Annotated in this window: 117 protein-coding genes and 2 pseudogenes (2 of these 119 only partly in view); 56 read left to right on the top strand and 63 right to left on the bottom strand. The window is 60.9% G+C overall.

The genetic code is table 11. The features are described 5' to 3' along the window. The 3 genes from HJB89_RS08265 to HJB89_RS08255 form a co-directional block, all read left to right on the top strand. On the top strand, window positions 1–1,344 hold the 3' portion of the coding sequence (locus tag HJB89_RS08265) for a helicase HerA-like C-terminal domain-containing protein (RefSeq protein ID WP_221149541.1). It extends 222 nt beyond the left edge of the window; the window shows 1,344 of its 1,566 coding nt (coding positions 223–1,566); its start codon lies off the left edge, out of view; it ends in the stop codon at window positions 1,342–1,344. Window positions 1,345–1,584: 240 nt separating this feature from the next. Beyond that, a complete protein-coding gene (locus tag HJB89_RS08260) occupies window positions 1,585–3,180 on the top strand; it encodes an ABC-F family ATP-binding cassette domain-containing protein (protein ID WP_221149539.1) in 1,596 nt (531 codons plus the stop codon). A gap of 561 nt (window positions 3,181–3,741) precedes the next feature. Beyond that, entirely contained in the window at window positions 3,742–5,268 is a 1,527-nt protein-coding gene (locus HJB89_RS08255) for an ABC-F family ATP-binding cassette domain-containing protein (RefSeq protein ID WP_221149537.1), read from the top strand. An 80-nt stretch (window positions 5,269–5,348) separates the two neighbouring features. Here HJB89_RS08255 and HJB89_RS08250 read toward each other — a convergent pair whose 3' ends face one another. The 3 genes from HJB89_RS08250 to HJB89_RS08240 are packed head-to-tail and all read right to left on the bottom strand — an operon-like array spanning window position 5,349 to window position 7,391. Beyond that, window positions 5,349–6,128 carry a VOC family protein gene (locus tag HJB89_RS08250; protein ID WP_221149534.1) on the bottom strand — a complete coding sequence of 260 codons (780 nt, stop codon included), beginning with the start codon at window positions 6,126–6,128 and terminating at the stop codon, window positions 5,349–5,351. Window positions 6,129–6,162: 34 nt separating this feature from the next. Further along, window positions 6,163–6,630 carry a DUF1579 domain-containing protein gene (locus tag HJB89_RS08245; protein ID WP_221149532.1) on the bottom strand — a complete coding sequence of 156 codons (468 nt, stop codon included), beginning with the start codon at window positions 6,628–6,630 and terminating at the stop codon, window positions 6,163–6,165. 32 nt (window positions 6,631–6,662) lie between these two features. Beyond that, window positions 6,663–7,391: a thioredoxin family protein gene (locus HJB89_RS08240; protein WP_207583447.1), complete on the bottom strand. Its 729-nt coding sequence runs from the start codon at window positions 7,389–7,391 to the stop codon at window positions 6,663–6,665. A gap of 88 nt (window positions 7,392–7,479) precedes the next feature. Between HJB89_RS08240 and HJB89_RS08235 the strand changes: the two genes are divergently transcribed. Continuing rightward, window positions 7,480–8,001, top strand: coding sequence for a MarR family winged helix-turn-helix transcriptional regulator (locus HJB89_RS08235; protein WP_207583446.1), 522 nt, complete (start codon window positions 7,480–7,482; stop codon window positions 7,999–8,001). Window positions 8,002–8,064: 63 nt separating this feature from the next. Here the strand turns inward: HJB89_RS08235 and HJB89_RS08230 are convergent, their stop codons facing one another. Continuing rightward, window positions 8,065–8,487 (bottom strand): organic hydroperoxide resistance protein, encoded by a 423-nt coding sequence (locus HJB89_RS08230; RefSeq protein ID WP_003580247.1) that lies wholly within the window; start codon window positions 8,485–8,487, stop codon window positions 8,065–8,067. Between the two features lie 125 nt (window positions 8,488–8,612). Here HJB89_RS08230 and HJB89_RS08225 point away from each other — a divergent pair, with 125 nt between their 5' ends. Continuing rightward, the gene (locus HJB89_RS08225; protein WP_207583445.1) at window positions 8,613–9,101 is read left to right on the top strand and encodes a MarR family winged helix-turn-helix transcriptional regulator; all 489 of its coding nucleotides are present in this window, start codon (window positions 8,613–8,615) and stop codon (window positions 9,099–9,101) included. Between the two features lie 55 nt (window positions 9,102–9,156). Here HJB89_RS08225 and HJB89_RS08220 read toward each other — a convergent pair whose 3' ends face one another. The 13 genes from HJB89_RS08220 to HJB89_RS08160 form a co-directional block, all read right to left on the bottom strand. Then, window positions 9,157–9,390, bottom strand: coding sequence for a hypothetical protein (locus HJB89_RS08220; RefSeq protein ID WP_164010655.1), 234 nt, complete (start codon window positions 9,388–9,390; stop codon window positions 9,157–9,159). 239 nt (window positions 9,391–9,629) lie between these two features. After that, entirely contained in the window at window positions 9,630–9,866 is a 237-nt protein-coding gene (rpsU, locus tag HJB89_RS08215) for a 30S ribosomal protein S21 (RefSeq protein WP_003569533.1), read from the bottom strand. A gap of 58 nt (window positions 9,867–9,924) precedes the next feature. Then, the gene (locus HJB89_RS08210) at window positions 9,925–10,209 is read right to left on the bottom strand and encodes a cold-shock protein (RefSeq protein WP_164010656.1); all 285 of its coding nucleotides are present in this window, start codon (window positions 10,207–10,209) and stop codon (window positions 9,925–9,927) included. A gap of 159 nt (window positions 10,210–10,368) precedes the next feature. Next, entirely contained in the window at window positions 10,369–10,578 is a 210-nt protein-coding gene (locus HJB89_RS08205) for a cold-shock protein (protein ID WP_003546468.1), read from the bottom strand. A gap of 257 nt (window positions 10,579–10,835) precedes the next feature. Continuing rightward, a complete protein-coding gene (locus HJB89_RS08200) occupies window positions 10,836–11,570 on the bottom strand; it encodes a L,D-transpeptidase (protein ID WP_207583442.1) in 735 nt (244 codons plus the stop codon). 139 nt (window positions 11,571–11,709) lie between these two features. Further along, window positions 11,710–12,516 (bottom strand): L,D-transpeptidase, encoded by an 807-nt coding sequence (locus tag HJB89_RS08195; RefSeq protein WP_221116999.1) that lies wholly within the window; start codon window positions 12,514–12,516, stop codon window positions 11,710–11,712. A gap of 106 nt (window positions 12,517–12,622) precedes the next feature. Beyond that, window positions 12,623–13,321 (bottom strand): nucleotidyl transferase AbiEii/AbiGii toxin family protein, encoded by a 699-nt coding sequence (locus tag HJB89_RS08190; protein WP_207583440.1) that lies wholly within the window; start codon window positions 13,319–13,321, stop codon window positions 12,623–12,625. Between the two features lie 55 nt (window positions 13,322–13,376). After that, window positions 13,377–13,601, bottom strand: a complete 225-nt coding sequence (locus HJB89_RS08185; RefSeq protein ID WP_207583439.1) for a hypothetical protein — start codon at window positions 13,599–13,601, stop codon at window positions 13,377–13,379. Window positions 13,602–13,650: 49 nt separating this feature from the next. Continuing rightward, window positions 13,651–14,571 carry a S9 family peptidase gene (locus HJB89_RS08180; RefSeq protein ID WP_221149531.1) on the bottom strand — a complete coding sequence of 307 codons (921 nt, stop codon included), beginning with the start codon at window positions 14,569–14,571 and terminating at the stop codon, window positions 13,651–13,653. 118 nt (window positions 14,572–14,689) lie between these two features. Beyond that, entirely contained in the window at window positions 14,690–16,315 is a 1,626-nt protein-coding gene (locus tag HJB89_RS08175; protein ID WP_207583437.1) for a cisplatin damage response ATP-dependent DNA ligase, read from the bottom strand. Window positions 16,316–16,522: 207 nt separating this feature from the next. Then, on the bottom strand, window positions 16,523–17,533 hold the full coding sequence (locus HJB89_RS08170; RefSeq protein ID WP_221139838.1) for a ligase-associated DNA damage response exonuclease: 1,011 nt from the start codon (window positions 17,531–17,533) through the stop codon (window positions 16,523–16,525). Window positions 17,534–17,727: 194 nt separating this feature from the next. Further along, entirely contained in the window at window positions 17,728–19,086 is a 1,359-nt protein-coding gene (locus HJB89_RS08165) for a tetratricopeptide repeat protein (protein WP_221149528.1), read from the bottom strand. A 214-nt stretch (window positions 19,087–19,300) separates the two neighbouring features. Beyond that, window positions 19,301–20,131 (bottom strand): alpha/beta fold hydrolase, encoded by an 831-nt coding sequence (locus HJB89_RS08160; RefSeq protein ID WP_207583434.1) that lies wholly within the window; start codon window positions 20,129–20,131, stop codon window positions 19,301–19,303. A 121-nt stretch (window positions 20,132–20,252) separates the two neighbouring features. Here HJB89_RS08160 and HJB89_RS08155 point away from each other — a divergent pair. Further along, window positions 20,253–21,223: pseudogene (locus HJB89_RS08155) on the top strand (glycerophosphodiester phosphodiesterase family protein). Window positions 21,224–21,242: 19 nt separating this feature from the next. Here HJB89_RS08155 and HJB89_RS08150 read toward each other — a convergent pair. Beyond that, window positions 21,243–23,033 carry a PAS domain-containing methyl-accepting chemotaxis protein gene (locus HJB89_RS08150; RefSeq protein WP_221117002.1) on the bottom strand — a complete coding sequence of 597 codons (1,791 nt, stop codon included), beginning with the start codon at window positions 23,031–23,033 and terminating at the stop codon, window positions 21,243–21,245. 485 nt (window positions 23,034–23,518) lie between these two features. On the opposite strand from HJB89_RS08150, the gene HJB89_RS08145 reads away from it, so the two are divergent. Further along, window positions 23,519–24,241, top strand: a complete 723-nt coding sequence (locus tag HJB89_RS08145) for a LuxR family transcriptional regulator (RefSeq protein WP_221149696.1) — start codon at window positions 23,519–23,521, stop codon at window positions 24,239–24,241. Between the two features lie 36 nt (window positions 24,242–24,277). On the opposite strand, the gene HJB89_RS08140 is transcribed toward HJB89_RS08145, so the two are convergent. Then, the gene (locus HJB89_RS08140; protein WP_221117004.1) at window positions 24,278–26,575 is read right to left on the bottom strand and encodes an EAL domain-containing protein; all 2,298 of its coding nucleotides are present in this window, start codon (window positions 26,573–26,575) and stop codon (window positions 24,278–24,280) included. A 260-nt stretch (window positions 26,576–26,835) separates the two neighbouring features. Between HJB89_RS08140 and HJB89_RS08135 the strand changes: the two genes are divergently transcribed. After that, window positions 26,836–28,203, top strand: a complete 1,368-nt coding sequence (locus HJB89_RS08135) for a TIGR03808 family TAT-translocated repetitive protein (RefSeq protein ID WP_221149526.1) — start codon at window positions 26,836–26,838, stop codon at window positions 28,201–28,203. Window positions 28,204–28,327: 124 nt separating this feature from the next. Next, on the top strand, window positions 28,328–28,993 hold the full coding sequence (locus tag HJB89_RS08130; protein WP_221132156.1) for a glutathione S-transferase family protein: 666 nt from the start codon (window positions 28,328–28,330) through the stop codon (window positions 28,991–28,993). Between the two features lies 1 nt (window position 28,994). Here the strand turns inward: HJB89_RS08130 and HJB89_RS08125 are convergent, their stop codons facing one another. After that, window positions 28,995–29,891 carry a LysR substrate-binding domain-containing protein gene (locus tag HJB89_RS08125; protein ID WP_221132157.1) on the bottom strand — a complete coding sequence of 299 codons (897 nt, stop codon included), beginning with the start codon at window positions 29,889–29,891 and terminating at the stop codon, window positions 28,995–28,997. Between the two features lie 111 nt (window positions 29,892–30,002). Between HJB89_RS08125 and HJB89_RS08120 the strand changes: the two genes are divergently transcribed. Next, a complete protein-coding gene (locus HJB89_RS08120) occupies window positions 30,003–30,197 on the top strand; it encodes a hypothetical protein (RefSeq protein WP_207583427.1) in 195 nt (64 codons plus the stop codon). Between the two features lie 13 nt (window positions 30,198–30,210). Here the strand turns inward: HJB89_RS08120 and HJB89_RS08115 are convergent, their stop codons facing one another. Continuing rightward, the gene (locus tag HJB89_RS08115) at window positions 30,211–30,702 is read right to left on the bottom strand and encodes a GNAT family N-acetyltransferase (RefSeq protein WP_221117008.1); all 492 of its coding nucleotides are present in this window, start codon (window positions 30,700–30,702) and stop codon (window positions 30,211–30,213) included. 259 nt (window positions 30,703–30,961) lie between these two features. On the opposite strand from HJB89_RS08115, the pseudogene HJB89_RS33155 reads away from it, so the two are divergent. The 4 genes and pseudogenes from HJB89_RS33155 to HJB89_RS08100 all read left to right on the top strand — a co-directional run. Beyond that, window positions 30,962–31,116: pseudogene (locus HJB89_RS33155) on the top strand (LysR family transcriptional regulator); the annotation flags it as partial. A 127-nt stretch (window positions 31,117–31,243) separates the two neighbouring features. Next, complete coding sequence (locus HJB89_RS08110) at window positions 31,244–32,221, top strand: phosphodiester glycosidase family protein (RefSeq protein WP_207583425.1); 978 nt, start codon at window positions 31,244–31,246, stop codon at window positions 32,219–32,221. Between the two features lie 346 nt (window positions 32,222–32,567). Continuing rightward, window positions 32,568–33,218 carry a glutathione S-transferase family protein gene (locus HJB89_RS08105; protein ID WP_207583424.1) on the top strand — a complete coding sequence of 217 codons (651 nt, stop codon included), beginning with the start codon at window positions 32,568–32,570 and terminating at the stop codon, window positions 33,216–33,218. 70 nt (window positions 33,219–33,288) lie between these two features. Further along, entirely contained in the window at window positions 33,289–33,654 is a 366-nt protein-coding gene (locus tag HJB89_RS08100) for an MmcQ/YjbR family DNA-binding protein (RefSeq protein WP_207583423.1), read from the top strand. On the opposite strand, the gene HJB89_RS08095 is transcribed toward HJB89_RS08100, so the two are convergent. Together HJB89_RS08095 and HJB89_RS08090 are read right to left on the bottom strand one after the other, a co-directional pair. After that, window positions 33,639–34,259 (bottom strand): glutathione S-transferase family protein, encoded by a 621-nt coding sequence (locus tag HJB89_RS08095; RefSeq protein WP_207583422.1) that lies wholly within the window; start codon window positions 34,257–34,259, stop codon window positions 33,639–33,641. The genes HJB89_RS08100 and HJB89_RS08095 overlap by 16 nt on opposite strands. 219 nt (window positions 34,260–34,478) lie before the next feature. Beyond that, on the bottom strand, window positions 34,479–34,835 hold the full coding sequence (locus tag HJB89_RS08090; RefSeq protein ID WP_221117013.1) for a DUF4406 domain-containing protein: 357 nt from the start codon (window positions 34,833–34,835) through the stop codon (window positions 34,479–34,481). 140 nt (window positions 34,836–34,975) lie between these two features. Between HJB89_RS08090 and HJB89_RS08085 the strand changes: the two genes are divergently transcribed. Continuing rightward, window positions 34,976–35,731, top strand: a complete 756-nt coding sequence (locus tag HJB89_RS08085; protein WP_221149524.1) for a DeoR/GlpR family DNA-binding transcription regulator — start codon at window positions 34,976–34,978, stop codon at window positions 35,729–35,731. Here HJB89_RS08085 and HJB89_RS08080 read toward each other — a convergent pair. Both HJB89_RS08080 and HJB89_RS08075 read right to left on the bottom strand, forming a co-directional pair. Next, window positions 35,706–36,440, bottom strand: coding sequence for a hypothetical protein (locus HJB89_RS08080; RefSeq protein ID WP_207583419.1), 735 nt, complete (start codon window positions 36,438–36,440; stop codon window positions 35,706–35,708). The genes HJB89_RS08085 and HJB89_RS08080 overlap by 26 nt on opposite strands. 126 nt (window positions 36,441–36,566) lie before the next feature. Further along, window positions 36,567–37,574, bottom strand: a complete 1,008-nt coding sequence (locus tag HJB89_RS08075; RefSeq protein WP_221149522.1) for an asparaginase — start codon at window positions 37,572–37,574, stop codon at window positions 36,567–36,569. 335 nt (window positions 37,575–37,909) lie between these two features. Here HJB89_RS08075 and HJB89_RS08070 point away from each other — a divergent pair, with 335 nt between their 5' ends. Continuing rightward, window positions 37,910–39,121, top strand: a complete 1,212-nt coding sequence (locus tag HJB89_RS08070; RefSeq protein WP_221149521.1) for an MFS transporter — start codon at window positions 37,910–37,912, stop codon at window positions 39,119–39,121. A gap of 28 nt (window positions 39,122–39,149) precedes the next feature. Here the strand turns inward: HJB89_RS08070 and HJB89_RS08065 are convergent, their stop codons facing one another. Further along, on the bottom strand, window positions 39,150–39,773 hold the full coding sequence (locus HJB89_RS08065) for a metalloregulator ArsR/SmtB family transcription factor (protein ID WP_221149520.1): 624 nt from the start codon (window positions 39,771–39,773) through the stop codon (window positions 39,150–39,152). A 101-nt stretch (window positions 39,774–39,874) separates the two neighbouring features. Between HJB89_RS08065 and HJB89_RS08060 the strand changes: the two genes are divergently transcribed. Further along, window positions 39,875–41,335 carry an MFS transporter gene (locus tag HJB89_RS08060; protein ID WP_221149519.1) on the top strand — a complete coding sequence of 487 codons (1,461 nt, stop codon included), beginning with the start codon at window positions 39,875–39,877 and terminating at the stop codon, window positions 41,333–41,335. On the opposite strand, the gene HJB89_RS08055 is transcribed toward HJB89_RS08060, so the two are convergent. The 4 genes from HJB89_RS08055 to HJB89_RS08040 form a co-directional block, all read right to left on the bottom strand. Beyond that, window positions 41,316–42,314, bottom strand: a complete 999-nt coding sequence (locus HJB89_RS08055) for an NAD(P)H-quinone oxidoreductase (RefSeq protein WP_221149518.1) — start codon at window positions 42,312–42,314, stop codon at window positions 41,316–41,318. The genes HJB89_RS08060 and HJB89_RS08055 overlap by 20 nt on opposite strands. A 178-nt stretch (window positions 42,315–42,492) precedes the next feature. Beyond that, window positions 42,493–44,316, bottom strand: coding sequence for a GGDEF domain-containing protein (locus HJB89_RS08050; protein WP_221149517.1), 1,824 nt, complete (start codon window positions 44,314–44,316; stop codon window positions 42,493–42,495). Window positions 44,317–44,474: 158 nt separating this feature from the next. Continuing rightward, on the bottom strand, window positions 44,475–44,717 hold the full coding sequence (locus HJB89_RS08045) for a type II toxin-antitoxin system ParD family antitoxin (protein ID WP_221139848.1): 243 nt from the start codon (window positions 44,715–44,717) through the stop codon (window positions 44,475–44,477). Between the two features lie 162 nt (window positions 44,718–44,879). Beyond that, entirely contained in the window at window positions 44,880–45,428 is a 549-nt protein-coding gene (locus tag HJB89_RS08040) for an HdeD family acid-resistance protein (protein ID WP_221149516.1), read from the bottom strand. Between the two features lie 138 nt (window positions 45,429–45,566). Between HJB89_RS08040 and betI the strand changes: the two genes are divergently transcribed. From betI to HJB89_RS08020, 4 genes are all read left to right on the top strand, one after another. Next, a complete protein-coding gene (gene betI / locus HJB89_RS08035; RefSeq protein ID WP_221149514.1) occupies window positions 45,567–46,316 on the top strand; it encodes a transcriptional regulator BetI in 750 nt (249 codons plus the stop codon). Between the two features lies 1 nt (window position 46,317). Next, window positions 46,318–47,781: a betaine-aldehyde dehydrogenase gene (gene betB, locus HJB89_RS08030; protein WP_207583408.1), complete on the top strand. Its 1,464-nt coding sequence runs from the start codon at window positions 46,318–46,320 to the stop codon at window positions 47,779–47,781. 173 nt (window positions 47,782–47,954) lie between these two features. Further along, window positions 47,955–49,604, top strand: a complete 1,650-nt coding sequence (betA, locus tag HJB89_RS08025; protein ID WP_221149512.1) for a choline dehydrogenase — start codon at window positions 47,955–47,957, stop codon at window positions 49,602–49,604. A 122-nt stretch (window positions 49,605–49,726) separates the two neighbouring features. Further along, complete coding sequence (locus HJB89_RS08020; protein ID WP_207583406.1) at window positions 49,727–51,070, top strand: chloride channel protein; 1,344 nt, start codon at window positions 49,727–49,729, stop codon at window positions 51,068–51,070. 109 nt (window positions 51,071–51,179) lie between these two features. Here the strand turns inward: HJB89_RS08020 and HJB89_RS08015 are convergent, their stop codons facing one another. Further along, entirely contained in the window at window positions 51,180–51,626 is a 447-nt protein-coding gene (locus HJB89_RS08015; RefSeq protein ID WP_007626992.1) for an Rrf2 family transcriptional regulator, read from the bottom strand. A 419-nt stretch (window positions 51,627–52,045) separates the two neighbouring features. Here HJB89_RS08015 and HJB89_RS08010 point away from each other — a divergent pair, with 419 nt between their 5' ends. The 5 genes from HJB89_RS08010 (at window position 52,046) to HJB89_RS07990 (ending at window position 59,303) form a co-directional block, all read left to right on the top strand. Then, a complete protein-coding gene (locus HJB89_RS08010) occupies window positions 52,046–52,804 on the top strand; it encodes a phosphoadenylyl-sulfate reductase (protein ID WP_221149511.1) in 759 nt (252 codons plus the stop codon). A gap of 113 nt (window positions 52,805–52,917) precedes the next feature. After that, the gene (cysD, locus tag HJB89_RS08005) at window positions 52,918–53,871 is read left to right on the top strand and encodes a sulfate adenylyltransferase subunit CysD (protein ID WP_207583404.1); all 954 of its coding nucleotides are present in this window, start codon (window positions 52,918–52,920) and stop codon (window positions 53,869–53,871) included. Window position 53,872: 1 nt separating this feature from the next. Beyond that, a complete protein-coding gene (cysN, locus tag HJB89_RS08000; RefSeq protein ID WP_207583403.1) occupies window positions 53,873–55,369 on the top strand; it encodes a sulfate adenylyltransferase subunit CysN in 1,497 nt (498 codons plus the stop codon). A gap of 416 nt (window positions 55,370–55,785) precedes the next feature. After that, a complete protein-coding gene (locus tag HJB89_RS07995; RefSeq protein ID WP_221149510.1) occupies window positions 55,786–58,080 on the top strand; it encodes a PBP1A family penicillin-binding protein in 2,295 nt (764 codons plus the stop codon). 269 nt (window positions 58,081–58,349) lie between these two features. Then, entirely contained in the window at window positions 58,350–59,303 is a 954-nt protein-coding gene (locus HJB89_RS07990) for an NmrA/HSCARG family protein (RefSeq protein WP_221132165.1), read from the top strand. 60 nt (window positions 59,304–59,363) lie between these two features. On the opposite strand, the gene HJB89_RS07985 is transcribed toward HJB89_RS07990, so the two are convergent. Both HJB89_RS07985 and HJB89_RS07980 read right to left on the bottom strand, forming a co-directional pair. Further along, the gene (locus tag HJB89_RS07985) at window positions 59,364–60,284 is read right to left on the bottom strand and encodes a LysR family transcriptional regulator (protein ID WP_221117029.1); all 921 of its coding nucleotides are present in this window, start codon (window positions 60,282–60,284) and stop codon (window positions 59,364–59,366) included. A gap of 112 nt (window positions 60,285–60,396) precedes the next feature. Beyond that, window positions 60,397–61,434, bottom strand: a complete 1,038-nt coding sequence (locus HJB89_RS07980) for a LacI family DNA-binding transcriptional regulator (RefSeq protein WP_221132166.1) — start codon at window positions 61,432–61,434, stop codon at window positions 60,397–60,399. A 540-nt stretch (window positions 61,435–61,974) separates the two neighbouring features. Between HJB89_RS07980 and HJB89_RS07975 the strand changes: the two genes are divergently transcribed. Further along, on the top strand, window positions 61,975–63,480 hold the full coding sequence (locus HJB89_RS07975; protein WP_207583398.1) for a DegQ family serine endoprotease: 1,506 nt from the start codon (window positions 61,975–61,977) through the stop codon (window positions 63,478–63,480). 199 nt (window positions 63,481–63,679) lie between these two features. Here the strand turns inward: HJB89_RS07975 and HJB89_RS07970 are convergent, their stop codons facing one another. Together HJB89_RS07970 and HJB89_RS07965 are read right to left on the bottom strand one after the other, a co-directional pair. Beyond that, window positions 63,680–64,054, bottom strand: coding sequence for a hypothetical protein (locus HJB89_RS07970; RefSeq protein WP_207583397.1), 375 nt, complete (start codon window positions 64,052–64,054; stop codon window positions 63,680–63,682). A gap of 166 nt (window positions 64,055–64,220) precedes the next feature. Then, window positions 64,221–64,610 (bottom strand): hypothetical protein, encoded by a 390-nt coding sequence (locus HJB89_RS07965; RefSeq protein WP_207583396.1) that lies wholly within the window; start codon window positions 64,608–64,610, stop codon window positions 64,221–64,223. Between the two features lie 174 nt (window positions 64,611–64,784). On the opposite strand from HJB89_RS07965, the gene HJB89_RS07960 reads away from it, so the two are divergent. The 8 genes from HJB89_RS07960 (at window position 64,785) to HJB89_RS07925 (ending at window position 67,885) form a co-directional block, all read left to right on the top strand. Further along, the gene (locus tag HJB89_RS07960; RefSeq protein WP_207583395.1) at window positions 64,785–65,087 is read left to right on the top strand and encodes a hypothetical protein; all 303 of its coding nucleotides are present in this window, start codon (window positions 64,785–64,787) and stop codon (window positions 65,085–65,087) included. A gap of 172 nt (window positions 65,088–65,259) precedes the next feature. Further along, window positions 65,260–65,523 (top strand): DUF1488 domain-containing protein, encoded by a 264-nt coding sequence (locus tag HJB89_RS07955; protein WP_164010733.1) that lies wholly within the window; start codon window positions 65,260–65,262, stop codon window positions 65,521–65,523. Between the two features lie 50 nt (window positions 65,524–65,573). Next, complete coding sequence (locus tag HJB89_RS07950; RefSeq protein WP_207583394.1) at window positions 65,574–65,936, top strand: hypothetical protein; 363 nt, start codon at window positions 65,574–65,576, stop codon at window positions 65,934–65,936. 66 nt (window positions 65,937–66,002) lie between these two features. Further along, window positions 66,003–66,149 carry a hypothetical protein gene (locus HJB89_RS07945; RefSeq protein WP_207583393.1) on the top strand — a complete coding sequence of 49 codons (147 nt, stop codon included), beginning with the start codon at window positions 66,003–66,005 and terminating at the stop codon, window positions 66,147–66,149. 93 nt (window positions 66,150–66,242) lie between these two features. Continuing rightward, window positions 66,243–66,686 carry a pyridoxamine 5'-phosphate oxidase family protein gene (locus tag HJB89_RS07940; RefSeq protein WP_207583392.1) on the top strand — a complete coding sequence of 148 codons (444 nt, stop codon included), beginning with the start codon at window positions 66,243–66,245 and terminating at the stop codon, window positions 66,684–66,686. Window positions 66,687–66,888: 202 nt separating this feature from the next. Continuing rightward, complete coding sequence (locus HJB89_RS07935; protein ID WP_207583391.1) at window positions 66,889–67,125, top strand: hypothetical protein; 237 nt, start codon at window positions 66,889–66,891, stop codon at window positions 67,123–67,125. A gap of 127 nt (window positions 67,126–67,252) precedes the next feature. Further along, window positions 67,253–67,420, top strand: a complete 168-nt coding sequence (locus HJB89_RS07930) for a hypothetical protein (protein WP_003587904.1) — start codon at window positions 67,253–67,255, stop codon at window positions 67,418–67,420. A gap of 264 nt (window positions 67,421–67,684) precedes the next feature. Then, the gene (locus HJB89_RS07925) at window positions 67,685–67,885 is read left to right on the top strand and encodes a hypothetical protein (RefSeq protein ID WP_207583390.1); all 201 of its coding nucleotides are present in this window, start codon (window positions 67,685–67,687) and stop codon (window positions 67,883–67,885) included. A 527-nt stretch (window positions 67,886–68,412) separates the two neighbouring features. On the opposite strand, the gene HJB89_RS07920 is transcribed toward HJB89_RS07925, so the two are convergent. The 9 genes from HJB89_RS07920 to HJB89_RS07880 form a co-directional block, all read right to left on the bottom strand. Beyond that, the gene (locus HJB89_RS07920) at window positions 68,413–68,598 is read right to left on the bottom strand and encodes a hypothetical protein (RefSeq protein WP_207583389.1); all 186 of its coding nucleotides are present in this window, start codon (window positions 68,596–68,598) and stop codon (window positions 68,413–68,415) included. A 127-nt stretch (window positions 68,599–68,725) separates the two neighbouring features. After that, window positions 68,726–69,154 (bottom strand): DUF1515 domain-containing protein, encoded by a 429-nt coding sequence (locus tag HJB89_RS07915; RefSeq protein ID WP_221117032.1) that lies wholly within the window; start codon window positions 69,152–69,154, stop codon window positions 68,726–68,728. A gap of 22 nt (window positions 69,155–69,176) precedes the next feature. Beyond that, window positions 69,177–71,018 carry a hypothetical protein gene (locus HJB89_RS07910; protein ID WP_221149509.1) on the bottom strand — a complete coding sequence of 614 codons (1,842 nt, stop codon included), beginning with the start codon at window positions 71,016–71,018 and terminating at the stop codon, window positions 69,177–69,179. Next, on the bottom strand, window positions 71,015–71,227 hold the full coding sequence (locus tag HJB89_RS07905; RefSeq protein ID WP_221117065.1) for a hypothetical protein: 213 nt from the start codon (window positions 71,225–71,227) through the stop codon (window positions 71,015–71,017). The genes HJB89_RS07910 and HJB89_RS07905 overlap by 4 nt, the downstream gene beginning before the upstream one ends. A 19-nt stretch (window positions 71,228–71,246) precedes the next feature. Beyond that, window positions 71,247–71,609: a hypothetical protein gene (locus tag HJB89_RS07900; protein ID WP_221149507.1), complete on the bottom strand. Its 363-nt coding sequence runs from the start codon at window positions 71,607–71,609 to the stop codon at window positions 71,247–71,249. After that, window positions 71,609–72,073: a lysozyme gene (locus HJB89_RS07895; RefSeq protein ID WP_221149505.1), complete on the bottom strand. Its 465-nt coding sequence runs from the start codon at window positions 72,071–72,073 to the stop codon at window positions 71,609–71,611. The genes HJB89_RS07900 and HJB89_RS07895 overlap by 1 nt, the downstream gene beginning before the upstream one ends. After that, window positions 72,048–72,302, bottom strand: a complete 255-nt coding sequence (locus HJB89_RS07890; protein ID WP_221149503.1) for a hypothetical protein — start codon at window positions 72,300–72,302, stop codon at window positions 72,048–72,050. Before HJB89_RS07890 ends, HJB89_RS07895 begins: the two co-directional genes overlap by 26 nt. Before the next feature lie 281 nt (window positions 72,303–72,583). Then, entirely contained in the window at window positions 72,584–73,117 is a 534-nt protein-coding gene (locus HJB89_RS07885; RefSeq protein WP_221149695.1) for an acyltransferase, read from the bottom strand. 421 nt (window positions 73,118–73,538) lie between these two features. Continuing rightward, window positions 73,539–75,224, bottom strand: a complete 1,686-nt coding sequence (locus HJB89_RS07880; protein ID WP_221149501.1) for a hypothetical protein — start codon at window positions 75,222–75,224, stop codon at window positions 73,539–73,541. A 257-nt stretch (window positions 75,225–75,481) separates the two neighbouring features. Between HJB89_RS07880 and HJB89_RS07875 the strand changes: the two genes are divergently transcribed. Genes HJB89_RS07875 through HJB89_RS07845 form a run of 7 tightly spaced genes read left to right on the top strand, consistent with a single transcriptional unit; the run spans window position 75,482 to window position 82,358 of the window. Then, the gene (locus HJB89_RS07875; RefSeq protein WP_246762732.1) at window positions 75,482–76,567 is read left to right on the top strand and encodes a lysylphosphatidylglycerol synthase transmembrane domain-containing protein; all 1,086 of its coding nucleotides are present in this window, start codon (window positions 75,482–75,484) and stop codon (window positions 76,565–76,567) included. Between the two features lie 3 nt (window positions 76,568–76,570). Further along, a complete protein-coding gene (locus tag HJB89_RS07870) occupies window positions 76,571–77,902 on the top strand; it encodes a glycosyltransferase family 2 protein (RefSeq protein WP_207583385.1) in 1,332 nt (443 codons plus the stop codon). A gap of 2 nt (window positions 77,903–77,904) precedes the next feature. Continuing rightward, on the top strand, window positions 77,905–78,687 hold the full coding sequence (locus HJB89_RS07865; protein WP_221132174.1) for a bifunctional 2-polyprenyl-6-hydroxyphenol methylase/3-demethylubiquinol 3-O-methyltransferase UbiG: 783 nt from the start codon (window positions 77,905–77,907) through the stop codon (window positions 78,685–78,687). Between the two features lie 2 nt (window positions 78,688–78,689). Continuing rightward, complete coding sequence (locus HJB89_RS07860) at window positions 78,690–79,439, top strand: FkbM family methyltransferase (protein WP_221149500.1); 750 nt, start codon at window positions 78,690–78,692, stop codon at window positions 79,437–79,439. A gap of 16 nt (window positions 79,440–79,455) precedes the next feature. Further along, on the top strand, window positions 79,456–80,319 hold the full coding sequence (locus tag HJB89_RS07855; protein WP_207583382.1) for an FkbM family methyltransferase: 864 nt from the start codon (window positions 79,456–79,458) through the stop codon (window positions 80,317–80,319). A gap of 41 nt (window positions 80,320–80,360) precedes the next feature. Beyond that, entirely contained in the window at window positions 80,361–81,368 is a 1,008-nt protein-coding gene (locus HJB89_RS07850) for a fatty acid desaturase family protein (RefSeq protein ID WP_207583381.1), read from the top strand. Window positions 81,369–81,395: 27 nt separating this feature from the next. Continuing rightward, window positions 81,396–82,358 carry a bifunctional 2-polyprenyl-6-hydroxyphenol methylase/3-demethylubiquinol 3-O-methyltransferase UbiG gene (locus HJB89_RS07845; RefSeq protein WP_207583380.1) on the top strand — a complete coding sequence of 321 codons (963 nt, stop codon included), beginning with the start codon at window positions 81,396–81,398 and terminating at the stop codon, window positions 82,356–82,358. 68 nt (window positions 82,359–82,426) lie between these two features. Here the strand turns inward: HJB89_RS07845 and HJB89_RS33150 are convergent, their stop codons facing one another. The 15 genes from HJB89_RS33150 to HJB89_RS07765 all read right to left on the bottom strand — a co-directional run bounded on the left by HJB89_RS33150 (window position 82,427) and on the right by HJB89_RS07765 (window position 97,298). Beyond that, window positions 82,427–84,499: a hypothetical protein gene (locus HJB89_RS33150; protein WP_259671993.1), complete on the bottom strand. Its 2,073-nt coding sequence runs from the start codon at window positions 84,497–84,499 to the stop codon at window positions 82,427–82,429. Between the two features lie 154 nt (window positions 84,500–84,653). Then, entirely contained in the window at window positions 84,654–84,971 is a 318-nt protein-coding gene (locus tag HJB89_RS07830; protein WP_405049111.1) for a hypothetical protein, read from the bottom strand. Then, window positions 84,968–85,972 (bottom strand): tail fiber domain-containing protein, encoded by a 1,005-nt coding sequence (locus HJB89_RS07825; RefSeq protein WP_221149499.1) that lies wholly within the window; start codon window positions 85,970–85,972, stop codon window positions 84,968–84,970. Before HJB89_RS07825 ends, HJB89_RS07830 begins: the two co-directional genes overlap by 4 nt. Continuing rightward, entirely contained in the window at window positions 85,938–86,354 is a 417-nt protein-coding gene (locus HJB89_RS07820; RefSeq protein WP_221149498.1) for a GNAT family N-acetyltransferase, read from the bottom strand. The genes HJB89_RS07825 and HJB89_RS07820 overlap by 35 nt, the downstream gene beginning before the upstream one ends. Then, entirely contained in the window at window positions 86,351–88,174 is a 1,824-nt protein-coding gene (locus HJB89_RS07815) for a hypothetical protein (protein ID WP_221117043.1), read from the bottom strand. Before HJB89_RS07815 ends, HJB89_RS07820 begins: the two co-directional genes overlap by 4 nt. Next, the gene (locus tag HJB89_RS07810) at window positions 88,171–88,878 is read right to left on the bottom strand and encodes a hypothetical protein (RefSeq protein ID WP_221117044.1); all 708 of its coding nucleotides are present in this window, start codon (window positions 88,876–88,878) and stop codon (window positions 88,171–88,173) included. The genes HJB89_RS07815 and HJB89_RS07810 overlap by 4 nt, the downstream gene beginning before the upstream one ends. A gap of 34 nt (window positions 88,879–88,912) precedes the next feature. Then, window positions 88,913–89,479, bottom strand: a complete 567-nt coding sequence (locus HJB89_RS07805; protein WP_221132181.1) for a hypothetical protein — start codon at window positions 89,477–89,479, stop codon at window positions 88,913–88,915. Window positions 89,480–89,685: 206 nt separating this feature from the next. Then, window positions 89,686–90,471, bottom strand: a complete 786-nt coding sequence (locus HJB89_RS07800; protein ID WP_221149497.1) for a hypothetical protein — start codon at window positions 90,469–90,471, stop codon at window positions 89,686–89,688. 23 nt (window positions 90,472–90,494) lie between these two features. Next, window positions 90,495–91,469: a phage major capsid protein gene (locus tag HJB89_RS07795; protein WP_003587937.1), complete on the bottom strand. Its 975-nt coding sequence runs from the start codon at window positions 91,467–91,469 to the stop codon at window positions 90,495–90,497. A 15-nt stretch (window positions 91,470–91,484) separates the two neighbouring features. Then, window positions 91,485–92,576 (bottom strand): hypothetical protein, encoded by a 1,092-nt coding sequence (locus HJB89_RS07790; protein WP_221149496.1) that lies wholly within the window; start codon window positions 92,574–92,576, stop codon window positions 91,485–91,487. A gap of 35 nt (window positions 92,577–92,611) precedes the next feature. Continuing rightward, window positions 92,612–92,923, bottom strand: coding sequence for a hypothetical protein (locus HJB89_RS07785; RefSeq protein ID WP_221149495.1), 312 nt, complete (start codon window positions 92,921–92,923; stop codon window positions 92,612–92,614). Between the two features lie 19 nt (window positions 92,924–92,942). Continuing rightward, a complete protein-coding gene (locus HJB89_RS07780; protein ID WP_221149493.1) occupies window positions 92,943–95,036 on the bottom strand; it encodes a hypothetical protein in 2,094 nt (697 codons plus the stop codon). Next, a complete protein-coding gene (locus HJB89_RS07775; RefSeq protein ID WP_221149491.1) occupies window positions 95,036–96,607 on the bottom strand; it encodes a terminase in 1,572 nt (523 codons plus the stop codon). Before HJB89_RS07775 ends, HJB89_RS07780 begins: the two co-directional genes overlap by 1 nt. After that, window positions 96,573–97,043 carry a terminase small subunit protein gene (locus HJB89_RS07770; RefSeq protein WP_221149489.1) on the bottom strand — a complete coding sequence of 157 codons (471 nt, stop codon included), beginning with the start codon at window positions 97,041–97,043 and terminating at the stop codon, window positions 96,573–96,575. Before HJB89_RS07770 ends, HJB89_RS07775 begins: the two co-directional genes overlap by 35 nt. A gap of 18 nt (window positions 97,044–97,061) precedes the next feature. Next, a complete protein-coding gene (locus tag HJB89_RS07765; protein ID WP_207583368.1) occupies window positions 97,062–97,298 on the bottom strand; it encodes a hypothetical protein in 237 nt (78 codons plus the stop codon). A gap of 759 nt (window positions 97,299–98,057) precedes the next feature. Here HJB89_RS07765 and HJB89_RS07760 point away from each other — a divergent pair. After that, a complete protein-coding gene (locus HJB89_RS07760) occupies window positions 98,058–98,903 on the top strand; it encodes a dienelactone hydrolase family protein (RefSeq protein WP_221149694.1) in 846 nt (281 codons plus the stop codon). Window positions 98,904–99,129: 226 nt separating this feature from the next. Here HJB89_RS07760 and HJB89_RS07755 read toward each other — a convergent pair whose 3' ends face one another. Further along, entirely contained in the window at window positions 99,130–99,663 is a 534-nt protein-coding gene (locus HJB89_RS07755) for a YidB family protein (protein WP_221149487.1), read from the bottom strand. Window positions 99,664–99,957: 294 nt separating this feature from the next. On the opposite strand from HJB89_RS07755, the gene HJB89_RS07750 reads away from it, so the two are divergent. From HJB89_RS07750 to HJB89_RS07720, 7 genes are all read left to right on the top strand, one after another. After that, on the top strand, window positions 99,958–100,287 hold the full coding sequence (locus HJB89_RS07750) for a helix-turn-helix transcriptional regulator (protein WP_207583366.1): 330 nt from the start codon (window positions 99,958–99,960) through the stop codon (window positions 100,285–100,287). Next, window positions 100,284–100,748: an SRPBCC domain-containing protein gene (locus tag HJB89_RS07745; RefSeq protein ID WP_221149485.1), complete on the top strand. Its 465-nt coding sequence runs from the start codon at window positions 100,284–100,286 to the stop codon at window positions 100,746–100,748. The genes HJB89_RS07750 and HJB89_RS07745 overlap by 4 nt, the downstream gene beginning before the upstream one ends. Window positions 100,749–100,791: 43 nt before the next feature. Continuing rightward, complete coding sequence (locus HJB89_RS07740; RefSeq protein ID WP_207583364.1) at window positions 100,792–101,208, top strand: GFA family protein; 417 nt, start codon at window positions 100,792–100,794, stop codon at window positions 101,206–101,208. 247 nt (window positions 101,209–101,455) lie between these two features. Then, the gene (locus tag HJB89_RS07735; RefSeq protein WP_207583363.1) at window positions 101,456–101,806 is read left to right on the top strand and encodes a helix-turn-helix transcriptional regulator; all 351 of its coding nucleotides are present in this window, start codon (window positions 101,456–101,458) and stop codon (window positions 101,804–101,806) included. Then, window positions 101,781–102,260, top strand: a complete 480-nt coding sequence (locus HJB89_RS07730) for an SRPBCC domain-containing protein (protein WP_221149483.1) — start codon at window positions 101,781–101,783, stop codon at window positions 102,258–102,260. Before HJB89_RS07735 ends, HJB89_RS07730 begins: the two co-directional genes overlap by 26 nt. After that, window positions 102,253–102,873: a glutathione S-transferase family protein gene (locus tag HJB89_RS07725; RefSeq protein WP_221149481.1), complete on the top strand. Its 621-nt coding sequence runs from the start codon at window positions 102,253–102,255 to the stop codon at window positions 102,871–102,873. Before HJB89_RS07730 ends, HJB89_RS07725 begins: the two co-directional genes overlap by 8 nt. Window positions 102,874–102,902: 29 nt before the next feature. After that, complete coding sequence (locus HJB89_RS07720) at window positions 102,903–103,148, top strand: isocitrate lyase/phosphoenolpyruvate mutase family protein (protein WP_405048993.1); 246 nt, start codon at window positions 102,903–102,905, stop codon at window positions 103,146–103,148. Between the two features lie 67 nt (window positions 103,149–103,215). On the opposite strand, the gene HJB89_RS07715 is transcribed toward HJB89_RS07720, so the two are convergent. Together HJB89_RS07715 and HJB89_RS07710 are read right to left on the bottom strand one after the other, a co-directional pair. Beyond that, on the bottom strand, window positions 103,216–103,752 hold the full coding sequence (locus HJB89_RS07715) for a hypothetical protein (protein WP_207583360.1): 537 nt from the start codon (window positions 103,750–103,752) through the stop codon (window positions 103,216–103,218). 412 nt (window positions 103,753–104,164) lie between these two features. Beyond that, window positions 104,165–104,911 (bottom strand): glucose 1-dehydrogenase, encoded by a 747-nt coding sequence (locus HJB89_RS07710; RefSeq protein WP_207583359.1) that lies wholly within the window; start codon window positions 104,909–104,911, stop codon window positions 104,165–104,167. A 107-nt stretch (window positions 104,912–105,018) separates the two neighbouring features. On the opposite strand from HJB89_RS07710, the gene HJB89_RS07705 reads away from it, so the two are divergent. Then, window positions 105,019–105,363 carry a helix-turn-helix transcriptional regulator gene (locus tag HJB89_RS07705; protein WP_207583358.1) on the top strand — a complete coding sequence of 115 codons (345 nt, stop codon included), beginning with the start codon at window positions 105,019–105,021 and terminating at the stop codon, window positions 105,361–105,363. A 45-nt stretch (window positions 105,364–105,408) separates the two neighbouring features. Here HJB89_RS07705 and HJB89_RS07700 read toward each other — a convergent pair whose 3' ends face one another. Then, window positions 105,409–105,897: a RidA family protein gene (locus HJB89_RS07700; RefSeq protein WP_207583357.1), complete on the bottom strand. Its 489-nt coding sequence runs from the start codon at window positions 105,895–105,897 to the stop codon at window positions 105,409–105,411. A gap of 196 nt (window positions 105,898–106,093) precedes the next feature. On the opposite strand from HJB89_RS07700, the gene HJB89_RS07695 reads away from it, so the two are divergent. From HJB89_RS07695 to HJB89_RS07675, 5 genes are all read left to right on the top strand, one after another. Continuing rightward, the gene (locus HJB89_RS07695; protein WP_207583356.1) at window positions 106,094–106,828 is read left to right on the top strand and encodes a TetR/AcrR family transcriptional regulator; all 735 of its coding nucleotides are present in this window, start codon (window positions 106,094–106,096) and stop codon (window positions 106,826–106,828) included. A 1-nt stretch (window position 106,829) separates the two neighbouring features. After that, entirely contained in the window at window positions 106,830–107,264 is a 435-nt protein-coding gene (locus tag HJB89_RS07690; protein WP_221149480.1) for a hypothetical protein, read from the top strand. 390 nt (window positions 107,265–107,654) lie between these two features. Then, window positions 107,655–108,305 carry a pyridoxamine 5'-phosphate oxidase family protein gene (locus HJB89_RS07685; RefSeq protein WP_207583355.1) on the top strand — a complete coding sequence of 217 codons (651 nt, stop codon included), beginning with the start codon at window positions 107,655–107,657 and terminating at the stop codon, window positions 108,303–108,305. A 100-nt stretch (window positions 108,306–108,405) separates the two neighbouring features. After that, window positions 108,406–109,197: an aldolase gene (locus tag HJB89_RS07680; RefSeq protein WP_221141204.1), complete on the top strand. Its 792-nt coding sequence runs from the start codon at window positions 108,406–108,408 to the stop codon at window positions 109,195–109,197. Window positions 109,198–109,394: 197 nt separating this feature from the next. After that, on the top strand, window positions 109,395–110,078 hold the start of the coding sequence (locus HJB89_RS07675; protein ID WP_221149478.1) for an adenylate/guanylate cyclase domain-containing protein. Its footprint extends 1,230 nt past the window's final position; 684 of the gene's 1,914 nt are visible here — the first part of the coding sequence; the start codon lies at window positions 109,395–109,397; its stop codon lies off the right edge, out of view.

Genomic DNA, 110,078 nt, shown 5'->3' with positions numbered 1-110,078 from the left:
GCCGCCAAGGGCGAGCCCAAGGATTTCCTCACCAAGCGGGCCGAGCAGATCGGCTTCACCGACTATGAATTCGATCAGTTTCCGGTGATTTTCTGGGATCTGTTCGGTGAGAAGGGCCACCGGGTGCGCACCACGATCGCCGAGATGGGGCCACTGCTGCTCGCCCGGCTGATGGATGCTTCCGAACCGCAGGAAGGCGTCATCAACATCGCCTTCAAGATCGCCGACCAGGGCGGGTTGCCGCTGCTCGACCTCAAGGATTTCACCTCGCTGCTGAATTATATGGGCGAGAATGCCACCGAGCTTTCCAATCAGTACGGGCTGATCTCCAAGGCCTCGGTCGGCTCGATCCAGCGGGCGCTGCTCGTTCTCGAACAGCAGGGCGCCGAGCATTTTTTCGGCGAACCGGCGCTGAAGATCTCCGACATCATGCGCACCAGCAATAACGGCTACGGCCAGATCTCCGTGCTGGCCGCCGACAAGCTGATGATGAACCCGCGACTCTACGCCACCTTCCTGCTCTGGCTGCTATCGGAATTGTTCGAGGAACTGCCCGAAGTCGGCGACCCGGACAAGCCGAAGCTGGTCTTCTTTTTCGACGAGGCGCATCTGCTCTTCAACGACGCGCCGAAGGTGCTGACCGAACGGGTCGAGCAGGTGGTGCGGCTGATCCGCTCCAAGGGCGTCGGCGTTTATTTCGTGACGCAGAACCCGCTCGACGTGCCGGAAACGGTGCTCGCCCAGCTCGGCAACCGCGCCCAGCATGCGTTGCGCGCCTATTCGCCGCGCGAGCAGAAGGCGGTGAGAACGGCGGCCGATACCTTCCGCCCCAACCCGGCCTTCGATTGCGCCACCGTCATCACCAATCTCGGCACCGGCGAGGCGCTGGTCTCGACGCTGGAGGCCAAGGGCGCCCCCTCGATCGTCGAGCGCACGCTGATCCGCCCGCCATCCGGCCGCGTCGGGCCGGTAACGGATGCCGAGCGCCAGCAGATCATGGACCGGAGCCCGGTCCTTGGCGTCTATGACGAGGACATCGATCGCGAATCCGCCTTCGAGCTACTGGCCGCGCGCGCCAGGAAAGCGGCCGATGCCGATGCCGCCAAGCGGGCGCAAGACGACGCCGCCCATGAGCAGCCGGGCACCACCACCTCCGGCTGGACCTTGCCGGGCTTCGGCGGCAGCAATGACGACGACAAGGACCGCGGCCAATCGCGCGGCCGAGCCCCCGGTTACCAACGCGAAACGGTGGTGGAAGCGGCAATGAAGAGCGTGGCCCGCACGGTGGCGACGCAAGTCGGCCGGGCGCTGGTGCGCGGGATATTGGGGAGCCTGAAGCGGTAGGGTTTTCACGGGCGACATGGCCCTCATCCACCTGCCGGCACCGACCGGGGTCGAGCCACGGGTCTCGACCCGTCCTTCGGACGCCCGCCAGCAGGGAGGCAAGATCGTTCCCCGCCTTGATTCGGAAGCGTTTATTCCCTAGATTACCTGCCATCGACCATTTCAACAGGATGTGTGCCGCAATGGATTTCAACCCGATCGCAACGCCAGTTCGCCTTGCCAACGGAGAAATCCATATCCATGCCTGCATCAATCACCCTCTCCCAAGTCTCATGGTCCGCGCCTGACGGGCGGCCGCTTTTTTCCGATCTCGATCTAAGTTTCGGGGCGGAGCGCATCGGTCTCGTCGGGCGCAACGGCGTCGGCAAGACGACGCTGCTAAAGCTCGTCTCCGGTGAGATCAAGCCGCATTCGGGAACCGTATCGGTCGGCGGCAGCCTCGGCATCCTGCGCCAAAGCGTGCAGGTGGCGGCCGATGAATCCATAGCCGATCTCTTCGGCGTGACGGATGCGCTTGGCGTTCTCCAGCGCGCCGAAGCCGGTGAGGCAACGGCCGACGAGCTTGTATCGGCGGACTGGATGCTCCCAGCGCGCATTGCCGCAGCACTCAATCGCACCGGGCTCGACGCGCCACCGCAGACGTTGCTTGCCGCGCTTTCCGGCGGGCAGCGCACGCGGGCCGGGCTTGCCGCGCTTGTTTTCACCGAACCGGATTTTCTGCTGCTCGACGAGCCGACAAACAATCTCGATCGCGATGGCCGCGAGGCGGTGATCGCGCTGATTTCGAGCTTGCGGGCCGGCGCGATCATCGTCAGCCATGACCGGGAACTGCTTGAAAGCGTCGATGCGATCGTCGAACTGACATCGCTTAGTGCCACGCGCTACGGCGGCAATTGGAGCCATTATCGCCAGCGCAAAGCGCTGGAGCTTGCGGCGGCGGAGCACGATCTCGCCGATGCCGAGAAACGCATGGCCGAGGTCGCGAGGAAGGCGCAGGCGACGGTGGAACGTCAGGCGCATCGGGACAGCACGGGGCGGAAAATGGCCGCCAAGGGCGGCATCCCGCGCATTATGCTCGGCGGCATGAAGGAGCGCAGCGAAACGACGGGTGGCGACAATGTCCGCCTTGCCGAGCGCCGGCGCGCCCAAGCGCTGGACGAGGGAAAGGCTGCGCGCGAGAAAATCGAGATCCTGCAGCCCCTGTCGGTGACCCTGCCGCCGACCGGACTGGCGGCCGGCAAGATGGTGCTGAGGGTGGATCGTGTGAGATCCGGCTATCGGCCGGGCGACCCCGTCATCTGCGATCTCTCCTTCGATGTGACGGGGCCTGAACGGATCGCCGTCACCGGCCGCAACGGCTCGGGCAAGACGACGCTGCTTTCGCTTATCACCGGCGAACTCAAGCCCTGGGCCGGCACGGTCACCGTGCTGACCGACTTTGCGATGCTCGATCAGAAGGTCAGCCTTCTCGATCCCTCAGCCTCGATCCGCGATAATTTCCGCCGGATCAATCCGCATTCCGATGAAAACACCTGCCGGGCCGCCCTTGCCCGCTTCATGTTCCGGGCCGATGCGGCGCTGCAGGCCGTTTCGACGCTCAGCGGGGGGCAATTGCTGCGCGCCGGCCTTGCCTGCGTTCTCGGTTCAGCACCGCCGCCGCTGCTGATCCTCGACGAGCCGACCAACCATCTCGACACCGACTCGATATCAGCGGTCGAAGCCGGACTGCGCGCCTATGACGGCGCCCTGCTGGTCGTCAGCCATGACGAAACGTTTCTCGAGAGCATCGGGATAGAACGGCGGCTGGAGCTGGCGGGCGGTGATCTGGTGGGGTAGTCGCAGAGAGACAGCCACTTGCGCCCACCTAACAGAGGCGCGGCACCCTCCAACCTCCCTCATCCTGAGGCGCGCAGGCCGAAGGCCGAAGCCTCGAAGGACGCGCTCGCCGCTGCTCCTTGTGTCCACAACCGCCAGTGCACCCGCCTCGTCCTTCGAGGCCCCTGCGGGGCACCTCAGGATGAGGCTCGCGTTGGCGTCGATCACCGACGCCGCCAGCGCCACCGGAAATCCCGGCTGCTGCGGTTCTCTTGCCTCTTTCTGCGGGCGATGTTATTTCAATCCTGCAACCGTTCGAGAAAGGAGGATCACGTAATGCAATATTATTTTCGGTTTAATCGCCAGCGTGGTCCCGTCAACGCCCTGCAAATGCGTTTGCAGGGCTGACCAGAGACCGTTTCTCGACATCTCCTCGTGGTCTGCCCTTCGTGGCCAATGCGGCGCCGTATCCTAAGGTTCGAGCGCGCATTCCTGTAATTTCCCGGGCCAATTTCCCGCAATCCCGTGATGGTTGAACGCCCCGGGTCGCGCGCGATACCCGATCAGGACCAGAGAACGATCATGACACTCATCGCTATCCGCAATCTCGGCGTGACGCTGGGCAATTCGTTGTTTTCCAAACTCAATCTCGTCGTCAATTCCGGCGACCGCATCGGCCTTGTCGCCGCCAATGGGCGGGGAAAATCGACGCTGCTTGCCTGTATCACCGGCGCGCTCGAACCAAGCGAGGGCGAGATCACCAAAGCGCGAGGGCTGACTATCGGCCATGTCGCGCAGAATGTGCCGCCCGCAATGTTCGATACGCCGTTTTACGATGCGGTGCTGCAGGCGCTGCCTGCCGATCAGGCCGAAAGCGAAAGCTGGCGCGTCGACGTGGTGCTGGAATCGCTCGAGGTGCCGGAGGTCATGCGCCGGCGGCCGCTGAAGCAGTTGAGCGGCGGCTGGCAGCGGCTTGCCATGCTTGCCCACAGCTGGGTCAGCGAACCCGACGTGCTGCTGCTCGACGAGCCGACCAACCATCTCGACCTCGAAAAGATCGCGCAGCTGGAGGGCTGGCTGAATGCGCTCCCCCGCGACGTGCCGGTTATCCTCTCCAGCCACGATCGCGCCTTCCTCGATGCGACGACCAACCGGACGCTATTCCTGCGGCCGGAGCAATCGCCGGTCTTCGCCCTGCCCTATACCCGGGCCCGCGCCGCCCTCGACGAGGCCGACGCATCCGAAGCCCGGCGTTATGAGCGTGACATCAAGGTGGCGGAGCAATTGCGCAGGCAGGCGGCCAAGCTCAACAATATCGGCATCAACTCCGGCAGCGACCTGCTCGTCGTCAAGACCAAGCAGTTGAAACAGCGGGCGGAGAAGCTGGAGGATGCAGCAAAACCGGCGCATCTCGAGCGCTCGGCCGGCGCCATCCGGCTTACCAACCGCGGCACGCATGCCAAGGTGCTGGTGACGCTGGAGGATGCGGCGGTGACGACGCCGGATGGAACGCTGCTGTTCAAGACCGGCCGGCAATTCATCTGCCAGGGCGACCGGATCGTGCTGCTCGGCCTGAACGGCGCCGGCAAGTCGCGGCTGGTCTTGATGCTGAAGCAGGCGATCGAAAGACCGGAGACCGCGCGCGATAGCATCAAGGCGACGCCGTCGCTGGTTCTCGGCTATGGCGACCAGGCGCTTGCCGATCTTGCCGACACCGACACGCCGATCGGCACGGTTATCCGCCGCTTCGATGTCGGCGATCAGCGGGCACGCGCGCTGCTTGCCGGTGCCGGCATGACGATCGACATGCAGGCAAAACCGATCGGCCAGCTTTCCGGCGGCCAGAAGGCGCGGCTCGGCATGCTGGTGCTGAGGCTGACCGAACCGAACTTCACCCTGCTCGACGAGCCGACCAACCACCTCGACATCGAGGGACAGGAAGCACTGGAGAGCGAGCTGATGGCGCACGAAGCCAGCTGCCTGCTGGTATCGCACGACCGCAGTTTCGTGCGGGCGGTAGGCAACCGGTTCTGGCTGATCGAGAGGAAGCGGCTGGTGGAGGTGGGGAGCCCGGAAGGTTTTTTTGCATCGGTGGCGAGTGGGGTTTGAGGGTGTGCCGTGCAGCCCCCTCAGCCGCCCGTGAGGGCGGATGAGGGGGCCGGCGGCACGACGCCAAAAGCAGCCCAAAACTACCGCTTCGCTGCGACCAGGCAGAAGAAGGCGCCTTGTGGGTCCATGGCCTGGATGATCCAGCTGCCGCCGGGGACTTCCATCGGGCCGTGGACGACCTTGCCGCCGCCTGAGGTGACGCGTTCAATCGCGGCATCGAGGGTCGGCACGATGAAATAATAGCTCCAGAACGGCATCGGGATGTTTTCCGGCTTGGTCATCATGCCGCCGATCTGCTTGCCGTTGTGGGCGAAGAGGTAGTAGACGCCCATTGGACCCATGTCCATTTCGCTGTCCTTCGTCCAGCCGAACAGCTTGGAATAGAAGGAGACAGCGTCTTTGCCGTTGCCGGCATAGAGTTCATGCCAGCCGATATTGCCGGGCGCATCGGGGGCTAGTTCCGGCCAGGTTTTGTCCATCGGCGCCGGCGTCATGATGCAGAGCACTGCCCCATGCGGATCGGCGACGACGGCGAAACGGCCGACACTCGGGATATCGTCCGGCGGACGGCGGACCGAACCGCCATTGGCGGCGAAATCCTTGGCCGACTGGTCAACGTCGTCGACATCGACATAACCCGTCCAGTTCGGCGGGATGCCCTTGCCCTCGAGTTCGGCCGGAAATTCCATCAGGCCGGCGACGCCGATGCCATTCGCCTCGAAGATCGTATAGGGCGGCATGCCCTCCACTTGCATTTCGGAAGTGCTCCAGCCGACGACCGAACTGTAGAATTTCGCGGCAGCCGATGTGTCGGGGGTCATCAACTCGCACCAGATGAACTTTCCATGCGTCTCAGACATCATACTCTCCCTTTAGGCTTGAGCGCCGTGATTGTCAGGTCTTGCGGGTGTAATGCGCTTCCATGAACTGTTTCCAGGCACCATCCGGCTGCCTGACGCTGGAGATGAAGGTGCGGTGATCGGCGTCGACGAAGGCAATCTGCTCGCGGTAATCGGCAAGCCCTTCGCTGTTGAAGTCGGGCCCTGTGGTATAGAGATCCAGCACGTTGCCCGAGGCGTCGAGTTCACCCTCGTAGACCCACATATAGTCCATCATGCTGCCGATCCAGCTGCCGACATATTTGCCTTTGGCGGCGTTATAGCCGAGCGTCAGGATGCTGGTGCCTTGCTTGCCATCCGGCATGCGGCCGGTGCCTTCGGCAACCCACCAGATGCCACGCAGCGAGCGGACGGCTTCAGTCCAGGGCTCGTCGCCGGACATTTCCGGTGCGGTGACGGTCCATTCGCCGATCAGCCTTTCCAGGAAGGAATGTTCCTTCAGCACTTCAGCGGTCTTCAACATCCTTCTCTCCCTTGCATGATGTTGGCCTTATTTCAGTGACAGCAGGATGGCGTCTTGGCAGCCTCGTCGTATTCGTCGTGGCGGCGCACGAAATTCATCGTGCTGTCCTCGTTGCGGCCCTTCGGCGCCCGGTCGAGGATCATCAGGGTGCCGATCAATTCCTCCGGGCCGCGGGCATAACTCGAATAGGTATGGAAGACTTCGCCCTTGTCATTGCGGTAGAAGGCGCTGAGACCCGGCAGTTCGTCATTGGCATCAGCCGGCAGCATGGGAGTGAAATTGTAAAAGACATTGTCTTTGGCAAGATCCTCTGGGCTGAAAGAGACGTGATAATCGAAATTGAAATCGCTGCCGAAGGACGAGACCCAGGGGAATTTCCAGCCCATGCGGCTTTTGTAGGCGGCGATCTTGTCGAGCGGCGCGCGTGAGGCGGCGACCCAGGTGACGTCGTGATGGTTCAGATGCGGCAAGGCGCCGTCGACATGATCCGACAGGAAGGAGCAGCCGGGGCAGCCGGCATCCCAATCCGGGCCGAGCATGAAATGGTAGATCAGCAACTGGCTGCGGCCGTCGAAGAGATCGGCTAGCGACCTCCTGCCTTCAGGCGTTTCGAAGACATAATCCTTGTCGACCTTCACCCAGGGCAGCGCCAGGCGCGCGACGTTGACGCTATCGCGCAGCCTCGTCGCCTCTTTTTCTTTTGCCAGAAGTGCACGGCGGGCTTCGAGCCATTCCTCGCGGGAAACAACTTCATTCTGCATGAAATGCGCCCTCCTCCGGCGCCTGCCGGTGAAGCCGGCTCATCTCCTTCTCCTTGACTAATTACATTGATATCAATAGAAATGAAGCATGTCAAATTCGATCGAGATTCCCTTTTCCACGACGCTGCTGGTGCGCGACACCTGCCTCTGCCTGCATGTGCAGCGCGCGGCGCGGGCGCTTGCCCGGCTGTTCGACGATGCACTGAGGCCGGCCGGGCTGACTAACGGGCAGTTTTCATTGCTGATGTCGCTGAACCGGCCGGAGCCGCCGCCGATGGGACCGGTCGCTGCCTTGCTGGCCATGGACCAGACGACGCTGACGGCGGCGCTGAAGCCGCTACAGCGCAAGGGCTGGGTGACAGTGGTGGAGAATCCGAGGGACAGACGTGGCCGGCTGCTTGTCCTCACCGGCGAAGGCAAGGCGGCACTGGCAAGGGCACTGCCAATCTGGGAGAGCACGCATGCGGGGATTGATGGCACGCTGCCGGATGGCAACTGCACGCGGCTGCGCGGCGATCTGCAGGCGCTGTCATCGATGACGGCAGAGATCCCGAAATCGGCACCCTCGCCCCGCCGCTCCCGTCATGGCGAAGAGGCAGCGGCTGAATAGGATACGCCTCCTGTCCCGCGAGGTCGCGGCAGCCGATAGGGCTGCCGCTCCCTTTGGAATCGATCAGGCAACTGTGACCGGAACTTCGGTGGACGTGCGCATGGCGTGGCTGTAGGGGCAGACGATGTGGGCGGCGGCGGCGAGCTTTTCGGCGGTTTCGCGGTCGAGACCGGGGATGTTTACCGTGAGCGCCACTTCGATGCCGAAGCCGGTGCCATCTTCACGCGGGCCGATGCCGACCTTGGCGGAGACCGTCGTGTCCTCCGGAATCTTGACCTTCTGCTGGCCCGCGACAAATTTCAAAGCACCGAGGAAGCAGGCGGAGTAGCCGGCGGCGAAGAGCTGCTCGGGATTGGTGCCGGTCGCGCCATCGCCGCCGAGTTCCTTCGGAACGGTCAGCGTCACGTCCAGAACGCCGTTTTCGGAAACGGCGCGGCCAGCGCGGCCGCCGGTGGCAGAGGCTTTGGTCGTATAGAGAATAGGCATGACGATCTCCTTTGATTGGCCCGTCGTTTGGGGCTGGACTTTTAATATTGCACAATTAAATTGTACGCAAGTGAATTTTGCAAATTGCATTTCGAATTCGAAAAGAGGACAATCGGACCTCAGGGATGATGGATATGAAAGCGCACACGATAAAGACGATGGAGATACCGCAGGAGGAAAAGCGGCTGGAAAAGCAGTTGTGCTTTGCGGTCTACGCGACGGCGCATGCTTTCACCCGCGCCTACAAGCCGATTCTCGACAGGGTCGGCCTGACCTATCCGCAGTATCTTGTGATGCTGGTGCTGTGGGAACGCGGCGAGCTGCCGGTGAAGACGATCGGCGAGCAGCTGGATCTCGATTCCGGCACGCTGTCGCCACTGCTGAAGCGGCTGGAACAGAACGGACTGATCAAGCGCATCCGCGACCTGCGCGACGAGCGGCAGGTGATCGTGTCGCTAACCCCGGAAGGTCAGTCAATGAAAGGGGAGATCGATACGATCATGACGGCGATCGGGCAAGCCGCCGGCTGCACGCTCGAGGAAATGGCCGCGATGCGCGACATGCTGCATCGGCTGCGAGGCAATCTCGGCCGAGCCGGCACGGGCGGCGGCTGACCGCATCCGCCCGGTTAGTCTAAGAGGGATAGCCTAACGGTTCTGCGGCCGAGGATCACGGCCGCTTCACAGCCGCCTTGGCCGGCGACCGGCGCTTCTTTGCGGGCGCTGCTTCAGGTCCGGCCTCAGCCTCCTGCTGCAGACGCAGGGCCTTCAACTTTTCCGTCTTCTTGTCACGGGCCGAGGCCTCGGCCGCGATAATGGCGCGCGCCGTGTGATCGGTCGCTTCCGCCTTGTCGCGAGACGAAAGCTTGGCGGGATTGAAGAATTCTCCCTTGGTGGCGGTCATGTGCCCCTTTCTCAGGTGATGACGGCTGATTTAGGCGCGATTCACGGCTGAACCATGGTTTCATGGTCGAAAGCCGCGATTGTGCGGCTAGGCCATGATCCCACAGCTGGCCGCAATTCCGCGGCCAAGCCGTGATTCGCCAGTCAGCCGTGATTCCGCGTTAGCACGCGATTCCACGGACGGACCGTGCTTCCACGTTGGCCGCGATGCAGCGGCCGGGCCGTGATTCCACGGCCGGGTTAGCGGGCGCGGAGAACCTTCTTCGGTGCCGGCAGCAGGCCTTCGCGCTGCAGCTTCTTGCGGGCAAGCTTGCGCTGGCGGCGAATGGCCTCGGCCTTTTCGCGGGCGCGCTTCTCGGACGGCTTTTCAAAAGCGCTGCGCGCCTTCATTTCTCGGAAAAGGCCTTCCCGCTGCATCTTCTTCTTGAGCACGCGGAGCGCCTGATCGACGTTGTTATCCCTGACGAGTACCTGCAAAGTGATATCCTTCCTGTCACGGCGGCGAGGCCGCACTGTCAATAATGAAACGGCGAAACTACTTGCCCGTTCTGATGCTCGAAAACTTCAGCCAGGGCTCTGCGCCGTCGGACTTGGCCGCTATCTCCAGGGGAGCTCTGGATGGCGATTCCCCGGTATCGATATCGGCCTCAGTAATGCGGCGTTCGAAATTTTCCGCGTCGAAGCGGACGCGATATTGCACATGCCCGTGATCGTTGGGCAGAATGCTGGCGATCCGGCAGCGCTTGTCGGCCTTCGCCGTGCGGGTAAGACCGGATTTCAGCACGATCATATCGCCGATCTTATAGTTTGGTCTGCCCATTTCAGCGTCCCTTCGACTTTCGGCTGCTCACTGGTCAATCAGAACGAGGTCATTCGGAAAAGCCCAGCGGTCAAAGCAAAAAGGCCGGGTTGGCACCCGACCTCTTCCAGTCACTCAGCCATTTCGCTGCCATTATGGTCAGCACAGGCGAATGACAAATCATGCGGCCTGAAGGTTATCGGCCGAATTCTTGCCGGACTTCTTGTCGCGGACGAGATCGTAGCGGATCTTCTGACCTTCAACGAGTTCGCGCATACCGGCGCGTTCGACCGCTGAAATATGGACAAAAACGTCCGTAGAACCATCATCGGGCTGAATAAAGCCAAAACCCTTGGTGCCATTGAACCACTTGACGACGCCTGAATTCATAACGATCTCCTTTTCAACCGTTTGTGTTTCGCCTGCGGAATGTCCGACAAGCCGTATCGATGTTGAGAGGATATCTGACGGAGCGCTTCAGCGCGTGGACAAAGGTCGCAAGCAATTCGATACGCACCATGTAGGATATTTAGCGAATTAAGCAATGGTTTTTTGAAAAATAAATCTCTCGCGGGCGCAAAACGGGCCGTTTCACCGGGGAAAACGGAGCAATCCGAGGCGGCTGGTTGACGGCCGCCTCGGTGACATTACTGCAAGACGACGATCGGCGCTTTCGTCGGAGCGCGATCGTAGAGATCGATGATATCCTGGTTCAGCAGCCGCACGCAGCCCGAAGAGACTGCCTTGCCGATCGAGCGCCAGTCGGGATTGCCGTGCAGGCGGTAGAGCGTGTCTTCCCCGTTCGAGAAGATGTAGAGCGCGCGGGCGCCGAGCGGGTTCTTCAGGCCCGGCTCCATGCCGCCGTTCTCGATCGAATATTTGACGAGTTCCGGCTGGCGGGCGACCATCTCGTTCGGCGGCTTCCAGCGCGGCCATCTCTGACGCCACTGGATGACGCCTGAGCCCTGCCAGGCGAAACCCTCGCGACCGATGCCGACGCCATAACGCATCGCCATGCCGTCACCCTGGACGAGATAGAGGAAGCGCGACGGCGTATCGACGACGATGGTGCCGGGGGGCTGGCCGGTGGGATCGAGGACGCGCTGGCGATAATAGCGCGGGTCGATCTGCTCGTAGGGAACGGCAGGGATGAGAAAGCCGCCGTCCTCGACGGGGCCATACATGACGGCAAGCTCGGCCCCGCTCGGCGTGCTCGACGCTTCCGGGGACTGGAACAGGCGCATGGGCGAACGGTAGGTGATCGTCGTATCGCCCGATGTTACCGTATTGGCCGAAGAGGCGCAGCCGGTGAGCGCGGATACTGCTGTCAATGCCGAAAAGGAAAGAAAGCTGCGGCGGGAAAGATGTCTATCGAAGCTCATGACGCGGGACTGATTTCCTCTGATGCGGGAATCCGAGATAACAACATCAGAAGATCTATCGGCTTGCGCCAAATAAACCATAGCTTCACGCAGACGTGTCCGGCCTTGGGCGGACGATATCGGCGGCGCTGTTGCAGCGCTACATCACAACGATCTCCGCCTTGGCAGGAAGGCGGTCATAGAGATCGACGACGTCCTGGTTCAGCATGCGCACGCAGCCCGACGAGGTGGCCTTGCCGATCGACTGCCAGTCGGGCGTGCCGTGGATACGATAGAGCGTATCCTGCCCCTCCTTGAAGATATACATGGCGCGGGCGCCGAGCGGGTTCTGGAGACCCGGGTTCATGCCACCGTTTTCCGCAGCAAAGGGGCGAACCTCGGGCTGGCGTGAGACCATTTCCACCGGCGGTGTCCAGCGCGGCCATTTCTGTTTCCACTGGATGACGCCGCGGCCGGACCAGGCGTAACCATCGCGGCCGAGGCCGACGCCATAACGCATCGCCTTGCCGTTCGCTTCGACGAAATAGAGGTAATGCGCCTTTGTATCGACGACCACGGTGCCGGGACGCTCGGTGGTCTGGTAGTCGACCTCCTGGCGCAGGAACTGCGGCTGCACACGGCTGACGGGGATGGCCGGCAGGGTGAAATCCTCATCGCGAAGCGCACCATACATCGCCATGTGCACCGGATTGGTGACCGGCAGGCCGTAAGTCTGATGGAACTGGGTCTTGTAGAGCTCGCGCGTCTGCGGCACCGGCTGATCGGGGATCGGCCGCACCCGGCGCGGATCGACGCCGGGCGGCTGATAGAAGACCGGCGAAGTTTCCTGGACGAAACGGGCGGGCGAATCGGCGGCGACATCGGGAATGAGGATGTTGCAGGCGCTCAGCGACGCAACGACCACCACCAGCCCGGCAATCGGGAAGACCCGGCGCAGAAAATTCATGGAACCACCCTTATCAACGGTCGGCAAGACAGCGACATCTGCCGGGACGATGGCATTCGCGGCTGGCGCGAGGCTGGTGTTGATGGCGGGCGGGAAAGCCGGGAGATTAAAACAACCAGAGCCGCTGCGCCTCGCCACGAAGGGCGGCGATTGCCCGCACGGCAAGATCGCCGTCCATCTGTAGAACGCTTGCGGCATGTCTCAATTCGGTCTCGTCCTCAAGTCTGGTGATGACCCAACCGATCTTGCGTTCAATGTCTTGCCCATAAGCTTGCGTCGCCTTCAAAACGGCGGCAGCGGGAATCTCCGTGTAGCGGGTGAGAAGCATGCCGAGGTCGATAGCATCACGGTAGGCGACAGCCCTGTCCTGGCAGCGGTCAGCGTTGGCGAGCAGTTTTTCGGTAAACAAATCAGGCAGCGACAGAATTGAAACATTCAGCCGCGAATCGAAAGCGCCTTCAAGAGCGATCCGCGCCTCGCGCACGATTTCGAAGCGAATAGGCTGGTCGTCGAGGGCAAGGACCGTCCGCACGCCGTACTGGTCCGTCCTGAAGTCCCTGAGCGTCGTGACCGGCTCCCCAAAAAACGCTCCCACGCCGCTTTCGACCGCCGCCGTGCGCAAGACGCGATATCCTTCGCTATCCGCACAGAGAAAATCGACGTCGAGCGACAGCCGGTATTCGTCGAGAAGCATGACAATGGCTGTTCCGCCGGCAAACCAACACTTGTTGGCCAGAAAAAAATCCGCCTTCATCAGCCGAAGGGCCGCAGCGATGGTGCGATGTTCGGAACGTCTGAATTCCATGATGGCCACCTGGTTTCTGCCCAAGCTTAAAGGCGAAGGATAAAGAAACGGAAAATCAGGAGACGAGCAGAACACCGTTGCCGTAGGCGGCAGCCAGTTCGCGGATCAGCCGCATCTCCCGCTCAGTCAGCCGGCCGGTATCGACGAAACGCCAGTTGCGTTCATACAGCGCGAAAGCCTCGCAGGCAGGTATCGCGCGCGCGGGATCGCGATTCCAGACGAGCGATTTCAGCTCGGGGAAGTCGTTCGGCACAACCATGCTCTCTGCGTCCGTCTTCATGCCGGGAATATAGGCCTAACGGGCCTGTATTTGAAGCGGCGGCAAAAAATCAGGCCGCAACTCCATGGAAGAAGCGGATGCTCTGTTCGATCTCGGCCGGCAGCGCCGAGGTGTGATTGCCGGCGACGGTTTCGGTCTCGATATGCACGCCGTTGGCGCGGGCGCGGCGGGCCAGCAGATCGGCGCGGTCGTTGAAATGCGGCTCCTCCGTGCCATGGACGACACGGACCGGACATTTGAAGCTGTGGGCGTAACACAGTGCTGAACGCACCTCGAATTCATGCGTATTGCTGTCGTCGAAGCGGATATCCTGGGGATAGCGGTTGAAGAAGCGGAATGCGTCGGGGTTGCCCGATATCGGCGCGGCGGCGCGGAATTTCTGGGTGCTCATCGCCGTCAGCATGGTCAGCGTGCCGCCGATGCTGTGGCCGGCGATGAACAGGCGCCCCGAATCGACACCCGGCAGATGCGCCAGGCGCTCGGTGGCGGCGAGAACGTCGTCGACCTCGTCGTAGAAGCCGGAGAAATTGCCCATCTGGCCGTTTTCGCCGCGCAGCGACGGCATCATCACGATATAACCGGCATCCATATAGGGTTTCATCAGCTGCCAGTGGCCGGCGCCCATGGCGTTGCCGCCGTGCAGGAAGAGCACAGCCGGCTTGCCGACGCGCTCACGCTTGTACTTCGAGACCCAAGCGGCCAGTTCCAGCTCGCCGTATCCCGAGCGATAGAAGATCTTGTCGGCGTCGGCAGGTGCGCTCAGCAGTTCGTATTTGTCGGGCGCCGGGCCCTTCTGCAAAAGCTTGGTGCGGAAATGGTGGCGGACCTTGGCATAATCGCGCTTGGCAAGCCGCGGTTCATCCGGAACGTCGAACGCCGCTGCCATTTGCGGCAGGACGAGTGCGCCGGCAAGACCGGCCAGCACGGCACGGCGTTGGAGGAAAAAGGAATTCCGTTCATTCGAGCTCATAACGCAGCACCCAAATCATTTCCCCGGCACGCGAGATTTGCACCGGAAGATCGTTGCCGCCAATACACATCGTGTTGAAAATATCGTCCTGCGGCATTGTTGCACAGGAAATTGACCCTCACCCCGGCTTGGCGTCGATCATGGCGATCAGCGTGCGCAGCCGGTCGGCCTCGTAGCTGGGTTTGTCGGGGCGAAGGCGGGCGATGCGGGGGAAGCGCATGGCGACACCCGATTTATGCCGGGTCGAGCGGTTGATGCCTTCGAAGGCCACTTCGACGACGAAGCCGAAATCCTTGTCGGCGCGCACCGCCCGCACCGGGCCGAAACGTTCGGTGGTATTGTTGCGCACGAACTTGTCGAGCACTTCGAGTTCGGCATCGGTGAAACCGAAATAGGCTTTGCCGACCGGCACCAGCTGTTCACCGTCCTCGTCATCGGCCCAGACGCCGAAGGTGAAATCGGAATAGTAGCTGGAGCGCTTGCCGTGGCCGCGCTGGGCATACATCAGCACCGCATCGACATTATAGGGATTGCGCTTCCACTTGAACCAGGGCCCCTTCATGCGGCCGGCCTGGTAGACGCTGTCGCGGCGCTTGATCATCACGCCCTCGATGACCGGATCGGGCGGGGCGGCACGGAGACGGTCAAGCTCGTCCCACGACGAGAACGGCACGAGCGGCGAGAGGTCGAAACGGTCGTGGGGGGCGCGATCGATGATCTCGGCCAGCCGGTCGCGGCGATCGATATAGGGGTGGCCGCGAACATCCTCCTCATCGTCGAAAAGCAGATCATAGGTACGGATGAAGGCCGGGTAGTCGGCAAGCATCTTTGCCGTCACCGTCTTGCGGTTCAGCCGCTGCTGCAGGTCGGAAAAGGTTCGGGTCGGGCTGTTGGAGCGCGCGGTGCCGCCGACCAGCAACTCGCCATCGACGACGCCGGAAAAACTGATTGCCTCGAGAATATCGGGAAAGGCGCCAGATATGTCGTCGCCGGAGCGGGAATAGATCTTGCGCCGATCGCCGGAGCGGGAGAGCTGGACACGGATGCCGTCCCATTTCCATTCGGCGGCATAACTCGCCGGATCGAGACTGGTGAGATCCCCCTCCTCCACCGGATTGGCGAGCATGACCGAATGGAAGATCGCCGGGGTGGCCAGCACCGGCTTTTCGCCGCTAGCCGCCAGCCATGCGAACAGCGTCTCATAGGGCGGCTGCAGGCCGTGCCAGAGGGTTTCGATCTCGGTGACGTCCCTATCGCCGAGGTCGGCCAACGCCTGCTTGGCAAGCCGGGCGGAAACGCCGATGCGCATGGCACCGGTCGCCAGCTTGATGAAGGCGAAGCGGCCGGACGGATCCAGCCGGTCGAGCAGATCGCGGACGAAGCCGCGCACTTCGGTGCGGCCGAGCGCGTTCATTCCGGCGACGACTTCGCCGAGACGCGGCTGCGAAAGGGCCGAGCGGTCGATATCCTGCTCATTATCCCAGACGAGCGAGATGGTTTCGGCGAGATCGCCGACATAGTCATAGGAATAGCGGAACAGCACCTCGTCGATGCGCTCCAGCACCAGTTCGCGCAGCATGGCGGGCTTGACGTTGCGCACCTCCAACGTGCCGGCGATGGCGGCCAGACCGTAGCCGCGGTCCGGGTCCGGCGTGTCGCGGAAATAATCGGTGAGCAGTTTCAGCTTGCCGTTGCGGCTGGGGGTGAGGACGAGGCGGTCGAGGAGGTCGGCGAAGGCTTTCATGTCGGCCTCCTGGTTTGGGAGGAAGACCCCTCCCCAACTCCTCCCCACAGGTGGGAGGGGCTAATGCGCGGCACCGCCTTGCCCCAAAGCAACGTTGCCATATGCTGGGCCGTCCGAGGTGAAATGCGGCGGTTGCGACAGGGTCGCCCCTCCCCCTTGTGGGGAGGGGTTGGGGAGGGGTTTTGATCCAGGGTGCCGCTCATCGCCTCAATCCGCCTCGTCCTCATAACCGACCAGATGCAGCGGTTTGGCCTTGATGCCCTGCAATTGGCACCAGCGCACCAGCGCCTCCTCGCGGCCATGGGTCACCCAGACCTCGGCCGGATGCAGTTCCCGGATGGTTTCCGTCAGTTCCGGCCAGTCGCAATGATCGGAGATGACGAGCGGCAGTTCGACGCCGTGCTGTCTGGCGCGCTGGCGCACCATCATCCAGCCGGAGGCGAAGGCCGGCAGCGGCTCGTTGAAGCGGCGGGCCCAGCGGTCGGCGAAGGCCGATGACGGGCCGATGACGACGGCACCCTTGAAGGCGGATTTGTCACGGCTTTCGACCGTGGCCGGCAGCAGCTCGCCGAGATCGATCCCTTGTTCGACATAATAGTCGCAGAGTTTTTCCATGGCGCCGTGGATATAGATCGGTTCGGCATAACCGGCATCGCGCAGCAACCGGATGACGCGCTGGGCCTTCCCCAGCGCATAGGCGCCGACGAGATGGGTGCGCTCGGGAAATTGCCGCAGCGAGGCCAGCAGTTTGCCGATCTCATCCATCGGATCCGGATGATGAAAGACCGGCAGGCCGAAGGTCGCCTCGGTGATGAAGACATCGCAAGGGACCGGAACGTAGGCGGCGCAGGTCGGGTCGGGGCGGCGCTTATAATCGCCGGAGACGACGATGCGGGTGCCATTCTTCTCGATGGCGATCTGGGCCGAGCCGAGCACATGGCCGGCGGGATGGAAGCTCACCTTGACGCCGTTGACCAGCAGTTCCTCGCCGAAGGCCGCAGCCTGCTCGCTGGCGCAGAAACCCTCGCCGTAACGCAGGCGCATGATGTCGAGCGTCTGGCGGGTGGCAAGTACGTTCACATGGCCCGGCCGGGCATGGTCGGAATGGCCATGGGTGACGAGCGCCTGCTCAACTGGCCGCACCGGGTCGACATAAAAGCCGCCTTCCGGACAATAGAGCCCTTCGGGGGCAGGATAGAGCAGCGCATCAGGTCTCATGAAACGAGAGATAGCGGGAAATGAACGCGAGGCCAGAGGGCGGAAACAGGGATTGTCGAATGCGCCGGAAACGCGCAATGCATAAGCTCGACTCCATCGGACGCTGGTCGAAACAATTCGGACAGTAACGTCAATGGCCGCCTTTCCTCAAGACGGCCATGATGATCTCCTTGGCGGTGACGCAAGCCGGTTGCTCAGACGACCGGCGTCATCAGCAGGCTCGTTCTGTCGTGGCCAACCAGCATGTCCAGTGACGTCCCGGCACGGACGTCTACCGGCTGCGGGAAGGTGTGAAGAACCTGGAGCCAGCCGCCATCATGATAGTCGTCGGGGTGATTGCTAAAAACCACGCCCTCGATCAGATCGACTTTCATCCACTGGACGACCCCGACTGCGGTGCCGTTTGCCTGAACAGGCACCGATATCTTACGCAACGCAGCAATATGTTTGCGAGCGGTGAGATCCACTGTGGCGATCTCGAAATCATCCGAAAGCCTGGTCCACTCGGTCATCGTACCGTGAACCGGCAGACGCAGCGGGGCGAGCGCATTGAACTGCGACATGTCGAAGCCGCAGACCTCGCCGACATGGGCATAGTTCGAGAGCGTTTCGCTGGCAACCAGGCAGCCCATGGCAGCGGCGGCGCGTGGAATGACGATAGCGTCCTCGCGGACCAGTCGGGCGTGGGCGTCCTCGAAGGTTTTCAGCACGTCTTCGGCCAGGAGATCGCTCGAAAGGATCTCGGAAATCAGAATGTCGGCGCGAGCTTTTATCTCCCTGCCGACAGAAAGTTCGGTCGAGGGCTTTTCGAAGATATCGATCTGTTCGCGATAACCATTGGCAGCGATGATCCGCTCCGCGGTCTGCGCGATGACAGCCACACTCTCACAGGTCGCGATATTGGTAGCGCCGGCGCGCGCCGCCATCATCGACAGCAGGCCGCTGCCGGCGCCGATATCGAGGATCTGCGCGTCGGCTCCGCGCAGCTCTATGGCACGGCGGATCGCCGCTTCGAAAGCGTCGTTGCGTCTGGTGTCGTTCATCATGGCGATGTGCCAGAAGGGTACGATCGATGAAGAGATGCGCCTTATCTGATGCCAGGCGTTGATATTGTCCGGCTGCAGCCGCAGAACATGACGAAACTCGGCAAGCGCCTCCGGCTGCCGGCCCGAATCGGCGAGCGCCACGGCGAGGTTGTTGCGCACGACAGGATTTTCCGGTGACAGGCCACGCGCCATCTCATAACAGCCGACCGCTTCCGCCGACCGGCCGAGCCGGCGCAGCAGCGCACCTTTTTCCATGAGGGCGACGAGATGGCCGGGATTGAGGCCGAGCAGTTTATTCCAGTAGTAGAGAGCGGTTTCGTCATCGCCTCTCTTTGCGACGACACCCGCCAGGAGCGGTAGAATATCTATCGTGCGATAGTCCTTGTGCAGGACTCTGACATAGGCTTTCTCGGCGCTTTCGAGATCTCCCGACGCCTGAAAACCCATGGCGTCATTCAGCGATTTGCGCGCGATCGAAGTTCTTTCTTCCATATCGATGCTGATCATTCCGGCTCCCTGGCCTTCTCAATTCAAGCGGGGGAGCCGCGGATCGAGCACCGGCCATCGAACCGCACAATCCGCCCATGCATAGGAAGTCGCATGGGTGGGCGGCGGCCCGAAGGTTTCCGTGAACGAACGACAAACGAATCCTTCCCAGAGGATCCTACGTTTGCCGATACGAAAAAGTTACCAAATTCTTAAGAAATTCCGCTGCCGCGGCTCAACGCCGCAAGTCTTCATTTTTTTGTGTGCCGATGTCGTCAAGGAAGGACAACACCGCGGCGTTGAACTCCGCCGACCGCTGCAGCGGCGCAAAATGGCTGACGCCCGTGAGATAGATCATCTGCGCGTTGGGAATGCCGCGGGCAAGATATTCGGCGTGCTCGGGCTTGATGAATTCGTCGTGCTCGCCGAGGGCGATGGCGACCGATACGTCGACCCTGGCGAGATCGGCAGCCTGATAATTCGGCTCCGTCCGCATCATCAGGCTGACCGCCTCGACGAAGGGCTGAAAATCGTCCGGCGTCGCGGACAATGCGGCATAATCCCTGGCATGCCTGCAGAAACAGCGGTCGATGACCGGGGTCGGGACGAATTCCAGCGTGCCGCTCGGATCCATGTTGCAGGCGAAGAAGAAGACGCCCTCGACACGCGACGGCGCCGTCATGGCGAGGATCAAAGCGATGCAGGCGCCATCGCTCCAGCCAACGAAGGCCGCCCTTTCGAGAGAGAGATCGTCCATGACGGCGAGAACGTCCGCCGCCATCAACTCATAGGTATAGGGGCGGGAATCGCGGGTGCTTCTTCCATGGCCGCGGCTGTCGATCAGCACAACGCGGCGGCCGCTGCTGAGGAGCGCCGGGACCTGGTAGCCCCAGTTGCCGCTATGTCCGAGGCCGCCATGCAGCAGGATGACCGGCGGGCCGTCGCCATAGGTCGCATACCAGATGCGGGCGCCGTCCCGCCCAACATGACCTTCGACGGCGGCCGGCGGCAAGGCGGCCGCGCCATGCGCTTCGAAATGGATGAGCTCGTCGTCCTGTTGTTCCATCGCGATGACAATCCTTTCCGGCATATAAGCCATTGGCATAGAAAAGCCGGAAAAGAGCCCAAGAACAACCAGAATCGCTTTCTAGCTGTTGAATCCACAGATGCAATCAGGAGGAGCGGCATTGGGCAGGAAGCTTTTCTATTGCGCCGGCGCAATCGCACTGGCCGCGGCCGGCATCTACCTCAACAATACCAGCCTTCTGGCGGAGCAGCGTCCGGGAAAGCCTGAACTACTCGCCCATCGCGGCATTGCCCAGCGGTTCGACGAGACCGATCTGAAGAACGATACCTGCACGGCGAGCCGCATGCTGCCGCCGAAACATGATTACCTCGAAAACACCATCCGCTCGATGCAGGCAGGCTTTGCTGCCGGCGCCGATATTGTCGAGATCGACGTGCATCCGACGACGGACGGCGCTTTCGCCGTCTTTCACGACTGGACGCTCGACTGCCGCACCGACGGCCGCGGCGTCACGCGCGAGCATTCGATGGCGGAGATGCGAAAGCTCGACATTGGCTACGGCTATACCGCCGATGGCGGCCAGACGTTTCCGTTTCGCGGCCGCGGCATCGGCATGATGCCGACGCTTGCCGAGGTGCTTTCGACTTTTCCCGATCGGCGCTTCCTCATCAACGTCAAGAGCCGTGATCCATCCGAGGGTGAAAAGCTCGCAGCCGTGCTGAACGGGCTTTCCACTGAGCGACGGGCTCAGATCATCGTTTATGGCGGCGACGAGCCGATCGATGTCCTGCGCCGGCTCGTGCCCGATCTCAAGACCGCCTCGCGCAAGAGCCGGAAGACCTGCCTTACCGGCTACATCGGCTATTGCTGGACCGGCTTGCTGCCGGATGCCTGCAGACACGCATGATGCTGGTGCCGATCAATATTGCGCCATGGCTCTGGGGCTGGCCGGACCGTTTTCTCAACCGGATGCAGGATGCCGGAACTGAGGTCTTCGTGCTCGGCCCCTATCGCGGTAGCGATTTTTCCGCCGGCATCGACGACCCCGCGCTCCTGGCGCGCCTGCCGCAGAATTATGCGGCAGGCATCTGGACGAACGAGATCGAAGCGATCGGCAAGGCTATGAAATGAGGAACCGCCGCGCCCGGTCTCAGAACTCCTGCCAGTCGCCGCCGGCAATTGCCGCATTGCCATGGAAGGCGGCGCTCACCTTCGCAGCCATTGCGCGCGGTGGCGATGCGACGGGCTTGGAAGCTGGAGTTGCCACAACGGGGCGTGGTTGTCGTGAGGCCAGGCCGCCGATGTTGAACTGCCCTAACAGCTGGAAGAGCGCGTCAGCCTCTCTGGCGAGACTATGGGCGGCTGCCGTCGATTCCTCGACCATGGCTGCATTCTGCTGCGTACCCTGGTCCATGGTGTTTACGGCGGTGTTGATTTCCTTCAATCCCGTCGCCTGCTCCTTCGAGCTTTCGACGATCGCGAGAACATTGCCGTTGACCTGCTGAACCTGGGCGACAATTTCCTCCAAGGCCTTGCCGGTTTCGCCAACGAGGGTCACCCCGCTCTTCACATGCTCGTTGGATGCGATGATGAGCTCCTTGATCTCTTTTGCCGCTTTGGCTGATCGCTGAGCAAGCTCGCGAACTTCTTGCGCTACGACCGCAAACCCTTTGCCGGCGTCGCCGGCGCGTGCCGCCTCGACGCCTGCGTTAAGCGCCAATAGATTGGTCTGAAACGCAATCTCGTCGATGACGCCGATGATATTGCCGATTTCCGCGGACGATGTTTCGATCTTCCCCATCGCCTCGACCGCGCTGCGGACCACCGCTCCGGAGCGCTCGGCATTTTCGCGGGTCCTTCGCACCAACTGGCCGGCTTCCTGGGCGCGGCTGCTGGAATCGGAAACCGTTGTGGTGATCTCTTCAAGCGCAGCTGCGGTTTCCTCGACGGAAGCGGCTTGCTGTTCCGTGCGCTTTGACAAATCGTCCGACGCGGAACGAATTTGCTGAGCTCCGGCAGCGATACCCGTTGCATTTTGGGCGACGACCTGCATCGCTTCGCGGAGCTTGGTAGCCGCAGCGTTGAAGTCGGTCCGGAGTTTCTCCAGTGTGGGAATGAACGGTGTTGCGACTTCCTGGGTCAAATCTCCGCCAGACAGGGCCATCAACGATCCTGCCAGCTGATCGACATTGTTCACGCGGGCAGTGACGTCGGTCGCGAACTTGACAACCTTGAATACCCTGCCGTTCATGTCGAAAATCGGATTGTAGGAGGCCTGGATATAGATCCTTTTTCCGCCCTTGCCTATGCGCAGAAACTCATCCGCGACGAACTCCCCACCCGACAGACGCTCCCAGAACCGCCGATATTCGTCACTGTTGACGTAAGCATTTTCGCAAAACATGGAATGGTGGCGACCGGTGATCTCCGCAATCTGATAGCCGAGAGCCGACAAGAAATTCTCGTTCGCCGACAGAATCTCGCCCTTCGGTGTGAACTCGATAACCGCCTGGACGCGCGAAAGTGCGTTCAATTTGCCGGCGTCTTCAGCACTTTGCAGCTTCTGCTTCGTGATGTCGGTCGCGAATTTCACGACCTTGTATGGTTTTTCGCCGCTGAAGACGGGGTTATAGGAAGCCTCAATCCAAATTTCCTTGCCCCCCTTGCCGATGCGCTTGTACTGGCGCTGATCGTACTCGCCTCGGCCGAGCTTCGCCCAGAACTCGCGATAGTCGGCCGACGCGGCGTCCGCCGGCTCGACGAATATCTTGTGGTGTTGGCCGACAATCTCAGACAACTTGTAGCCGAGCGCGGCACAGAAATTAGCATTGGCGGTTAGAATCTTGCCGGTGAGGTCGAACTCGATGATGGCCTGTGACCTGCTCATTGCCGCCAATATTGCCTTGGCATCAGATCCGAAACCAAACGCTATTTTCTTCATGCTGTTCCCCCTACTCAGGTCTGAACGAATGATTGGCGCGACCCATCACGGGCTTGTGCTGGACGAGCAACCTGAAAATAAAATCCGCTAAATTCATTAAGCACCCATTAACCGAACTGCTCGGCAAAACAGCGCTTGGCGCCGGGAGCTTTTTGTTGGAATTAACAAATCCAAATCAATGACTTAAACTTCTCCATTGGAGAGACTCCAGGACGGTAGAATATCCCTCGGCGAGGATCTCGGAGGTCAAGTTGGGGATTTTTCACCTTGGCCTGTCCCCAAAAGCCCGAGGATTGGTTTACTTTTTGTTAAGTATTACCCGCCCCTTTATGCTTGTGTTCCGGTACCTGGCGGCCGTTCGATTCTTCCTCCGCGGCGGCAAAGTTGAATCGGCCTTCGAGCGTATGGAATCGACTTCCGAGACAGGCGCTTCGGCGGGTACACCAGTGGCCATCCCGCATGCGAACGGCGGATCGGAGAAAGACATGAAGCTCGAGGCTGAATTTAATCGAATCGAGGAAGTCGCGGCAGGCTTCAACACGCATTACGAAGTGTTCAAATATATGAAGGGCCTCACTCAGGACCTTGGAATGAATGCTTTCCTGATCATGACGCTACCCACGGTCGACTTCGTCGAAATAGGCGCAACCAAAATCATTACCAACTGGCCGGCGGAAATGGTGGATTATTATGACGCCCATAATCTGATGATCGACAGTCCGGTCATCCGTCGAATGCTGAGATCGACCAGCCCGTTCAATTATGATGTCGAAGCGATCAATACCGATCGTGGCGAGGGCAAGAAGTCCACGGCCATCGAGCTGTTCTACCGGTATGGCATGGGAAAAGGTGCCTATTTTCCTGTTCACGATGCCGCGGGCGGACGCGGCGCCATGTCGATTTCGGGGCTACGGAATTTCGACATGATCGAAATGGCGAAGCTCCTGTTTATCGCCACACTCATTTATGACCGGCTTTCACAACTCACATTGAACGAGAAACACAAGCCCATCGAGTTTACGCGGGGCGAACTGGACTGCCTGACGCTGACCGCCGGCGGCAGGAAGGGCAATGAAATTGCAAAGCTTCTCGATCTCACGGAGAATGCGGTCAACCATAACATCGGCAGCGCCATCAAGAAGCTGGGATGTACGACGAGAACGCAGGCCGTCGTCAGCGCTCTGCGGCTCAATATCATTCGTGTTTAGAAATCGAGGCGATTGGCAGGCTTGTGAGATTAAGTCTCAGAGGTCCCGCGCCCGCAGTAATGCCGGAATCTCTTCCGGCGAAACCGGCTTGGAGAAGCGGTAGCCTTGCGCCTCCTCACAGCGCGCGTGCCGCAGGAACTCCATCTGGGCGTCGGTCTCGACGCCTTCGGCGAGAACCGAAAGCTTCAGCGTCTGCGCCAGCGAAATCACCGCCGAGGCGATGGCGACGGCTGTTTTGTCGCCCGGCAGGGCTTCGACCAGCGAACGGTCCATCTTCAGGCGGTCGAAGGGGAAGGTCTTCAGTGCCGCCAGGCTGGAATAGCCGGAGCCGAAATCGTCGATCGACAGGCGCACGCCAAGCGCCCGCAGCGATTCCATCATGGCGAGCGCGCGGTCGGCATCCTGCATTACCACGCTTTCGGTGACCTCCAGTTCCAGCCAGCGCGATTGCAGGCGGTGGCGCTCCAGCGCCTCGGCGACGTGAGTGGCAAAATCCGGATCGGCGAATTGTTTGGTGGAGACGTTGACGGCGATCGTCAGCGGCGTCAGACCCATATCCTGCCATAGGCGCGCTTGGCGGCAGGCCTCGTTCAGCACCCACAGACCGAGGGGAACGATGAGGCCGGTTTCTTCGGCAAGCGGGATGAAATTGACCGGCGGCACCCTGCCCTTGGCCGGATGGTTCCAGCGCACCAGCGCCTCGATGCCGGTGATGCGGCCGGTGGCGACATCGACCTGCGGCTGGTATTGCAGGAAAAGCTGGTCGCCGGTGATCGCCTGGTGCAATTCCTCCTGCTCGCCGAGCGGCATTCCGACTGGCGTACTGCCGCCATCGTGGTGCTGCAATGTGTTGCGGCCGAGTTCCTTGGCGCGGTACATGGCGCGGTCGGCATTGGCGAGAAGCACTTCCGAGGTTGCGCCATCGAAGGGAAAGGCGGCGACGCCGATGCTCGAAGTGACGGTGATCTCGCCGCCGTCGCTGCGGATCGGCCGGTTGATGGCCTTCTGCAACTCGCGCAGACGGCGGGTGATGCCGGCATCGTGGCTCGACTGATGGACGAGCACCACGAGGAATTCGTCGCCGCCGAGGCGCACCACCATATCGGATGCCCTGACGCTGTTGGCCATGCGGGCGGCGGTTTCCTTCAGCACCTCGTCGCCGGCGGCGTGGCCGCGGCCGTCATTGATATCCTTGAAATTGTCGAGATCGATATAGGCGACGGTGACCTTGCGGTTGTTGCGCCGGGCCTGGTCGAGAATATTCGCCAGCCGTTCCTTCAGGAAGGCGCGGTTCGGCAGGCCGGTGAGATCGTCGTGATGGGCCATGAAGTGGATGCGGTCATCGACACGCTTGCGCTCGATGGCAATGCCGGCAATGTGGGTGGCGAGCGCCACCAGCTTCATCTCGTGCTCTGTGGGACGGCGGACTTGTCTGGAATAGAGCGCGAAAGTGCCGAGCACGTTATTCTGCGCGGTGGCGATCGGCGTCGACCAGCAGGAGCGGAAGCCGAAGGGGGCAATCAAGGCGCGGAAATCCTCCCACAGCGGATCGCTCATCACGTCATCGACGATCACGGCTTGGCCGCGCCAGGCGGCGGTGCCGCAGGAGCCGACCTTAGGACCGATCGTGACACCATCGATGAGCCGGCTGTAGCCGCCGGGCAGGTTGGGCGCCGCGCCGTGGTAAAGCCTGGTGCCCTCGCTGTCGAGCAGCAGCACCGAGCCATCGATATCCGTCAGTTGCTCCTCGATCATCAGGACCAGCGCCTCGAGGATCATCGGCAACGGCTCGTTGCGGGCGATCATTTCGAGCAGTTTCGCCTGGCCGCGATGGAGATCCTCCTGAAGCTTGCGTTCGGTGATATCACGGGAGACGCCGATCAGGCCGACGATCTCGCCGCGGTCGTTGCGCAGCGGTATCTTCGAGGTCAGCCGGCATATCGGCCTTTTGCCGCCGGGCAGGACGTAGCTTTCCTCCATGTCGATAGAGGCTTGTCCCGTCGCCATGATCTGCTGCTCGATATCGAAATGGCGGCGAGCCGTCTCGAAATCGAACAGGTCGAAATCACGCTTGCCGGTGAGCAGATCAGCGCTCTCGAGGCCGAGGCTGCTGGCGGTGACGGCATTGGCGAAGACGAAGCGGCCGTCACGATCCTTGACGTAGAGGAAATCCGGAAGTTCGTGGACGATTGCCTTGAGGCGCAGGTTCTCGATGCCTTCGGAGAGGTGATGGGCAGTCGAGGCCATCATCGCCTCCGTCGCGGCGACGACGCGCCGCGTTTCGGCCGACAGGGCATCGGTCGATTCCCATCGCCTGGCACTCGGTTCGTGCATGCCGCCATTCTCCCCGGTGGGCCGAAGGCCCACACCCCGCATCGTCACCCGAAAAATTCCCTTCAAAGTAGTCCCCATTCCCTTCGGCTTGCTTAAATGAAAGGGTGAACAAGACGACAAAATCCGCGGCGATATCCTGCCGTTGCCGATCGCCATAACCGCAAATCCGGCCGCCTGCCCCAGAAAGAGACAGGCCCCCTGGCATGTTTCCTGCTATGGACATGCCAATGAATGAACACGCCATGATCAGGGAGCCCGGGATGCCTTCACGCCGCGACATGCTGCTCCTTGTCGCCGCCTCGGCGATTGCGGGCGGGGCATCGCGTGCGCTGGCCTCGCCGCGGACGGCGGCCGCCGAGCCCAATTTGCGCGGGACGATCGACGCAGCGGAATATCGCGCCATTCCCGAAAGCGGCGACCGCAAAAACCGCAACCTTGAGCAGATGATCAAACAGGCGGCGCGGGAAAACGTGCCGGTCTTCCTGCCGCCCGGCACCTACCGGATCTCCAATCTGACCCTGCCCGACAATACACGCATATCGGGCGTGCCCGGCGCCTCGCGGATCGTCTACACCGGCGAAGGCCAGCTGTTTTCGGCCGAGAACGTGCGCCGCATCGAGCTTTCCAATCTCGTCATCGACGGCGGCAATCGCTCGCTCGCCGACCACGCCGGCGGTCTGCTGCAATTTACCGGCGTCGACGAACTGCTGATCGACAATTGCGAGATCGGCGGCAGCCGCAAACACGGACTGCAGTTGGAGCGCTGCGGCGGGCGGATCGAGCGCAGCCGTATTTCCGGTGCCGGGCAATCCGGGCTTTATGCGGTCGATTCCGCCAATCTTTCGGTCACCGGCAACACGATCTCCGATTGCGGCAATGGCGGCATCCTGGTGCATCGCTGGAAGAAGGCGGAGGACGGCACAGTCGTTTCCGGCAACCGCATCTCCAACATCCGCGCCAATGACGGCGGCACCGGCGAAAACGGCAACGGCATCAATATCTTCCGTGCCGACGGGGTGATGGTGGTGAACAACCATATCTCCGACTGCGCCTTCACGGCGATCCGCGCAAATTCGGCATCGGACATCCAGATCAGCAGCAACCAGTGCCGGCGATCCGGCGAGACGGCGATCTATGTGGAATTCGCCTTCGAGGGCGCCGTCGTTTCCGCCAACATGATCGACGGAGCAGCGAACGGCATCTCGATCGCCAATTTCGACGAGGGCGGCAGGCTGGCGAGCGTGACCGGCAATGTCGTGCGCAACCTGACGCTGAAAGGGCCCTACCAGCACGAGGTCGGTTTCGGCATCGGCATCGCGGCGGAGGCCGATACGCTGATCTCAGGCAATGTGATCGAAGGCGCGCCGCGCTGGGGAATGCAGATCGGCTGGGGTCCCTATCTGCGCAACGTCGTCGTCAGCGGCAATGTGGTGCGCAAGGCGCCTGTGGGATGCGCCGTCTCGGTCGCCGATGGCGCCGGCGCCGCCGTCATCACCGACAACATCTTCCAGGAAACCACAGAAGGCGCGGTTTTAGGCTTCCAGTGGGAGAAGAAAGTGTCGGCCGAGATGGCCGGCGGCGGCTCGCCTTATGCGCAGCTCACCGTCGAGCGCAACCGCGTTTCGTGACTTCGTTTTCGCGAGTGCCTGGAACTCCGCCATCAAAAGCTTTCATCATCCCATCAGCGGCAGGGACTTTTCCGGGGCCGATCGCGCAACTACGGTCTCTCGGAAACATTGAGGGGATACGGTCATGCTGACAATCTACGGAGTTTATCGATCGCGCGCCTCGCGCGTCTACTGGATGGCGGAGGAGCTTGGGCTGGAGTTCCGGTCGGTGCCGGTGCTGCAAGCCAAGCGGCTCGCAGACCCGCTGGCATCAGAGGCGCCCCTCAACACGCACTCCCCGGATTTTAGTGCGGTCAACCCGATGTCACAGATCCCCAGCATCAGGGATGGCGAGTTCGTCATGCACGAGTCGCTGGCGATCAATCTCTACCTCGCCCGTAAACATGGCGGTCCGCTTTCCGGGAAAACCGTCGAAGAAGACGGTTTGTTGACGATGTGGTCGATCTGGGCCGCCTCGCAGGTCGAGCCGGAGACGGTAAAGATCGTTCTGACCTATGATAACGGCCTGGAAAACAGCGATGAGGGCAAGCAGGTGATCGCCGCCGCCTGCCGCGCGCTGCGCCGGCCGCTTGCGGCTCTCGAAAACCACCTTGCCGGCAGGGAATGGATCGTCGGCGACCGCTTCACTGTTGCCGATCTCAATATCGCCGAGGTGCTGCGCTACGCCCAGAGCGAGGAGGCCGTTTTCAACGCACATCCCAATATCAAGGCGTGGATCGAGCGCTGCCAGTCTCGCCAGGCCTATAAGGCGATGCAGGCGGGCCGCAGCCTGGAGCCGGCCGAGGCCTGAGTTACCGGAACAGCGCCTGCGTGCCGGTCATTTCCTCGCGGATCCAGGCTTTGAAATCCCTGACCTTCTTCGGCTCGCGCGTGCCTTCGGCAGTGACGAAGTAATGGCCGAAGCCGGTTCGGGCGCGAATGCCGAAGGGGGCAGCGAGCCGGCCTTCGGCGAGCGCAAAGGCGGCCAGGGTCTGCCAGGCAAGCATGACGCCCTGCCCGGCGATCGCCGCATCGAGGCAGAGCGAGGCATCGTTGAAGACGTGGCGGGTCGCGGGTGTCGCGCCTGACAGCCCCGCCTCGCGCATCCAGACCTCCCAGGTGAACATGGCGCGGCCGTCGACGACGGCAGGCAGCGCCAGGATATCGGCTGGCTCTTGCAATCTCGCCGCCATCTCAGGCGAACAGACCGGAAAGACCTCCTGCTCCAGCAGCAGTTCGGCCTTCACATCAGGCCAATTGCCGGTGCCGACGCGGATGCCGATATCGACATCGCAAAGCGCCGGGTTGACGAGATTGGTCGTTGCATCCAGCCGCAGCTTGATATCGGGATGACGCTCGGCGAAGCGATCGAGCCTGTAGACGAGCCAGCGGGCGGCGAAAACCGGCGCCACCGAGATGGTCAGGATCGTATCGTCCTTGCGGCTTGCGATCGACACCGCCGCCGAAAGACGGGCAAAACCCTCGTTGAGCGCGAGCAGCACGGGCCGGCCGGCTGCGGTGGCGATCATTCCCCTGGCGGTGCGCTCGAAGATCACCTGACCGAGCTGGGCTTCGGCCTTGATTACTTGCTGGCTGACCGCGCCGACCGAGACGCCGAGCTCGTCGGCGGCCGCCTGCAGCGAGCCCAGACGACCGACGACTTCGAGCGCCCTGAGGCCGTTGATATGGACCGTGTTGAGGTTCTTCATGCAGTTTTTCTATAGCAGCGTCGCATTAATCTCAATTGAAAATCCGCTTAGGAGAGCCGACATTACAGCCTGCGACCATCATCCCGTACCGCCGGAGAAAGCGAGGCATCCATGTCGTTGCTGAAGTTTTTCTTGAAGCCCGCCCTTGCCATGGGCGGTGCAGACACTACGCTAGTCTGGAAGGACGATCCGCTTCGGCATCCCGAGGTCGAGCGCATGTCGATGCGCGAAATTGCCGATCTTCCGCTCGGAGCAGAGACCGGGTTTTCCGCCGAGGCCAAACCGCCGCTGGCGAAATGCGCGTGACGGTGCGCGCCGCTTAGGCGATCGATGCCTGCCAGCAAATCACCTGACCGTCTTCCGGATCGATGCGTTCGCCGGTGCGGATAAATCCGTTGCGTTCAAGGGCACGCTGCGAGGCGATGTTTTCCACGCCCGTATCGGCCGAAACGAGCCTAACGCGCGGGTCTTTCCGCGCCCATTCGAGCAATTCTCCGATAGCGCGCGTGACGTATCCACGCCGCTCGCGACCCGGAACAATCCCATAGCCTATGTGGAGTTCGCCGTTCTCAGGCGCACGGATGATGGAGCACAGTCCGACGATCTCGCCATCCTCGACAATCATCCAGGCGGAGGGGGTAAATTCGGCGCCGATCTCCGCGGCGATCCTCGCCAGCATCTCCAGAACATCCGGAGGGGCGATCGCGCTATCGGGAACCAGGCGCGTATCTGCGGGCGCGGCGCCGTTCAGCAACGCGGCGAAATCATAAGCAGTCAATTCGATGATCATATTCTTCTCGACATTGGACATGCGCCAGCTTTGGCGCGTCAAGGCCGAGCAGCAAGACTAGCCCTCGATTGAATTCGAGCCGCGTCTCGTCCTTCCGCCTCGGCCAGTGCGTTCTGAATATTTTGCGACGGCAAACAAAGGCGTTCTCCTATTGGGGCCTGATACCGGAATGAGCGAATGCGGATTGATACTGAAGCTCGCCGGCCTCTTTGTCCAGGCTTCGCAGGGGACCAATCAATTTCGTGATGTCATCCAGACGTCCTCCATCGTCACCCCATCACTTCCGCCTGAGATGCAGATCATCACCGACAGGCTGCCGTCGCCTCCTATGTCTTCCGTCGTGGGCGCAAGAGGCGAAACCCGGCGCTCGACACTCTGGTCAGACAGATCGAGAGCGAAATCAGCCGTTACGGAGGACTGGCCCTGGCAAGCTGAAGGGGCTATTTCGACAGAGCGGGCAGCCTTTCCACCGTAGAAAAACCTTACTTGGGAGCTGCATTCGGGCGACGCCACGCCAACCCGGCGTCGCGAAGCCCTATCTGTTTCAGCAAAGAGATTTTCAGTGCCAGCAATTCGAAAAATCCTGTTCGGACTCCTAGCAATTTTAACGGTCGTCATTGTCGTCAGCGCCGGCTGGCTCTGGCAGGTCGCGGGTGTTTATGGTTTCAACACCGTCCTGCGGCGCGGTGGAACCTATTGGGTCAAAGTCAAACCTGACGACGAGCGCCTTTCCGCCTCCATGCGGTTGGCGTTGAGCCCGGTAATCCCGGCCGTTTTGCCCGGGCCGCTGGTCTGGCAAGAGCCGGAGACGGGCTTCGAAGTGGCGGAGCTGCCGGTTCTTGCCGATGGCCGCGAGGTCGACCGGATCTTTCTCAGCAGAATTGACCCGGCCCGCTTTCGATTCGTCACCCGTAATGCGGCTGCGGGCGATACCGGCATCGACGAATGGGAAAAGGCTTTGCCCAACGCAGTGCTCATCGTCAACGGCAGCTATTATGACATGCATGGCAGGCCCGACACGCCGTTCATCAGCGAGGGTATTGCGATGGGGCCCCAGCAATATGACGCGAAGGCCGGCGCCTTCATTGCCGGCAAAGACGCTGCCGATATCCGCGATCTGACCCATCAAGATTGGCGGGTCGCCTTTGCCGGCGCGTCGAACGCCATGGTTTCCTATCCGCTCCTGATCGGCGACGACGGGCAGACTCATGTGAATGTGAAAAGCCGCTGGCTCGCCAACCGAACCTTCGTCGCCAGGGACGATTTGGGGCGTATCGTCATCGGCACGACAAAGGACGCGTTCTTTTCCCTCGACCGGCTGGCAGAGTTTCTGAAGACCTCGCCGCTCAATCTCAAGGTGGCCCTCAATCTCGACGGCGGTCCTCTCGCCTGCCGAAGTGTCCGGCTGAATGACTATCGGCAAAAATTCTACGCTAGATGGGAAGCTCAGGTGGACGACGACAGCGTAAACCTGCTCAGCTGGCCGATTTCCGAGGCCAATTGGGCCATGCCGATGGTACTGACGGTCGAGCGGAAGTAGGTCGGCATCTGATCGAGCGCGGCGACAATCCAAGCGACCTGAACGTCTTCTCATCGCCCCGTGGAAACTGGTAAGCCATGATGCGCGGCCTCTTCACCAACAAGACGGTCCGCAATCTCGTTACGGCCGGCATCCAGCCCGGCTCCACGGTCCATGTCCCGTCTGGCGGGGCCTTACGAGGGATCTGGCGATAGTCTCAAGGCTTGCCGCGCTGAATTGATCTGGCCCCGGCGAGGATTATCGCGAGCATCGGTGTCGGAATCGTGTTTCGCCAGCCGTCTTTCAAGCCATTGTAACACGCCTTACATCGGCATCGATCTAAGGATAAAATTATAGGGAGGAAGCGATGACAATTACCATTACCGCCTTTGAACGCTCGCCCGATCGCGGCCGGGGTCTGGCGCGTGACATGCGCGTTCGCTGGGCGCTCGAGGAAGCGGGCGAGCCTTACGAGGTTCGTCTCGTTTCGTTCAAGACGATGAAGGAGCCCGCGCATTTGGCGCTTCATCCTTTCGGGCAGATTCCGACCTATGAAGAAGGCGATCTCACTCTGTTCGAGTCCGGCGCGATCGTGTTCCATATCGCCGAGCGCCATGCGGAACTGCTGCCGGCGGATACGAATGCCCGGGCACGCGCTGTCACGTGGATGTTTGCCGCGCTCAACACAGTAGAGCCACCGATCTTCGAGCGCAGCCTCGCCACAATCCTCGAGCGCGACGAACCCTGGTACGAGCAGCGCCTGCGTGCTCTCGAAGACAGCATCTGCAAACGGCTGGGGAGCCTTTCCGCTCGCCTTGGCGATGCCGACTGGCTCGATGGCGCATTCAGCGCCGGCGACTTGCTGATGGTGACGGTGCTGCTCAGGGCGCAAGCATCGGGTCTATTGGAGGAATATCCAAACCTTGCCGCCTATGTCGCCCGCGGCGAAGCCCGGCCGGCCTATCAGCGTGCTTTCGCGGCCCAGCTGGCGGTGTTCACCGCTGCATCGGCCGGCTGACAAAGGTTCCGCTTTCTGTCCGAAGCGGGCGTGGTTTCAGGTTTCGGATCAATGAGGGGAAGGTGAGACAATGGCCGGCGACGTCGATGCAATATTTGAGCGCCTCAAGCAGCTGGCTGCGGAAGCAGGCTTGCTCGATGTCGAGGAAAGCACCTCCTATGGCAACCCGGCGCTGAAGGTCGCCGGAAGGGGCTTCGTCGCGGTGAAGGACGCCGAGACGATCGTGATCTCGATAGGTCTGGACGACAAGGATCATCTGCTCGAAATGGCGCCCGACATCTATTTCCAGACCGCGCATTATATCGGCTGGCCCCATCTGCCGGTGCGCGCCGCCGTGATCGGCGACGAGGAATTACGGTTGCGGCTCATCGGTGCCTGGCTGTTCCGGGCGCCGAGGAAACTTGCTGCCCGTTCCGGATATCAGCCTCGATCGTAGGCCAGCGCCCGCTGGACGGCCGGGCGCTGCAGCATGCGGGCGTGATGGTCGCTGACCTTTGCGAAGCGGTCGGGGTCGACGCCGTCGGCGGGCAGCCAGCCTGTCATCACGAAGAGATAGGGATCGGCGAGCGAATAGGCCTCGCCCATCGCCCAGGGGCCTTTGAACATCGTCTCTTCGATCAGAGTGAAACAATCCGCCATATTCTCAGGCACTTTCGCCTTCATCGCCTCGATCGCCGCCTGATCGTCGGCCCAGCGAGAGCCGCGCGGGCGATGGGCATGGTTCACATGCACCGTCGAACAGAGATAGCTGCTGAAGGCCTGCAGCCTTGCCAATTCGAAGGCATCGCCGAGCGGCGCCAGTTTGGCGTCCGGCGCGCTTTCAGCGATAAAACTGAGGATTGCCGGGGTTTCCGTGAGCACGCCGCGCTCGGTGACAAGGGCGGGCACACGGCCCTTCGGGTTGATCTGCAGATAGTCCGGCGAGCGCTGCTCGCCATTGGCGAAGCTGAGCTTTCTTGTTTCGAAGGCGAGGCCTGATTCTTCCAGGGCAATAAGGCTTGCGAGCGCGCAGGTTCCTGCCGCGTAGTACAATGTCAGCATGGTGATCCACTCCCTTTCGGCACGTGATATAGCGCAGGGATGGGTGCGCCGGAACTAGGGAAATGGCGTTTTGCCTCTGCGTCGGCGCGGGCGAGGAGCAATGATCGGCATGCCGTGCCGTCTCCCTCAACCGCCCCGAAGGGTCGGTCGAGGGAGTGAGCAAAGCCGCAAATGCGCTGAGCTTAAGCGAAGAGCAACGCTGAGGCGCCGCGCAAGTCTTCAGCCGCAGCCCGGCACGTCTTCCAGCCGATGCCAGACCGGGATGCCGCGCTCCCTGGCGATGCGCACGTCGTTATCCGCCCCCTTGGAATCGCCCGGCAGGCGCAGCACGCCTTCGCAGAGCTGCAGCAGCCGGCCGGCGACTGGGTGGAAAATCTCCTCGTAAAGCGCGTCCCCGACCGACTTACCGCCGGCGGCGTGCCAGATCGGCAGGGCCAACCATTCGCCGATCATCGGCACGTGGCCGGCGACAAACAGTGCGTGCGAGGGTTGCTCCAGCCGCTTCAAGTTGGCGGCCATTTTTTCCGGGTCGTCGCCGGTTCCGGACCGATATGGGCCGGCTATCAATATCAACATCATCCACTCCCTCGCTCCGCTTCTGCGTGAGCACTCCCGGCTTCATGCACGGGATTTCGTGAAAATGCATGATATTTCTTGAATGTCGAGTCTGTTCGTGCAGTATCGGGCTAATATGTTTATTTTCGTGCAGAGAGCCCATGCTGACATCGCAGCGCAAAACCCTCATCCTCGACATGTTGCGCCGTGATGGCCAGGTGATCGCCAAGCGCGTCGCCGAGGATTTTTCCCTTTCGGAAGACACGATCCGCCGCGATCTCCGGGAAATGGCGGCGGAGGGGCTGTTGAAACGGGTGCATGGCGGCGCGATGCCGCTTTCGCCCGACCTGCCGGATTTCACCGCGCGGGCCAGCGTCTCGTCAGAGATCAAGGCACGGCTCGGTGCTGCTGCGGCGGCGATGGTCAGGCCGGGACAGATGATCTTCCTCGACGGCGGCACGACGACGGCTGAGATCGCCCGGCACTTGCCGCGCGACATGCCGCTGACGGTTGCGACCCACAGCCCGACGATCGCCGCCGAACTCGAGCACCACCCGACCGCCGAGGTGATCCTCACCGGCGGCCGGCTCTACAAACATTCGATGGTGGCAACGGGCGCGGCAGCGGCAGCGGCGATCTCGCAGTTGCGCCCCGACCTGTTCTTCCTCGGCGTCACTGCCGCGCATCCGGTGCATGGGCTTTCCACCGGCGATTTCGAGGAGGCGGCAATCAAGCGGCATATCGCCGGCTGCGCGGCCGAAACGCATGTGCTGCTGACGGAGGAGAAATTCGATCTCGTCTCGCCCTGCCCTGTGCTTGGAATTTCCGAGGTGGCGGGATTGATCGTGCCGGCGGAGATGACGGCCGAGCGGCTGAAGCCCTATCGCGACCTCAACGGCGCGATCGCCGCAGCGTGATGGCGCGGCGGGCCGGCGGCGCGGCAGCATGCAGCAAGAGGCTTGCGGCAAGAGCCGCGACGAAGGCCGCCAGCACGGCATAAGCGGGCGCCATGCTGCCGGTTCCAAGAGTGAGCGCTGTCTGCAGATGTGGCTGCACCAGCGCGATGGCGACGGAAAGTGCCGGCATGTCGAGCAGGGTTCCGGCGGCTCGCGACAGTTCCGACATGAAGGCTACCCCAGCAAGCGCGCCGTAGACGGCCGTCAGGCCGAGTGTGAAGCGCAACGGCACCGAGGCTGCGAGCGGCATGTCGCCATCCTCGAGGGTAAGCATGAGATAGGCGACGAAAGCGGCCAGAAACAGGAAGGCGACAGGCAGCGCCGCCACCGTGGCGGGTCGCGTCAGAGCCGTTGCGTCCGCTGCCAGGAAGAGGAGGACCGGCGTGGATGCGACGAACCAGACCGCGACGATCGGCCCCCAGAACCAGATGAGCGAGAGATAGTGAAGCCGGAGCAGCGTCGCCATGAAGAGCACGCCGATCGCGGTCCAGATGCAGGCGGGTTTGAGCACGCTCGATATTGTCAGGATGGCCGGTTCGCAGGCGCCGGCCATATTCCCACAGCCGGACAATTGCATAACGAGCCAGGTGATATAGTCGCGGCTTAGCGCGGTGAACATGAAGATGCCGATACCCATCAGCATCCACCAGAGATAGCGGCCTGCAAACATGCCCTGCCCTCATGGCTTGGACTGTGCTCACGTCGCCCCGAAGGGGTGAATCCGCGATCGTAGCACGCACCCTCTTTATATTAGGTAATTCTTATTTTTCTAATAACTTATACATGCGCCTCGCACTCATCCGGCCAAGGCGGAGGTGACCCTGACATCGCCGACATGAATGCCATTCCAATTGCGCATCGACGTTGCGGCATGGGCCATCAGGGCGGCATGCACCTTCTCTTCGGTCTCGAAGAAGCGGGCGAGTGTCGCCGCCACCATGGCTTCGGCGGCGCGGGTGGCGCCGTCCCCGCATTTCAGCGCGATGGCGATGCCCTTTTCCGGGATGGCGGCGCAGAAAACGCCCTCGGCGCCGGTTTTGACGAAGATGCGACCGGGGGCGATCTGCATCAGCGTGGTGCAGGCGCGGCCGGAGCCCGCGACATAGAAGGGCTCGGCCATGCAGGCCTCGACCAGGCGGCGGGATGCCTTGGCGCGGAGCGGTTCCAGCCCGGTGCCGGTCGCCATTTTGGCAAAACCATGGGCAAGACTCCTGAGTGGCACGGCATAGGTCGGAATCGAGCAGCCGTCGGTGCCGCAGCTCTCGGCGCCGAGCACGGCGCCGGTCAGGCTTTCCATCGCCGCGCGGATCTCGACCTGCAGCGGATGCTGGTAGCCGACATAGCCTCTCGGATCGACGTCCTGGTGGCAGCAGGCGCAGATGAAGCCGGCATGTTTTCCCGAGCAATTGTTGTGCAGCGCGGTCGGCGCATCGAGCGTGCGGGCCTGATGGATGAGGGTTTTCTGGTGGAACGACCAATGGGCGCCGCATTCCAGCACGTCGCCATTTCGGCCGGCGCGCGACAGCATCGACGCGGCAAGCGCTACATGCTCGTCCTCGCCATTGTGCGAAGCGCAGGCCAGCGCCAATTCCTTGTCACCGAAACCGTAAGCATCGGCTGCTCCGCTTTCGACCAGCGGCAGCGCCTGCATCGCCTTGCAGGCCGAACGCGGGAAGACGGCGGCGTCGATATCGCCCAGCGAGAAGACAAGCTTGCCGTCGCCATCGACGACAGCCACCGCGCCGCGATGGCGACTTTCGACAAGCAGGCCGCGGGTAACTTCGACGGTGACGGGATTGGACATGGGCTCTCATCCGGGTTCTGACGGGTTGCGGCAGGCATAACGCGTCAGGGGGCGAAAGCCAACGGTGTTGACGTTTTGTCCCGGTGTAGCGACGGCCACTTAGCGGCTACCGCTCCGCGCGTGGCGAGTTTGGCGGAAACGCGCAGCCAATCTCCGTCATCCCAAGCCCTGAGCCTGGGATCCAGGCCTCGCTCAATCCGGCAAGTACCGATGTTCCGTCGCACAGCCATCACAGCGTCCAAACGATCATCACAAGAATTGACCGAAGTGATCGAAAACTATCATTTCTCTGATGTAGCCGATGCGGCTAAAGGTGGTGCATCAGGAACCGCCCCATGCCATCCACTTTTTCCTTGATCCTGCGCGATAACCGGATCCGCATTCCGGCCGTGACGCTCGTCGCGCTGGCCTTCACCTATGCCTCGACCGCGCCCTATCAGTCGATCATCGGGATCAACGAACTGGGCCTGAGCAACGGCGTCTATTCGGCGCTGATCTTCTTCTCGGCGATCGTCAACGTTACCACAAGCCTGACGCTCGGCATCTGGTCGGACAGGCTGAAAGAGCGGCGGCCGCTGGTGCTGGGACTTACCGTCGCCGGCATGCTCGGCTTCGGATCGATCGCGATCTTTCACAGCCCCGCGGTCTTCATCGTCTCGACGCTGTTGCTGGTGCCGATGAGCAACTCCACCTATTCGCTGCTGTTTGCCAGCCTGCGCGCCAGGACCAACCAGATGGATCGCGGCCAGGCGGCGGGGATCACCGCAACGGTGCGGGCGCTGTTTTCCGGCTCATGGGCGCTGGCGCCGGGGATGATCGGCCTCTATCTGGTCAATTCGCCGTCGATGACGCCGGCCTATGGGATCGCGGCCTTCGCAAGCTTCACCTGTTTCTGCCTGTATTTCTTCTTCGCGCCCGGAAACGGCACGGCCGGTCCGTCCCCCGATCAGCCCGGGTTCCTTGCTTCGCTGAAGCGTATCTTCATGCCCTATGTGCTTTCGCGCGTCATCGTCATGGCGCTGCTCTTCGGGCTGCAGCGGTTGAACAGTATGCTTCTGCCGCTGATCATCACCCATGCGGCTGATGGAAGCGTGGTCGATGTCGGCTTCATCGCCGGGCTGACGGCCTTTCTCGAAATGCCGTTCATGATGATGTGGGGCATGGCGCAACGGCGCTTCCGCACCGTGCATGTGCTCGCCTTCGGCGCGCTGATCTATTGCTGCTATCTGCTGCTGCTCGGATTTGCCTCGGCGCCCTGGCACATCTATGCGCTGCTCCTCCTCAACGCCTGCGGGGCGGCGGCGATCCTCAGCGTGCCGATCACCTATCTGCAGGACCTGATCGCAGACCGACCGGGTCTCGGAACCTCGCTGATCTCGCTCAACACCTTCATCGGCACCGGCATCGTCGCCGGGCTCTTCGCCTTCGGCACTGCGATCACCGATTATTCCGGAACCGCCTTCGTCGGCGCCGCTGCAGGTCTCGCGTCGATCGGAGTCTTGCTCTATCTCGAAAGCAGCAAGCGTCAGGCGCAGCAGCCAGCCTGAAGCGCGAGCTGCTTGCGAGCGGTATCGGTCAACGACGCGTGATGCGGTAGGCGCAGCGGCGGGCGCCGAGCAGGATGTGTTCGCTGCGCTCGACCTCGGCGCCGAGGGCGGCGCGGAAGGTTTCGAGTTCGGAGCGGCAGAAGCCGGCGCAGGCAGACGCGGCTGCGCAGATGGGGCAGTGGTTTTCGACCAGCATGAATGAGCCGTCCGCCTCGCGCCAGCTGTCGGCCATGTAACCCTCGCGGGTTCGGATCGCGGCAAGGCCCTCGACACGCGCGGCAAGGTCGCCGGCATTTTCCAGTTCCTGCCGATAGCGCTGCAGCGTCTCGGCCTCGCGGGCCGAGATGACGGTGTCGAGGGCTGCCGGGCCAAGCTGTTCGACCAGCGTGCCGAGCAGGTTTACCGTCAATTCGGAATGGCCGTCGGGAAATTGGCGGTTGCCGCTGGCGGTGAGATGCCAGAGCTGACGCGGCCGACCCCGGCCCGTGGCGCCGACGGTAACCGGCTCCACCAGCCCCTGCTCCGCCAGCTTGGCGAGCTGCTGGCGGGCGGCCTCGCCCGAAATGCCGAGCGCATCGCCGATCGCGGCGCCGAGCTGCGGACCTTCGGTCTTTATCAGAATCAGGATCCGGTTGGCGGGGGACTGTCGCATATTTTTCCAAGTGACATCTTGCTTTAATCCGAGCGGCATGTAATTTTCCAATTTATAACTTGGAATATAATCCTTCGCCAGCAAAATCTCGGGATCATCCCATGTCCGATATCGACCAGACTGCAGCCATCCCCAGCGCCAGCTCCCTCCTCCGCCTCTTCCTGCCCGAGCACCTGCCGGCAACATTGATGCTTGCCGGCGGCGTGACGCTTTATGCGGTGGAGAGTTACATCATGGCGACCATCGCACCTTCGATCGTGCGCGATATCGGCGGGCTCGCGCTGTTTTCCTGGGTGACCAGCCTGTTCGTCGCCGCAGCCGTGCTTGGCTCGATCTTCGTCGCCATGCGGCCGCGGGGAACCGGGCTTCGCACCATCTATGTGATCGCGGCGCTGGTCTTCGGCGTCGGCAGCCTGATTGCCGCCGCCGCACCGTCGATGCCGGTGGTGTTGCTCGGACGCGCGGTGCAGGGTCTCGGCACCGGGTCGCTGGCAGCGCTTGGCTATGCCTTCATCCGATTCGTCTATCCCGAGCCGCTATGGACGAAGGCGTCGACGCTTTATGCGGCGATCTGGGGTGTGGCGACCGTCATCGGACCGACGCTCGGCGGCTTCTTCTCCGCCGGCAGCAGCTGGCGCTATGCCTTCATCGTGCTGGTGCCGCTCGGCCTTGTGATGGCGGTGCTGGCGCCGCGGCTGTTGCCCGAGGTCGAAGACGACCGTGAACAGGCTAAGACGCCGGTTGCCCAGATCGGGCTGCTGCTTGGCGCCGTGCTGATGGTCAGCACCGCCGGAACGATCGAAACGACGGCTGCGAAAATCGCTTTGATCGCGGCCTCGATCGCCGCGGTCGCCGGCATGCTTTTCATCGAGGGGAGAAGCCCGAACCGACTGCTGCCGTCCGGCGCCGTCAGCCTTTCCAGGCCGATTGCACGCGTTTACTTGACAATGCTCGCCATGACGGTCGTGCTCGTCAGCGACGTCTTCATTCCCTATTTCCTCCAGGTCCTGCACGGGGTGACGCCGCTTGTCTCGGGTTATCTCGTCGCCCTCGTCGCCCTCGGCTGGACGTTTGCGGCCTTCCTCAGCGGCTCGCTGACCGGCCGGCAGGCGTATTTGGCCATCGTTGCCGGTGCGCTTATCGAGGCGGCGGCGACCATTTCGCTGGCGGTCTTTCTCGCGCGTAACAATCCGCAAGCCCATATGCTCTTCATCGTACCGGCGGCGGCGGCCATGTTCATGATGGGCTTCGGCGTCGGGCTCGGCTGGGCGCATCTCGTCGCCATGGTCCTGGCGCTTGTCGCCGACAACGAGCAGGACAAGGCGTCCTCGGCGATCCCGACGATGAGTTCGCTCGGCGGCGCTTTCGGCGCCGCCTTCGCCGGCGTCATCGCCAATGGCGCCGGGCTGGTTGATCCTGGTGGCATATCAGGGGCGCTGTCGGCGGCGCACTGGCTCTACCTGCTGATGGCGCTGCCCGGCATCGTCGCGATTGCGGCGGCGCTGACATTGATGCACGTCGCCCGCAACGCGGATAAAACGCTCAGCCGAGGCGCAGCATGATCTTGCCGACGTGGCTGCCCTCTTCCATCAGCCGGTGGGCTTCGACGACCTCTTCAAAGGCAAAGACCTTGTGGATGACGGGGGCGACGGTGCCGGCTTCCAAAAGCGGCCAGACCTCGGAGAGCAGGTCGTCGCGGATGGCACGTTTTTCTTCCGCGGTGCGCGGGCGCATGGTGGAGCCGGTGACCGTCAGCCGCTTGACCATGATCGGCTGGAGATTGACCTTTTCGGCAACGGCGCCGCCGAGGAAGGCGATGATCGACAGGCAGCCGTCTTTTCCAAGCGATGCGAGATTGCGCTCGAAATAGGAGGCGCCAATCATGTCAAGGATGATGTCGACGCCGTGGCCGGTCTCGGCCTTGATCACCTCGGCGAAATCCTCGCGTCTGTAGTTGATCGCCCGTTTGGCGCCGAGCTTTTCGCAGGCATCGCATTTCTCACCTGAACCGGCCGTGGCATAGACCTCGGCGCCGAAGGCACGGGCGAGCTGGATCGCCGTCGTGCCGATGCCGCTGGAACCGCCGTGGATCAACACGGTCTCGCCTTCCGTCAGCCCGGCCATCTGGAAAAGATTGGCCCAAACGGTGAAGAAGGTTTCGGGAAGGGCGGCAGCCTTGACCGCATCATAACCCTTGGGAAAGGGCAGGATCTGGCCGGCCGGCAGCAGGCAATATTCGGCATAGGCGCCGCCATTGGCGAGACCGCAGACCTTGTCACCGACGCGATAGCCGCTGACGCCGGCGCCGATCGCGACGATTTCGCCCGAAAGCTCCAGGCCGAGGATCGGGCTCGCGCCCTTGGGCGCGGGATAGCTGCCCTGGCGCTGGGCGACATCGGGGCGGTTGACGCCGATTGCCTCGGCACGAACGAGAACCTCGCCCTCCCCCGGCACCGGCACCGGGCGTTTGCCAATCGTCATCACCTCCGGTCCGCCGAAGGACGGCAGATCGACGAAGCGCATTTCCTGAGGCAGTGACATAGCGCGACCCTCCCTGAAGCATTTTTCAGGCATTCCGGACGCAAAACCGCTGCACACTTTTGCTTGAAATGCTCTGCGCCAAGGAAATAAGTCAGCCCTGCAGGCTTGGGAAGGCCGGAAATGGCAAGGGCGTCAATTCGCCTCGCCCGCTGCTAAGCTCTGTAGCGTCCCTGCGCGTCTAAATAGACGCGCGGCGCTGGAGGAGATGGAAGATGAGACCTTCCTCGCTCTCTTTGGCGGCCGATTTGATGACGGCGATCTCGGCGCTGACGCGGTTGATATCGTCGATGACGAGGCCTTCCGGCAGTTCGATGACGCCGATCGAGCAGCGCATCAGCGGAAACAAGGCTTCGGCGCCGGCGCGGTCGTGACCGAGGATGCGGCCGGCGGCGCGGTGCTCGTCGGAATAAAAGTCAAGCACATCGTCGTGGAAATCGCTGATCAGCCGGTCGAGGATTTCCGTCAGCTCCTCCTTGGTCCAGCCAACGACGCCGATGAAGAAATCGTCACCGCCGACATGGCCGAGGAAATGGCGCTCGGCGAAAAAATAGCGGCGCATCAGCGCGGCAAACAACGAGATCGCGTGATCGCCGAGATGGAAGCCGTAGGCATCGTTGAACGGTTTGAAATTGTCGAAATCGCAGTAGCAGAAGTGGCGGACCTCATCGCCGTCTCGGCCGGACTGGCGCATGAAATCGCGGATGGCACGATTGCCCGGCAGGCCGGTCAGCGGGTTCTGGTCCTGGGCGGTCTTCAGCTGTTTCTCGTTGATGACCTTGATCAGCGAGGCGGCGGAGACGACGCCGGCATAGCGCATGTTATCGGTCAGGATCAGGCAGTTGCTGCCTTCCATATTGGCGAAGATCGCCATCAGCTGCTCGGCGTCGCTGTCGAGGCCGACGATCGGCGCCATTTCGACGAAATGCGAGATGCTGCGCTCGTACATCTTGTTCTTCAGGAGATCGCGGCCGAAGGGCTGGTAGATATATTCCTTGAGGTGTTGCTCGTGGATGATGCCGCGCGGCTCGTTATTGGCGTTGAGCACGGGAAAGAAGGCCTGGCGCGGGTTGCGGCGGAAGAGTTCGAAGACGCTGTCGATGCTGTCGTTCTCGTAAACCGTCGGCAAGAGTTCGATCTGCTTGCGGATGAGGATTTCGTCGAGCGACTGGCTGTTACGTTTGCTTTTTCCGAGTTCCTGCAGATGCGGGAAAGACGGCGCCAGCTCGGATATATGCGTCGTCGGACGGGAGATGAACCAGCCCTGGACGAGGTCGACGCCATATTCGCGGCAAGTGATGAATTCGGCCTCGGTCTCGATGCCTTCGGCGATGACGCGGGTGCCGAGCACATGGGCGATGTTGACGATGCTCTTCAGCAGGTGGCGCTTGCGGGGGCTGCGATCGATCTCGGCGACGAAATGGCGGTCGATCTTCAGGTAATCGACGGAATGATCGCAAAGCAGCTTCATCTCGCCGTGACCGACGCCGAAATCGTCGATCGCCAGCTTGAAACCGGCCTTGCGCAGCTTCGACACCAAGGCGGAAAATTCCGGCACGCTGGTGTTGTCGAAGCGTTCGGAGAACTCGAAGCAGATGGAGGATGGCGGAACATTCGCCTTTCGCAGGTGCTGTAGCAGGCTCTCGACCAGGCGTTCGCCATCAGGGATCAGCCGGACATCGAGATTGAGAAACAGCGTCGAGGTGGAAAAATTCGACAGCGTCGCGAATTTGGCGAGCGCGCGGCTGGCGAGCATCTGCTCCAGCTGCAGCAGTTGGCCTGCCTGATGAGCCTCATCGAGAATGTCGACCGGCGTGTCGTAGCCGATGCGCTCCTGGCCGCGCATAAGGGATTCATAGCCGAACACCGTGCCGGTGCCGGCCTCGACGATCGGCTGAAAAGCGTTCTCGACCACGAGCTTGGCAAACGTGACGATCTGGTCGCTAGCATAGCGGCGCAGGACGCCGGGCTCGACGTTGGCAGCCAGGGAAGTCCCGCTCTTCATTTGGCTGATCTCCACTGTGACTTGTTCTTCTTGGTCAGGAAGATGCCCCGGAAGGATCAATGAACCCTTTCGCCAATATGAAAGTTTTGTGAAAGACGCAGGACGCGGCCACGCGTTCCGCGTTTACTTTGAATTCAAAAATACAATCAGGCGCTTAGTCAGGCGGAGCGGCGGCGCTCGGCCTCGTGATCGGCGAACATATCGGCGACACATCTGCCGCCGGATGGAGCGCCCTCGTCGTCGAGAACATTGTCGCGGAATTCGTTGAGCTTGCGGGCGGTATCCCAGAGGCGGAGCGCCTCGCGGACGACCTCGCTGCTCGAGGCATAGCCGCCATTGTCGACGGCGGCGCGGATGCCCGCTGCCTGTTGCGGAGAGATGGAAACGGTGACCATCGGCATGAACTTCCTCCCTTTTTTATTCAGGCAGAACCCTGCCTTTGGGGGACGCATGACCATTTGCGGCGATCGCACACAGGGCCACCCGCTTTTGGCGAGCGGTCCATACCCCTTAAGTCTAATCCCCTGTCATGCCCTTGTCAAAATAGGCGTATCAAAAAGGCTTCAACTACGGATGCCGAGGCCGAAGGCGATCATCGTCGAGCCCTGGATGATGAGATCGGCGGCCAGGAACAGGCCGAGGACCCAGAGGCTGTTCACCGGCCAGCCCAGGGCGATGACAAAGCCGGCCAGCGCCGTTATGACGCCGCTTGCAACGATCCAGCGCCAGCCCTTCAGCGGTCGCATCCGCATTCCAACCCAGAGACGGAAGATGCCGGCCACTAGCAGCGCAATGGACAGTAACAGGGTCAAGGCCGCCGAGGTAAAGATAGGATTGATGAAGGCGCAGATGCCGGCAAGCACATAAAGGATGCCGCTCAGGGCCCAGAAGAGCACTTGATCCCAACGGCGCAACTGAAAAGCGTGGACGAGATAGATGACGCCGCCTGCCAGCATCAGCATGCCGACATAAAAGACCGAGGCGACGGTCGCCATCAACAGGTTGCTGAGAGCGATGAGGCCGCAGATAAGAAGCAGTACGCCGAGGCCGAGAAACCATGCCCATTTCGACCGCAGCGAGGATGCGGGCATTTCGTTGAAGACGCTGGTCATAGCACACCTCCTGATCAACTCCGAATATGTTGCCCCAGTTCTTCCCTAAAAGATGTGCGCGAAATCAATTCAGCAAATATTTTTGTTGATTGATCAGTCAATCAAAAATATCCTTATCGACAATAGGGGAGTTGGCGGTTGCCTAAAGTTGGAATGGAACCGGTGCGCCGCAAGGCGCTTGTCGACGCGGCGTTGCGGGTGATCGGCGATCACGGCTCGCTTGCCGTCACCATGTCCGACATCGCCCGCCAGGCCGGCGTCTCCCCTGCCCTGGCGCATCATTATTTCGGCAGCAAGGAACAATTGCTGGTCGAGACGATCCGCTCGCTTCTCAGACAATTGCGCAGCGATACGGTGTCGGCGCTCCGTGCAGCCCGGACGCCGCGCGCCAGGCTTTCGGCGGTCATCCGGGTCAGCTTCCACGCCGACCAGTTTGCGCCGGACACGATCGCCGCCTGGCTTGCCTTTTACGCCGAGGCGCAACGCTCTGAGGAGACGCGGCGTTTCCTGGTGATCTATGCCCGACGGCTGCGCTCCAACCTGCTTGCCGATCTGAAGAGGCTGCTGCCCGCCGACGCCGCAGAACGCATCGCCGAGGGCGCTGCGGCGATGATCGACGGGCTCTACATCAGGCAAAGTCTGAAATCGGCGCCGATCGGCATCGAGGCCTCGATCGCGCTGACCGAGGATTATCTGAATGCGCTTCTGGCCGTTGTTTCCCCTTCTCCCCAGCGGGGAGAAGATGTCCGAAGGACAGATGAGGGGGTGAGCGACGCGGGAGCGAACGGCCGAAAGGCCGAGACTGCCGCCCCCTCAGCCGGCCCTGCGGGCCACCTTCTCCCCCAGGGGAGAAGGAAAAGACACATCGCACCACCCAAGGACAAATGACATGAAAGCCCAGCCGAAAGCCTCGCACTTCATCGACGGCGAATATGTCGAGGATACCGACGGCACCGTCATCGAGAGCCTCTATCCGGCCACCGGCGAGGTGATCGCCCGGCTGCACGCGGCAACGCCTGCGATCGTCGAGAAGGCGATTGCGGCCGCCAAGCGCGCCCAGCCGGAATGGGCGGCGATGAGCCCGATGGCGCGCGGGCGCATCCTCAAACGGGCGGCCGACATCATGCGCGAGAGAAACCGGGCGCTGTCCGAACTCGAAACGCTCGATACCGGCAAGCCCATCCAGGAGACGATCGTCGCCGACCCGACCTCAGGCGCCGATGCCTTCGAATTCTTCGGCGGCGTTGCGCCGGCCGGCCTCAACGGTTCGCATATCCCGCTCGGCCAGGATTTTGCCTATACCAAGCGCGTGGCGCTCGGCGTATGCGTCGGCATCGGCGCCTGGAACTATCCGCAGCAGATCGCCTGCTGGAAAGCGGCGCCGGCGCTGATCTGCGGCAATGCCATGGTGTTCAAACCCTCGGAAAACACCCCGCTCGGCGCCTTGAAGATCGCCGAAATCCTGCATGAGGCGGGGCTGCCGAAGGGGCTCTTCAACGTCATCCAGGGCGACCGCGACACCGGGCCGCTGCTCGTCAACCACCCCGATGTCGCGAAGGTGTCGCTGACCGGCTCGGTGCCGACCGGGCGCCGGGTGGCGGCGGCGGCGGCCGGCAATCTCAAGCACGTGACGATGGAGCTCGGCGGCAAGTCGCCGCTGATCGTTTTCAACGACGCCGATCTCGATTCGGCGGTGGGCGGGGCGATGCTCGGCAATTTTTATTCCACCGGCCAGGTCTGCTCGAACGGCACCCGCGTCTTCGTGCAGAAGGCGATCAAGGCCGAATTCCTGAAGCGGCTGAAGGCGCGCACCGAGGCAATGCTGATCGGCGATCCGATGGACGAGGCGACGCAGGTCGGGCCGATGGTCTCCTGGGCGCAACGCGAGAAGGTGATTTCCTACATCGAGAAGGGCAAGGCCGAGGGTGCGAGCCTGATTGCCGGCGGCGGCATTCCGAACAACGTCTCCGGCGAAGGCTATTACGTGCAGCCGACGGTGTTTGCCGATGTCACCGACGAGATGAGCATTGCCCGCGAGGAGATCTTCGGGCCCGTCATGTCGGTGCTCGATTTCGACGACGAGGACGAGGTGATCGCACGCGCCAATGCCAGCGAATTCGGGCTCTCCGGCGGCGTCTTCACTGCCGACCTCACCCGCGCCCATCGCGTCGTCGACCGGCTCGAGGCGGGCACGCTCTGGATCAACACCTACAATCTCTGCCCGGTGGAAATCCCCTTCGGCGGCTCGAAACAATCCGGCTTCGGCCGGGAGAATTCGCTGGCCGCGCTGGAGCATTATTCCGAGCTGAAGACGGTTTATGTCGGCATGGGGCCGGTGGCGGCGCCTTATTGATCGCAGCGCAGGCAGCCCCCTCATCCGCCCGCCGGGCACCTTCTCCCCAAGGGTAGAAGGGGGAACCGAGAGGCCGCGGCACGTCTCTTCTCCCCTTTGGGGAGAAGGTGGGGGCAGCCGGATGAGGGGGCGACGCGCCGCGACGGCTGAAGCAAAACGCGAGAGAAAAAACCATGCAAGCAGATTTCGTCATCATCGGCTCCGGCTCCGCCGGCTCGGCGCTCGCCTATCGCCTCTCTGAAGACGGCAAGAATAGCGTCCTCGTCATTGAGGCCGGTGGCAGCGATTTCGGGCCGTTCATCCAGATGCCGGCAGCGCTTGCCTGGCCGATGAGCATGAAGCGCTACAATTGGGGCTATCTTTCCGAACCGGAGCCCAATCTCAACAACCGGCGCATCACCGCGCCGCGCGGCAAGGTGATCGGCGGCTCCTCCTCGATCAACGGCATGGTCTATGTGCGCGGCCATGCTGAGGATTTCAACCGCTGGGAGGAACTCGGCGCCGGCGGTTGGGCCTATGCCGATGTTCTCCCCTATTTCAAGCGGATGGAGCATTCGCATGGCGGCGAGGAAGGCTGGCGCGGCAGCGACGGGCCGCTGCACGTTCAGCGCGGCGGCTTCACCAATCCGCTGTTCCACGCCTTCATCGAGTCCGGCAAACAGGCGGGCTTCGAGACGACGGAGGATTATAACGGCAGCAAGCAGGAAGGCTTCGGATTGATGGAGCAGACCATCTTTTCCGGCCGCCGATGGTCAGCCGCCAACGCTTATCTGAAACCGGCGCTGAAGCGGAAAAATGTCGGGATCATCTACGGCCTGGCGCGCCGGATCGTCATCGAGGACGGCCGGGCGACCGGCGTCGAGATCGAGCGCAACGGCAAAATAGAGGTCGTCAAGGCAAGCCGCGAGGTGATCGTCTCGGCCTCTTCGTTCAATTCGCCGAAGCTGCTAATGCTGTCGGGCATCGGTCCGGGCGGCCATCTCCAAGAAATGGGCATCGAGGTGAAGGCCGACCGGCCGGGCGTCGGCGCCAACCTGCAGGACCATATGGAATTCTACTTCCAGCAGGTGAGCACCAAGCCGGTGTCGCTCTATTCCTGGCTGCCCTGGTTCTGGCAAGGCGTGGCCGGCGCGCAATGGCTGCTTTCCAAGGGCGGGCTCGGCGCCTCGAACCAGTTCGAAGCCTGTGCCTTCCTGCGCTCCGCGCCCGGGCTGAAGCAACCCGACATCCAGTACCATTTCCTGCCGGTGGCGATCAGCTATGACGGCAAGGCGGCGGCCAAAAGCCACGGCTTCCAGGTGCATGTCGGCTACAATCTGTCGAAATCGCGCGGCAGCGTGACGCTGCGCTCCGCCGATCCCAAGGCCGACCCGGTGCTGCGCTTCAACTATATGAGCCATGCCGAGGACTGGGAGAAATTCCGCCACTGCGTGCGCCTCACCCGCGAGCTCTTCGGGCAGAGCGCCTTCGCGAACTATCGAGGACCGGAAATCCAGCCGGGCGAAAATGTACGAAGCGACGAAGAGATCGACGCCTTCCTGCGCGAACATCTGGAAAGCGCCTATCACCCCTGCGGCACCTGCAAGATGGGCGCCAAGGACGATCCGATGGCAGTGGTCGATCCGCAGACCCGGGTGATCGGCGTCGAGGCCTTGCGCGTCGCCGACAGCTCGATCTTCCCGCACGTCACCTACGGCAACCTCAACGGACCGTCGATCATGACTGGCGAAAAGGCCGCCGACCATATCCTCGGCAAACAGCCGCTGGCGCGCTCGAACCAGGAACCGTGGGTCAATCCAAGGGCGGCGGTGAGCGATCGGTGATGGTTGGAGAGAGCTATCGTTGCCTGTCGGCGAAGTTCGTCGGCGGCGAATTTCGAAGAAAGAGATGGTTCTTTCCCTGCAAACCGGTTTAGGAAGAGGCTCTGTTCAACATCCGCTCCGGCATGCCCGTGTTGTATCGCAAGTCCAGACTTCTTCGTCGATCCCGTGTTCTATGGGGTTCCCTCGCGCTCTGGCGCCCGCGGCTGATCTTCTGGTTCGGCGCCTTTGCGATCGGCGTCATCAGCGTCGGCTTTGCCAGGCTGGCGGATCTCGCCCAGCGCGCTTTTGCCGGCGTGACCACCTCCGGCGAATGGAGCTTTTTGCTGCCGCTCGTCATTACGCCGCTCGGCTTCATGCTGTCGGCCACTCTTGCCGCAACGTTTTTCCCGAATGCGCAGGGCAGCGGCATTCCGCAGGCGATTGCCGCCCGGCACCTGCGCGATCCGGAAGACCGCACCCGCCTGCTGTCGCTGCGGCTGGTCTTCGGCAAGATCGTGCTGACGGTGCTCGGGCTGCTCAGCGGCGCATCGATCGGCCGCGAAGGGCCGACCGTGCAGGTCGGCGCATCGATCATGCTGGCGGTTGCCCGCTTCGGCGGCATGGCGCAGGCCCGCGGACTGATCCTTGCCGGTTCGGCGGCCGGCATCGCCGCCGCCTTCAACACGCCGCTCGCCGGCATCGTCTTTGCGATCGAAGAGATGAGCCGGACCTATGAATCGCGCGCCAACGGCCTGGTTCTGACCGCCGTCATCCTGTCCGGCCTTGCCGCCCTCGGGCTTGCCGGCAGCTACAATTATTTCGGCTCTACCGCGGTGGCGCCGGCATCGCTGCGCGACTGGGAACTGGTGTTCGTCTGCGGCATCGGCGGCGGCGCGCTCGGTGCGGCCTTCAGCGGGCTTGCGCTCCATATCGGCCAGCATGTCCGCCGCTTCACGCATTCGCAGCCGCTGCGGCGGATGGTCATGCTGGCAACGGCCTGCGGCCTCGCCGTCGCCGTCATCGGTATCCTGTCTGATGGTACGACCTTCGGAACCGGCTACGACCAGGCGAAGGGCGCGGTCGAAGGCAATCCCCTGCCCCTGCTGTTCTTCCTCGAAAAGCTTGCTGCCGGCTTCCTGTCGATGATTTCGGGAATTCCGGGCGGCATCTTCGCGCCCTCACTCGCCATCGGCGCCGGTTTCGGCAGCACGGTCGGCCAGTTGATGGGCAGCGGCATCGCGCTTGCGGCGATCCTCGGCATGGCCGGATATTTCTCCGGCGTGGTGCAGGCGCCGATGACGGCCTTCGTCATCATTCTGGAAATGACTGGCGATCACCAGGCCGTCATCCCGATCATGGCGGTATCGATGATCGGCTACGTCACCTCGCGCCTGTTGTCGCGAGAGCCGCTCTATCACGGCCTGTCGCGCGTCTTCATTGCCGCAGCGATCAGGGCCCGGCGCGCCAGGGAACTGGCGGAAAGCTGAGATCGGTCCACGAGAGGCGTGACTTCGACCCACGGCATCCGCGATGGTCGCAACACCCTGCCGTTGTGAATGACGAGCAACAGCACTGGGCAAACCGGCCGATCGTCGCTCAGGCGAGCAGCCGGGTGACTTCGGCGGTGCGGGCCGGCTGGGCGGCATCGGCGATGGTCGTCGAAAACAGCACCTTGCGGGTGGCGTCAGCCACCTTGGCGAAGACGTGGCGGATCTGGCAGTTCTGCTCGCCGTCGCAATCGTCGCACTTTCGATAGGCGGTGATCGACAGGCACGGAAGCGGCGCGAGCGGGCCGTCGACGATGCGCAGGATCTCGCCGAAGGTGATGGTGTGGGCGGGTTTCAAGAGGAGATAACCGCCCTGCTTGCCGCGGCGGCTGACGACGATGCCGTGATGTTTCAGGTCGAGCAGGATCTGTTCGAGAAACTTTTTCGGGATCTTCTGCTGCGCGGCGATATCGGAAATCATCACCGGTTCGTCAGCATCGGCATCCGCCAGAACCGTCAGCGCCCGCAGCGCATATTTCGCCTTTTGCGTAATCATCTCAGACCATCGACACACACAGGCGGCACGAATCTTCGCACCGCTACGGAAGTACTTTCGCCTCTATGGCATAGCCAGCATGAACGGAATTTGAACGCACCGGAGAAAGCCTTGAGGATCAAGCGTTTTCGGCCTTGTTTTCACCCTCGGCCGAGCCGGCGCAATTTACGCCTAAACCGCGTCTTCCGCATCTTTTTCGGCATCACTTCAGATTTCGGATTGACAGGCCGCGTGTAAGTCTACAAATCTTATAGACATTCAGGCTGCCAACGCGGATTTCGTCCGCGGGCGGCTGCTTTTCTGCATCGCGGCAGCTTCGGAGAGATATTTGCTCCTCCGGCCGCAGCTTTCGAAATCCCTTTTTCTGTCCGACCCTAGCCTGAGCTGCGATACTCCCGTCAACAAAGGACAGGATTCCCATGACTGTTAACAATACGATTGCGGAAGAAGGGCCGATTGCTAGAGCCGAGGCGCTGAACGACGCGCTGGCGGGTCTTGACCTCGCCGGACGTCTGTCGCTGGTCTCCGGCCTCGGCGGCCGCGTGGTGTTCACCACCTCGCTCGGCATCGAGGACCAGGTGATCGCCGCCGAGATCGGCACACACCGGCTGCCGATCGATGTTGCGACGCTGCAGACCGGCCGGCTGTTTGCCGAGACGCTGTCGCTGATCGAAGAGACGGAAAGCCAGTACGACATTCAGATCCGCCGCTTCGAGCCCGAACAGGCCGACATCGACGCCTATGCGGCGCAATACGGCCTCAACGGTTTCTACGAGAGTGTCGAAGCCCGGCATGCCTGCTGTGGCGTGCGCAAGCTGAAGCCGCTGGCGCGTGCGCTGGAAGGCGCTGCGATCTGGATCACCGGCCTGCGCCGTGGCCAATCGGCCAATCGCGCCGAAACGCCGTTTGCCGAATACGACGCCGAACGCCACCTCTTGAAAGTCAATCCGCTCGCCGATTGGGACCTGGAGGCAATCAAGGCCTTCGTGGCCGACAACGGCGTGCCGGTCAATCCGCTGCATCAGCGTGGCTATCCCTCGATCGGCTGCGAGCCCTGCACGCGGGCAATCAAGCCCGGCGAGCCGGAACGCGCCGGCCGCTGGTGGTGGGAGCAGGACGAGACGCGCGAATGCGGCCTGCATGTCGCCGAAGAGGCCGCGGTGATCGCCGCACAATAATCAAATTCACGGCTTACCGAACCCGGGCGCGGCCACCGCCGCAGCCTTGGGAAAGCCAGCATCAGGAACTGCTTTGCGGCAAACCGCAAAGGATCGACAGTCTGGAGTAAAACATGCCCGATAGCCGTCCGGATACGGAACTCAGCAATCCCCAGAGCGCCAAGGCGCCACTCGACCCGCATCTCAAGGCGCTGGAAAACGAATCCATCCACATCTTCCGCGAGGTCGCCGCCGAATTCGAGCGTCCGGTCATGCTCTATTCGATCGGCAAGGATTCCTCGGTGCTGCTGCACTTGGCGCGCAAGGCCTTCTATCCCGGCCGCGTGCCCTTCCCGCTGTTGCATGTGAACACCGGCTGGAAATTCCGGGAGATGATCGCCTTCCGCGACGCGACCGCCAAGAAGTACGAACTCGATCTGATCGAACACATCAATCCGCGCGGCGCGGCCGAAAACATCACGCCGTTTACCCACGGTTCGGCGGCCTTCACCGACATCATGAAGACCGAAGGCCTGCGCCAGGCGCTCGATGCCGGCCAGTTCGATGCCGCTTTCGGCGGCGCGCGGCGCGACGAGGAAGCCAGCCGCGCCAAGGAGCGGATCTATTCCTTCCGCACCCCGGACCATCGCTGGGATCCGCGCAACCAGCGGCCGGAACTGTGGAACGTCTATAACGGCATGATCCGCAAGGGCGAGAGCGTGCGCGCCTTCCCGCTGTCGAACTGGACGGAGGTCGACATCTGGCGCTACATCCAGGCCGAAGACATTCCGCTGGTGCCGCTCTATTACGCCAAGAAGCGGCCGTTCGTGGAGCGCGACGGCATGATGATCCTGGCCGAGGATCCGCGCCTGGAATTGCTGCCCGGCGAAGTCCGCCAGGAAGGCATGATCCGCTTCCGCACCCTCGGCGACTTCCCGCTGACCGGCGCCATCCGCTCACAGGCGACCACCCTCGAAGAGGTGATTGCCGAACTCGAAATCGCAACGGTGTCCGAACGCCAGGGCCGCGCCATCGACCGCGACCAGTCCGGCTCCATGGAAAAGAAGAAGCGTGAAGGATATTTCTGAGATGACCGCAGCCCAAACCGCCGTCTCGGCCGCCACCGTCGTCAGCCTGCCCGCCGCCGAGCCGCAGAAGGCCCAGCGCGACACGCGCCCGTTGCGCCTGATTACCTGCGGTAGCGTCGATGACGGCAAATCGACCTTGATCGGCCGCCTGCTCTGGGACACCAAGGCGGTCAAGGAAGACCAGGCCGCCACGCTGCAGCGCGATTCCACCGGCAAGCAGAACGATCTCGGCCTGCCCGACTTCGCGCTGCTGCTCGACGGCCTGCAGGCCGAGCGCGAACAGGGCATCACCATCGATGTCGCCTATCGCTATTTCTCGACCGACAAGCGCTCCTTCATCGTCGCCGACACGCCCGGCCACGAGCAATATACCCGTAACATGGCGACCGGCGCCTCGACGGCCGACCTCGCCATCTTGCTGGTCGATGCCCGTTTCGGCATTCTCGAGCAGACCCGCCGTCATGCGACGATCGCCTCGCTGCTCGGGATCAAGCAGTTCGTGCTTGCCGTCAACAAGATCGACCTGACGGGCTACGACCGCGCCGGCTTCGACAAGATCACCCATGAATTCCGGGAATTTGCCCTGTCGCTCGGCGTCAAGCAGATCACCGCCATTCCGATGTCGGCGCTGAAGGGCGAAAACGTCGTCTATTCCGCCCAGGCCGCCATGCCGTGGTACAGCGGCCCGACGCTGGTGGAGACGCTGGAGCTTGCGACCGTACGCTCGTCGCAGACGGTCGGCTTCCGGCTCTCGGTGCAGCGCGTGTCGCGCCCGGGCGAAAGCTTCCGCGGCTATCAGGGCACGGTTGCCGGCGGCTCGGTCAAGCCAGGCGACAGCGTCATGATCCTGCCGTCGGGCATGGTCGCCAATGTCTCGAAGATCGTCACCTTCGATCTCGTTCGCAACGCTGCCGTTGCCGGCGACGCGATCACGCTGGTGCTCGACCGCCAGGTCGATGTGGCGCGCGGCGACATGATCGTCTCGATCGACGCCCAGCCGCAGGTCGGCCTTGCCTTCGACGCGCAGATCGTCGCGCTGCAGCCTGAGGGCATCGAGCCCGGAAAACGCTACTGGCTGAAGAGCGGTTCGCGCCGCCAGCGCGTTCAGGTGCAGCCGCTCAGTCAACTCGAGCTGAAGACCGGCACCTGGACTGCTGCCCAGCGGCTCTACATGAACGCCATCGGCAAAGTCCGGCTTGTCTTCGAGGAAGCGGCGATCTTCGACCCCTATGAGCAGAACCGGCTGTCCGGCTCCTTCATCCTGATCGACCCGGAGACCAACAATACGGTTGCCGGCGGCATGGTGACGGGTAAGCGTACCGAACTCGGCGGCCTGCACAATGGCGAAGGCCGCGTCATCCTCTCGCTGCCGGCCGATCTTGCCGAACAGATCATGGCCAGCGAACTCTTCGCCAGCCGCAGCCACGAGGCCGAGGTGCGCCGCATGACCGCCGCCGAAGCGGCCGATCTCTGGTCGAGCGCTGCAAGTGATATTTGATAAGAGATAAGGGGCCAGCAACACTGGCCTCTTATGCGAGGCCGAATCCGGTGACTGCGGCCGGCGGATTCCTGCCGAACGGCGATGGCGCAAATTGCAGTAATGAAATCGATCAGGTCCTGGGACGTTGCGACAAGCTCTCCACCTCGGCTTTCGGCCGATTGCGGCTATCTGAAATGGTCCTGGGAGGCAGGAGAAACCCCGTTACTTCTCTCGAAGCCCAGCTCTGATCCCCTCGCCAAGTCTTGACCTCCTGGCTGGCTGAGAGCGGCTTCAACGTGGCGGTTGCCCTCTCGATGTCTGGTGCATGGTTGCCGTCATTGTCATCGCAGCAGTCCGTTGGGGCCTTTTGCGGTGGAACAGTCCGCATCCCCGGCTATATAGGTCATTGTGCGTTGGCTTTTTAGCGGTAATCGATGCCCAATTCTCCCGAATCCTCAGGTGAAAGCGTTAGCAGCTCGAGCTCGGGTCGCGATCAGACCCCAGATTCGGCAGCGCAAGCGGCCGCCTTGGATTCGCCGGGAACCACCCAAGTCGAAGACCCGCAGCCGCCCCACGGATCCTTCGACCAAACCAGACGGGCCGTCAGGACTCTATTACGTGCGATACGTCAAGATTTGCAGGCAAGTTCTGCTGTGGCAAAGATCAAGACGGCCGCATTTTCTTGGAGGACGAAGCCAAGGAGGTCGGCGCCGCTTGGAATCCCGCCAGCTCCGCACAACTGGATGGCGACTGCTTTGGTCAAAGCCGGGCGCGGTATTCGCGATCGGCGTTCAAAGCGTGAAAGCCGTTGGAGCGCATCGCTCATTACGGGCTGGTGGAAATTCGCTCTCGGGTCCTTCCTTGTTGTCTGCCTCCTCGTCGGAAGCATTCTGGTGTGGGCACTGAAAGACGTGCCCTGGAGCGAAATCCGGGATGGAACGTTAAAGCCGGTCGTGGTGCTGGAGACCGCCGACGGCGCGCCGCTGGTAAGACAGGGACCTTATCAAGGGCCATATGCTCGATACGACCAGTTTCCACCCCATCTGATCGATGCCGTCCTTTCGATTGAGGATCGCCGGTTCATGGGTCATTTCGGCATCGATCCCAGGGGCATCGCGAGGGCGCTTCTGCGGAACTTGGAGGCCGGCTCGGTGGTGGAGGGTGGCAGCACTATCACCCAGCAACTGATCAAGCTGCAATACCTCGACAGCGACCGAACAATAAAACGAAAGATTCAGGAGGTCGTGATCGCATTCTGGCTGGAGTGGAAGCTCGGCAAGGCGGAAATCCTGACGCGCTATCTGAATAGCGTCTATCTTGGCGCGGGGGCTACCGGCATGCCTGCCGCCGCGCGCATCTATTTCAACAAGGATGTCGGCGCCCTCAACCTGCCTGAGTCGGCGATGCTGGCGGGATTGCTGCGGGCGCCGAGCCAATGGAATCCCATCGACAATTTCGAAGGCGCCCGGCAGCGCACCATGGTCGTCCTCGATGCGATGGCGGCCAATGGCAAGATCACCGCGCCGCAGACGGCGGAAGCCAAGACGAGCTTTGCCAGCCTGCACCCAACGACACCAACGCCGCGTTCCGGAAGCTGGTTTGCCGACTGGATTTCGCCGCAAGCGAGCGAAATCGCCGGCTCCTCGCCGGGTTCGACTACGGTGCGCACCACGCTGGTGCCGACATTGCAGCAGATCGCCGAAAGGGTCGTGAAAAGAGCCCTGGACAGTGAAGGAAAGACGGTCGCAGCATCGCAGGCGGCGTTGGTTGCGATGACGCCCGACGGCGCGGTCGTTGCGATGGTTGGCGGGCGCGACTACAAGGCGAGCCAGTTCAACCGCGCCGTCACCGCGATGCGCCAGCCGGGTTCCACCTTCAAGCTGTTCGTCTATTACGCAGCATTGAAGGCTGGGCTCACTCTGTCCGACCAGGTTCTGGACGCGCCAATAGACATTGACGGCTGGTCGCCAGAAAATTACGGTGGCAACTATCGCGGTTGGGTAACGCTTGCCGAGGCGTTCGCGCGATCGCTCAATGCCGCGTCAGTGACGCTTGCGCAAGAGGTGGGTCTAGACAATGTGATCGCAGCCGCGCGCGAACTCGGCATCGATGCGCCACTGGCCAACACGCCGTCATTGGCGCTTGGCACATCCGAAGTAAATCTGCTTAACCTCACCAGCGCCTATGCGTCCGTCAAATTCGGCAGGGCCCCTGTCAAACCCTGGGGCATCATCGACTTTCAAGCGGCAGGGCAGCCCAAGACGTTTCGCGTTGGCTCACAATCAAAGCCGAATGTCGATCTTTCGCCCTACCAGTCCGATCTCCTCGGCCTTCTGCAGTTGGTGGTCGAGCGCGGTACTGGACGCGGAGCAGATCCCGGCACGTTTGCCGCCGGTAAGACCGGCACGAGCCAGAACAATCGTGATGCCTGGTTCGTCGGCTTTACGGAAGCCCTCGTCGTCGGTGTCTGGGTTGGAAATGACGATGACGCGCCGATGAAGGGGGTGACCGGCGGCGCCCTGCCAGCGCATATTTGGCGGGACTTCATGCGCGAGGCGACGACCGAACCGACGTTGGACGGAGTGCGATCGACAGAAGCAGCCGTCGAGGGCCAAGGCGCGCCGCAGTCCTGTAACATCACCGCCTGCTCGCGCAGCTACCGCTCCTTTCGACCGTCCGATTGTACCTATCAGCCATATTCCGGCGGCCGAAGGCTTTGCGAAAAGTGATGTGGATGGCAGAGATCGAGCCGCCCGTCCTTCCCTGACTGCCGGTGTTTCCGATCCGTGATGCGCTACCGACTGGTATCGGCGCCCGGCCGGGCGCCACTTATCCATAAAACGGCATTATCTTATGCTTTTCAGCCATCTACAGCGATAGAGCCTGTTTCGATAGGGTAGACACAGTCGAGGTGGCTATCGGCACGGACCGACTGCGCTGCCTTGTAAAGACGCCTGCCACTCTGGTCGGCGGCAAATGACAGGGAAAGGATGAAGCTATGTCTACAGACAACAAGCCATTGATCGCGGTTACCGGTGCAACGAGCAAACAGGGGCGCAGCGTCGTTGCAACGCTTCTTGAGAGCCAGCGCTTCCGCGTCCGTGCCTTCACTCGGAAAAAGGATTCGCCCGAAGCTCTACGTCTTGAGAAGCTCGGCGCTGAAATCGCCACCGTGCCTCTCGAACTCGGCCGCCAGAATGAGTTCGTTGCTGCGTTCAAGGGCGCGGATGGCGCCTTTCTGATGACGCCGCCGATCGCCCCGCCGGAGACAAGCGAGGCTCCGCTCGGCCGGCAGCTGGCGGATGCGGCCGTCGAGGCCGGCGTCGGGCACATTGTGTTCAGCACGCTCGAGAATATCGACAAGATCACCGGTGGGACGAAATATGCGCCGCATTTTACCGATAAAGCGCGCGTTGCAGATTACATTCGCGGCCTGCCGATCTCTCATTCCTTCATTATGCTGGCATTCTTCTATACGAATCTAAGTGAATATTATGCGCCGCGCATGGAAGGCGACACCCTGCTCTTGCCGATCTATCTGCCGGAAGATTTCGCAGCACCTTTTGTCGATCCGCTGACGGCGACCGGGCCTGTTGTCCTCGAGATCTTCTCGAACCCCGAGCGCTACAACGGCAAAACGCTGCCGATCGTCGGCGATATCATTTCTCCGCGCGAGATGGTCGAAACCTTTCAACGCGTGACCGGCCTCAAGGCCGAGTATCGAAATGCGTTCACCAGGGACGGCCTGCTCGCCTATTTTCCGGAGTTTGCCGCCAACGAACTTCTCGTTCGAGAGATTCTCGGGATGGTCGAATATGCTGTCGAGTATGGCTATTTCGGCAAGGAGCACGATCTCGAATGGAGCCGTCGCCTGAATCCCGGAACGCTCGGCTGGGAGCAGTTTCTGCGGACGTCGGGGTGGCGCGGCGACAAGCGCTCTTTCGGAGGTTGAAGCGTCTCGCAAAGGTGCGGCAGCGGTTTTGCGAGAACGGGATGCCTGAAAACAAGAGGCTTACGATGGCCGGATTCCCGGCAGCTTAGCGACCTCGGCGGCCAGAAAGTCGACGAGGAGTCGAACGCGGGCAATGGCTGCACGCTCCGGAACTATCAGCAAGCTTACAGGAACCGGCGAAGGCCGATAGTCGCCAAGCACGACCTCTAGCCGGCCGTCTTCCAGAAGATCGTGAACCAGCCAGAGATGTGTGGGACCAATGCCGCGGCCGGCGGCAAGGGCTTCGCGCGCCGCAAGCCCGTGATCGACGCGCAAACGGCCGCTGACCGGGACCATCAGGCTGGCGCCATCGGGAGAGGAAAGAAGGAGCTGATTGCTGCCTGCCACGTTGGACATCACAACGGTTTCGTGGCGCGACAGATCGGCCGGGCGCTGCGGCCGTCCGCGGACAGAAAAATAAGCCGGAGCGCCGACCAGCAGCCGCTGGCTCTCTCCGAGCGCATGAAGCTTCATCGAGCTGTCGGCGAGAGGTCCAAGACGGAGCGCCACGTCGACGCCTTCGCGAACCAGGTCGATACGCTCGTCCGTCAGGTTGAGGTCGACGCGGATATCCGGGTGCCTGTCCTGAAAGTCAAAGATCATTCGCGTGACATGCATTACGCCAAGTGCTGCGGTACAGGAAAGGCGAACTGCGCCAGCAGGGGCTTGACGGGCATCTCTGGCTTCTTCAGCAGCCTGTTCGACCAGGCGCAATATCTGAAGGCAGTTGGTATAGTAGCGACTACCTTCTTCCGTAAGGGTGACGCGACGCGTGGTTCGGCTGAGAAGAGGCACACCGACAGCCTCCTCAAGTTCATTGAGGTGCCGCGTCACGGTGGATTGGCCGACGCCCAGTTCCTTTGCGACCATCGACAGGTTGCTGCGCTCGGCGACGCGAATAAAGGTGCGCATTCTGTCAAAAGACAGTCCCGCCTTATCCATTTTTCAGCACAGTGATTGTCATTTCACCCATATACGGAATAATCTTGACTATGCCCAGTCCAAGCTTCCGCAAGGCTAGGCTCCACGTCTATTGTCGGTGTGTCTGACCAGATTACCGCGTCGAACCCCGCGGAATAATGGTAAAGCCCAAGTCAGCCTTGTCTTCATCAGCTGGCTCGCCGCGGACGGCGCGCAGCAGCATGTCGGCGACGCGGTAGCCGATATCGTAGCGCGGTATGTGCACCGTCGTCAGCGACGGCTCGGTGAAGGCCGAAAATTCCAGATCGTTGAAGCCGCAGATGCCGACATCCTCCGGCACGCGGATGCCGCGCACGGCGCATTCGATGAGAACGCCAAGCGCCAGTTCGTCGCTCTGGGCAAAGACCGCATCGATATCCGGCACGCGCTGCAACAGGCTGGAAAACAGCTGCCTGCCGAGGCCGGTGCGACTTGGCGCATCGCCGCCGATAATGAGATCGGGGTCGAAACGCCCGGCTTCCCGCATCGCAGCCTCATAGCCTTCGATGCGGCGGCGCGAGCGGACATCCGCGCCGCGGCCCATGAAAGCGATCCTGTTATAGCCCTTCGACAGCAGGAAACGGGTGGGTTCGGCGCCGGCCGCATAGTGATCGAGGCCGACGACCAGGGTTTGCGGCTCCTGGCTGAGATCGGCGATATGGGCGATGGGACAGGCAGCACGCTCGATCAGCGGCAAAAGATCACGATAGGATTCGGCGCCGGCGATGATGACGCCGGCCGGCTTCTGCGTCAGGAAAGATTTCAGCAGGCCGGCCTCCCCCTCGCCATGGTTCAGCGTATTGGAATATTGCACGGTGAACTCGGTGCCGCGGAAGCGATCCTCCATACCGGTCATCAGGCCGGTGAAGCCGTATTGATGCAAGGCGGGCGTGATGACGCCGACGCTGCCGTTGTGGCGGCCGGCCAGCGCCCGGGCGGCAAGATTGGGGATATAACCCATCTCGTCGACCGTGCGCAGGATCACCTCGCGCAGATCCTCCGAGACGATCTCAGGATTACGAAGCGCGCGCGAGATGGTGATCGGGCTGACGCCGACCTTCTTCGCCACATCGCTCAACGTCACATGCGCGCCGCGCTTGCCGTTGCGCCCCTGCCCTGCTGCCTTGCTCATCGCCCCTCATATGCCACCGCGAAACCCCGTCGATTCGCAGTCTTTACTTTCTGCAGAAGAATTAATTTAGAGTCTACTAACATTTTATATTCGCAATAGGTTTCGGGCAGACAATTTCCAGAAACAGCAGCATGATCATCTGTCGGCAAAATTACGGGCGCATGCGGCGAGCGGATCACCGGCTTCGGGAATAAGTCCATTTATTTTCGAATGAAAATCGCTGAGGAGAACGCGCTGCGAAGCAAAACCCCGGCCGGAATTGCCGGCGTGGGCACCCGGTTCAAAAACCGTCGGCACAAAGATTAAATTCCAGTAATGTCTTACAAATCGGCAATATAAACATGATCAATATTTAATTTGTAAATCCGCCGGCCGCGATCATATGAATCCCGAGCGCGAATTCTTCGATTGTCCCGGTCGCCACCCCAACGACTGCGCTGCGATCGGAGGCATTGGCGCCAAACGCCATCCGACGCCAGGTCCCAAGACGTGGAACCACGACGCCATCCAAAGCCAACACTCTCGCAAGGGACCATCACCATGTCACACATCTTAAGCAAACACCGCGCTGCAGCGCTGGTCGGGGCGGCCATCATCGCCGGCGCGGCCTGTCTGCCCTTCACCATCAACGGCTCGAACGCCATTGCCGCGCCAGCCGATAGCGGCGGCGTCTTGGCCGCGAGCGGCTCCTTCGCGTCCATCGTCGATGCCGACAAACCTGCCGTCGTCACCATCACCACGACAATGAAGGCGACCGACGTCAGCGCCGACCAACAGGACTCGCCGATGGACGAGCAGTTCCGCCAGTTCTTCGAGGATCAAGGCATCCCGCTGCCGCACCAAGCACCGAAAAACCGGCCTTCCCAGCAGGCGATGGCGCTCGGCTCCGGCTTCATCATCAGCCCGGACGGCGTGATCGTCACCAACAACCATGTCATCGACAATGCCATCGACATCAAGGTGACGCTGGACGACGGCACGGAACTGCCGGCCAAGCTGATCGGCACCGACCCGAAATCCGATGTCGCCGTCTTGAAGATCGAGGCGCCCAGGCCCCTGCAGACGATTGCCTGGGGCGATTCCGACCAGTTGAAGCTCGGCGACCAGATCCTGGCGATCGGCAACCCCTTCGGCATCGGCACGACGGTGACGGCAGGCATCGTCTCGGCGCGCGGCCGCGACCTGCACAGCGGGCCCTATGACGATTTCATCCAGATCGATGCGCCGATCAACCATGGCAATTCCGGCGGACCGCTCGTCGACCGCAGCGGCAATGTCGTCGGCATCAACACTGCGATCTATTCGCCGAACGGCGGCAGCGTCGGCGTCGGCTTCGCCATCCCCTCGGATGAAGCCAAGGCGATCGTCGCCAAGCTGCAGAAAAACGGCTCGATCGATCACGGCTATCTCGGCGTGCAGATCCAGCCGGTGACGAAAGACGTCGCCGATGCCGTCGGCCTCGACAAGACAGGCGGGGCGCTGGTTGCCGCCGTTACCGCCGATACGCCGGCGGCGCAGGCCGGCGTTAAGCCGGGCGATATCGTCACCTCGGTCGGCGGCGAGACCGTCAAGACGCCGAAGGATCTGTCGCGGCTGGTGGCCGACCTTTCGCCGGGCGCCAAAAAATCCCTTGGCATCTGGCGCGACGGCAAGACGATCGATCTCAACGTCACTGTCGGCGGCAATGAGGACGGCCAGAAGCAGGCTGCGGCCGAAAGCTCGGACAACAAGGGCGAGAGCAGTGGCCAGCCGAGCCTCGGGATCGGACTTGCCGACCTGACAGTCGACATGCGCCAGCAGCTCAACCTGCCGCGCGCCGTCAGCGGCGCGGTGGTCGCCAGCGTCGATCCCGACAAGTCGGCCGCTGCCGCCGGCATCCAGTCGGGCGATGTCATCGTCTCGGTCAACGATAAGCTGGTTCACAACAGCCGCGACGTCAAGGCCGCGATTGCCGACGCCGGCAAGGCCGGCCGCAAATCGGTGCTGCTGCTCGTCGAACGCGACGGTATCAAGACTTTTGTCGCCGTGCCATTTGCCGCGGTCTGAAGGCCGCGTCTGGTAGCAAGACCTTCGTCGCCGTGCCGTTCAGCGCGGCCTGAGGGCTCAAGTTGAAGGTTGAAAGGAGAAGCCCGTGAGAGCGGGCTTTCGACCGACCGGCGTGGTGGCGTTCGAACCGTGTTCGGCTTGGTCGGCGAAGACATGGATGCGTACCTGCAGAATGCGGTCGCTCTCGCCCTACGTCTGCTCAGGGAGATTTCCGCTTCGCCCTCTTTGTCTGACTGCCGTGGTTGCCTCTTTGACGGTTTGCCTCCTGCTGATTTATCGCATCGGATTGGCTGCGTTGGGCGGCCTCCAATTGCTGCCTCGTCGGGAGATCATGCTCGTAGGTGGGCGCGCTGAATGCCGTGGCGTTGTCGAACGGACCTTTGTGTGTCCGCGCCACACCATAGGCTTGGTTAGCACCCCTATCGATCCCGTGCTCGGCCGACGGTGAGCGGGCGTGACGAGCCTGTGTGATCAGATCGTCGGCAGTCGGGCTTGACGTTGCGCTCTTCTGCGCCGAAGCGATGATCGCGCGTTTCCCGGCGTCGTCCTTTTGATCGGCGCGGTTCCGGGACATGTTTTCATCCTTTTTCGTCGTGTCACATCAGATCGCGATGCATGCCGTTCAGACGCGTGTAGCCGTTCAGGAAAAACGACACGCCTAACTACGAACATGAATCAGGTTCGATGCGGCGATTTAGAAGCGATAATTCTGCCCTGTCGCGTTCGGCGGCCTTCACCGATCATCGTTCAGGCAGCCTGGTTTTTGGAAAGCGATAACCGACCGGCCGTCGCGATGCGTTGGCACGCCGGGGCGCCGTATACCGGCCAATCCGATAGGCCTTCTCCGGAGCGCCGCCGTCATCCTGCCATCTTGCAAAAGACGCGTCTTCGATCGCCTGAGGACGCGGGTTCGAACTCAACTGGGTTGCAAGATACATTCTCAAAGCCGATCTCAGCGCGGCCTCATCGACGATGCCTATTTGGAAACAATGAATGAGGAAACTCGTCGCGCTGATCTCGCTGATATCGATCGCGTAAGTTTCGCCGCCACGGAAACCGGCCTTTCGAAGAATGCGCTCCAGCATTCTCAAATTGGTGACATCGAAAAACGGATCAGATGGGGAAGACATTGTGTCCTCCTTCATTGGGGCTAGGGTTCACGTGCGCGCCCCAAGCGACGGTGCCCTTATCGTGCCCGCCGATCGCTCAGCTTGCGCTCTTTGCCACCTGGCCGCAACCTCATTCGCCGGCAGCCATTGATAATGCCGTCGCAAAACCCATTTAGAGGGGGGAGGATACGCATCATGCAGTTCAACGGTGAAGCGACCCTCACAAGGCCGTCGGCATTGGCGGTTTCCGAAAGGCGAGCGCTTTTAGATCACCTCAGTGAGGCGATCGGTCGCCTGGCTTACGGGCTGGCGGCTGATGGATTGCTCGACCTTGTGCCGTCTCTGCTTGAGATAAACAGCGTTCTCCGCGACATGACGGATGAAATTTCCCGTGCGGACCCTGTTTATTCCGACGAGGTCATCGCGAACACGGTACGCTTGATCAAGACGTCCGAGGCCTTGCTTGAGAACAGGGTCATCGTGCAGACCATCCATTAAGATCGGTCGGCCATTGAGATCGGTCGGCCATTGAGATCGGTCGGCCATTGAGATCGGTCGGCGTCGGACATGCCGACAGGCTTTGGCATCAAGCTCCTCGTTCTCTACGTGCATCCAGTTCATCGCCGGCTCCGAGTCAACGGCCCGCGCCCACCTCCAAGGATCGACCGCCATGGCACTTATCTTTCCAAATAGAAGCCGGAGCTTCGACGAAGTGCGAAAAGGCGTGCGTTTCACCGGCTATGACGGCATGTTCGAGGTCCGGTTTCTGGTCGAAGAAGGCGCACTCGGCAGTACTATCACGCAGAGTTCGTCCGAGGCCGCATACCTTAATGCCTTCGATGCCGCCCGTTCTTCCATTCAGGAGGCCGCATCGAGAGCCTATCAGCATCGACGCGGAAACAACTTCACGCTCAAGGCCGAAGATTTTCGCTAGAGTATTTCCGTTTTTCTCAGGAATCACGGAAATGCGGGGGAGCTAAGAATATGGTTTCGACACGATACCGGCCGAAAGACCTCAAGCTTGCACGTTGTCATATCGTGAAGGCCGCGCGCCGCATTGCCCATCAGGAAATGGTGATCGGGAGACTACTGGTCAAAGGCAGCCCCTCGGGATTAGCCTACGAGCTGTTGGGCAGGCTCTACGACGATCAGCGGCAAAAACTCGATCGCCTGAAACTGATCGAAGCGATGGTTGAGGTAAAAGCACAATCCTCTATGGGCGCGCCCCGTCCTCGCGGCGCGCTCGCGCCGCGCTTGGCGATTGTGCGCAGCGGCGTGATCTCTCTGCCTGACCGGGAATCGGCCACGCCTTGTCGCGCAGACGTTTGGCACCCATATTTGGTGTAGTGGCAGTTTGTGAACGAGCACTGCTTCAGTGGTCGTTAGAGTTCCCCGGCCCCAAAGGAGGGCATCATGTCAGCCACGGTAAACATCCATTCGTGGAAAAGCCTGGTCCAGCATGTCGGCAAGTTCCGCTATATCGACTTTCTGGTGAAATTGACGCCGGCGATCAGCGTGGCTTTTATCGTCTATGTCGTCTTCAAGGATGTGTTCTGGTAGGCGCTGGAACACCGTGGACCACGGCCAAGACGCGCCTCGCTGTGCTTGTCAAACGAGGGTCTGTAACGCTGACGACGGAACTGGACAACGCAAATGCAATTGCGAGAAATGGGTGAACAAGATTGCCTCGCCTTTCTGGCAAGCCACACCCGTGGGCACCTGGCATGTCTGGGCGACAAATATCCCTATATCGTTCCCATTCATTATGCGTATGAAAAGGACCGGCTTTTTATATTTTCCATGCCGGGCCTGAAGGTTGATCTATTGCGGGCCAATTCACCCGCCTGTGTTCAGGTTGAAGAATTCAGCGAAAACCGAACGTGGAAGAGCGTGCTTGTTCAGGGTACCTCTGATGAGCTGACCGATACGCCGGCCCGGCATGACGAGCGCATCCACGCCTGGTCCCTTCTGCAAAAGCAACCGTTTTGGTGGGAACCCGGATCGCTTGCCTTAAACTCGGAAAGCGAAGACCGTCCTGCTCCCTCCATATTCTTCGGCATTTCGATTGATATGGTATCTGGGAGGCAAGTGGTTTAAGGTGCGGCCTTCAGACCTGCCGTGCCCCCTCGATTCGCAGGGCGGCGTTGCTGCACCATATATGGAACTCCAGACAGACACGGCTAAGCGCTGTCCGATACCAGCCTTCCCATAGGGGCGCGGATTGCTTGATGCTTTTTACCAACGCGGTTGCTGAGCGAGCATCGCGTTTAATGGCACGCGACCACCGATAGGGAAAACCATGAACCAGGCACCCGAGAACGAAACTCTTTTCAACATCACCGGACACTTCGTACAGGAACTGAAGGCCGTTCTTCAAAGCGAGAGCATCGTCGAAGGCTCCGACTACGAAAACAGCGCCTTCGACGAAAAACGACGGGCGGAAGGGCTTCACCTGCTGCGCTTCCACAAGACCGGCACCGCAGCTCAGGCAACCCAGATCTGGGAAAAACATACGACAGCCCGGTCTCATCGATAATCCGGAACGAAGCCCATCCGGCTGACGTTGACGTGATGCCGGCTCTCAAATCCTGATGAGACGATGCAGCTGGCGCGTCCTGACGTGACGCGCCACTCGGCTCTACATTTCCATGAAAGGAAAAATCATGACCAATGACAAAACGAAAAACGCGGCCGCGACCGACGGACCCTACGACGTCATCTACTTCGCGAAGAAACACCGTATTTCCAACGAGGATGCCAAAGACATCATCGAAAAATACGGCGCCAATCGCAAAGAGGCTGATAAGGCCGGCCGCCGCATCAGCGCCTGAAGCAGGATAGGACTTGCCGGCGTGGAACTCTAACAGCTCCCCGCATCTGCTTGCGAGGCCACGATGCAACATCAGCGGACGAATTAACCCTACTGGCTTACCTTAATATCAGCATACGCTTGAATACGTCAGGCCCTGTGCCATCGTATCCTCAGGGTAACGTTTCTTATTCCTGAAGCAGTTCGCCGGAACCGTGGCCTGCCTCTTAGCGAAGAGGCAGCTTCCACGCATAGGGGCCGGGCAACATCAAATGGAGGGTATGCAATGAATAACGTCTTAGAATTTCGTGCAAAATCCCCGCATGTCGAAAGTCTGTCCGACTGCCGGGAGGCGCTTGAATCGGCGGTGATGAAAATCGTCAGTGACGCGGTCTGCAAGGGATATCAGCCGGCAGAAGCCGCCATGGTGGTCGCCGATATCGCCGACGACTACATCCTCATGCTGTCGCGCCAGCTGCAGCATTGATCCGCTTGCAAGGCTCGCGCCTTGTCTGCACGAGCGGTTGACGGGCCGAGATCGTTGCCGTTCATCGCCAGGAAGCAGAGCGCTTCCGCCATATAAGATGGGTGAGTGGACCGCGCAGCGACTGCAGGGGTAGCAGTTGGTACAGGAGACGACACCTGCTACGCGGTCCGTCGGCCACAACGCCAGTCTTTGTCGGAAGTTCCGCAGGGAACGGCACCGCAAATAGGCCCGCGTGCGGGAACATCCGCTGGAGGAACAAGTCACAATTGTTCCCGTCATGTTCCAATCGTTAGACTTGTGTGCTTCGACCCCGGGGGAAGACAGAGAACTTCATCACAAGCCAGCAAAAACCCCGCCGGAGCGGGGTTTTGAGCGAGTCGGAGTGGGTCGGCAGCGTTATCGGCGACCTGGGAAGCCCGCTAGCGGGATTTCTCTCCCTCGCCTCTGGGGCTCGTTGCTCCGTTCTCTCACTCTTTGAATCATCGTCGTAATGCGGCGTGAAAGAGTGACAGGTCGTTGAAGCGTCACTAGCGCCACCGCGGCTGCCGCGGCGGAGCGTTGGCCTGGATCTCGTGCAGCGGCGCGCGGGATCCGAGAAGCTTCTTCAGCTTCTTCTCCTCCGCCGGACCGATACCGAACTTGCGGCAATGCTCGGCGACATCATGCTCTCGCGGACCGGGAATGCGAACTTGGCGATGGTTCATGCTCTTCATGACTATTTCCTCCTGAGAGGAAAACCACCACGGAACAGATTTGTTCGTTAGCAAAGTCTAGAATTTGTTTTACTTGCTCCGTTGTCGTCAACAAAATGGCAGCAGCACGGAATACGTGAGCAATTGCTCAACTGATCTTCAACCAATGCCTTAACGCTGCCACCGCGCCGTCGCTGGCATAGGCAATCATCCCCCCGATCGTCAGCCCGGCAAAGGCGATCAGCCCCGATATCCCGTACCCGATCGATTTCATCCGTTTCCATTCTTCCAGCGCCGGCGCCACCGCCTCCTGGTTCTTCTCGACGGTCCCCTTGAGGCTCTTGATCTCCTCGCGGATCTGCGCGTCGACACCGCCGCTGATCGCCACCCTGGTATCGAGATTTGCGATCTGCCTTGCCTGGTTGTCGAGCCGCGTATGGATCACGGCGCGGCTATCGTGGGCATTGGCCTTTTCATCGCTGACCTCATTGCGCAGAAGTGCCACGTTTTCCTCGATGCCGGTCAGCCTTCCCTCGACGCGCCCGAGAGCGCGGAGAATATCGTCATTGGATGTCATCTCTGTAACCGCTCGCTATGCCTTAGGGATAAAATTTCAGCTTTTCGGATTGGGGAATGCCGCCGGCGATACGGTCGATTACGGCGCCATAGGGATGAACGCCATCCGGCGTGACGCTCGGGCGGACAATGGAGCCGACCGGCAGCACCGTGGCGCGCGGGATCGAGATCGTGATCGTGTTGCCGGAGATGCTGCCGATCGAGGTCGTTGACAGGCGGGCAATGCCATCCGGTCCGGCATAGGTGTTGATCTCTTGTTCCGGCCCGAAAATGCTGGCATCCGCAACCTCGATCGTCGTGTAGTTCGCGACACCGTCGGTTCCCGCCTGCACCGTCACCGTGGTGCTCGGCAGCTCCAGCATACCAGGCCAGACGCCATCCCGGACGCCGGAAACCCATGCCGCATAGGTGTCGATCGCATCGTCGCAGCAGCCGCTCGTCTTGGCGAGAATGTCGTTGCGAAGGCGCCATTTGCCGGAGGCATCCGTGCCGTCCGCCGGCCAGCTGTTGTTGGCCGAGACGTTTTGATACTCCGCTCTCGCATAGAGGTCGTTGGCGCTGATCGAGCCCGTTGCCGGCGACGTCGCCGATCCGGCGAAATTATAGGTGAAGGTGGTCGGCCCGGTGACCGTGATCACCACATTGCCGTTGTACTCCGTCTGCGCAGCGCCGGAGATCGAAACCGTCTGGCCGGTCGCCAGGCCACTGATGCCGGATGCGATCGTTGCGGTTACCACTGTGCCGACCGACGTCAAGGTCACCGTACGGGTGGAAACGGTGCGGCCGAGCGGCGGGAAGGCGACGATCCTGACGCCGGGATAGCGCGCCCGAAGCCTTGTGATCAGGCTTCTGTAGTTGGTGGTGAAGAAGACGGCGTAGGTGGCTGCCGTGTCGTTCTGGCCCATCTGGTTGGCAATGATGGTGAACGGCTTCTTGCCGCTGTTGAAGGTGGCGATCTCATCGAGAATGGCCCAGCGCCGGGTCGCGATCGCCGCACCGGTGCCGGTAAGCTCACGCACGGAGCCCGATCCCGGCATGCCGATCATCAAAAAGGGAATGCGGCCGATGCCGCCGTTCCTGTCGAGCCAGCGGCGAAACCAGCCGAGATTGCCGCGCGCGTCGGCAGCCGCGGAAAACTGCTGGCGCGCCTCACCCAGGCTGTCGACGACAGCAAGCGCGACCGGCCTTCCATCCCAATCGCCCTTGGCGACCATGAAATCGGGGCCGTAATATTGCGGCTGCGTCTGCGTGGCGTAGTTGGTATCGAGTGCCGCCGTGCTGTCGGCAAGCGGGGTGTCCTTGAAGGCCAGGAGGGTGGCGAGATCGCCGGCACCCCAGACGCGCTCGCCGCGATGCTTCTGGATGCGGTAGACGGGCCAGATCTTGTCGCCGACGGCGGTGTGATAGAACAGCCAGATTTCGATTTCGCTTTCCGGGGCGACATCGGGAATCGTCAGCTCATCGGTCCAGGCGCCGTTCGTCTGATCGGCGACCGTCACCGTGTTCAGGCCGGCGAAGGTGCATTGGTAAAAGACACCGGCGACCCGGATGAACATCGCATCGGCGACCACAGAATTGCCTGGCGTGCCGATCGTGCCGGTGACAACCGTCTCCTGCGGCGCGTTTCCGCCTTCCGTCGAGGCGAAGCCGGACAAGTGAAAGCGGAAGGTTCTGGTCTTATACTGCGGCGTGTTGACGACGATCTTGCTGCACACGTAATTCGTGCCGGATGCGGCGGTGACGATCGTGCCCGACGGCATGCGATTGCGGGTTGCGAAGAACATGTAGCGATCGGGGTCTGCGCTGCCCCCGCCCCCGCCACTCAGCATCGGATTAACAAGGGCAAGCGAAATGGCATTCATCATCGGCGTGTTCCAAATCTGCTGGTGAGGTCGTCATAGAAGCGAATGGTGCGGCCCTGGCGGGCATTGGCGCGGTCGAGCGCCTGGCGCTCGCGGGCGAGGATGGCGATGACCGGCTCGCCTTCCACAACAGGCGCATGCGCCTCCTGTCTGCGGAGATCATCGGGCAAGGGCGGCAGCGCGATGCCGGCCGCCGCCTGCCCCTTGATCACCGCCGCCTTGTTCAGCCGCTCAGTGGCGGAGCAGCCACTGACGATCAACAGCAGTGACAGCGCAAGCGCGGTTCTTTTCCGAAAGCTGAAGCTCATAGGATTGGATCTCGATTTCGAGTGTGTCTCTGGCCGCCTGCTCTGACGCTTCGGCGGCTGCCAGGCGCTTGCGGTGCTCTTCGGTGGCCTCGGCAGCGGCGTCACGCTGCCGCTCCATCTCGGCGGCTCTCGCATCGGCTGCCCCCTTTTCGGCCAGCATGATATAGCCGGCCCGCGCCTGCCTTGCCGCCGAGGGATAGCCGATCGAAACGGCATAGAGGTGATAGAGCATCAGGCCGGCGGCGATGCCGGCGCCAATCTTGAGCGTGTCGAGCAGGGAGAACATCAGATGCCCTCCAGGCAGAATTGGCGTTCCTTCTGCCGGCGCCGCGTCAGGCCGGGAAAGGTGATGCCGGAGGCGCGGTTCCACTTCAAAAGCGCCTCGCAGCCCTCGGCCGCCCTGCCCTGGTTGATCAGCTTGACCGCGCTCGAGCCGCAAGCCGCCTTGACGCCGACATTATAGGCAAACGAGGTCAGCGCCACGAAACGGGCAGCCGGCAGCGGCACGCGCACGCAGCTTTCGACGCCGCGCGCATAGGTCTTGAGCTCCAGCGCCAAGAGCGCCTTGCATTGCTCCACCGTCTTGTGATCGCCAGGCTTCACGCCATTGGTGCTGCCATAGCAGATCGTCCACGGCTGTCCCTGTGTGGCCGGATCGGGATAGGCATTCTGGCGCAATCCCTCGAACGAGCCGACAAGCGCCACAGCCATGGCCGCGGCGGCACTACCCTTCTGCAGGCGGTTTGCCATTCAATTCTCCTGAGATTTTCTGCTGGACGAAGATGCGGGCAACGATCGCCGCCACGGCGAAAAGCCCCGTTGCCGCCGACATGGCGAGCTGGATGTAGAGGTTGCGCGACACCCAGGTTGCGGCGACGAAATTGATGACGGGCTCAATGACGATGAAGAGCAGCGCCAGCGCCATCAGGCGGACGGACCAGGCGTGCTTGATCACCGCGCGCCAGTTATGGACGAGCATGGGGTGGGCTCCGGGGTGTGTGAGAATGTGGAAAAGCACCCGGCTCCGGGGTGGAGACGACTGCGAGTTGAGATTTCAACGATGTGGGTTCGTGCTCCGTCCAACGTCAAAGGACACTAGAGCGAGTATATTGAACGCGGAATCGGCTTGAGGATTCCGTTGCCTCCGTTGGTGATTTCGTCGGAGAATATGACCCCGCCTTAGGCGATGATCTTCGCAGCCGCGTTCTGGCTGCGTCGCACGATGCACGTCAGTGTGATCGGACGAGCCGTGCCTGACGGCTATTCACGATATTTTACAACCCTTGCTGGCGAACCGACAGCGACCCCATATTCCGGGATGTCGCTTATTACAACTGCGTTCGCTCCAATCACGGCGCCATTGCCGATTTTGACATTCACCAGGATCTTGGCTCCGGCCCCTATCCACACATCATTACCGATCTCAACTGTACCGATCTCAGCCTTCTGAAGCCTGATTGGCGTATCACGCCTCATGCCGTGGCCGTGGTCGATGATCTGGACATCAGAGCCGATCAGGACATCATTCCCGATTGAAATCCGGTTCTTCGCCGTGATGATGTTGCGCCGGCCGATTACGGTGTTGTTGCCGATGAAGACTTTGGGCTCTGGCATTGTAAGTTGAAAGAACGACTGATCTTGGATGGTGACGTTGTCGCCGACCTCAAGGACGGCATGACTAACTAGGCGGAACTCAGCGCTGCGTTTCACCACGAGATTTTTTCCGGCAGCGGTGAAGTAGCGAAAGCGCTTATAAGCAGTGACGAGCCTCTGAATTAGGAGGGGTGCGATCATCGGCGCCGAACCGTCGCGCGGCAGAGAATTGGTGATTTCGTTGCCGAGGTCGGTGGTCAGCGCGTTCCACGGCGCCGGGTCGATGACCTGGCCAACGGAGGGTGTCGTGCCGGCGGGTTTGGAATAGACGCCGGTTGATGGGTTTCTGGGCATTCATCATCTCCAAAGAAAAAGGCCCCGCGGATGCGAGGCCATATGATGGGTTAGCAATGGCGGGTGCACGCGCCCCCGGATTTTGCGGGTCGATCAACCCAGCGACCGACAGCCTCGATCTGCCGTCTCAAGATCGCGGATTAACTCAGCGGTCTCCGCGAAGACGGGCACTTGAGTTCGCCCGTGGCAGTCGCGACGGCGCCCGTGGACTGCTGCCTTTGGTTCAGGGCCAATTGAGCCAGCCACGGCTTTGGTGATGCCATAAGCCTCAACGCGCCCGCAGCGTTACATTTACCAGTTCAGCCAGATAATTTTTCAAGCCACTAGGCTCGATGAAGCGGTAATAGAGGTATCCAGATGCGACGGAAGCATCGTTCCATGATCTTTGCGTGGCTGTAATTTCCAGTTCCGCTTGTGGGCCGCTCAAATCAATATCTTTTGCGCTGGCCCAAGAATTGCAGAAAAAAGCGATTCGAGCGGGAAGATTGGAGTGGACGGGCCTAACGCCCGGCTTTGTATCAACGCCAAAAAACAAGATGTGGGCGGGCGTAAATGCCATCCTGGTTTGTCCGCCCCAAAGAATGCGGAATTTAGAGGTATAGTCAGCGAACCCATACTCCGAAACCTCGCCAGACAGCGGAAGCTTGTCGACTATCCAGTAAACCGAATAGGCAGACCACTCAGGATGATCAGCGAGATATTGAGAGACAGCCAGATCCTTCGCTGCCCGTGCTTGCCATGCCGCGTAACTCTCCCACCACCGGCCGATGAAGACGGTGAGAAGTGATACAAACACCACGATTGCAACCCTATGGCTTTGAAGGTTGGTCGATCTGAATTTGATAACTCGCCATATCCCGATACCCACCACGCTTATCGGCAGCGGCATAAGCATCGCGTTTCTCATCAACACGCCGGGTGCGGGGCTCTTGCCAACAAGTATATAAGGGACCGTCCCACACAGCAGTAAAAATATCCCAAAGCCGATAATTTTGAAACCGTCGCTAGAGCGTTCATTTAGCTGAGCGTTTCGAGCATCTCCCCTGTTCGCGAACACAAAGCACGCGACAAAAAGGATCGAACAGACCGCAGCTCCCAAGTAGAGATAAACATTCCAATCATAAACGCTCCTTGCCAAAGGAAAGATCGTGCCATTAAATATAAATCGATAGGAATTCTCCGCAATGCTTTCAACATTTAGGGTAAAGCCATTGTAGTTATCGTACAATCCGTACCTAGGGTAGAAAATTGCCTTACAAACCCAGTACACGAAGGGCAGAATGGTGAAATCCGCTCGTGCAAGGCAGAATGATGAAAATGTCGAGACCAATTCCCGCGCATTGCGAACTCGGCGCCCTGTCCTTCTCAGCCACACCGCATAAACGAGGACGAAACCAGCCGCATAGAGCACCAGCAAGGAATTCAGCGTGAATGCAATGAAGTAAATGCAAATTGCCAGTCCGCGGAGGAGATAGTGGCTCCTTCCGCGCATCCATTCGATTGACAGGAATAAATATGTAGCCAATAGAAAAAGGGCATAGGCATTAAAGTATATCGAATATGTAAAAATAACCGTGATCGTGGGGAGCGGCAACAACTGCGTGAATATTGCGAGCACCAAAGACTCGCGCTCCGAAAAATATCCAGACTTTGAAGCTAGGAGGTAGGAGAAGATCGCAATGAAGTAGACCCCGATTATGACAAAGGATTTTAAAAGCAAAACGTTCCCAACGAAGGCCATCGGCCAAACATAGTACGTAAATACCGGCACCCCTGCTGAAGAAAACATGTCCGCGATGGCGATCCAATCATTGTAGATCAATGTTGGAAATAAACCGGCATCCTCAGCAAATATTCCTTCATTGAAGAAGGCCATCCAGTGGGTCAAGAGAACAGCAATCGTCAGTAAAAGCAAACTATTCAGTTTCGGCCTGGCTTGAAGCTGATCACTCATTCTCATTTCCCGCGCTCTAGAAATTTCCGGATATCGAGCCTTTGCGGAGCGCCGTTCTAAATCAACCGCGGTCGTAAGCAAGCGCTAAATCACGCTGATTCCAGGCTGCGTGCGACTAGGAAATAGAAGACTTGTTGGTACCATAAATTGAGGTGGCGCCGCGACGAAACTATTGGTAGCGGGCCGCCCGTTAGTGCTGTATGCGGTCGACTTCACCCTCGACTTCCACTTGCGATCGATTCAAACGCAGGCCTTTTATGCTCAAACGTCCCGTCAAAAACGCTCTACCCAGTTCGGCTGTTGAAGCCGCAAGTCACTGGCGGATGCGTGAGAGGTTGTATAACTCATGGAGCAAAGCTGCGGCGGCGGCTCCTGCATATCAACGCCTGCAGATGCTTATAGCCTCGGCAATAAGCATTTTCCTCCTGATATTCTTGCTAAAGGCGGTGGATTGGGAGGAAGCCATCCGGATTTTTCGTAGCGGAATATCCGTCACATCGCTCCTTTGGTTTATGCTTGTTACCTTTGGTATCGCGGTAGGTTATGCGGTGCGGTGGCGCCTGTTGTTGGATGGCAAGATCGGTTACGGAACGTCCCTCATGGCCTCCCTACTCGGCTTGGGCGCCAACATGTTCCTTCCTGCGAGAGGTGGAGACCTCTTGCGTGTACATTACAGCCGAGTTGTCGCGACCGTCCCCTACGCAGACGCTCTTGGTAGGCTTCTGGTCGAAAAGATGGTTGACTTGGTGACGATCATTTCCGTCGGCATATTTTCTTTGGTTTTACTGAGCCATACATTGAATTCCGAGTACCGAAATGCTCTGTTGGTCATCATGGTTGGTGCAATAGTTGGGATATTTCTATCGGCAGTTCTGGTAAGGAATTTCGGCAATCGGCTTGTCCCGATATTGCGGCCCGTCTTCGGTCTCCTGCGACTGCAAGATTTCTTTGACCGTCACGTAATTCATTTTATCGGAAATTCCGCACGAAGCTTATCTCTGTCCGTGACCATCGTTCCGGCCTTTCTGACGCTGGTTTTGTGGCTTTCGGCATACGCCCTTGCGTATATCTTCGTCGCCCGGTTTGTCGGCGTCGAGCTGAGTTATCAAGAATCGTTATTCGTGTTGTTTGCCGGGGGATTGGGTCTGATGATCCCAGCTGCACCATCCGGAGTCGGCACCTTCCATGCATCCGTCGTTTCGGCATTCGTATTGCTAGGGCGTTCACCCTCAGAGGGGTTACTCCTGGCGACGGCCGTTCATTTTCTCTTTTTTGTGGTGTACGTCGTGCCTGCAGCCCTCATCCTGGGACATTGGCGCTTGAACCGCTTGGCGCCGAGGTAACTTATGCGGGACTATTTCTATTCTCAATTGAGAAAGTACATTGGCCTCTTTGTCTTGGGCCAGAATTCCGTGGTCGAGATCGATCCGACGACGCCTCTGCTGATTGGTAAATTTCCTCAGGGCAAGATAACGTTTCGCTCGATAACGCAACCGACTGAACCTGTGAAAGAGTTTGACGAGCACAAGGTCGTCAAGATCGAAGAAGTCGCTGACACCAAACCTGATTATCTGGTCATCAGCGGCCTCATCCATTACGAACGAGACATACAGAGCATGTTCGCTCAGGCACGTGCATTGTGTTCACCTGAGACACGCCTTGTTCTTACCTATTACAGCAGCATGTGGCGGCCGCTTGCAACTCTCGCATCTAAGCTCGGCCTGCGCCGGCGGGTTCCTGAATCGAATTGGCTTGCCCATGAAGACGTCGAGAATCTTCTGACGCTCGAAGACTTCGAATTAATACGACTGGACCAGAAGATTCTAATCCCGGTTTACATCCCACTTATCAGTGGCTTTGTTAACCGTTGCCTTGCTCCTCTTCCGCTTTTTCGAACTCTCTGCCTTCTCAACATCGCGATTGCGAGGCCGGTCGGCGATGCCGCATCGAAAACCGAGCCGTCGGTGTCAATTGTAGTTCCAGCGAGAAACGAGGCAGGAAATATCGAGGATATTGTCAAACGGTTGCCGGTTATGGGGCCGGATGATGAACTCATTTTTGTCGAAGGCAATTCAACCGACGCAACGTGGAAGGCGATCCAAGAAGCGCAACAGCGCTATGGCGGCGAACGCACCATCCTGATTGCCCAACAGGATGGTAAGGGTAAAGGCGACGCCGTCAGGAAGGGTTTTTCGCTGGCCACAAAGGAAGTCTTGATGATTCTTGACGCGGACATGACGGTCCCGCCCGAGGATTTGCCGAAATTCTACAACGCCATCAAGGATGGGAAAGGCGAGTTCATCAACGGAACTCGCTTGGTCTATCCCATGGAAAAGGAGGCGATGCGTTTCTTCAATCTCCTGGGCAACAAGTTTTTCGCATTGGCTTTCTCCTTCGTTCTTGGCCAGAGATACAAAGACACCCTATGCGGAACCAAGGTGATCAGCCGCTCCAATTATCTCAAACTTCAGGCAAACAGATCCTACTTCGGTGATTTCGATCCCTTTGGTGATTTCGACCTGATCTTCGGCGCCGCGCGGATGGGCCTTAAGATCGTCGAGGTTCCGATCGGTTATCGAGAAAGACTCTACGGTGAAACGAACATCTCGCGTTGGCGCCATGGTTCCATTCTGTTGGCTATGCTGGCTTTTGCGGCAAGACGAATAAAGTTTCTCTGACGATGGAAATCGAAAGCACTCTCTATGACGCCGATCTTGCTCAAACGCTGGCAAATCGCGAGCGGCTAAGCGCAAATCCCAACCTGATGCATTGGTATGGCGAGCTCTACCAGGAGATGTTTCGACAGGAACCGGATATTGCCACGAATACCGTTCTGGAAATCGGAAGCGGAACGTCGCCTCTCAAGCGCTTCCTACCGAATGTCATCACCTCCGATGTGCTGAAGTTAGACTATTTGGACTTTGTCTTCGATTGCCACGAGATCGCTGGGTTGCCTGACATCGCGGACCATAGCGTCGATGTGATTACGATGACCAATGTTCTGCATCACCTGAAGGATCCCCTTGCGTTCCTCCGCGGGGCGACACGCAAGCTCACAAAGGGCGGCAGGGTGTATGCGACGGAACCTTATTTGTCTTGGCTATCCTACCCGATGTATAAACTTCTCCATCATGAGCCGGTGGATTTCAGTATCCGCCGCCCGGTTCTGGATACCGTTCAGGGTCCTCTTTCGACCTCAAATCAGGCTATGCCACATATGATCTTCTTTCAGCGGCCGGACTGGCTCGCTGAGCTTGCAGATTGCTATAGCCTTGAGAAGACAAGGATCAGCTATTTCACCTCCCTCTCCTATATGGTGACAGGCGGGATATCGAAGAAGTTTCCTGTGCCTGGCTGGGCTTATAAGCCTTACTTCAAGCTCGACAGAGCAATAGGCGCCGCGCTGCCCAAGGTGTTCGCCTCATTCTTCACGGTCCGCCTCACGTCAAAAGAAGAGGTGTAGGGATGGTTTTGCTACGTCTCGCCGATTGGCTCTATCGGCATTGTTATGCCCTGTATTATCCTCTCTATTCCGTATGGAAGGCAGTTTCGGAACGACGTGAGCGCGCTTTGATGCGTGAGCTCATTTCGCCGGGCATGATCGTCGCAGATATCGGTGCAAATATCGGAATATATACCCGCATGTTCTCCGCGCTGACGGGAACGACCGGCCATGTCCATGCCTTCGAGCCGGCGCCGGCGAACTTCGAAAAGCTTGGAGCAACGGTAACCGGCTTGTCGAATGTATCCCTGCAACACGCCGCGGTAGGAGCGGCCAGCGGCACCACAAGGCTGTATGTTTCGGCCGAGCTGAATGTCGATCACCGAACATTTGATAGTGGCGATGGGCGAGTGAGCATCGACGTCCCATTGGTGAAGCTGGATGATTACTTTTCGCCAGGGCAGCGGGTCGATTTTATCAAAATCGATGTTCAGGGATATGAGTTGAGCGTTCTACAGGGTGCCGAGCGGGTCCTGCGGGAGAATCGCGACATTCGGGTATTCATGGAGTTCTGGCCTTATGGTTTGTCGAAAGCGTCCGTGAACCCGGCCGAACTCACCAAATTCCTACAGATGCTGAATTTCGAGTTCCAAAACATAGCGGATCCACCTGGCACTGCTTTCAATTACGAGAGCCTTGATCCAAAAAACGCGGGCCAATATTGCAATCTGGTCGTTGCAAGAAGAGCGCCCGCCAATCACAAAACCACTTAGAGGCGGCCTGAGGACAATGTTATCCACCAGCAACAAAATCCTGATCGCTCGCTCTCTATCCAAAGCTGTCTTGTTGGTCCGGGGTTGCGTTGGCTTACCCGCAACCGTCATAACGAAGCGCCGCGGAATAAATTGGTCGCTGGACCTTAGAGACGGCGTTGATTTCGCGATCTACCTATTGGGCGGGTTCGAGGTCAGAACGCTCGATAGGTATAGAGAGCTGATAGGGGACGGAGACATAGTCCTCGACATCGGCGCCAATGTGGGTTCTCATACGTTGCCCCTGGCGCAATTGGTGGGCGGAGCCGGCAGGGTGATCTCCTTCGAGCCGACGGCTCATGCATTCGCGAAACAGAAGGCCAATATTTCGCTCAACCCGACGCTCGCCCAGCGAATCGACGCTTACCAGATGATGCTTATGGCAAGTGCATCCGAAGCGATGCCCGAAGCGGTCTATTCAAGCTGGCCGCTCGAAGTTGCTGAAGATTTGCATAGCGAACACCACGGTCGACTCATGTCGACACAGGGCGCGCGGCTCGGCACGCTGGACGAAACATTGCGGGATCTTGGGGTCGGCAAGGTCGATTTCATAAAACTTGACGTGGACGGAAACGAGCTTGCGGTTCTACTTGGGGCGACGGTGACTCTCAAAAAGTTCCAGCCGCGTATAATGCTTGAATTGGCCCCCTATGTTTACGCTGAGAATCCCGGAGACTTCGACAGATTGTTGGAGCTTCTCTGGCAGGGCGGCTACGAGATTGATGAAATGGCATCTGGCAGGAAACTGCCTGAAGACGCCGACAAAGTACGGGCGATGATACCGGAAGGTGGCGGTATGAATGTGCTGGTTAGGAGCAAGAGCTCAAAGGAAGGTAGATAACTTTCTTCGAGGGTTATCGGATGGATAGGATTGGTCACTGCATGGATGCGCAGTTCAATGAATGCATGAAGGTAGCGAGAAGGCTTGTCGACCAGAGCTTCCTTGAATCGTTGAAACAGCCTCAACCGCGCGCAATTATCGTGGCGACGACGATGGTCTGGGTTCAGATCGTTATCTCTTGGGCGATCGCGCTCTTCGGCCCTTGGTGGGTGCTATGGCTGCCATTCCTGATTAACTCCGCGGTAACGCAAGGCATGTTGCTTTGGGTTCACGAAGCGTCGCATTTCCACCTCTTCTCCAGCCGCCGCAAAAACGATATCTGGTGCGATATATTCTTTGCCGCGCCTGTCGGGATGTCAGTCGGCGCGTATCGACTACGCCACATGAGCCACCATGCACATCTGGGTACAGAAAAGGATGAGGATGGTTACCCCTATCGCGAGCCGATCAAGGGCTTCCGGGCGCTCGCGTGGGTCATGGTAAAGGCGCTGAGCGGTGGCATGGGAGTGTGGCTGGCGGCTGACAAATATGGTGGTCTGGCTCGAAAGAAAGCATCGGGTAACTCGCTGTCGCCTTCCTGGTTAGCGCCGATGGTGACCATCATCTTCAACGGCTTGCTGTTTGCACTCTGCATTGTCACGGGACGATGGTATCTCTACATTCTGTTATGGGGTTATCCCATTGCTGCCGTGGCAATCGCCCTGAATATTATACGCACCATCGCGGAGCATCAGCCCGAGGATTATCCACTTTACGAGGACGGACGGGAGCGGGCCATGATGCCGCTCGCCCGGACGACAGTCCCTAATTGGTTTGAGAAATGGCTTATGTACCAGGCGAATTTCAACTATCATATCGAACACCATCTTTTTCCCGCCATTCCGCAGCACAATCTCGCAAAACTTCATAGGCACCTGCTCAAAGGTGGTTTCTACGAGCATTTTCCGAGGTGCCTGCAGCGCAGTGGTTTTGCAAAATTCATCCGACTCTCGAGAAATCGTAAGAACGATGATTTCTCAGATTCGGTTCAAGATGCGTTGGCTCTCTAGGGTCTAAAGGTATTGAACGCGGCAAACATGAACTCTCAAGCGACAAATCATATAAGATCAACCCCTACAACGTGCAGCGGTTGCGGCAGTGACAGCTGCACAGTTGTCGCTACCGGGCGCGACTATATATATCACGGCAGTGAAGACTTCTTCAGATACGTCCGATGCGATGGATGCGGTCATTTCTATCTCAATCCGAGACCCGACATCAGCCAACTGTCTTTGATGTATCCGGCGAACTACGGAACCTTCTCGAATAGATTTCAGAGCCGGGCAAATCTCCTTGGACGAGTAAAGACCATCGTCAATCGAAAGCGCCTTAAGGATGTTGTCGCGCATCTCCCTTTGCGGGGAAGAGTGCTCGATGTAGGATGCGGCAACGGCGAACTTTTGATTGCACTGCGTCAAGCGCGTCCTGATCTTGAGCTCTTCGGTCTCGATTGGCATTTCCCGGCTGAAACGCGTACCGCCCTGGAAAAACAAGGAATAAAGGTAGTCGAAGCGCCGCTCGAAGCGGCGGAATTGCCGGCCCAGCCATTTGATCTCATCGTCATGCTCCAGCTTATAGAACACCTTTGGGAGCCAGAAGAGAGCTTGCGGCGCCTTGTCCTCGCCTTGGCGAAGGATGGCCGGTTATTGATCGAAACGCCTAATACTGACGGCTGGGACAGACAGCTGTTTGCGGGCTGTGCATGGGGCGGATATTATTTCCCGCGGCATTTGAACCTTTACAATTTTGAGCGTTTGGCCGAACTCCTGCGCAGAGTGGGGTTGGCTGTCGAATCTCAACGCAATCTTCCGGCTCCTTTGATCTGGATTTACTCCCTGCAAGGCGCTGTGCAGGCGCGTTTCGGCTGGAAAAGCACCTTGACGAAGATTTTCGGCGTCAAAAATATACCCTTGATTGCTGCCTTTGCTTTTCTTGATATCGCCGCCATCGCGATGAGATTTACAACGTCAAACCAACAGGCAATATCGAGGAAGGCATAGCCGCCATGTGGGCTATGCCGGCGCCGAACGAGCTTTCACGCGTTGCGGCCCCGGAAGCCTGAATTGGCCTACCACAGACCACTTTGCTGCCGAGCGAGGAGCGCACGCACGAGGGCGGCCGCCGCCGGTTCGCGACCTTGGTTCATCGTCTGCCGCGGATTGCGGGAGGCCGGCCTCGGTGTCGAGTTGGGTGGGTTGTCAGGCAGGGCGAAGGGATCGGTGGCGCCGTCGGTCTGGTACTCCGGCAGAAAGCTCTTTGCTCTCGCGAGCCGGTTTGTGGCCTCCTGGTTCCCCGGAACATCGTAATCTCGAAAAGCCCAAGCCCTGTTCATCAGGCGTTGCGCCTCCTCGAGCGATTGAGCGGCGTTCAGCCTGGCGATCAGGCGAGGGTCCTCCTGCAGGAAGAACTCGGCCTGTGTCTGCGGGCTGATCGCACCCGGCTTTTCGCCCTTGGCGGCGGCGAAGTCGTAAAGTGCCTGCAGTCGGGTGTTACGCCACGACATAATGGCGCCTGATCTGCCGGGCTTTCCGCTCTTGCTTGGGTCGGACCAAGAACTATTGGCTCCCTTGGCCGAGAACTGGCTTTCGGACTGGCCCGTCGAGGCGATAGCCGCAAGACCATAAGGGTTGGTCACCTTGATGATCGACCCATCTCGCTGCTTATAGCCGTTCTTGATCGTGCCCATGAAGCCGTCGAAGACATCGGCGTCGACGGGTTGCTGGCTGGGAGTGCCTCTTACCGCCTGCCGATCGTGGCGGCCGGGTTTCGGTGTGGGAACGGGCACTTTGCCCGTTGGAACGAAGGGATCGTCGCCGGGCAGTTGGGGCGCCGTCGCGGGCTGCTGGCGGCGCTCGTCCGTCGTCAACTGCGGATCGGGATATTCCGGCCTCGGCGCGGGGACAGGCCCCTTGGCCGGCTGAGAAGGCACGGCATGCGCAACGCCCTTGGACTGTGCCGCGATCGCCGCTTCAATCATGCTGTCCGGATAAAGAGCGCCCGATGTTCCCTGCTCCTGCGTGATGAGGGCGCGAACAAACTTCTTTGCCATTGCCGGGTCGTTCAGGCGGAGATCATCGGCAGGGCCAATGCCCATCATTTGCGCGATGTTGGCAGCCGCCGTGAAAGAGTTAGGCGTCCAGCCCTTTGTTCCAGCGATGATTTGATTCGGCGTCAGCATGCCCTCTCGATACTTCTTCATGATCTGCCAGACATTGTGCTCCATGCCAGCTTCCGGCGTGGCATAGACAACTTGCGGATCGCCCTGGTCGGTGTTCTCGGAAGGGCCGATGATCCCCGGCCTATGTTGGCCGGCGTATTTGAGATTGGTGGGATTGTTGTTGCGCATGCCGGGCGGCAACTCGCCGCGACGAACGGGATCGGATAGAACCGTTTGAAGCTCTGCCCCGTCGTTTGCGGATCCGGCGGCGGCGGCGCCAGGAGCTGGCGCCGCGGGCTGTTGGCTGTGTTCGTCCGTCGTCATCTGCGGGTCGCGATATTCGGGTCTCGGCGAGGGAACGGGCCCGTTGTCAGGCAACGGAGCGAAGGCATCGTCGCCTGGTTGATCGGCCGCCATCGGCTGCTCGCGGCGATATTCGGTCGTAACCATCGGGTCGCGATAAGGCCGCGGCGTCGGAATGGGAGGGTTGGCAGGCGGTGCGAATGGATCGTCGCCAGGCTGGTCGGCCGCCCGGCGATAGTCCGTCGTGACCATCGGGTCGCGATAGGGCTTCGGCGTCGGAATAGGCCCGTTGTCGGGCAGCGGCGCGAAGAGACCGGCGCCGGGCTGGGCGGCCGGGGCCATGGGCTGTTCGCCGCGATCATCAGTCGTCATCAGCGGGTCGAGACTGGGTCTTTCCGGCGGAACGGGCCCGTTGTCGGGCAGCGGCGCGAAGGGATAGTCGCCCGGATCGCCGGCCGGCGCCGCGCTGCCCTCACCGCTTGCCTGCTGCTCCTGCTGGCGGATCGCCAGCCCGCCCAGGAGAGCCTGGACAAGACGCGCGGCCCCTTGCCAGGGGGATTGTACGGGGCCCGAATCCATGCCCTGCTGCAGCATGGCATCAGCCAGCTGCTTGCGCCGGTCGCTGATGTCGCCCTGTGTCTTGCCGGTATCGCCGCCGAAAATGAATGACGCTAGTGACATTGGTCCACTGCCCTTTCGTAGAAGACGCGGTCGAAACCGTCTGTCTGGATGGATTTTTCACACATTATTGAACACGAGGCCGATCCGGATCGGACCGCCGTCCCTGTATCGGTAGGGACCGATCAGCACGCCGTTATCCCGCTGATGTCCTAGTTCAGCCGTCAGTCCGGCGCGTCGGCCCGCCACCGAAGAACAGCGACAGGAAGCCGGGAGAGGCCGGCGCTGGTGTGGAAGGCTGGCCTGTCGGAGCGACGGCACCTTGACCGGCGCCTGCCTGCTGCGCCTGCCGTTGCTGGCGAACCGCCCAGCCGCCGAGCCCGCCTTCGGCAAGCCGCGCGACCCCTTCCCACGGCGATTGCACCGGGCTCATATCCATGCCCTGCTGCAACATGGCGTAGGCCAGTTGCTTTCGCTTGTCGTCGATGTCGCCCTGTGTCTTGCCGGTATCGCCGCCGAAGAGGAAATCCATCATGCCACTGCTCTTTCGTAGAAGACGCGGTCGAAGCCGTCGGCGTGTTCGAACACGGCGTCCGGATGGGTCTTGCGCACATCGTCGGACATCAGGCCGATCTGGGTCGGGCCGCCGTCCTTGTATTTGAAGGCGTAGACCGGCAGGCCGTTATCCAGCGTGCCGACGCGTTTGATGTTTTCCTTGAGCCGACGGTCGGATTTCGCCCAGCCGCCGAGCAGTGAGCCACCAAGGCCGAAGAGGCCGCCCATCGCCGCGTTCGATTGGGCGACCTGGCGGTCGTAGAGGCCCATCTGCTGGTTGAAGCCTTCATTGATCAGGCCGGCCTGGTCGACATTCGGCAGCTGCGTCGTCGGCGTGTTGACATAGCTCGGCTGGTGGACCTGCGATCCCGACATCAGCGCCGAAATCTCGTTCAGCGGCTGGTTTCGCTCGGTCAGGATGGAGTTCTGGGCATTCGAATACATGTCGCCGAGATACTGGTCGGAGGCGGCCTGCTTGCGCGTCGAAAAATCGCGCAGCGCGTTGTCATAGGCCGCCGACCCCATCGAGATGCCCTTGTCGGCAAGGCTCTGGTCGAGGCTTGCCTGATCGCGATCCCACTGGTTGTTGAAGCCGGACTGCCAGTGATTATTGACATATTTGTCGACATTGCCGGCGCTCAGATCGACATTGGTGCCGAGCACACCGGAAATCTTGCCGGTCTGGTCGTTGGCGAGCCTGGCAAGGCCGAGCTGCGTCTGCTGCGTCTGGTCATAGATCGCCTGATTTTCAGGCGAATAGGTCTGATAGGCCGAATAGACCGGCAGATTATACGACTTGCCGTTCTGGTCGGTCATCGTGCTCTTGCCGGTGACCTTGTATTCCAGCGAACCATCCGGCGTGTACTGGTTGGTGTGGCTCAGGCCGGCATTGGCGATGGCGGTGTCGACGTTGGTGGCCGTCTGGGCCGCCGCGGTCTGTGTAGGATCAGGCGCCTTCGGGGCCTTCGGCGTGGAGACCATAGGGAAAATCCTCCTTCATGATTGCGTAAAGCAGCGCGTCGAAGTCGCCGAAATAGGCCTGCTGGCGGCCTTCCAGCCGTGCGCCGAGCTTTGCGAGCATCGTCTGGGCGTCGAAATTGTCGGCCCGTGTCCTGGCGGTTGCGCGCCGGCAACCGAGCTGATGCACGACATAATGAAAGGCCGATCGCATCAGCGTCCGCGACAGCCGGTCGGCGGCAAGCGAGACCTCGACGTCATGCGCGGTCCAGACGTTGAAGACGAAGCCGGCGATGATCCGGCCGCGGTCGATATGGGCAAGCGTGGTGTAAGGCGCATGGAAGCTGACGCCGATCCGGCCGCCGACCCAGGCGGCGATTTCCGCGCGCGGTTCGGAGACGATCAAATCGGCGCGCCCTTTTCATAAAGCACCGAGCCGCCGACCACGGCCGCCTCGGAGACGGAGCCGGAGGAGCCCGAAATCAGCGCACGGATCGTCGGCGCCAAGGCCGAACCGGCGCCGCCGGCGGAGGCGAATTTGCGCACCAGCGAAACGCCCGGAAATTTTGACACGCCCCAGATCGCCGTTCCCCATTTCGCCGCCGCATTGTTCTCGACCGAGGACAGCAGCGCCGTCGGGATCTTGGTCTGGTAGTCGACCGAGATCCCACCATACATCAGCGAGGAAACACCGATCTGCGCCGTCACCCCGATTAGCTTCGAGAGCTTGGTCGAGAGCCCGTCGCCATATCGGCTCCAGGCGCCGACCATCAGCGCATCGATCGCCACGCCATTGTCGTTGGCGCCGACCTCGGCCTCATAGACCGTGCCGTCGCCGGCGCCGAAGAACAGCCGGTCCTGCCAGGTCGCCCAGCAGGAGGCCGGCATGCCGACGAAGCGGCACCAGGCGCCGGTTTCGGTGTTCATCACATATTGATAGGGGCCGAAGGAGGACGGCAGGTTGACGATCGCCATCTGCCTGGCCGGGAAGCTCGAAAGCTGCCACTCCTGCGAAGTCGTGCCGATCGCCGCAACGGTCTCGCGCCATGTCGGGCCGATCCTGGCAGTGATCGCTCCGAGGCTGGTGGCGCCGCGGTCGAGCTGCACCGCCTTGGTGATCGGCACGATGCCATCGGTGGTCATGATCGCCAGATCGGCGCCGACCGAAAGCAGACATCGATCGCTGCCGAGCGGCCGGCCGAGCTTGAAGGTGCCGATCAGGCCCCAGTTCGAAACACTCGAAGGATCGGAGCCCTGGAAGACGATCACCTCGCCTTCCGAGGAGATCAGCACCAGGCACTGCTGCAGGCCTGTCGAAACCGGAATCGTCCAGACGTTGATCGCAACCAGCGTGCCGCCATATTTCATGTTGCCGCCGACCGGCAGCACCGTGGCTGCGCCGCTGACGGCGTCGGTGGCGAGATACCAGACATTGGTCGAATTCTTCTCGATGAACCACAGGCGCGAGCGATAGGCGGTGACCGCGATCAGCAGCGAAGCGTCCGGTATGCCGGTGATCATCGTCGAGGCAACGTAAGGTGTGGCGACCGCGCCTTTTTCCAGCTGCGCATTGGTCACCGTTCCCGTCACGGTGACGACAAGCGTGCCGGCCGCCGGCGTGAAGGTGAGCGACACCCGATTGTTGACGCCGGTGCCGTTCAACGTGCCGGAGAAGGCGCCGGAGAGCGTGACCGAGCCGTTGCCGAAGAAGCTCAGCGTATAGGCCGTGTTGCGGACGGCAACGTTCTGGGTGGCGAGCGTTGCCGTGCCGGTGAGAAAATTGTTGGTCCAGGAGCTGCCGTTGAAGAGCAGCGGTGTATCGAGGCCATTGACCAGGCGTAGGAATTCCTGGCCGGCCGGGTTGGTATATTGCTGCACCGACCAATGGGCGCTGGCCATGCCCGAGACGACGGGCGCACCGGCAGCGCCCCCCACCGTCACGTCGAAGATCTTGTCGCCGGCGGCGGCAAACAGCCTGTTGCTGACGCCCGAATAGGGGATGACCGTCTGCACGTCGGCGCCAAGGCCGGTGGAAAAGGCGAGGAAACCGTAGCGGGCGCGGACGCGGTTGGCCTCGGGAAAGAAGTTGTCGAGCTGAAACGCCGCATCTTCAGGCATATCCGCCATTTCGACATCGGTTCGCCAGCCGCCGATCGGCGCGATCCAGTCTTTGCCTGGCGAAACGCGGCGGGTGCGCCCGTTTGGGGGAACAGGTTTGCGGGTCATGGATTTGAAACCGTGATCGTGCCGGGCCAATAATTCTCGGGCGCCTGTCCCCTCGCCGGCAGCGAAAGGTCGACGGGGCTTGCTGCCCGATCGGCGCCGATGGCTGCTTCCTTGGATCGCTCGAAACTGGCGATCTCCTCGCCATAATCGAGGCCCTTGGCCCGCTTCCAGCGCCAGATCAGCGAGAGTTCGAGGAGGTCTTCGGGAAAACGGGCCGTATCGGTATCGTTTGCCCAATTCGCCCCAGAGGTCGCACCGCCATTCACCGCCACCCAGAAGCCGGAGATATAGGCATATTCCATCGTCTCGCCTGAGGCGTTCGGGTAGATGTCGAGCTTGCCGCCAGCCATGCGCCAAATCTGCGGCACCGGGTTGGAGTTGAGGATCGTCTGGCGCTGCCAGGTCTGCGGCTCGACAGGGCCGTTGAGCTGCCACAGGCGCGAGGCATTCCAGATCTTGGCATTGGCGGCAAAGCGGTTCCAGTCATCGGGCGGCTCGGCCGGCTCCGGATTTGCACCGGTCGCCACGAACTGCCGCCGCACCATCAGCGCCGACCAGTCATGCTCGCGCACCAGGTCGCGGCCGGCGCGGGTGGAGAGGATGCGCAGCTGCATGATCTGCGGATCCGCCGAGGACATGACGGCCGTCGGCGGATCGAGGTCGATTTCCGCGCAGACGTTCTGAATGATGGTCAAGAGCGACATACGGGGGAACTCCGGTTCAGGTCAGGCGGCTGGTTCAGGCGGCTGGGCGGCTGCGGGCCTTGTTGCCCTGGCCTTCGTTTTCGAGCGCCTCGAAGCGCGAGGCCATCTCCCTCATCTGCTCCTGCAGGCGGGTCACCTCATCCTTCAGCCGCTCGTTCTCGGCGGCGAAGGCCGAGGCGGCGCTGGAGTTTTCGGCAGTGGCGAGATAGGCCCGGGCGGCGGCGACGAGCTCGTTGGCGCCCATGCCGATCTTCTGCTTGGCGGTGTCGGAAAGAGCTGCGAGCTGCTCGACGGTGTAGATATTGACCGCCTCCATCTCCTTGATCTGGCTGGGTTTCAGATAAGGCCACTGCGCCAGCGGCGTGCCGGTCAGCTGTTCGCGGGCCTCGGCCCCCTGCTTGAACCGCTTATAGGCGTCGGCAAAGCGCTGTTTGTCGTTGTCGGTCACCTCGCGATAGACCTCGGTGTGTTTGTCGCCGGCGATAAAAATCCGGACGAATTCCTTGTCGGCAAAGATCGGCCGTCCTTCCTTCTCGGTCAGAAAGGTCTGTTCGACCGGTTCGAGGCTGAAGGAGGCATAAATTCCGGTGTTGTCGGGCATTTGCTGGTCTCGCTGTTGATGGCGGGGAAATAGGGATGGGCGGGGGAAGTATTCCCTCCTCGTCATCCTCGGCCTTGTGCCAAGGATCTGCTGCGCATCGACCGGCGGCAGAGGCTCGGGACAGGCCCGGGCATGACGAAAGGAGAAGTTGGAAGGCATTGGCAGCAGCCTCAGCGGGCACCGAAGCGCCCGTTGATGGCTTAGGTTTAGTTCACCTTCGACAGGAACGGCCGCATCAGCGTCGCTTCGAGCACACCGGTCGCGGTGATGGTGATGCCCGTGCCGTTGGCGGTGGCGTTGGCCGAGAGCGTGATGCTCTGGACGACGCCGTTCGGGCTGTAGGTGATGCCCGAAATCGTCGTGCCGCCAGGGACACCCGTGCCGGCGACCGCCGCGCCGATGAACGGGCCGGAACCGGCACTCAGACCGGAAATACCCGCCAGCAGGTTGGAGCCGTTGACGGTGGTTGCCGTGAACGTCTGGTTGGCGGCGGCAAAGTTGACGTTGGCGATGGCCTTGGTGGTGGCCGTGGCCGAGGCCGGGGCGCTCGCCTGGCCTGCGGTGGCGGTGGTTTCGGCAACGACGAGAGCCGCCGTTGCGGTTGCCACCTGCGACGGCGCCTGGCCGTTGCGCTGCAGCCAGAGATAATAGGTGCCGGCTGCGAGTGTCACGGCCCCGACCGGGCCGCCGGTCAGCGTCGGCGGCTGGGCGGCCCCCGAAAAGACGCCGCAGCGCTGGCCGACGACGGCCGCCGCCGTGGTCAGCAGCGAAGCGACATAATCCCGGGTCCACTGGAACCACTGGCCGGGCTGAAGGGTGGTCGGCGAGGCCAGCACCAGCTGGCAATAGACCCATTCGGATTCACGGTCCCCGCCGGCGATAGCGCCGAGGGAGAAGTTCGGGCCGGGAATACCGGAGCCGGAAACGATCGGGCCTTCGACGACGAACGGGTTCGCGCCAAGACGATCGGACTGGATTGTTGCGACCGACATTTGCTTGTTCCTTTCGTTGACGATCAGGCGAACAACACGCCCTGCAGGAAGGCGTTGTTCATGGTGAGGTTGCCGGCAAAGCCCATCAGCTGGACGAAGGCATCCTGGTTGGTGTTCATGCGCTCGTCGCCGATCGGGGCCATGTCGCGGTCGCGGTGCGGGCGGTAGAACAGGTATTTGGTGTTCAGGAAGAACATCTGGTTGAGCGGCGCACCGCCGCCGAAGCCGCCGTCGAAGATCACGTCGGCGCCCATATATTGCAGCGACTGGAAGCCGGCCATGCCCTTGTCGGCCGAGGTGATGCGCTGGATTGCCTGCAGCGATTCCCAGTAGAGGCGGAAGAAGTTGTTGTCGGCGACGACGAGATCGGGCGCGTCGGAGCCGCGAACGCAGGACATATAGAGCCGGTTCATGTAGCTCTGGATATTGGCATTGGTGGCGGCCGCACCACCATCGGCCGAGGCCGAGAATTTCTGGTTGCGCCAGAAACCCCAGGTGGCGCGCGAGATGCCGCCGACGGTGCCCGAGGTCGGAGAGGTCGAGATCAGCAGCTGCAGGCCGCCGATCTGCCGCCCGCCATCGGCCGTGCCATCGGAATAGCAGTCAAGCGCGATGTTGTTCTTCAAAGTGGTTTCGGCGTTCTCGATGCGCTGCTCGAGCAGATCGAGGATCGCATCCTCGCCGGAGTTCTGCAGCTGTTCGAGGCCGGACATGGAAACTGCGACCGCGGCCTGCTTCAGATCGTATTCGGCCGCAGTGATGACGTCGGACGGCTGCACATTCAGGATATCGTAGCCGGAATAGCGCTTGAAGGTGCTGTTTTCCTGGTACTGCAGTTCCTGGACGATTGTGCGACCGCCGGAGATCGGCTTCTTGCGGCCGCGGCTGTTCAGACGGGTGAGAAGACCGTTGTTCTTCGTCACGTCGTCGGCCACCGTGCCGCTGCGATTGCGCAGCGTCGTGGTGACGATTTCAGAGAGGTTGGGCGAAATGGGCATTGATCATTCCTTTGCTCAGACCTGACCGCGCGAAAAGCGCATGGCGTCGCGCAGCGAGTCTCGGATGGAGGTGGGCTGGCCCCTTGCCGCATCGCGGGTCGGGCCCGGCGCGGAAGAACCAGAGATGGATCGCGAGGCGCGGCGGGCTTGATCTGCCGCTGCTGCCCTCTGGGCTTGCTGTTGTGGGACAGGCGCCGGTGCAGTCTGGCTGATCAACTGCTGGCGAATGTCCGGGCGCATCCAGCATGCGGCGTCGTAGGCGTCCTGGAGCGACGTTGCCCGCCCTGCGTTGACGAGGGCGATCATGTCGTCGAGCACATCTTCGGCGTGCGCGTTTGCCGGGTCGGAAAGGAAGGCATCGACTTGAGTTTCGGTGTCCCTTTTCCGCAAAACATGTTCGACCGTCGCCTCGACATTGAAAGATCGAGGCTGCGGCCCTCCTTGCTGGGGTCCGGCCTGCTGCGAATTGCGCTGCAGGATCTCTCCCGTCTGGCCATTGACCAGGGCGTGAAGATTGACCCCGGCCATCCTGGCAACGTGAACGACGGTGTTGACGGGATCGTGGATCAGCGCCTTCTCCCAGTCGATCGCCCGACGCATGACATCGGCATGGGTCATGCCGGCCTGGCGGACGATCGGGGTGAATTCCTCCAGCCCCTTGTAATCCTGCAGGACGCGGAAGCCGTTATCGACTTCCTGTTCGCGCTTGGCGATCGCCGCCTGCACTTCCCCGGGAAGGCCCCCGAATTGCGCCTTGGCTTCCGCCGACCAGCCGGGCGGAACCCGGTTGCCGATGGCTGCCGGCTGTTCTCCGCCCTGCCCGCGGCTCTGCAGCGTCTGCTGCTGGGCGAGCGCGGCGTTTGCCGCCGGCGCCTGCCCTGCCCGCGCCGTAGCGCCGGCTTGCTCCTGCCCCTTGGCCATGAAGCGGCCGTTTTCGCCGTCGCGCGGCTGGCCGGCGATATCGCCCGGTCCATCGGCCTCGACCGTGTCGATCGCCGCTTTCAGGCTGTCGCGGATGCTGACCGGCCTATCGTTCAATGGCTTATCGTCGAACGCACCAAAATCTTCGCTGCCGTTGCCGGCCTCGTTCAGGTCTTCCATATCCATTGGGAAATTTCCTATGTCGGGGATTGATGCCCGGTTCAGGCGTTGTACTCGGTGTAAATTCGCCGCAAGTCGTTGCGGATCTCGCTGCGATCCGTCTTCGGCTTCTCGATCGGCCGGGGCTTCTCATTACCGATTTCTTCCACGCCGGCCGCGCGGTACTCGGAACGCAACCTGGCCTTCGAGGTGTAATGCTTCCCGTCATGCATCGACTGGATATCGATGCTGTCGCTGACGAAATGCGGCGACGGCAGATCCGACTGCGCCGGGTTTTGCGCTGGCAGGCAATTGTGCGGCCACTCATCGAGTTGGTGCCAGCCCCCGCAGACGCGGCAATAGCGTTCTCTCATGCTGTTGCTCCCGACCAATTCATTGGTACGCTGGCTGCTGGAACTGCTGCACGGCCTGCGCCGCCATTTCGCCGCGCGCCTGCTCCACCGTGGCGCGATGTTCGATCTCGGCATCGGCGACACTGAGCTCGGCTCTGCGCTGTTCGGCGCCGGCCTTCACCTCGGCCGTCTTCAGCTTGAGCATCTCGCCGGGCGCAGGCTGCGGCTCCGGTTTTGGCGCGGCTGCCGCCTGGGAGAGCTGGGCTCCCACCTGCTCCAGCGTGCTTTCGAGCTGGCGGCCGGCCCGAAAGCCGCGGGCGGCAAAGAGCAGCGTTTCGACCATTACCGGCACCAGCATCGGGCTCTGCTGCGCCATCGCTCCCGCCTGCTGCATAAAGCCGCCGACCATCTGGACGAATTCCATGCGGCGCTGCTTTTCGGCATCCTCGTCAGGCTCGATGGTCGAATCCGTCTCGATCTCGATCTGGAAGCCGCGAATGCTGTCATTGCGTAAGAGCTGCACCACCTCGTCGATCGTCGGCTGCTGCATCATCTGCTGCAGCTGCGGCGGCATTTCGGGCGGCGGTGGCGCCGGTTGGCCGGTCTGCTTTGCCCGCATGGCCGCCTGCTGTGCCGCCATCTGCATCTGCTGCATCTGCATCTCGACCTGCTGCTTCTCGGCCATCGTGGGCAGCTGGATGCCGCTGACCAGCATCAGCGTTTCCGGCTGGAACTGGTCGCAGATGATCTCGCCGGCAAGGCGGATGATGTCGCGGGCAAAGCGGGCCAGCTCGGCCTGGCGGTCGCGGATGCGGATCGAGCCCCACTGGCTCTTGATGCGCTGCGCCGTCGCGGTTTCGGAGGCCTGGGTGTCACCGCGGACGATGTCGGAGATGCCGGTAATCTGGTAGACATCCTCGATCAGCTGCTTGCGCGCCGTCATGCAGGCAATAAGGACCTTCTGCACCTCGTCGATCGGAAGCGTCACGATGGCCTTCGAGCCGCCCTTGTCGGTAAACGCCGCCCATTCCGGGATCGGCACCATGACCATGTCGTTTTCCGGCCGCATCGCCTTCTCGATCGCCGGCGAGATCGCGCCGTCGCCGGAGGGATAAAACACTTTCAGCCGCAGCTGATCGGTCAGCTTGTTGATGCGTTTGGTCAGGAGATCGATCTCGTCGCATTGCTGCTGGTAATAGACATAGTCGGGAACCGGGATCAGCGAGCTCGTCGACATCGTGCCATAGGCCGGGCGCGGGCACGGCCAGAAATGCGTCAGATCGAGCGGCGGCTCGGAGACTTCCAACGCCACCGGCGAACCGTCGGCGATCCAGACGGTATAGTTCTCGCTCTTGCACCAGATCTCCCAGACATGGGTCTTGCCCTCATTCTCCAGGCGCTCGGCCTGGCTGATGCCCGTGCGGCTGCCGGCACCTTCCGCCGCCCGCGAAGCCATGGCATCAGTGCCGAAGCGCTTCTCCATTTCCGCGTCGGTCATCGGAACGCGCCGCGCCACCCAGGTCACGTCCTTCCAGCGCCGCGCCGGCGAATGCAGGAAGTCCGACCAGTGGACGTAATCGATGCACACACGCTCGTCGCTGATCGCTTCCGGCTGAGCACCGCCCATCCGACCGGGCAAACTCTCGGGAAGACTTTGGGCTGCCGCCGGGTCCGAGGGCTGGACACCCATATCGAGCGGCTCGAAATCGGCCTCATAGCGCAGCCACACCGTGCCGCGGGCGCAGAGCAGAAAATCGTCGCGCACCGCCCGCATGATCGAATCGATATCGGCCTCATCGCCGGTATAGGCGAGATTGCGCTCGACCAGCTCCGAGGCGATGCGCGCCACCGGCTGGGCATCCTTGAAGCGGCGTTCGACCACCGGCTGCGGCACGCGGGCATAGACGGCCGGCTGCAGCACCGAAGTATTGGCCCAGAGCATCGGAAAGCGGCGCTTGGCGGCGCTCGTCTGGTCCGACTGCTGGTCGAGATAGATCTTCTCGATCTTGACGCAGCGGTCGTGCCAGGACTTGAAATAGCGCTGGGCGCGTTCGAGTTCCTGCTGCCAATGGGCGCCGACCTTGGCCGGATCCCAGCGCTGCTCGCCGTCTGAAGCCGTCATCTCGTCTTCCATCAAACACGCTCGCTTTGGCCAGGGGTGGAATCGGCAAATTCGTTGAATGTCATCGTCTGGAATGTCGGCAGCGCCTTACGCTCTGGCTTCAGCGGTTCGGGCGCCAATCCGGTGAAGATGATCGCCAGCCCGCCGAAAGCATCGGCGCCGTGCGACGCCCAATTGTGCAGCGGCTCGTCGCGGAACACGCTCAGATCCTCGTCCCAATCCTTGCGGTAGTTGCGCAGGCACTTGATGCCCTCGATGCAGCCGGCCTGGTCGAACTCGATCCTCGCCAGCATGCGCCGCGTGGCGTTGATCCGGTCATGCACATAGGCGCGCTCGACCTTGCGAACGGTGCCGAGACCACGCGCCCTAACCTCTCTCAGCATGACTTCGATGCGGGTCATGCCACCGCGTGTCCACTCGCGCACCTTGATGTCATGCGGCATGTTGTGGACGCCGTAGACATAGCCGTTGTCGCGTGCGCGGCGCTCCAGCTCGTCGAGCATGCCATCCATGCCGGTGCCGGTATGCTCGAAATAGCCGATCATCCTGACACGGCCGGGCAGCACCTGAAACAGCCAGACGCTGTTGGCATCGTCCATGCCGATGTCGGAAATGGTGTGAACGGGATAGCCTTCGACATGCGGGAAAACCCCGATGCGCTCTTCGGCGTCGGCCACCCCCATCTGCTCGGCGTAATAGGCGCCTTCGACGCTTGCCTCGAAAGCCTCGGCCGGCGTCGAGGGATATTCGCGCTTCATGTCGCCGAGCTGGGTTTCGGCCTTCTTGACGTACCAGGCCTTCTGCCCTTCCGTCAGGGCAATCCCCTGTTCGGCCAGCTGGCGGAAATATTTGGCGAAAGCATCGCTGACGATGACGCCCTGAGGCGCGAGCGCATATTGCGGTTCCTTCCACCAGGGAAAGAAATGGAACTTGAAGTCCAGTTCGGTCAGCTTGGCGACTTGCCGCTGCTTGACCTTGGCATCCTCGCAGAGCGTATAGAAATGCCCTTCCTGGCCTTCCGCCGTGCTTTCGATGAACACCAGCTGGCCGGCCTGCACCGTATTCAAAGCGCCGGTCCTGACTTCCCGCGCCTTGTCGGGATATTTGGCGCAAAGCTTTCCATATTCGGAAATATGCAGATATTGCAGCGTTCCCGAGCGCAGCGAGGTGCCGACGCGGATGCTCGAATTGTTGGCGAGCAGCAGTTCGGCCTGGTTGCCCCTGAAGACCGGCACGGCGTTGCGGATGGCTTCCGGCAGATTGTCGTAGGGGTATTTGACCTTGTCCCGGAAGATCGTCTGCACGTCACCCAGCGTATGGGCGATGGTGCCGGCCCTGATATCCCGGTTGAAGACGCAGGCATCGAGCATGAAGATCTGGATGAAGGTGGTCAGACCGAGCTGCCGGGCCTTCAGCAGCACGTTGAGATAATGCATCTCTTCGAAAAACGTCATCTGCGTCCAGTTCATTTCGAACCTGACGCGGCGGCCCGCTTTGTCGGTGATCCAGTAGAGATTGTTCAGCCGCCAGCGCCAGTCGGAAAACTGGTCAACCGCCGTTTGGAAGTCCGCGGGTTTTGCCATTGATATCTTCCAGCAATTGCGAGACTTCGCCGGTCACGCCCTGTTCGGGCTCGATCTTCGAACCGTATTTCTTCGGCTTCAGCTTCTCGGCGACCCATTGGCGGGTGGCGATGCGCAGTTGCGAGCGCCTTATCGCCTCGCCGTTCTCCTGCCAGCCGGTGGTCTCGCCGGCGGCATTCTTCTTCTCGATCCAGTCGTCGCTGCGGTCATCGGCAATTTCGACCAGTTCGTCGACGAAGCTGTCGGCGAGGATCTCGCGGGCCAGCGCATAGCGCGCCCGAAACGCCGCCTTGTCGTCATCGGCGAGCCAGGAGAGCACCGTCGATTTCGCCGGCATATCCTCATCCCGGCAGATCGACCGCAGGCTTTCCCTGTCGGCAATGCGCTCGCAGATCTTCTCGGCCAGCGCCTGGGTGAACTTGGTCGGTCTGCCCATGGGTCTGTTTCTGAGTGCTCAGAACAGCGCGATGATGTTCGACGCCGTCGTCCCGGTCAGCGCCACGATTGCCGCATGCACCGGCAGGATCGTCCCGGCCGGCACGCTCTTGAAGATCACCGGATCCATATCCCGCCGCGGCGCAATCGCCACATCTCCCGCCGTGCCGATATAGAGCGCGCGCGCCCCGACAATGGCACTATCATTCGGCGTCACCACCGAGGCCCGGGAGGCCGGAGCAATCGAAGGGTCCATTGCAGTTCTCCTTGAAAGGACACAGCCCGACCCGGCTCGATCCCGATGTGATCGAACATGAAGGCTCGGGCGGAAGGGGTGGGGATCGACGACGATCAGAGGACTCTGTCAGGGCCTCGGAAACGGCCGGTGCGCAAATCGTGCAAGTGACGCACGCGACCGCAGGCCGGCGCCGACTTGGTCGATCACCTCTGAATTCAAATCTCGCAGTTTGGATTTACGGTAGTCTTAACTGATCTGCCGGGGGGTGATCAAGGGTTGATCGTGGGTTAGTTTTGAAATCAAGCCTGCCCGACCAATTGGCGGCAGAATGCCATCCGCTATCCAGCAAGTTTGGCAAAACACGCTCCCCAACCTCCGTCCTCCTCGGCCTTGAGCCGAGGATCCATGCCCGCTGCTGATGGAGGCCACCGTGGATCCCCGGGTCAAGCCCGAGGATGACGGAGCAAGGGGTGAGCTCCTTGGGAAACCCGCGGCTGTGCTCAATGACCGTGGCGGCTCGCAAGTCTGGGCGAGTGACGCATGCGGCGGGAAGGACGACGCCGATTTGATCGTCATTCGTTAAGGACTCAAATTTCGCAGCTTGAATTTACGGTAGTCTTAACTGAGCTGCCGGGGGGTGATCAAGGGCTGATCGCGGATCGGTCTAAACTCTGCCCTGCCCATGCCCCAATCGGCAGCAGAACGCCCCATCCGCTTTGCCAACCTTCAGCTCCGGCGTACAATTGGCAGCCTGTCGGTCAAACGGTGGAGGCGTCAGTGAAAACCGCGGGACTTTTTCTTTGCCTTGTCGCTTGTCTCGGCATCACGCTTGCCGAAAACGGGGCCGATGCCGACGAATTGGTGCGGTTCGAAAGCGTGCCCGTCAAGCTGAGCCCCTTCCGGATACGCAAGGCTGGCGAACAAGGAGAAATTATCTCCCAACCGCAAGGCACGCCATTGCTGGGTTATCTGTCCCGCCCCCAGGGTCAAGGCCCCTTCCCGGCCATCGTCGTCATGCATGGATGCGATGGCCTGCGGTTGAGCGTCAAAGACCTTTGGCCGAAACGGCTGGTCTCATGGGGGTACGTCGTGCTGGTCGTCGATAGTTTCACCACCCGCAATATCAAGGACACCTGTCAAAGCACTCTCCCCGACCGGGTCTTCGACGCCTATGGGGCTTTGGATTTCTTATCGAAATCGAGTTTTGTCGACGTGCAGCGCGTCGCGCTGATGGGCTTTTCGGCGGGCGGCACCGCGACGCTGGAGGGAACGAAAATCGAAGGTAACGAACAGCTGATGGATCACAAATTCAGGGCGGCGGTTGCCTACTATCCGGTCTGCGCAGCCAGTCAGGGCGATGCGACGGTGCCGATCCTGATTTTGAGTGGCGAACGAGACAATTGGAGCCCAACGGAACCATGCCGGAAGAGGCTTGCCAATCTGACTGACGATAGTCCGCCGATCGAGCTGAATATATACAAGGGTACCTATCACGATTTCGATGCCCCGGAGTTTGCAGTGGGAAGGCGGGTGTTCGGGCATATCGAAAAATACGATCCGGACGCCGCAGCAAAATCCATCCGCAGCGTTCACACATTCCTTCGAAAGTATCTCTCGAACTAACGGGAAACTCCGCGATCTGGTGCGACATCGTGATGCGCCAGCGGCGAGTGTGGCACCAGCGCACCCCCAATCTCCGTCATTCCAGGCCTTGAGCCTGGAATCCATGCCCGCTGCTGATGGGGCCGGCATGGATCCTCGGGTCAAGCCCGAGGAGGACGGAGGGTGGGGTGAGCTCTGCGCAAATTCAGCGCCCTTAGGGCGAAATGATAGTGCATTTATCCCAAGACTAGATGCTGCTCGGCCGTGCCGACGTGGTCGAACTGCTCGCCGAAGACAAAAAGTCTTCTTCGGCGCTCGGCAGCTTGCCCTGCGGCGTCAGGTCGTCGACGGCCTTGGGGAGATCGCGGCTCAATCGGCCAAGAATCTCCTCGTGCGAAAGGCCGGTATTTTGAGCAATTTCGTTCAGAACATCCGGACCGAGGGCTTCGGCGAGCTGGCCGTCATTGATCTCGGCATTCTCGCCGGGCTTGACCCACGAGTCGATCTTGTCGCCGTGGCCGTTCTGCTGAAAGGTCTTGAGGAGATCGCCGAGACCGCCGCTGACGATGCCGCCGGAGGTGAGACCGCCGAGAAGGCCGCCCAAACCACCCGAGCCGCCCAGCCCGCCGAGGATGCCGCCGAGCCCACCCGGCTGCTGGCCTCCGGGGCCGGCCTGCTGCGGGTTCTGCATGCCGCGCAGGAGTTCCCCGATCTTGTCTCTGTTCTGATAGCCGGCAAGGGCAAGAACGGCGAGAAGCGCCTTCAATTGACCGCTCATCATGATGAATCCTCCCATGGTTTTCCAAAGCGCAGCCGACCCAAGCAGAGTGCTGCATGGGCAGCAATGTCCAGAGCGCCCAAAGGTTCCGCGCCAGGCGCTTAAAGCCCGGCCGTTCACCCTGCCGCAGACGCCGCAGATCAGATTTCCGGGCAGCCGCGCCGGTTGGCAAAGGTCATTCCTCAACGCAAAGAAGACGCGTGGCGGGCGCGGGCTAATCGATGCGGCCACTTCACCGTCCCTCTATCAAACTAATTAGTATTGACTCATCAATTAGTCCACGCTATTGCTTTCCTCATGATCGAAACCGCCTCCATTACCGCCGTCATGCGCGCCCTTGCCGATCCCACCCGGCGGGCAGTGTTCGAACTGATCGTCCGCTCCGACGAGATCACCGTCGTCGAACTGACGCGTGCAGGCCACGTCACCCAAGGCGCCGTTTCCCAACACCTCAAGGCGCTGAAGCAGGCGGGGCTTGTCACTGAGCGTCCCGAAGGCCGAAAGGTCTATTACCGTGCCGCCCCTGATGGCCTCGAGCCGCTTGTCGACTGGATGAGCCATTACGGCCTCTTCTGGCGCGAACGCTTTGCCGATCTCAGAACATTGCTGAAGGAAATCGATCCATGAACGAGACCGCATTGAAGCCCGACACGCAGGAGATCGTGGTCGACGAGATCTTCCCGCATCAGCCGGAGACGCTCTGGAAAACATTGACCACGGCCAGTCTGATGGGCCGCTGGCTGATGGTGCCGGCCGGTTTCGAGCCGGTGGAAGGCAAATGCTTCACCTACGAGACGACGCCGGCCGGCGCCTGGGACGGCACCATTCACTGCCAGGTGCTGGAGGTGACGGAAAACGAACGTCTGGCCTATGCCTGGAAAGGCGGGCATGCGGAGAACGCCGGATATGGCTCGCCGCTCGATACCGTGGTCACCTTCATCCTGACCAGGGTCGAAAAGGGCACGCGGCTGCGCCTCATCCATTCCGGCTTCGTGCTGCCTCGCAACGAAACCGCCTTCCAGAAAATGGGCGAAGGCTGGAAGAAGGTCGTCCAGAACATCGGCGCCATCGCCGACGGCAAGAACTGAGGCGACCAACCCGTCGTCCAACAACCCTTATCAGGAGAGAGACATGAGCAAGCCCTACACCGGCGGCTGCGCCTGCGGTGCGATCCATTATGAGATCGCAGCCGAACCGATCGCGATGAATGACTGCCAGTGCCGCGACTGCCAGAAGACCAGCGGCACTGGGCACGGCTCCTATCTGACCTTCCCGAGCCGGCAGGCGGTGAAGCTTGAAGGCCAGGCGACGCATTGGGACATGGTCGCCGACAATGGCAACGTCAAGACCCGCGGCTTCTGCCCCGCCTGCGGCGCACCGGTCTACCTGACCTTCTCCTACATGCCCGACTTCTTCACCATCCATGCCGCCAGCCTCAACGATCCCGATAGATACCAGCCCGAGATGGTGACCTACACCCAGAGCGGCCTTGGCTGGGACCAGGTCGATCCGACCGCGGCGAAATTCGAAACGATGCCGCCGATGTGATCTGGGCCAGCGGAAGTCGCGCGCTTCTTGTTCACGCGATCTGAACAGCAGATGCCGTATTCGCAGGAAAGCTGGGCACCACATTTGGCCCAGTTTTTCCCGTTGCGGGATCTGCAGACGCGGGACTTCCCGCTTCGTTGCCAACGGGTGAGTTTCTTTCCCGTCACTGCCAATCTACCGCAAAATTGCCTTTGACATTTCGCTCCATAGAATATATCCATATGGCTATATAGCTGCATGGTGATATATGGACGACAGGCTCGATGCGATTTTCTCCGCACTCTCCGATCCCACAAGGAGAGCAATTCTTGGGCGGCTTGCTCACGGCAAGGCGACCGTGGCCGAACTCGCTGATCCCTTCGAGTTGTCTCAGCCTGCCATATCAAAGCATCTCAAGGTCCTGGAACAGGCCGGATTGATCCGCTCCGGCCGTGAAGCGAATTCGCGTCCCCGCGTCCTTGAGCCGGACGCGTTGAAGACAATCGCTGATTGGATCGCCGATTACCGACGCTTCTGGGATCAAAGCTTTGATCGTCTCGATGACTATCTGTCCAAGGTACAAGGATACGAAAATGACAAATCCGGAGATCGACACTGACAACACCCGCGACCTGGTTCTTGTGCGAAGGTTCGATGCCCCATGCGATCTCGTTTTCAGGGCATGGACCGACCCGAAAGCGTTGGCGCAATGGAGTGGTCCTCACGGTTTCAAGGCGGTGGGCGACCAGCTTGAAGTCTGGCCGGGCGGTAGACACCGCGCCTGTCTGATCGCGCCAGATGGAGAAGAGCACTGGGTCGGCGGAAAATACCTGGAGGTCGAGCCGCCACACAGGCTTGTCTTCACACATGCCTGGGAGAGCGGGACCGGCGAAAATAGCCCGGAAACGGTCGTCACGATCACGTTCAGGGAAAGCGCCGGAGGCACTGAAATGACTTTTCGGCAGAGTGGATTTGAAAGCGCATCATCGCTTGAGGGTCATGAAGCCGGTTGGTCGCAAAGCCTCGAGCGATTGGGCGTTTTTCTAGAATCCGAAGGACCGGATCATGCGTAAGGCGGCGATGAAACTATACTATTGCGAGACGCTCAATCCTCGGAAGGCCTGCGCCGCCGCTCGTTTTCTTAAAGCCGACGTCGAGTTCGTCAGGATTGACCTGGCAAGCGGAGAACAGCGCACCGCAGAATTCCTGGCGCTTAACCCGAACGGGAAAGTCCCGGTGTTGCAGGATGACGCCGGAACCTTGTGGGAAGCGAATGCCATCATGTGCAGGCTGTCTGACAGCGTTGCATCGGATTTCTGGCCGCATGACCACCGGCAGATCGACGTGCTCCGCTGGTTGAGTTGGGATGCCAGTCATTTCACCCGGCACGGGGCAACACTGTGGTTTGAAACCTTGATCAAGCCGTTGTTCGGTGGAGAGCCTGACGTCGGCCTGATCGAAGATGCGAAGACGAATTTTCGGCACCATGGCCGCGTGCTGGACGATCATTTGGCGAGGAACAGCGTCGCCGTCGGGAAGACCCTGACCGTTGCGGATTTCGCGCTGGCCGCTGCACTTCCTTATGCAGCAGCCGCCGAGATTCCCCTCGCCGAGTTTCGGCATATCCAATCGTGGTACGGACGGCTTGAAGAACTGGATGCGTGGCGAAACCCTTTCCCGGCGTAGGAGCGCACCGGCGAAGGACCCCTTTGCGTGTGAAAGGCGTTGTCAACGTGGTCATGGGCTTACGCGGACCGAGTTACTCCGTTGCCGAACTCTCGGCCGGCGGCGTGCGGCGAGTTAGTGTCGGCGGATCGTTTGCGCGGGCAGCACTCGGGGCTTTGATGCGGGCCGCCGAGGAAGTGAGATCAGCCGGCACGTTTGGCTATGCCGTCGACGCGCTCCCGGCTGCTGTCATCGGCCAGCTGATGTCACAGGGAAAACGCCGTGACAGGCAATGAGCCAAAGCGCGGGCCACGCGTCCGGCAATGCGATCAAGGCGTCAGTTGCAAGCGGATGAAGTTTTGCCTAAGGCGCTTTAACGACCGAAGTCTCGACCCACGCATTCGAAACGTCTTGCGGCGTGCCACTGTTTGTGACCACCACAGTCATCCACGTGTTTTGGCCCTCTATCAAATAGGCCGTGCCGCTTTGCCTGCGCTCTTTCGTTATCTGACCCAGCGAGGCTGCAGAGAGCCCAGCTTCGAAGGCTTCAAGCTCAACGTTGGAACAATGCATCCCTTCCTGACCACCCTTGCCCAAGGCTAAGACAAAATTGAACGAGCAAGTGGCAGAAAAGAGGTTTCGGTATTCCCGAAAAAGCATGGCGAACCGCTGCCCGCTCGGCATCGTGTAAACCTCGCTGCCGGTTCTTGGCTCCGAGCTTGCATTGGGCGGAGAAGAAATCGCGTCGACTTTCCAATCGCCTCGATCAACGCCGCTGTGCAGGGCAGCCAGGCTTCGGCCATTCAATACGCAGAGCTTCAAGGTATCGTCGAGAGGACACGCAACCGCTCCCACCTGGCTCGATATGATTATAATCGCCAAAGCTGCAATCAAACGCACGCGCTCAATCCCCAAATCACCCTGTCGGCACCGTAGTTTGGATGCTGGAGAAAGCAAGACAGCAGCCAGGCAAACACCCGCGGTGAAGCTTGAAGGCCAGGCGACGCATTGGGAAGTCGCCGGCGACAGCGACAATATCAGGAAAGCGCGGCTTCCACCTGGGACGTGGCGCGTCTTGGACGCGGTTCTGGCGATATTGCGCAATCGATCACGCGATATCTTTCCCTGGTCCGTGCCGCAGGCACCCGGGTAAAACCGTCAAGCGAAAGCTCAGGAGAGCCGCATCCTGAGGCGCGGGGGCCGAAGGCCGGAGCCTCGAAGGAGGGGGCGGGTGCCGCAAGGCCGCGGCAACCTCCCGTTTCTCTGGCTGGGAGCGCGCGCCCGGCAAGGCGCGCGCAACCTTCAACCAGCCTTAGCGAAAGCCGCCGCTGGCATTCAGCCGTTCGCCGGTCAGCCAGCGGGCGTCGTCGGAAGCGAGGAAGACCGCGACGCCGGCAATATCGTCCGGCTGGCCGACGCGGCCGAGTGGCGTCTGGCCGACGATGACCTGCTGGAAATCCGAGCCGATGACGCCGGCGGTGTGCGTGCCCTCGGTCTCGACCATTCCCGGCAGGATGGCGTTGACGCGGATTTTGCGCGGGCCGAGTTCCTTGGCAAGCACGCTGTTGATGCCCTCCACGGCTCCCTTGGTGCCGGTGTAGACCGCAGAGGCCGGCGGCGCCATGCTGGTGACCACCGATGAGATGTTGATGACGCTGCCACCCTCGCCGAGATGCTTGACCGCCGCCTGGGTGGTCAAAAGAAGGCCGAGCACGTTGACGTCGAACATGCGGTGATAATGTTCCTCGGTCACCTCATCGATCGGCGCGAATTCGTAGACACCGGAGTTGTTGACCAGCACGTCGAGCTTGCCGAACTCCCTGACGGCGGCATCGACCAGGCCCTGTGCCTGCTCGGCCTTGGAAACATCGCCCTGTACCGCGATCGCCTTGCCGCCGGCGGCGCTGATCGCCTCAACCACCGCGTCTGCCCCGGCCTTGCTCGAAGCGTAGTTCACCACCACTTGCGCACCTTCCGCCGCAAGGGCCTTGGCAATCGCGGCACCGATGCCCTTGGAGGCCCCGGTTACCACAGCGACCTTTCCCGTGAGCTTTGCCATATCCAATTCCTTCTGACCCGGACTGCCATCGACACTGACGGCCTTGTTCCGTAGTTCAGAAATTCGGAACTGTTGATCTTAATGTCAAGGGTCGCTATATAAAATTCATGAGACCGCTCTTTCACCCAGCATTAGAGGACATCCGCCCCGAAGCGGTCCTTTATGCGCTTTCCGATCCGGAGCGCGCCGCAATTTTCGCGTGGCTTTCCGGCGCCGGCTGCGGCGGGACCTGTTCTGCGCTCGGCCAGCTCGGCGAGCGGGTCATCCCGAAGTCGTCGCTGTCGAACCACTTCAAAGTGCTGCGCGAGTCCGGGCTGATCCTGAGCGAGCGCCAGGGCGTGGAGATGCGCAATCAAACCCGCTGCGCCGAGCTGGACGAGCGCTTCCCGGGCTTGATCAAGGCCATTCTGACGGCTTACAAACAGCTTCCCGGGCAGCCGGAGGCAGATTGACGGGCGGACTGCCGGAGCTTGCGCCGCCCGCTATTCCAGCCATCCTTATTCCAAGATGACGACGGCTTCGACCTCGAAGAGCATGGGGTCGATCGCCAGCTTGGGAACGGGAATCAACGTCTGCGCCGGCAGTGCAGCGCCGAACATCTCCCTGACGTTCTCCGTCAACACTTGAAGCTTGGACATATCGTGATCGACCACGAAGACCGTCAGCTTGGCGACCTGATCGGGCCTGGCGCCAAGCGCATCGAGGGCAGTGCGCAGATTGGCGTAGGCCTGCTTCACCTGGACGGCGAAGTCTGGCGACAAGGCGCCGGTGCTGTCCTGGCCGCCCTGTCCGGAGATGTAGGCCAGCCGGCCTTCCCTCGGCACGATCACCGCCGTGCTGTAGCCGTTCGGCGAGGGATCGTAGAGGTTTTTCGGATTGACGATGGTCAGCTTGAGATCGTTCTCGTTGGCTTTCGTCGCAGCGGAAATTCCGATGGTCATGATGATGAGCCCTCCGATGAGCAGATGCGTGATTGCGCGTGACATGAATTCTCTTGGGCGTTGAGGACTGAGGGGAACCTCCCCCACGGCCTGCAGGTTTGAACGTCGAATTGTTGCCTATACGATTGGCTCGTACATTGTACGATTAACTCGCATCGTACAATGTACGAGTCAATCCGTCAGCATCGACATTCGTCGCTTTGTCGGCTTAAATTGACGTTTTGTTCACTAAGGAAATCGGATGGCAGCCAAACGCAGCGGCGCTCGGAGCAAGCAGTCTCAACGGAAAACTCCGTTGCCCCAGTCCGGGCCTGAACCGCGCCATGAACCGCCTCTTTCTCTCGAACGGATCGTCGCGACGGCGGTCGAACTGCTGGATACCGAAGGGCTGGACGGATTGAAGATGCGTCGGCTGGCCGATCGCCTCGGGGCCGGCGCGATGAGCCTCTATTGGCACGTCGGCAACAAGGAGCAGGTCTTTGATCTGGCGCTCGATTCGGTGCTCGAATATCGCGGCCCGGCGCCAATCGATGCGTCGGAAGACTGGCGCGGCGACGTGGTTCACATGCTTGAAGACTGGCGTGCCGGCATGCTGCGCCATCCCTGGTCGGCATCGCTCTTGCCGCGCCGGGCGCTCGGCCCGAACATCCTTTCTCGCCTGGAACTGCTGGGCAGAACCTTGTCCAGAGCCGGCGTGGCGGACGCGGATTTGAACGTCGCAATATGGTCGCTGTGGAACTATGTGATCGGCGCCACCACCACAAGGGCAAGCTTCGAGCTCTCGGACGAGGACAGAGCCGCCGCGCAGCAGCGCCTCGCAAGCCTCAGCCAACACTACCCGACAATCGAACGCTCTGGTCTGCTGTTGGACAATGACTGGGACGGTGCTTTCAGCAAAGGCCTCGACTTCCTGCTCGATGGCCTCGTTCCCAAACAAGGAAAGTCGTCGCGCCTGGAAAATGTGGGAGGGAAGTGATTTGTTTCGTTATGTCTGCGGCGTAATATTTGCCTGCGTGCCGCTTGTTGCCGCCAATGCCGAATCTCCCAATTTTTGCCGAAACAGTATCAAGCTGAACGAACCGATCGAGACGCGATTCATGGGAATCGACTACGCACTGATGGTGCATGTCCTGGCGGAGAAATATTGCGGGGCAGAGCCGAAGCCGATGCGTCCACGATTTTTGGGATATATCCAAAAGCAGGGCTGTCCTCCAGGAACGCAGATATATTCGGACGTTGAGGAGGCGATCGCAAAATTGGAGGGAGCGAGCTTGCAGTTTCTCGCTGAAACTGAAGTCCCTGACCTACCGATTTCCGAACGGCAGGCGCAGGAGTGGGCATCAAGCGTTACGAAAGAGCTTGGGGGATGCGACGCACTGAAAAACGCTCATGATGCCGAGCTTCAGCGGTAAGGCACAGACGCCATTTCTTTCCGACCAGCCACACAGATATATCCTTTGGCAAAACGCCCCCCACCCTCCGTCATCCCGGGCGTTGAGCCTGGGATCCATGCCCGTCGCGGATTGAGGCGGCGTGGATCCTCGGGTCAAGCCCGAGGAGGACGGAGGGTGGGATGAGCCTCGTGAATCCAGCGACGTGTGGTGCAAGAAAAGTGTCATTACCCCCACGGCCCAGCCTCGATTATCGCCGGTATTGTCGAGTGCGCCGGCGGCGGGTCTGGCGAAACCGCTCCCACCCTCTGCCGCGTTACGGACATTGACAAACCGCGACATTATGAGGTACGTACATCATTATGGCGCAAGGCTGATCAAGCCAATAACGCAACTCGAAAGGCAAATGGAATGAAGGAGTTCAAGGTCAATCCAGATTTCGCCATAAGAGATGAGCGAGCTCTTCGAGGTCTGTTCGAGGCGACACATGCTCTGGCCATTCAGAAGTGTCAGGACACTATCGGCAAACATGCGCAAGAATTTATCAGGCGTTCGCCATTCCTGTGCATCGGCACGCAGAGCCCGGATGGAAAAGCCGATGTCAGCCCCCGCGGTGATCCTGTGGGCTTCGTCAAAATACTTGACGAGCGGACGCTGGCGATACCGGACCGGCCCGGCAATAACCGCCTCGACACCTTAGTCAATATTCTCGCCAATCCGAGCGTCGGGCTGTTGTTCATCATTCCGGGCTTTGACGACACATTGCGCGTGAATGGCTACGCCACTTTGATGACTGACCCTGAACTTCTGCAAAGCATGAGTGTCAACGACCGCGCTCCCAAACTCGCGATCGTCGTCAAGGTGAATGAGGTTTTTCTTCACTGCGCCAAGGCCTTCCGGCGCTCGCACTTGTGGAACCCGGATCATCTTCAGGATCGCACCGAGATGCCGTCCCTTGTAAAGATCATTCTGGATGAGACGACTGGCGCGCCAAGCGATGAGGATGAGATGCGCAAAATCGATGCCGATCTCGAAGATGCATACAAGCGGACGCTTTATTAACCGGCACACTTGCGTTTCATTTCAGCCGGCTTGATGCCAGGGTCATGCGGGCGTAATTCAAATAACCGCCCTCTCCGCGACACCCATCTGAAACGATCCCATGGCCCACTCGCTCAACACGACCCCCTCGCCCGCCGCCGGCCCCAACCAGCCGAAACTCGATACGGAGGAAATCTGGCTGGCGCGCGTGGATCTGGCGGCCTGCTTCCGGATGGCGGCGCGGCTCGGCATGGAGGAAGGGATCTGCAACCACTTCTCGGCGGTGGTTCCCGGCTATGACGACCTGTTCATCGTCAATCCCTACGGTTACGCTTTCGCCGAACTGACGGCTTCGATGTTGTTGATCTGCGATTTTCACGGCAACGTCGTGTCGGGCAGCGGTCAGCCCGAGGCCACCGCCTTTTACATCCACGCCAGGATCCATAAGAACATTCCGCGCGCCAAGGCGGCGTTCCACACGCATATGCCCTATGCCACCGCCCTTTCGATGACCGAAGGCGATCCGCTGATCTTTGCCGGGCAGACCGCGTTGAAATTTTATGGACGCACGGCCGTCGACCGGGATTACAACGGTCTGGCGCTCGACGCGCGCGAGGGCGATCGCATCGCGGCAGCGATCGGCGATGCCGACATCGTCTTCATGAAGCACCATGGCGTGATGGTCTGCGCAGCCAATATCGCCGAGGCCTGGGACGACCTCTATTATCTCGAGCGCGCCTGCGAGGTGCAGACGCTCGCCCTGTCCACAGGGCGCCAGGTCCTTGCCGTCGCGCCTGAGATCGCCGAAGCGGCGTATCGGCAGATGCGCGAAGGAGATCCGGAGTCGGCCCGGCTCCATCTGGAGGCGGTGAAACGCGCGCTCGATCGCAGCGAGCCCGACTATAAGCGCTGAGCCCTCGCGACATTCTGCAGCGACAGCGAAGTTCTCGCCAGGGCGGGAGAACTGATATCAGCGGCTTGTGCAAGCCTGCAAAAAGCAGTTAGCTGGCATCGTTGGGTCTGTTCATTCCTGCTTGCCGAAGACAGGCCCCACAAGACGGGCATTGAGCTATAACTGCCGAGACGTGTCCGCATTTCGGGGGAAATCGCGTGCGCTGGTCCAAACCCCTAAGACTGCATCTCGGCGTCCTGGTCGTCGCGTCGCTGCTTTGCACGTCGGCGCCGATCATCTGGATGGCATTCAGCCACGGAAGCGATGCTGCGGTCAGCGCCGGCGCGCAGCAGATGCGCGCGATGAGCTTGCGGCTGATCGAGGGATACCGGAATACGCTGCAGGGCGGCACCGAGGCCGTGGCGCTGGCATCCACCCTGCCGCAGCTCGTTTCGCCACCGCCTCAGGATATCAAGGCAAAACAGCAATTCTTTCTGGAGGTGCTGCGCAACGTCCCCAACGCCACCAGCGTTTACGCCGGCTATCCCGATGGCTCCTACCTGCAGGTGATCAATACTGCCCGGCGCGACGTCCGCCAGACGCTTGCCGCACCCGATGGCACGGCCTTCGCGATCAGAATGATCGCACGCAGACAAGCGGCCGACATCATCTCGACGCTTGGTTTTCTCGACAAGGATGCAGCGGTGATCGCGGAGCGGAATGGCGAGGATACATCTTACGATCCGCGGCAACGCCCCTGGTATCAATCGGTCGTTCAAGACGGCGTGCCGGTTTCCGTCGGACCCTATGTCACCCGACCTCTCAATGTTCCGACGCTGACGATCGCAGCCCCGATGCGGGACGATGGCCAGGTGGTCCTCGGCATCAACATTCACCTGCAG

The organism is Rhizobium sp. NZLR8 (assembly GCF_019685025.1).
Lineage (GTDB): Bacteria > Pseudomonadota > Alphaproteobacteria > Rhizobiales > Rhizobiaceae > Rhizobium.
Note: the sequence above shows the minus strand (reverse complement) of the source record. Positions and strands in the feature narration are given on the sequence as shown.

Excerpts from the sequence above, each read along its gene's own strand:
- HJB89_RS08260 (WP_221149539.1), top strand. The coding sequence starts at position 1,585 with ATGCCTGCATCAATCACCCTCTCCCAAGTCTCATGGTCCGCGCCTGAC.
- HJB89_RS08255 (WP_221149537.1), top strand. The coding sequence starts at position 3,742 with ATGACACTCATCGCTATCCGCAATCTCGGCGTGACGCTGGGCAATTCG.
- HJB89_RS08250 (WP_221149534.1), bottom strand. The coding sequence starts at position 6,128 with ATGTCTGAGACGCATGGAAAGTTCATCTGGTGCGAGTTGATGACCCCC.
- HJB89_RS08245 (WP_221149532.1), bottom strand. The coding sequence starts at position 6,630 with ATGTTGAAGACCGCTGAAGTGCTGAAGGAACATTCCTTCCTGGAAAGG.
- HJB89_RS08240 (WP_207583447.1), bottom strand. The coding sequence starts at position 7,391 with ATGCAGAATGAAGTTGTTTCCCGCGAGGAATGGCTCGAAGCCCGCCGT.
- HJB89_RS08235 (WP_207583446.1), top strand. The coding sequence starts at position 7,480 with ATGTCAAATTCGATCGAGATTCCCTTTTCCACGACGCTGCTGGTGCGC.
- HJB89_RS08230 (WP_003580247.1), bottom strand. The coding sequence starts at position 8,487 with ATGCCTATTCTCTATACGACCAAAGCCTCTGCCACCGGCGGCCGCGCT.
- HJB89_RS08225 (WP_207583445.1), top strand. The coding sequence starts at position 8,613 with ATGATGGATATGAAAGCGCACACGATAAAGACGATGGAGATACCGCAG.
- HJB89_RS08220 (WP_164010655.1), bottom strand. The coding sequence starts at position 9,390 with ATGACCGCCACCAAGGGAGAATTCTTCAATCCCGCCAAGCTTTCGTCT.
- HJB89_RS08210 (WP_164010656.1), bottom strand. The coding sequence starts at position 10,209 with ATGGGCAGACCAAACTATAAGATCGGCGATATGATCGTGCTGAAATCC.
- HJB89_RS08205 (WP_003546468.1), bottom strand. The coding sequence starts at position 10,578 with ATGAATTCAGGCGTCGTCAAGTGGTTCAATGGCACCAAGGGTTTTGGC.
- HJB89_RS08200 (WP_207583442.1), bottom strand. The coding sequence starts at position 11,570 with ATGAGCTTCGATAGACATCTTTCCCGCCGCAGCTTTCTTTCCTTTTCG.
- HJB89_RS08195 (WP_221116999.1), bottom strand. The coding sequence starts at position 12,516 with ATGAATTTTCTGCGCCGGGTCTTCCCGATTGCCGGGCTGGTGGTGGTC.
- HJB89_RS08190 (WP_207583440.1), bottom strand. The coding sequence starts at position 13,321 with ATGGAATTCAGACGTTCCGAACATCGCACCATCGCTGCGGCCCTTCGG.
- HJB89_RS08185 (WP_207583439.1), bottom strand. The coding sequence starts at position 13,601 with ATGAAGACGGACGCAGAGAGCATGGTTGTGCCGAACGACTTCCCCGAG.
- HJB89_RS08180 (WP_221149531.1), bottom strand. The coding sequence starts at position 14,571 with ATGAGCTCGAATGAACGGAATTCCTTTTTCCTCCAACGCCGTGCCGTG.
- HJB89_RS08175 (WP_207583437.1), bottom strand. The coding sequence starts at position 16,315 with ATGAAAGCCTTCGCCGACCTCCTCGACCGCCTCGTCCTCACCCCCAGC.
- HJB89_RS08170 (WP_221139838.1), bottom strand. The coding sequence starts at position 17,533 with ATGAGACCTGATGCGCTGCTCTATCCTGCCCCCGAAGGGCTCTATTGT.
- HJB89_RS08165 (WP_221149528.1), bottom strand. The coding sequence starts at position 19,086 with ATGATCAGCATCGATATGGAAGAAAGAACTTCGATCGCGCGCAAATCG.
- HJB89_RS08160 (WP_207583434.1), bottom strand. The coding sequence starts at position 20,131 with ATGGAACAACAGGACGACGAGCTCATCCATTTCGAAGCGCATGGCGCG.
- HJB89_RS08150 (WP_221117002.1), bottom strand. The coding sequence starts at position 23,033 with ATGAAGAAAATAGCGTTTGGTTTCGGATCTGATGCCAAGGCAATATTG.
- HJB89_RS08145 (WP_221149696.1), top strand. The coding sequence starts at position 23,519 with ATGAAGCTCGAGGCTGAATTTAATCGAATCGAGGAAGTCGCGGCAGGC.
- HJB89_RS08140 (WP_221117004.1), bottom strand. The coding sequence starts at position 26,575 with ATGCACGAACCGAGTGCCAGGCGATGGGAATCGACCGATGCCCTGTCG.
- HJB89_RS08135 (WP_221149526.1), top strand. The coding sequence starts at position 26,836 with ATGCCTTCACGCCGCGACATGCTGCTCCTTGTCGCCGCCTCGGCGATT.
- HJB89_RS08130 (WP_221132156.1), top strand. The coding sequence starts at position 28,328 with ATGCTGACAATCTACGGAGTTTATCGATCGCGCGCCTCGCGCGTCTAC.
- HJB89_RS08125 (WP_221132157.1), bottom strand. The coding sequence starts at position 29,891 with ATGAAGAACCTCAACACGGTCCATATCAACGGCCTCAGGGCGCTCGAA.
- HJB89_RS08120 (WP_207583427.1), top strand. The coding sequence starts at position 30,003 with ATGTCGTTGCTGAAGTTTTTCTTGAAGCCCGCCCTTGCCATGGGCGGT.
- HJB89_RS08115 (WP_221117008.1), bottom strand. The coding sequence starts at position 30,702 with ATGTCCAATGTCGAGAAGAATATGATCATCGAATTGACTGCTTATGAT.
- HJB89_RS08105 (WP_207583424.1), top strand. The coding sequence starts at position 32,568 with ATGACAATTACCATTACCGCCTTTGAACGCTCGCCCGATCGCGGCCGG.
- HJB89_RS08100 (WP_207583423.1), top strand. The coding sequence starts at position 33,289 with ATGGCCGGCGACGTCGATGCAATATTTGAGCGCCTCAAGCAGCTGGCT.
- HJB89_RS08095 (WP_207583422.1), bottom strand. The coding sequence starts at position 34,259 with ATGCTGACATTGTACTACGCGGCAGGAACCTGCGCGCTCGCAAGCCTT.
- HJB89_RS08090 (WP_221117013.1), bottom strand. The coding sequence starts at position 34,835 with ATGTTGATATTGATAGCCGGCCCATATCGGTCCGGAACCGGCGACGAC.
- HJB89_RS08085 (WP_221149524.1), top strand. The coding sequence starts at position 34,976 with ATGCTGACATCGCAGCGCAAAACCCTCATCCTCGACATGTTGCGCCGT.
- HJB89_RS08080 (WP_207583419.1), bottom strand. The coding sequence starts at position 36,440 with ATGTTTGCAGGCCGCTATCTCTGGTGGATGCTGATGGGTATCGGCATC.
- HJB89_RS08075 (WP_221149522.1), bottom strand. The coding sequence starts at position 37,574 with ATGTCCAATCCCGTCACCGTCGAAGTTACCCGCGGCCTGCTTGTCGAA.
- HJB89_RS08070 (WP_221149521.1), top strand. The coding sequence starts at position 37,910 with ATGCCATCCACTTTTTCCTTGATCCTGCGCGATAACCGGATCCGCATT.
- HJB89_RS08065 (WP_221149520.1), bottom strand. The coding sequence starts at position 39,773 with ATGCGACAGTCCCCCGCCAACCGGATCCTGATTCTGATAAAGACCGAA.
- HJB89_RS08060 (WP_221149519.1), top strand. The coding sequence starts at position 39,875 with ATGTCCGATATCGACCAGACTGCAGCCATCCCCAGCGCCAGCTCCCTC.
- HJB89_RS08055 (WP_221149518.1), bottom strand. The coding sequence starts at position 42,314 with ATGTCACTGCCTCAGGAAATGCGCTTCGTCGATCTGCCGTCCTTCGGC.
- HJB89_RS08050 (WP_221149517.1), bottom strand. The coding sequence starts at position 44,316 with ATGAAGAGCGGGACTTCCCTGGCTGCCAACGTCGAGCCCGGCGTCCTG.
- HJB89_RS08045 (WP_221139848.1), bottom strand. The coding sequence starts at position 44,717 with ATGCCGATGGTCACCGTTTCCATCTCTCCGCAACAGGCAGCGGGCATC.
- HJB89_RS08040 (WP_221149516.1), bottom strand. The coding sequence starts at position 45,428 with ATGACCAGCGTCTTCAACGAAATGCCCGCATCCTCGCTGCGGTCGAAA.
- betB (WP_207583408.1), top strand. The coding sequence starts at position 46,318 with ATGAAAGCCCAGCCGAAAGCCTCGCACTTCATCGACGGCGAATATGTC.
- betA (WP_221149512.1), top strand. The coding sequence starts at position 47,955 with ATGCAAGCAGATTTCGTCATCATCGGCTCCGGCTCCGCCGGCTCGGCG.
- HJB89_RS08020 (WP_207583406.1), top strand. The coding sequence starts at position 49,727 with ATGCCCGTGTTGTATCGCAAGTCCAGACTTCTTCGTCGATCCCGTGTT.
- HJB89_RS08015 (WP_007626992.1), bottom strand. The coding sequence starts at position 51,626 with ATGATTACGCAAAAGGCGAAATATGCGCTGCGGGCGCTGACGGTTCTG.
- HJB89_RS08010 (WP_221149511.1), top strand. The coding sequence starts at position 52,046 with ATGACTGTTAACAATACGATTGCGGAAGAAGGGCCGATTGCTAGAGCC.
- cysD (WP_207583404.1), top strand. The coding sequence starts at position 52,918 with ATGCCCGATAGCCGTCCGGATACGGAACTCAGCAATCCCCAGAGCGCC.
- cysN (WP_207583403.1), top strand. The coding sequence starts at position 53,873 with ATGACCGCAGCCCAAACCGCCGTCTCGGCCGCCACCGTCGTCAGCCTG.
- HJB89_RS07995 (WP_221149510.1), top strand. The coding sequence starts at position 55,786 with ATGCCCAATTCTCCCGAATCCTCAGGTGAAAGCGTTAGCAGCTCGAGC.
- HJB89_RS07990 (WP_221132165.1), top strand. The coding sequence starts at position 58,350 with ATGTCTACAGACAACAAGCCATTGATCGCGGTTACCGGTGCAACGAGC.
- HJB89_RS07985 (WP_221117029.1), bottom strand. The coding sequence starts at position 60,284 with ATGGATAAGGCGGGACTGTCTTTTGACAGAATGCGCACCTTTATTCGC.
- HJB89_RS07980 (WP_221132166.1), bottom strand. The coding sequence starts at position 61,434 with ATGAGCAAGGCAGCAGGGCAGGGGCGCAACGGCAAGCGCGGCGCGCAT.
- HJB89_RS07975 (WP_207583398.1), top strand. The coding sequence starts at position 61,975 with ATGTCACACATCTTAAGCAAACACCGCGCTGCAGCGCTGGTCGGGGCG.
- HJB89_RS07970 (WP_207583397.1), bottom strand. The coding sequence starts at position 64,054 with ATGTCCCGGAACCGCGCCGATCAAAAGGACGACGCCGGGAAACGCGCG.
- HJB89_RS07965 (WP_207583396.1), bottom strand. The coding sequence starts at position 64,610 with ATGTCTTCCCCATCTGATCCGTTTTTCGATGTCACCAATTTGAGAATG.
- HJB89_RS07960 (WP_207583395.1), top strand. The coding sequence starts at position 64,785 with ATGCAGTTCAACGGTGAAGCGACCCTCACAAGGCCGTCGGCATTGGCG.
- HJB89_RS07955 (WP_164010733.1), top strand. The coding sequence starts at position 65,260 with ATGGCACTTATCTTTCCAAATAGAAGCCGGAGCTTCGACGAAGTGCGA.
- HJB89_RS07950 (WP_207583394.1), top strand. The coding sequence starts at position 65,574 with ATGGTTTCGACACGATACCGGCCGAAAGACCTCAAGCTTGCACGTTGT.
- HJB89_RS07945 (WP_207583393.1), top strand. The coding sequence starts at position 66,003 with ATGTCAGCCACGGTAAACATCCATTCGTGGAAAAGCCTGGTCCAGCAT.
- HJB89_RS07940 (WP_207583392.1), top strand. The coding sequence starts at position 66,243 with ATGCAATTGCGAGAAATGGGTGAACAAGATTGCCTCGCCTTTCTGGCA.
- HJB89_RS07935 (WP_207583391.1), top strand. The coding sequence starts at position 66,889 with ATGAACCAGGCACCCGAGAACGAAACTCTTTTCAACATCACCGGACAC.
- HJB89_RS07930 (WP_003587904.1), top strand. The coding sequence starts at position 67,253 with ATGACCAATGACAAAACGAAAAACGCGGCCGCGACCGACGGACCCTAC.
- HJB89_RS07925 (WP_207583390.1), top strand. The coding sequence starts at position 67,685 with ATGAATAACGTCTTAGAATTTCGTGCAAAATCCCCGCATGTCGAAAGT.
- HJB89_RS07920 (WP_207583389.1), bottom strand. The coding sequence starts at position 68,598 with ATGAAGAGCATGAACCATCGCCAAGTTCGCATTCCCGGTCCGCGAGAG.
- HJB89_RS07915 (WP_221117032.1), bottom strand. The coding sequence starts at position 69,154 with ATGACATCCAATGACGATATTCTCCGCGCTCTCGGGCGCGTCGAGGGA.
- HJB89_RS07910 (WP_221149509.1), bottom strand. The coding sequence starts at position 71,018 with ATGATGAATGCCATTTCGCTTGCCCTTGTTAATCCGATGCTGAGTGGC.
- HJB89_RS07900 (WP_221149507.1), bottom strand. The coding sequence starts at position 71,609 with ATGTTCTCCCTGCTCGACACGCTCAAGATTGGCGCCGGCATCGCCGCC.
- HJB89_RS07895 (WP_221149505.1), bottom strand. The coding sequence starts at position 72,073 with ATGGCAAACCGCCTGCAGAAGGGTAGTGCCGCCGCGGCCATGGCTGTG.
- HJB89_RS07890 (WP_221149503.1), bottom strand. The coding sequence starts at position 72,302 with ATGCTCGTCCATAACTGGCGCGCGGTGATCAAGCACGCCTGGTCCGTC.
- HJB89_RS07885 (WP_221149695.1), bottom strand. The coding sequence starts at position 73,117 with ATGATCGCACCCCTCCTAATTCAGAGGCTCGTCACTGCTTATAAGCGC.
- HJB89_RS07880 (WP_221149501.1), bottom strand. The coding sequence starts at position 75,224 with ATGAGTGATCAGCTTCAAGCCAGGCCGAAACTGAATAGTTTGCTTTTA.
- HJB89_RS07875 (WP_246762732.1), top strand. The coding sequence starts at position 75,482 with ATGCTCAAACGTCCCGTCAAAAACGCTCTACCCAGTTCGGCTGTTGAA.
- HJB89_RS07870 (WP_207583385.1), top strand. The coding sequence starts at position 76,571 with ATGCGGGACTATTTCTATTCTCAATTGAGAAAGTACATTGGCCTCTTT.
- HJB89_RS07865 (WP_221132174.1), top strand. The coding sequence starts at position 77,905 with ATGGAAATCGAAAGCACTCTCTATGACGCCGATCTTGCTCAAACGCTG.
- HJB89_RS07860 (WP_221149500.1), top strand. The coding sequence starts at position 78,690 with ATGGTTTTGCTACGTCTCGCCGATTGGCTCTATCGGCATTGTTATGCC.
- HJB89_RS07855 (WP_207583382.1), top strand. The coding sequence starts at position 79,456 with ATGTTATCCACCAGCAACAAAATCCTGATCGCTCGCTCTCTATCCAAA.
- HJB89_RS07850 (WP_207583381.1), top strand. The coding sequence starts at position 80,361 with ATGGATGCGCAGTTCAATGAATGCATGAAGGTAGCGAGAAGGCTTGTC.
- HJB89_RS07845 (WP_207583380.1), top strand. The coding sequence starts at position 81,396 with ATGAACTCTCAAGCGACAAATCATATAAGATCAACCCCTACAACGTGC.
- HJB89_RS33150 (WP_259671993.1), bottom strand. The coding sequence starts at position 84,499 with ATGTCACTAGCGTCATTCATTTTCGGCGGCGATACCGGCAAGACACAG.
- HJB89_RS07830 (WP_405049111.1), bottom strand. The coding sequence starts at position 84,971 with ATGATGGATTTCCTCTTCGGCGGCGATACCGGCAAGACACAGGGCGAC.
- HJB89_RS07825 (WP_221149499.1), bottom strand. The coding sequence starts at position 85,972 with ATGGTCTCCACGCCGAAGGCCCCGAAGGCGCCTGATCCTACACAGACC.
- HJB89_RS07815 (WP_221117043.1), bottom strand. The coding sequence starts at position 88,174 with ATGACCCGCAAACCTGTTCCCCCAAACGGGCGCACCCGCCGCGTTTCG.
- HJB89_RS07810 (WP_221117044.1), bottom strand. The coding sequence starts at position 88,878 with ATGTCGCTCTTGACCATCATTCAGAACGTCTGCGCGGAAATCGACCTC.
- HJB89_RS07805 (WP_221132181.1), bottom strand. The coding sequence starts at position 89,479 with ATGCCCGACAACACCGGAATTTATGCCTCCTTCAGCCTCGAACCGGTC.
- HJB89_RS07800 (WP_221149497.1), bottom strand. The coding sequence starts at position 90,471 with ATGTCGGTCGCAACAATCCAGTCCGATCGTCTTGGCGCGAACCCGTTC.
- HJB89_RS07795 (WP_003587937.1), bottom strand. The coding sequence starts at position 91,469 with ATGCCCATTTCGCCCAACCTCTCTGAAATCGTCACCACGACGCTGCGC.
- HJB89_RS07790 (WP_221149496.1), bottom strand. The coding sequence starts at position 92,576 with ATGGATATGGAAGACCTGAACGAGGCCGGCAACGGCAGCGAAGATTTT.
- HJB89_RS07785 (WP_221149495.1), bottom strand. The coding sequence starts at position 92,923 with ATGAGAGAACGCTATTGCCGCGTCTGCGGGGGCTGGCACCAACTCGAT.
- HJB89_RS07780 (WP_221149493.1), bottom strand. The coding sequence starts at position 95,036 with ATGGAAGACGAGATGACGGCTTCAGACGGCGAGCAGCGCTGGGATCCG.
- HJB89_RS07775 (WP_221149491.1), bottom strand. The coding sequence starts at position 96,607 with ATGGCAAAACCCGCGGACTTCCAAACGGCGGTTGACCAGTTTTCCGAC.
- HJB89_RS07770 (WP_221149489.1), bottom strand. The coding sequence starts at position 97,043 with ATGGGCAGACCGACCAAGTTCACCCAGGCGCTGGCCGAGAAGATCTGC.
- HJB89_RS07765 (WP_207583368.1), bottom strand. The coding sequence starts at position 97,298 with ATGGACCCTTCGATTGCTCCGGCCTCCCGGGCCTCGGTGGTGACGCCG.
- HJB89_RS07755 (WP_221149487.1), bottom strand. The coding sequence starts at position 99,663 with ATGATGAGCGGTCAATTGAAGGCGCTTCTCGCCGTTCTTGCCCTTGCC.
- HJB89_RS07750 (WP_207583366.1), top strand. The coding sequence starts at position 99,958 with ATGATCGAAACCGCCTCCATTACCGCCGTCATGCGCGCCCTTGCCGAT.
- HJB89_RS07745 (WP_221149485.1), top strand. The coding sequence starts at position 100,284 with ATGAACGAGACCGCATTGAAGCCCGACACGCAGGAGATCGTGGTCGAC.
- HJB89_RS07740 (WP_207583364.1), top strand. The coding sequence starts at position 100,792 with ATGAGCAAGCCCTACACCGGCGGCTGCGCCTGCGGTGCGATCCATTAT.
- HJB89_RS07735 (WP_207583363.1), top strand. The coding sequence starts at position 101,456 with ATGGACGACAGGCTCGATGCGATTTTCTCCGCACTCTCCGATCCCACA.
- HJB89_RS07730 (WP_221149483.1), top strand. The coding sequence starts at position 101,781 with ATGACAAATCCGGAGATCGACACTGACAACACCCGCGACCTGGTTCTT.
- HJB89_RS07725 (WP_221149481.1), top strand. The coding sequence starts at position 102,253 with ATGCGTAAGGCGGCGATGAAACTATACTATTGCGAGACGCTCAATCCT.
- HJB89_RS07710 (WP_207583359.1), bottom strand. The coding sequence starts at position 104,911 with ATGGCAAAGCTCACGGGAAAGGTCGCTGTGGTAACCGGGGCCTCCAAG.
- HJB89_RS07705 (WP_207583358.1), top strand. The coding sequence starts at position 105,019 with ATGAGACCGCTCTTTCACCCAGCATTAGAGGACATCCGCCCCGAAGCG.
- HJB89_RS07700 (WP_207583357.1), bottom strand. The coding sequence starts at position 105,897 with ATGTCACGCGCAATCACGCATCTGCTCATCGGAGGGCTCATCATCATG.
- HJB89_RS07695 (WP_207583356.1), top strand. The coding sequence starts at position 106,094 with ATGGCAGCCAAACGCAGCGGCGCTCGGAGCAAGCAGTCTCAACGGAAA.
- HJB89_RS07685 (WP_207583355.1), top strand. The coding sequence starts at position 107,655 with ATGAAGGAGTTCAAGGTCAATCCAGATTTCGCCATAAGAGATGAGCGA.
- HJB89_RS07680 (WP_221141204.1), top strand. The coding sequence starts at position 108,406 with ATGGCCCACTCGCTCAACACGACCCCCTCGCCCGCCGCCGGCCCCAAC.